The sequence below is a fragment of the Nocardioides sp. Z50_6 genome (assembly GCF_058215755.1).
The window spans coordinates 446501-556193 of sequence record NZ_JBZAJB010000002.1 but is presented as its reverse complement, the minus strand read 5'-3'; the positions used below and the strand labels follow the sequence as shown (position 1 = coordinate 556193).

Genomic DNA, 109693 nt, shown 5'->3' with positions numbered 1-109693 from the left:
GGGCCTGTGCCTGGGCGGTGTGGCGATGGCGCCCATCGCGGCGCGGCTCGCCGGCAAGCTCCCGCACGCCCCGATGGGCACGCTGGTCGGCGGCCTGGTCATCCTGACCAACGGGATCACCATCATCTCCAGCATGGGCGGCCTGCCGCTGGCCGTCGACATCGTCCTCATCCTCTTCACCGTCGTGGTGACCAGCGTCGTGGCGTGGAAGGCGTGGGGCCGGGAGCGGATCGCTCGGGCCGCCGGGGAGTCCCGCGAGGAGGACGCTCTGGTCGGCGGCCCGGCCGAGGCACGCGGGGCCGGCAGCCCGGCCGAGGGCTGAGAGGCCGTCGGGCCCAGAAAAGCACGGCGCTTCCCCCTGCCCCCCACGGCCCGACCAGCGTGAGCAGGGGGGTTGGACCCCGAAAGGCCCCGAAAATGAAGAAAGGCCCGGGGTGGAGCCCCCAGGCCTTTCAGTGGAGCCTAGGGGACTCGAACCCCTAACCCCCTGCTTGCAAAGCAGGTGCGCTACCAATTGCGCCAAGGCCCCTGGTGAACCAGGTGGGTGCGGCTGCGCGTGTCAGCCGACCCGGTTCAGCTCGGCGGGGTGCTGGTGGTGACCGGGTCGGTGGCCTCGGCCCACAGGGCCTGCTCGGTGCGGCTCTGGTCGAGCTTCTTCTTCGCGAGGGTGGCACCGGCGGCGGCCAGCAGGATCAGCACGAGCTTCTTCACGGTGGTCTCCTCGTCTTCACCGGCCGGGAGTGACCTCGACGAGTGCCGGGGAGTCCGACCGGGGGTGGTGGGCCTAACAGGACTTGAACCTGTGACCTCTTCCTTATCAGGGAAGCGCTCTAACCGTCTGAGCTATAGGCCCTCCTCCGGCCGGGGCCGGACGACGTCACCGCCGAGGCGGTGACCGCGGGGAAGACTACCTGATCGGCTTCGGGAGCAACAAAACGCCTAGTGCTGGTCCTCGGCCAGGGTGACCTCCACGCCCCCGAGGAGCGCGGCGGACATGTTGTAGAGGAACGCCCCCAAGGTGGCGATAGCGGTCAGCAGGAAGACGTCGAGCACCGCCACCAGGGCGGTGAAGCCCAGGACCCGGGACATCCCGACGTACTCGGTGATGTCGAAGGCGCTGGGGGAGTCCTTGGGGTCGGCGACGCTCGCCACCGTCTCGTTGATGGAGTCCCAGACGCCCGCGGCACCCAGCACGAACCAGACGATGAAGACCGCGACGAAGGTGACGATGCCGAAGGCGACCGAGAGCAGGAACGAGGTCTTGGTCACCGACCACGGGTCGAGCCGGGTCAGGCGGAGCCGGGCCCGGCGGGGCTGCTTCTTGCCCGCCGTGGTCGGCCTCATGGTGGCGGTGTTGCGGTGTTCCTCCGCCGCCTTGCTCAGGGTGGCGCCGATCCGTCCGGGCAGCGCCGTCCGCACGACCGTGTCCTCGGATTCACGGCTGCGCGGACGTGCGCTCTCGGTCATCAGGAGTCACTCTCTGTGCTGCTCTCGGTGCTGCTCTCGGTCTGGGGGTCGGACTGCGGGTGGGAGCCCGCCTCGGCCTCGGTGACCTCCTCGGCCGTGACGTCCTCATCGATTGTTGCATCCTCGCGCGCTTCCATCGAGCGTGCGACCACGACGACCGAGTCCCCGGCCTTCGGGCTGACGAACTTCACGCCCATCGTGGAGCGTCCGGTGGGGCGGAAGTTCTCGTTGATCGGGCTGCGCACGACCTGTCCGCCGGCGGTGATCGAGAGGATCTCGTCACCCTCCTCGACGATGAAGGCGCCGACCAGCTGGCCCCGCTCCGCGTTGGCCAGCGACATCGCCTTGATCCCGATGCCGCCGCGCGACTGCACGCGGTACTCCGGGATCGGGGTCCGCTTGGCGAACCCGCCGTCGGTGATGGTGAAGACGTACTGCGGGTGCAGGCCGAACCACGGACCCTGCTCGCCGACCGGCTGCTCGGCACCGCCGGACGTGGTCTCCGCCGCATCCTCCACCGAGACCCCCGCCTCGCCGGCGGCGTCCTCGGCCTCGACCTGGGCGGCCCGGATGATCGACATCGACAGCAGCGAGTCGCCGTCGCGGAACTTCATCCCGGTCACGCCGCCGGTAGCGCGGCCCATCGGGCGCAGCTGGGAGTCGTCGGCGCGGAACCGCACCGCCTGGCCCTTGCGGGAGACCAGCAGGATGTGGTCCTCGGAGTTGACCAGCTCGGCGCCGATCAGCTCGTCGTCGTCGTGGCGGAAGTTGATGGCGATGACGCCGGCCTGACGCGGCGAGTTGTAGTCGGCCAGCCGGGTCTTCTTGACCAGCCCCTGCTTGGTGGCGAGCACCAGGTAGGGCGCCTGGTCGTAGTCGCGGATGGCCAGCACCTGCGCGATCGACTCGTCGGGCTGGAAGGAGAGCAGACCGGCGACGTGACCGCCCTTGGCGTCGCGGGACGCCTCGGGCAGGTTGTAGGCCTTGGTGCGGTAGACCCGGCCGGCGGTGGTGAAGAAGAGCAGCCAGTGGTGGTTGGTGGTGGCGATGAAGTGCTCCACCACGTCGTCGCCGCGCAGGGTGGCCCCACGCACGCCCTTGCCGCCACGCTTCTGGATCCGGTACTGGTCGCGACGGGTGCGCTTGGCGTAGCCACCGCGGGTGATCGAGACGACCAGCTCCTCGTCGGGGATCAGGTCCTCCATGGAGAGGTCCCCGTCGGCAGCGATGATCTGGCTGCGTCGGTCGTCGCCGTGCTTGTCGACCACCTCGGTCAGCTCGGTGATCACGATCTGCCGCTGCCGGGCCTCGTTGGCCAGGATGTCCTTGTAGTCGGCGATCTCGCGCTCGAGATCGGCGAGGCGGTCGATGATCTTCTGCCGCTCCAGCGCAGCCAGGCGGCGCAGCTGCATGGTGAGGATCGCGTCGGCCTGGAGCTCGTCGACGTCGAGCAGCGCGATCAGCCCGGTACGGGCCTCGTCCACGTCGGGCGAGCGGCGGATCAGCGCGATCACCTCGTCGAGCATGTCCAGGGCCTTGACCAGGCCGCGCCAGATGTGGGCGTCGGCCTCGGCCTTGGCCAGCAGGAAGCGCGTCCGGCGCTGGATGACCTCGATCTGGTGGGTCACCCAGTGGCTGATGAACTGGTCGATGGTCAGGGTCCGCGGGACGCCGTCGACCAGCGCGAGCATGTTGGCGCTGAAGTTGGACTGCAGCTCGGTGTGCTTGAAGAGGTTGTTGAGCACCACCCGGGCCACCGCGTCGCGCTTGAGCACGACGACCAGCCGCTGCCCGGTGCGCGAGGAGGTGTCGTCGCGGACGTCCGCGATCCCCTGGATCCGGCCGTTGTCGACCAGCTCGGCGATCTTCAGCGCCAGGTTGTCCGGGTTCACCATGTAGGGCAGCTCGGAGATCATCAGGCAGGTGCGGCCCTTGGCGTCCTCGTCGATCTCCACCACGGCCCGCTGCGAGATCGACCCGCGACCGGTGCGGTAGGTCTGCTCGATGCCCTGGCGGCCGACGATCAGGGCGCCCATCGGGAAGTCGGGCCCCTTGATCCGCTCGATCATCGCGTCCTGGAGCTCCTCGCGCGAGGCGTCGGGGTGCTCCAGCGCCCAGATCGCGCCCTCGGCGACCTCGCGCAGGTTGTGCGGCGGGATGCTGGTGGCCATGCCGACCGCGATCCCGGCGGAGCCGTTGACCAGCAGGTTGGGGAAGCGGCTGGGCAGGATGGTGGGCTCGGAGGAGCGGCCGTCGTAGTTGGGCTGGAAGTCGACGGTGTCGTGGTCGATGTCGCGGACCATCTCCAGCGCCAGCGGGGCCATCCGGCACTCGGTGTACCGCATGGCGGCGGCCGGGTCGTTGCCCGGCGAGCCGAAGTTGCCCTGCCCGTTGATCAGCGGGTTGCGCATCACCCAGGGCTGGGCGAGGCGGACCATGGTGTCGTAGATCGCGGAGTCGCCGTGCGGGTGGTACTGACCCATCACGTCACCGACCACGCGCGAGCACTTGGAGAAGCCGCGGTCGGGCCGGTAGCCGCCGTCGAACATCGCGTAGAGGATCCGACGGTGCACGGGCTTGAGACCGTCGCGCACGTCCGGTAGGGCGCGGCCCACGATGACGGCCATCGCGTAGTCGATGTAGGAGCGCTTCATCGACGTCTGCAGCTCGATCGGCTGGATCCGGCCGTCGTCGTCGCCGCCGCCGTGGATCGTGGTGCCGCCCGGGGGAGTCTCAGTCACGTGTTCGTCTCTCTTGATCGGTTGATCTACTCGAATCTAAGGATCTTGTTAGAAACCTAGATATCGAGGAATCGGACGTCCTTGGCGTTGCGCTGGATGAAGGAACGTCGCTGCTCGACGTCCTCGCCCATCAGGATGGAGAAGATCTCGTCGGCCTGTGCCGCGTCGTCGAGCGTGACCTGCAGCATCAGGCGCTGGGTCGGGTCCATGGTGGTTTCCCACAGCTCGTCGGCGTTCATCTCGCCCAGACCCTTGTAGCGCTGCACGGGGTTCTCCTTGGGCAGCTTCTTGCCCTGCTCCAGGCCGTCGCGCATCAGGTTGTCGCGCTCGGCGTCGGAGTAGACGAACTCGTGCTCGTGCGGCTTGTTCCAGCGCAGCCGGTAGAGCGGCGGCTGCGCCATGTAGACGTAGCCGTGCTCGATCAGCGGCTTCATGAACCGGAACAGCAGGGTCAGCAGCAGCGTGTTGATGTGGTGGCCGTCGACGTCGGCGTCGGCCATCAGCACGACCTTGTGGTAGCGCAGCTTGTCGAGGTCGAACTCCTCGTGGATACCGGTGCCGAGGGCGGAGATGATCGCCTGTACCTCGGCGTTGCCGAGCACCTTGTCGATCCGCGCCTTCTCGACGTTGAGGATCTTGCCGCGGATCGGGAGGATCGCCTGGATGCGCGGGTCGCGGCCCTGCTTGGCCGAGCCGCCGGCGGAGTCACCCTCGACGATGAAGACCTCGCACTCGCGGGGGTTGGTCGACTGGCAGTCGGCCAGCTTGCCCGGCAGTCCGCCGCCACCCAGCAGGCCCTTGCGGTTGCGGGCCAGGTCGCGCGCCTTGCGGGCGGCCATCCGGGCCGAGGCGGCCGCCTGGGCCTTGCGGATGATCTCCTTGCCCTCGTTGGGGTTCTGCTCCAGCCAGGCACCGAGCTGGTCGTTGACCACCCGCTGGGTGAAGCCCTTGGCCTCGGTGTTGCCGAGCTTGGTCTTGGTCTGGCCCTCGAACTGGGGCTCGCCCAGCTTGATCGAGATGATGGCGGTCAGGCCCTCGCGGATGTCGTCACCGGAGACCCGGTCATCCTTCTTCTTGACCAGGCCCCACTCCTCGCCCCAGTTGTTGACCAGGGTGGTGAGCGCCGCGCGGAAGCCCTCCTCGTGGGTGCCCCCCTCGTGGGTGTTGATGTTGTTGGCGAAGGTGTGCACCGACTCGTTGAAGCTGGTGTTCCACTGCATCGCCACCTCGAGGCTCATGTGGCTCTGCGCGGTGGGCGGAGTCTGGGCCTCGAAAGAGATGACCGAGGCGTTCGCCCGGTCCTTGTTGCGGTTGAGGTGCTCGACGTAGTCGACGATGCCGCGCTCGAACTTGAAGCGGCGCTCCACACCCCCGCCGGCGCCCCGGCGCAGCGCGTTGTCGGCGGGCTCAGCCGCGTCGACGGCCACGGTGCCGTCCTCCACCGCGTCCGCGACGGCCTCGGCGGCCGGCCGCTCGTCGCGGATGATGATCTCCAGGCCCTTGTTGAGGAAGGCCATCTCGCGCAGCCGGGAGGTGATGGTCTCCAGGTCGAACTCGACGGTCTCGAAGATCTCGCGGGAGGGGTAGAAGATGATCGTGGTGCCGGTGCGCTCGCCGTCCTCCATCGGCCGGACCTCCGCGAGGTCGGCCTCGGGGACGCCGATGTGGAAGGTCTGGCGCCACAGGTGGCCGCGGTTCTTCACCTCGGCGATCACCCGGGTGGACAGCGCGTTGACCACCGAGATGCCGACGCCGTGCAGACCGCCGGAGACCTTGTAGCCACCTCCGCCGAACTTGCCGCCGGCGTGCAGCATGGTCAGCGCCATGGTGAGGGCGGAGATGCCCTCGGTCGGGTGGATGCCGGTGGGGATGCCGCGACCGTTGTCCTCGACCCGGACCCCGCCGTCCGCCTGGAGGGTCAGCACGATCCGGTCGCAGTGGCCGGCCAGCGCCTCGTCGACCGAGTTGTCGACGACCTCCCAGATCAGGTGGTGCAGACCCCGGGCACCGGTCGAGCCGATGTACATGCCGGGGCGCTTGCGGACCGCCTCGAGGCCCTCGAGCACCTGGATCGCGGAGGCGTCGTACTCGCCGTCGCTCGCCGTGCTCGACTGGCCGGAACTCAGGTCTTCGACTGGCGACTCAGCACTCACGCGGTCCCTCTTCCACTCGCCCGCTCAGGGGCATCTCGACACACAGAAAGCCGCGACTACCAGAGTCCGCGACCCAGCGGCCAGTTTAGCGGCTAGGACCTCCTGAGGCATGCATCCGGGCCACAGATGGGGCGATCTGGGGACGAAATCGGCTCTGAGCGGTCCGAGAAGGCCCCTCCGAGCCCCGATCAGGGGTCCGGATGACTCCCTGTACGTCCGCGGGCCTCTCAGATCCGCACGACGCGGCTCTGGCCCGTCGGCCCCAGGCTCAGCCGTAGGTGTCTCGGGGCCCCCGGCCGCGGGTGGAACGTGGTCCCTTCTTCCACGACGGCAGGTGCGGGCCGAGCACCTCGATGACCACCACCGTGCCGTGCCCCAGCTCCTCGTTGAGCCGGCGCACCAGCTGGGGGGCGAGCATCCTGAGCTGGGTCGCCCACGCGGTGGAGTCGGTGCGCACCACCAGCTTGCCGTCGACCAGCGTCTCGGGGGTGCAGTGGTCGCCGACCTCCGCACCGATCAGCTCCGACCAGCGGGCGAAGACGCTCTGCACCTGGAGGTCGGTCTCCCACGCGCGGCTCCGGACCAGCCGCTCCAGGGCGCTGCCCAGCAGCTGGGGGTCGCGGTCGTCGGGGTGGGCCCCCGAGACCCGGCTCCGGCCCCGGGTGCGCGGCGCGAAGGCACTGCCCTGTCCTGCCTGCTTGCGCCGCTTGGCCGGCGGGGCGCCGGGGGAGCGCGACGTGGCCCGGGCCTGGGCCCGCGCCAGGTCGAGGCCGTCGTCGCGGTGCTCCTCGAGCTCCTCGATCTCCTTCGGCTCCCCAGCCTCGTGGGACCCCGCGCTCTCCTTCGCCTCCTCGCCCCCGACGGGGTCCGGCCGCACCTCAGCCACGGGTCACCCGCCCCTCGGCGACGTGGAAGCGGGCCCCGGCCAGGGCCTGCGGCACGTCCTCGGCGACCGCGGCGGTGACCAGCACCTGCTCCGCGCCCGCGACCAGGGCGGCCAGCTGCTGGCGTCGTCCGGTGTCGAGCTCGGCGAAGACGTCGTCGAGGATCAGGATGGGGTCGTCGCCCTCGCTGCGCAGCAGGTCGAAGGAGGCGAGCTTGAGCGCCAGCGCGACCGACCACGACTCCCCGTGGGAGGCGTAGCCCTTGACCGGCAGCCGGACGTCGCCGTTGCCCAGCACCAGCAGCAGGTCGTCGCGGTGCGGACCCACCAGGCTGACCCCGCGCTCCAGCTCGTCGCGCCGGCGCCGCTCCAGCTCGGCCAGGATCTGCCGCTCCAGGTCCTCGGCCCCCGGGGGCTCGGTCCACGGCTCCAGCTCGAAGGAGCACTTGTAGTCGATCTCGGCGTCGTCGCGCGAGGCACCGCGGGCCACCGCCTCGTAGGCCTTGCCGACGTAGGGGCGCAGGGACTCGACCAGCTCGAGCCGGTGGGCCAGCAGCTCGCCGCCCACCCGGGCCAGGTGGGAGTCCCAGACCGAGAGCGTGGAGAGCGCCGCCTCCTGCGAGGAGCCGCCGCGGCGCGCCGCGCCGGCGGTCTTGAGCAGCGAGTTGCGCTGGCGCAGGATCCGGTCGTAGTCCGCGCGGGCCCCGGCCAGCCTGGGGGTACGCAGCACCAGCAGGTCGTCGAGGAAGCGGCGGCGGTCGCTCGGGTCGCCCTTGACCAGGGTGAGGTCCTCGGGGGAGAAGACCACCGTGCGGACCAGGCCGAGCAGGTCGCGCGGTCTCGGCAGCGGGGACCTGTTGATCCGGGCCCGGTTGGCCCGGCCCGGGTTGAGCTCGACCTCCAGGGTCGCGGGACGTCCGTCCTTGACCACCACCGCACGGACCAGGGCCTGGTCGGTGCCGGCCCGCACCAGCGGGGCGTCGGTGGCCACCCGGTGGGAGCCGAGCCGGGACAGGTAGTCGACGGCCTCGACGAGGTTGGTCTTGCCCTGGCCGTTGCGACCTATGAACGCCGTGGCGCCGGGCTCCAGCTCGACGTCGATGTCGGTGTAGGAGCGGAAGTCGTGGAGCAGGAGGTGCGAGACGTACACGGGGGTGCTAGCTCTCCGCGGCTTCGGTGTCGTCGCCCGCCCCGGCCTGGCGGGCGGCGCCGGCCTCTTCCGGCCCGGTGGCGCCGGCCACGTCGCCGCCCTCGGGGGCGGGGGTGCGCATGGCGTGGCCGCCGAACTGGTTGCGCATCGCCGCGATCGCCTTCATCGCCGGGCTGTCGTCCTGGCGGGAGACGAAGCGGGCGAAGAGCGCGGCGGTGATCGCGGGCACCGCGACCGCGTTCTCGATGGCCGCCTCCACGGTCCACCGGCCCTCGCCGGAGTCCTCGGCGTAGCCCTGGATCCCGGCCAGGCCGGGCTCGTCGTCCAGCGCGGCGACCAGCAGGTCGAGCAGCCACGAGCGGATCACGGTGCCCTCGCGCCAGGAGCGGAGCACCTCGGTGGTGTTGTCGACGACGTCGACGGCCTCGAGCAGCTCCCACCCCTCGGCGTAGCTCTGCATGATCGCGTACTCGATGCCGTTGTGGACCATCTTGGAGAAGTGACCGGCGCCCACCTTGCCGGCGTGGACGGCGCCGAAGTCGCCCTCCGGCTTGAGGGTGTCGAAGGCCGGCTGCACCTTGGCGACGTCCTCGGGGGTGCCGCCGTACATCAGGGCGTAGCCGTTCTCCAGGCCCCAGACCCCGCCGGAGACCCCGCAGTCGACGTAGCCGATGCCCTTCTCCGCGAGCTGCTCGGCGTGCGCGACGTCGTCGGTCCAGCGGGAGTTGCCGCCGTCGACGACCACGTCGCCGGGGGAGAGCAGCTCGCCCAGCGCGGTCACGGTCTCGTGGGTCGGCCCCCCGGCGGGGACCATCACCCACACGACGCGAGGAGCCGACAGCTGCTCGACGACCGCCTCGAGCGAGTCGACGTCGCTGACCTCCCGGTTGTGGTCGAAGCCGACCACGGTGTGACCGCCGCGGCGCAGCCGCTCGCGCATGTTGCCGCCCATCTTGCCGAGTCCGACGAGCCCGATCTCCATGCGGATCCCTCCAGTGGTGTGACGGCTGGTCTGGCGCGACGGCTGGTCTGGCGCGACGGCGGGCGTGCCCGCGGCGAGGCCGCTAGGAGAGCAGTCTCCTCGGCATCAGCAGGTAGCGGAAGGCGTGCTCTGCGCCGTCGGTGGCGGAGATGACCACGGGCTTGGTCGCCTGGGTGAAGGCCAGGTCGACCTTCTCCCCGTCGAAGGCGCTGAGGCCGTCGAGCAGGTAGGTCGGGTTGAAGCCGGTGATGATCTCGCCGCCCTTGATCTCGGCCTCGATGGCCTCGGTCGCCTGCGCCTCGTCACCGGACTGGGAGTCGAGCACGACCTCCCCGTCGGCGAACTTCATCTGCACCGCCGTGTTGCGCTCGGCGACCAGGGCCACCCGCTTGACGGTGTCGATCAGGTCCTGGCGGTTGACCGTGGCCACGGTGAGGTGCTCGGCGGGGAAGAGGCTGCGGACCTTGGGGAACTCGCCGTCGAGCAGGCGGGTGGTGGTGCGTCGAACGCCGTCGGGGGTGGAGCCCTCGAAGCCGATGATCCCGTCGCCGCCGGCGGCCGCCAGCGAGATGGTCACGTCGCCGCCGAGGGTCTTGGCGGTGTCGCTGAGCACCTTGGCCGGGACCAGCGCGGCCAGCGAGGCGTCGGTCTGGGCCGGCGTCCAGGTGAGCTCGCGGTGGGAGAGACGGAAGCGGTCGGTGGCCAGCAGCGACATCCGGTCGCCCTCGATCTCGATCCGGACACCGGTGAGCACGGGGAGCATGTCGTCGCGGCCGGCGGCGGTGACCGCCTGGGCGACGGCCTTGGCGAACTCCTCGCCCTTGACCACGCCGCTCGGGGCGGGCACGGCGGGCAGGGAGGGGTAGTCCTCCACCGGCATCGTCTGCAGGCTGAACCGGCCGGAACCGCACTTGATCTCCAGCTTGGCGCCCACCACCTCGCAGTCGACGGGCTTGTGCGGGAGGCTGCGGCAGATGTCGGCCAGCAGGCGCCCGCTGACCAGGACCCGGCCCTCGTCGGAGACGTCGGCGCGGACCTCGGCCCGGGCGGAGGTCTCGTAGTCGAAGGACGAGAGCACAAGTCCGTCGTCACCGGCCTCGACGAGGAGACCTGCGAGCACGGGTGCGCTGGGACGCACGGGCAGGCTGCGTGCAGCCCAGGCGACGGCGTCGGCGAAGACGTCGCGGTCGACGCGGAACTTCACTTCGTTCCTCCGGATCTTGTGGTTCGAGCGTGGGGTGATCCTGCCATGCCGGGGCACAGGTTGTCCGCGCGGTGCCCAGGGAGGTCCGAAGGCCCGCCCGGTGCCGTCACCAGCGCTTCACCGCCGGTCTGCGTCGCTCGGGGCCGGCTCATCGAGGTGCTCCGGTTCGGGGCTCTCGAGGCGGTTGTCCCCAGGAATCGGTCCGGATGGTTGTTGATGAGAACTGGTCAATGGAGAGGTGAGTAGTCGTCATAGGGGTTGGGGAAACTGTGGAGAACTTCGATCGGTGCAGGTCAGCACGCCGCGGGCCTGTGTGCGTGGCCTGTGCACGGCCTGTGCACCCCTGCAGCGTCGTGTGAGCGAGCCGGAGTTCGTCCTCCGGTCCCGTGCAGGGGTGCACAGGGCTGTGGAGGAGAAGGGGTCCGGGAGCACAGGAATTACACAGGGGAGGCCGGCGTCGCGGCCGGCTCGTGGGGGATCAGCCCTGACGCGCCTGCATCTTGATCCGGTTGGTGAGCTCGCTGACCTGGTTGAAGACCGCCCGGCGCTCGGCGAGGAGCTGGTTGATCTTCCGGTCGGCGTACATCACGGTGGTGTGGTCGCGGCCGAACTCCCGGCCGATCTGGGGCAGCGACATGCTGGTCAGCTCCCGGCACAGGTACATCGAGATCTGGCGGGCGAGCACCAGGTGGCGCCCTCGGCTGGGGCCGCACAGGTCATCGATGCTCACCCCGAAGTAGGCAGCGGTCTGGGCGATGATCAACGGCGAGGTGATCTCCGGCTCGCCGCCCTCGGGGATCAGGTCCTTCAGCACGATCTCCGCGAGGCTCATGTCGACCTCCTGCCGGTTGAGGTTGGCGAAGGCGGTGACCCGGATCAGCGCCCCCTCGAGCTCGCGGATGTTGGTCTGGATCTTGGAGGCGATGAACTCCAGCACGTCGGGGGGTGCGGTGAGCCGGTCCATCGCGGCCTTCTTGCGCAGGATCGCGATGCGCGTCTCGAGGTCGGGGGCCTGGACGTCGGTGATCAGGCCCCACTCGAACCGGTTGCGCAGGCGGTCCTCGAGTGCCTCGAGGAGCTTGGGCGGGCGGTCGGAGGTGAGCACGATCTGCTTGTTGGCGTTGTGCAGGGTGTTGAAGGTGTGGAAGAACTCCTCCTGCGTCTGGGTCTTGCCCTCGAGGAACTGGATGTCGTCGATCAGCAGGACGTCGACGTCGCGGTAACGGCGCTTGAACCGGTCCTGGCGGTCGTCGCGGATCGCGTTGATGAACTCGTTGGTGAACTCCTCCGACGAGACGTAGCGCACCTTGGCGCCGGAGTAGAGCGAGCGCACGTAGTGGCCGATCGCGTGCAGCAGGTGGGTCTTGCCCAGCCCGGACTCCCCGTAGACCAGGAGCGGGTTGTAGGCCTTGCCGGGCGCCTCGGCCACCGCGACCGCCGCGGCGTGCGGGAAGCGGTTGGAGGAGCCGATGACGAAGGTCTCGAAGGTGTACTTCGGGTTGAGCCGGGTCTCCAGCGAGCTGGGGGCGCTCGGGTGGACCGAGGAGTGGAAGCCGGGCCCGCCGGAGGTCGCGCCCAGGCCGGGGCGGAGGGGCTCGGGGCTGTGGCCGAGGCTCTCGCCCAGGGTCTGACCCGGGCGGTGGTCGGGGCGGTGGTCGGAGTAGGCGGGGGACTCCGCCAGCCCGCTGACGTCCCGGTCCCAGACATTTGTCGACATATCGTCTTGTTGCTTTGTTGGCTCATCCGGGGCGACCGGGAGCGCCTGGTCCTCCAGGGCCGGGTTGACCGTCACCGCGATCCGGATCTCGCGGTGGAAGCGGACGCTGAGGGAGTCCTCGAGCTGGGCGCGCAGCCGGCCCTCCAGCTGACCGCGGGTGAAGTCGTTGGGCACCGCGATGATGGCGGTGCTCTCGTGCAGGGTCACCGGCTCGCTGGCGCGCAGCCAGGCCCGCTGGTTGGGCTGCAGCTGGTCCACCACGCTGCGCCACACGGTGGTCAGGTCGACCGGCTCGTTCTCCACGTCTCTCCCTTGTTGCCCGGCTGCTGGATCGTCCTTGTGGACGGAGGTCTGCCGCGCTCCGCGAGGTGGCGGGACAGGTCATCGGTCCACAAGGTTATCCACAGGTGTGCATCTTGCCCCATTTGGATGATCGCTCCCTGTCCCGACCTCCGCCGAACAGGAGACGCACCTGCTGTTCTCGCAGGTCAGACGCGGTTTTGATCCGTCTTCTGAGCTGTGCAGCGCCGGCGCCGCGAGGAAGGGGAGGAGCGTGGAGAGATCGCGGGACGTGGTGAAAAGTAACAACGTGGCCTGCGCCTGGGCAAGCCGTCATCCACAGGCCTGGACGAGCCGCACCGGGGGCCGGGCCGCGTGGGTTTGACCCTGGTTCTCCGCTCCGCGTACCGTTGGCAGGTCACCCGACGTCCGCTCGTGGTCGACCGGTGCCGCATGTCCACGGATATTCACGCCCAGACCATCGGCGTGTGCCGTGGGGAGGCGGTGCCAGCCGAAGCTTGGCGCACCGAACCCCCGCCGGAGTGGACACCCGCAGAGACACATCGGAGAGAGCTCGTGAGCAAGCGCACCTACCAGCCCAACAACCGTCGCCGCCACAAGGTGCACGGTTTCCGCCTGCGGATGCGCACCCGTGCCGGCCGCGCCATTCTGTCGGCGCGGCGCCGCAAGGGTCGCAACAGCCTGGCTGTCTGACGCCGGGCCACGCGGACCCGTCCGGACGTCGAGCACCGCATGCTGCCGAGATCCGCTCGCCTCACCCGTGAGGCCGGATTCCGGCAGGCGGTGCGGGGCGGCCGGCGGGCCGGGTCCGGGACCCTGGTCGTGCACTGGCACGACGGCGGCACCGGACCGGTCCAGATCGGGTTCGTGGTGAGCAAGGCGGTGGGCAACGCCGTGGTTCGCAACCGCGTGAAGAGGCGACTACGCCACCTGACCCGGGAGCACCTCAGGGAGCTCCCGGGTCGTGGCGTGCTCGTGGTCCGTGCGCTTCCCGACTCCGCGTCGGCGGCCTCCGGGCGCCTGGCCGCGGACCTCGACCGGTGTCTCGGTCGGGTGCTGGAGGTTCCGGTGCGGACCCGCGGGCCCGGCGAGGGAGCCTGATCGCGTGAGGCGCACCCGGTGAAGTACCTGTTGATCGGTCTGCTCCGGCTCTATCGCGCGGTCATCAGTCCGCTCTACGGTCAGGTCTGCCGGTACCACCCGACCTGCTCGGCCTACGCCCTCGAGGCGGTCACCCGGTACGGCGCCGTCAAGGGCAGCTGGCTCGCCGTCCGGCGGCTCGCCCGCTGCCACCCGTGGTCCCCTGGGGGCTACGACCCCGTTCCTCCCCGCGACACCCCGTCCCACGCCGGGGCCGCCTCACCCCCTACTCGAGGAGCTTGAGTGCTCGACTTCTTCGGAGCCATCGGCAGCGCCATCATGACGCCGCTCTACTACGTCATCTCCGTGGTGATGGTCGGCTTCCACAACGTGCTGGGGCGGGTGTTCGACCCGCAGGGCGGTGCGTCGTGGGCCCTCTCCATCGTCGGGCTCACCCTGGTCATCCGCGCCGCGCTGATCCCGCTGTTCGTCAAGCAGATCAAGTCGAGCCGCAACATGCAGCTCATCCAGCCCAAGGTCAAGGAGCTGCAGAAGAAGTACGGCCACGACCGGGAGCGGCTGGCCCAGGAGACGATGGCGCTCTACAAGGAGGCGGGCACCAACCCGTTCGCCTCCTGCCTGCCGATCCTGCTGCAGATGCCGATCTTCTTCGCGCTCTTCCGGCTGATCGACAACGCCGCCAACGGCAGGGCGCGCGGGGTGATGACCGAGAAGCTGGCCGAGGACTTCGGTCAGGCCGAGCTGTGGGGCATCGTCCCGATCTCGAGCCGGCTCACCGAGGCGTGGGGCAACGAGTGGGTGGTCGTGGCCTTCGCCGCGGCCCTCGTGCTGGCGATGACCGCCACCACGTTCCTCACCCAGCGTCAGCTGATGAGCAAGAACATGCCCGCCGACGCGTTGAGCGGGCCGTACGCCCAGCAGCAGAAGATGCTGCTGATCGTGCTGCCGGTCGTCTTCGCGGTTGGCGGTGTGGCCTTCCCGATCGGGGTGCTCATGTACTGGACCACCTCGAACCTGTGGACCATGGGCCAGCAGTTCTACGTCATCCGCAACAACCCGGCTCCGGGCACGCCGGCCTTCACCGCGAAGCAGGAGCGCGACAAGGCCAAGGCGGCCAAGAAGGGTCTGCCGATGCCGGGCGAGGAGCCGGGCGCGGTGGCGATCGAGGAGCCGGAGGCCCCGCGCGGGCCCCGCCCGCAGCCGAAGCGCCAGAGCCGCTCCAAGCGCAAGAAGCGCTGACCCACGACTGTCGGCGGTTCGACCGCCAAACCCATCACGACGCAGGGAGAATCGCGTGACCGAGACCGAGAACGACGTGCACGGCGACGAGCCGGACGCCCAGGAGTCGGCAGCCGGCCGGCCCGGCAAGGTCGAGCGCCTGGAGCAGGAGGGCGACATCGCGGCCGACTACCTCGAGGAGCTCCTCGACATCGCCGATCTCGACGGGGATCTCGACATGGACGTCGAGGTGGACCGGGCGTCCGTCTCGATCGTGGGGGCCGATCTCTCGATGCTGGTGGGCCGCGACGGTGAGGTGCTCGAGGCACTCCAGGAGCTCACCCGCCTGGCCGTCTACCGGGAGACCGGCGAGCGGTCGCGCCTGATGCTCGACATCTCCGGATACCGCGAGCAGAAGCGCCGGGACCTGATCGCGCTGGCCGAGGGTCTCATCGCCCAGGTGCGCGAGTCGGGTGAGCCGGTCGAGCTGGAGCCGATGTCGTCCTTCGAGCGCAAGGTCGTGCACGACGCCGTCAAGGCCGCGGGCCTGGTGTCCGAGTCCGAGGGCGCCGAGCCCCGACGCCACGTGGTCATCCTGCCGAAGTGAACGACGACGTTTCACGTGGAACCACGGACGGGTCCGTGACCCCGGCCCCCCTCACCCCTCCTCCCGAGGCGGTCAGGGGGGTTGTCGGTTCCGACCGGCTGCCGCTGCTCGTCCGGTATGCCGAGTGGTTGGCCGGGGACGGGGTGGTGCGGGGCCTGATCGGTCCCCGCGAGGTTCCGCGGCTGTGGGAGCGTCACATCCTCAACTGCGCCTGGCTGGCCGACCTGATGCCAGCGCAGGCGAGCGTCTGCGACCTCGGCTCGGGGGCGGGGTTGCCGGGGATGGTGCTGGCGATCGTGCGACCCGACCTGTCGGTGACGCTGGTGGAGCCGCTGCTGCGGAGGACCGTCTTCCTGGAGGAGGTCCGCGAGGATCTCGGGCTCGACAACGTGGAAGTGGTGCGCGGCCGTGCCGAGGCACTGCACGGGGAGCGTCTCTTCGACGTGGTGACCTCTCGGGCGGTGGCGCCGCTGCCGCGCCTGCTGGACTGGTCGATGCCGCTGGTCGACGCGGGAGGCGCCATGGTGGCGCTGAAGGGATCGTCGGTGGAGGACGAGGTGGCGCAAGCCGGCAAGGACCTGCGCCGTCATCGCTGCGGCACCCCGGAGATCGTGGTCCTGGGCGGTGCCGAGGCAGACGTCCCGACGTTCGCCCTGCGGGTTTCCCGCTCGGATCCGGGAGCGCTACCTTTGGTCGGCACCCGACGCAGCCAGGACCGTGGTCCTGGTCGTGCGGGGGGCAAGAAGAATTCCCGAGCTCGACGCACGTAGGAGTGGCGGAGTGCGGTGGCCAGTCCCCCGTGGTCCACCTTGACCGAGCGCTGCGGCGGCTCGGGTCGTCAGATAGGACAGCGGCCCGGTATGGGCGTGCGGCCGCGGTCCCCATGGGTCGCGGTGTGTCAGAACATTGAGCGGTGAAGATATGAAGGGGTCGACCACGTGACCACAGATGAACGAGGGTCCGCCTCCGGCGACGGCAAGTTTTCCACCGACGCGTCACTGCCCGCTGAGCGTGGAACAGGCTCGTTATCCACCGGTTATCCACAGGATGCTGGTTTCTCCACAGGTCCTGTGGGAATTGGGGAAATCGGCGGTTCGGCCGGTGTTTCACGTGAAACACCCAGGGTCGGTGATCCTGTTTCACGTGAAACCGGCACCGCGGTGAACGCGAGCGAGACGGACGGCGCCGGGTCACGGGCCCCCGCCTCCGGACATCTCGTGGACGTCCTCGGCACCGTCACCCCGCGTCCCGAGGCGCCGCCGACGCCCGCCTGGGTCGGCGATCGGCCGACGGTGGACCGTCCCACGGAGGAAGCCCCGCGGGCCCCGCGGGCCTCTGCCTCCCGACCAGCCGCCGACGCCTCACGGGCTTCGACCCCCCGAACCGCCGGTCAGATCGCCGACCGTGCCCAGAGCACCTACGACAACAGCACCCCCCTGGCCCGAGCGGCCGAAAACGTGGTGCTGGCACGTCGCGGGGCCCTGGGCCGCTCGGGTCCCACCCGGCCCGAGAGCACCCGGGTGATGGTGGTGGCCAACCAGAAGGGCGGTGTGGGCAAGACCACGAGCACGGTCAACCTGGCCGCCGCGCTGGCCCAGCTGGGTCAGCGGGTCCTGGTGATCGACCTGGACCCCCAGGGGAACGCCTCGACGGCCCTCAACGTGGAGCACCGCCGCGGTGTTCCGTCCACCTACGACATGCTCGTCGACACGGTGCCGATGCTGGACGTGGTCACCACCTGCCCCGACCTCGCCAACCTGTGGGTCGTGCCGGCCACGATCGACCTCGCCGGCGCGGAGATCGAGCTGGTCAGCGTGGTGGCCCGGGAGAACAGGTTGCGCAAGGCGATCCACGGGCACCCCTGGGTCGGGCACGCCGCGGAGGTCGGGGACGACCGGTTCGACTACGTCTTCGTGGACTGCCCGCCCTCGCTCGGACTCCTCACCCTCAACGCCCTGGTCGCCGGCGACGAGATGATGATCCCGATCCAGGCCGAGTACTACGCCCTGGAGGGCCTCGGCCAGCTCCTCGAGACCGTGGAGATGGTGCGCAAGCACCTCAACCCCGACCTGGCGGTCTCGACGATCCTGCTCACCATGTACGACGCCCGCACCCGGCTCGCGGCCGGTGTGGCCGGTGAGGTGCGTGAGCACTTCGGGGACACGGTGCTCAAGACGATGGTGCCCCGGTCGGTGCGCGTCTCGGAGGCGCCGTCCTACGGTCAGACGGTGATGACCTACGATCCGGGTTCCCCAGGTGCGTTGTGCTACCTGGAGGCCGCCCGGGAGATCGCGAGCAAGGGAGCACCCACCCCATGAGCAACAGCCCGAAGCCTCAGCGACGTGGGCTGGGTCGAGGCCTGGGCGCGCTGATCCCGACCGCCCCGGCCGACAGCGACCCCCGGGAGACCCCGTCGGCCGGCGCCGGTGGACCGGGAGGTGCTGGAGCGGGACCGGGCTTGCGGGACCCGCGGGCCGATGGTGCGCCGAGGGCTGCGGAGGGTCCCGGTGCCGCGCCCGGCACCGACACCACCGGCCAGCAGTACGCTCACCGCCGCGGCCCGGCGGACGGCCATGCAGCCGGGCGCAGCGACCAGGCGGGCGACGTGGTCGCCGGCGCGTACTTCCGCGAGATCCCCATCGCCGAGGTGCGGCCCAACGCGCGCCAGCCGCGTCAGGTCTTCGAGGAGGAGGCGCTGGCCGAGCTGGTGCACTCCATCCGCGAGGTGGGCCTGCTGCAACCGGTGGTCGTGAGGCCGTCTGAGGCCGGCGGCTTCGAGCTGATCATGGGCGAGCGCCGTTGGCGGGCCTCCCAGGAGGCGGGCCTGGAGCTGATCCCGGCGATCGTCCGGGAGACCGACGACGCCGACATGCTGCGGGACGCCCTCCTGGAGAACCTGCACCGCTCCCAGCTCAACCCTCTGGAGGAGGCGGCGGCCTACGGCCAGCTGCTGGAGGACTTCGGGTGTACGCACGAGGAGCTCGCGCAGCGGATCGGCCGGTCGCGCCCTCAGATCTCCAACACGCTGCGGCTGCTCAAGCTGAGCCCGGCCGTCCAGCGCCGGGTCGCGGCCGGCGTGCTGAGCGCGGGCCACGCCCGGGCGCTCCTGGCGGTCGAGGACGGCGACCTGCAGGACAGGCTGGCCCAGCGCGTGGTTGCGGAGGGCATCAGCGTCCGTGCCCTCGAGGAGATCGTCTCCCTCGGCGACCACGGGAAGTCGCCACGCCCGGCGCGACGCTCCCGACCCACCGCGCCGGGACTGGTGGACCTGGCCGACCGTCTCTCCGACCGTTTCGAGACGCGGGTCAAGGTCGACCTGGGCAAGTCCAAGGGCAAGATCACCGTCGAGTTCGCCTCGATGGACGATCTGCGTCGCATCGTCGACGTGATGGACCCCGACAGCCGGTCCACGGAGTCCTGAAACTCACCGATAAAGCAACAAGGCCACATGTCGATATGTCGACATATGGTCTTGTTGGCTGTTCAGGGGGGTCAGGACGAGCGGGAAGCGTGCCGCTCCGCCGCCTTGGCCGCCTTGCGCTTGGCCCGGGCCCGAAGTTCCTCGGCGTCCATCTCTGCAGCCCTCTCCAGGGAGGGGGCCGAGCCGCCGTGCCGGGCGGGGACCCACCAGGCACCCGGGGGGCGCTCCTCGGCGGGGTACCGGGCGATCGTCTCGTCCAGCATGGCCGACATCCGGGAGCGCAGCTCCTCGGTCTCGGCCGTGGGGTCCTCGCCGGTGGGCCGCAGCGGCTCGCCGACGGTGATCGCGATGGTCTTGCCGCGGGAGAAGTCCTTGGGGTGGTCCTTGGTGAAGAGCCGCTGCGTGCCGAACAGGACCACCGGCACCACCGGCACCCCTGCCTCCACCGCGATCCGGACGGCGCCGTTCTTGAAGCCCTTCAGCTCCATGGCGCGGGAGATGGTCGCCTCGGGGAAGATGCCGACGAACTCACCGGCACGCAGGTACTCCACGGCGCTGTGGAACGACGCGATGCCGTCGCCGCGGTCGACCGGGATGTGGTGCATCGACCGCATCACCGGGCCCCCGACCGGGTTGTCGAAGACCTCCTTCTTGGCCATGAACCGGACCAGGCGGCCACCGGCGAGGTGGGAGGCGAGACCGCCGTAGATGAAGTCGAGGTAGCCCACGTGGTTGAACGCGAGCAGCGCCCCGCCCTCGGCCGGGATGTGCTCGGTGCCCTGGACGTCGAACTTCTGCCCGAGCAGGCGGAAGCCGGCCAGGCAGGTCTTGATGATCGCCGGATAGGTGATGTCCCGCATGGGTGGTGCTCCTGGTGTCGTGGACGGTGCCAGCGCAGCCTAGAGCAGGGGGTTCAACGGCGGGTCGCCAGGAAGTCGGCGATGCGCCCGATCGCCTCCTCCAGGATCTCGGCGTCCGGCAGCGTCACCAGCCTGAAGTGGTCGGGCTCGAACCAGTTGAAACCGGTGCCGTGGGTGACCAGGATCTTCTTGGCCCGCAGCAGGTCGATGACGAACTGCTGGTCGTCCTCGATCCGGTAGACCTCCGGGTCCAGCCGCGGGAAGCAGTAGAGGGCGCCGCGGGGCTTGACGTTGCTCACCCCCGGGATCTCGTTGAGCAGCCGGTGCGCCAGCATCGACTGCTCGTAGAAGCGCCCTCCCGGGCCGATCAGCTCCTCGATGGACTGGTAGCCCCCCAGGGCCGTCTGGATGGCGTGCTGGGCCGGCACGTTGGCGCACATCCGCATGTTGGCGATCAGGGTCAGGCCCTCGAGGAAGTCGGCGGCGAGCTCCTTGGGCCCGGAGATCATCAGCCACCCGGCGCGGTACCCGCAGACCCGGTAGGCCTTGGAGAGCCCGCTGAAGGTGAGCGTGAGGACGTCGTTGCCGGCGAAGGTGGCGGTGTGGTGGTGCACCGCGTCCTCGAAGAGGATCTTCTCGTAGATCTCGTCGGAGAAGATCACCAGCTCGTGTCGCCGGGCGATGTCGACCAGCCCCTTGACGGTCTCCTCGCTGTAGACCGCGCCGGTGGGGTTGTTGGGGTTGATCACCACCAGTCCGAACGTGTTCTCGGTGATCTTGGCCTCGATGTCGGCGAGGTCGGGGTTCCACCCGTTCTCCTCGTCGCAGCGGTAGTGCACCGGCGTCCCGCCGGCGAGGGTGACGGCCCCGGTCCACAACGGGTAGTCGGGCGCCGGCACCAGGATCTCGTTGCCGTCGTCCACGAAGGCCTGCAGCACCATCGAGATCAGCTCGGAGACGCCGTTGCCGATGAAGACGTCGTCCACCCGGACGTCGCGCAACCCGTGGGACTGGTAGTAGTTCATCACCGCCGTGCGCGCGGAGTAGATGCCCCGGGAGTCGCTGTAGCCCTGGGACTCCGGCAGGTGGTGCACGATGTCGGCGACGATCGCCTCGGGCGCCTCGAAGCCGAACGGCGCCGTGTTGCCGATGTTGAGCTTCAGGATCCGGTGTCCCTCGGCCTCCAGCCGCTGGGCCTCCACCAGGATGGGTCCCCGGACGTCGTAGCGGACGTTCTGCAGCTTCTTGCTCTGTCTGATCGGGCGCACGAGGGCATCCTCTCAGGCGGCGGTCCGTCCTAGCATGGGGATATCAGTGTGACGAGGCGTTCGGGAGTCATGGAGGTCGGCGATGTCACGCAAGGTGGTGCGTCTGACGCTCGACCACCTGACGCTGCTCGACCCCCACCCGCGGACCTGCCTGCGCTGGCAGCTCGACCCGGTCGCGAAGGCCAGGGTGGCGCCGCAGGAGCGTGCCGCCGAGCTGGAGGCCTGGGTCTCGGAGGTGCTGCGCGAGTGGGGGTCGTGCGGGCGGGTCGTCCTCTTCGACGACGAGGTGGCCGGCGTGGCGCTCTACGCGCCGCCCGCCTACCTGCCCGGGGCCCTGGACCTCGCCACCGCGCCGCCCAGCCCGGACGCGGTGCTGCTGGCCCAGCTGTGGGTCGCGCCCCAGCACCGCGGCGGCGGGGTGGGCCGGATGCTGGTCCAGGGGACGGCCCGGGACCTGGTGCCCCGCGGCTTCGCGGCCCTGGAGGCCTTCGGCGACACCCGGGGGCTGGGGCCCCGGGGGCAGGCCCGGGACTGCGTGCTGCCGGCCGCCTTCCTGGGTGCCGTGGGCTTCAAGACGCAACGGGCGCACAGCACCACGCCGCGGATGCGGATGGAGCTCCGGACAACTCGCGCCTGGATGAGCGACGTCGAGCAGGCACTGGAGCGCCTCGTGGGTGCTGTGCGCCCGGCGCTGAAGCCTCAGCAGGGGCGGAGCATCAGATCAGGTCCTGGAGCTCCTTGAGGATCGCGGCCTTCGGGCGCGCCCCGACGATGGTCTTCACGACCTCGCCGTTCTGGTAGACGTTGATCGTCGGGATGCCGGTCACCTTGTAGGAGGCGGGGGTGACGGGGTTCTCGTCGACGTTCATCTTGACGAAGGTGATCTTGTCGCCGTGGCTGCCGGCGATCTCGTCGAGGATGGGCGCCACCTGGCGGCACGGGCCGCACCACTCGGCCCAGAAGTCCACGAGGACGGGCTTGTCGGACTTCAGCACGGTGGCCTCGAAGTCGGCGTCGGTCACGGCGGTCATGTTGCTCATGGTGGTCCTTCCGGTGGCGGTGGTGGCGTCCGTTGGGGGGTCAACACCGTGGCGGGGAGACATTGTTCCCTCCACGGTGTCGAGGATCAGACCTTTGCGGCCTCGACCTCGTCGACCAGCTCCTGGGCCAGCTCGCCGGTGACCTCGTCGGAGGGACCGGTGGCAGCGGCGAAGTCGAGCATGGCGACGTAGCGCTCGGCGTCCAGCGCCGCCGCACAGCCGGTGCCGGCGGCGGTGATGGCCTGCCGGTAGTGGTGGTCGACCAGGTCGCCGGCAGCGAAGACGCCGGGCAGGTTGGTCGCCGTCGACGGGTGCTTGACCAGGACGTAGCCGTCCTCGTCGAGGTCGACCTGACCGGACAGCAGCTCCGAGCGCGGGTCGTGGCCGATGGCGATGAAGAGGCCGGTGACCTCCAGTGGCCGCTCGTCGCCGGTCACGGTGTCGCGCAGCGTCACCGACTCCAGGCGCTCGGCGCCGTTGATGGCGGCAATCTCGGAGTTCCAGACGATCTCGAGCTTGGGGTCGGCGAACGCCCGCTCCTGCATGATCTTCGAGGCCCGGAGCTCGTCGCGGCGGTGGATCAGGTAGACCTTCGAGGCGAAGCGCGTCAGGAAGGTCGCCTCCTCGATCGCCGAGTCGCCGCCGCCGACCACCGCGATGGCCTGCTCGCGGAAGAAGAAGCCGTCGCAGGTGGCGCACCAGCTCACCCCGCGGCCGGAGAGCTCCTCCTCGCGGGGCAGGCCCAGCTTGCGGTAGCCGGAGCCGGTGGCCAGGATCACCGCGTGGGCGGTGTACGTCGCCTCGGCGGTCTTCACGACCTTCACGTCACCGGTGAGGTCGACCTCGACCACGTCGTCGGCGATCAGCTCGGCGCCGAAGCGCTCGGCCTGGGCGCGCATCTCGTCCATCAGCGCCGGCCCCATGATGCCGTCGCGGAAGCCCGGGAAGTTCTCCACCTCGGTGGTGTTCATCAGCGCCCCGCCGGCGGTGACCGACCCCTCGAAGACCAGCGGCTCGAGGGCGGCGCGGGCGGCGTACACGGCCGCGGTGTAGCCGGACGGGCCGGAGCCGATGATGATGACGTTGCGGGTGCGGGTCTCGGCGGTGTCGCTCATGGCTGCGTGGCGCTCCTGCGGGTTCGGCGGTGGACGGACGACTGCTAGAACCGATCGTAGGTGAGCCTTGTTCCCCGAGTCAGCCGTCAGCGGGCCCGGAGCAGGTCCCGCGTCCGGGCCGCGGCGAGCGGCCGGTGGTCAGGGTGTCGCGGGCAGCAGGACCGACCGGGTGGGCCGCGTCTCGCCGCAGAGCTGGACCAGCGCCCGCTGGCCGTCCGGGCCCGGGGTCCGCAGGACCACCGCCGCCGGACGGCCCTCGTAGAGGACCGGGTACAGGCTGTCCGAGGGCCGCGCGGTCTCCGGGTAGCAGCTCCGGGTGGTCAGGCGCCGTCGCGCCTGCGGCTCGGCATCCGAGGCTCGCAGCGCCAGGAGCTGGGGCTCCAGGGCGGCCGCCGTCAGCCGCGGCGGGTCCTGGTTCGAGGCATCGCCCCGGTCCGCCTCCGGTGCCGCTCCGGGTCCGGTCCCGGGTTCTGCCTCGGGCTCGACGAGGGGTCCGCGGCCCTGCTCCCCGCCCCGCTGGTCCTCGTCGCCCGGCACCCGGGGCGCCTCCTGGGAGGCGGCCGAGTCCTGGGCGTCGGAGGCCTCCGGCGAGTCCTGGAGGCCTCCGGCCAGCTGCCCGACCGTGACGCCGCCGACCACCACGGCCGCGGCGGCGGCGAGCGCCCAGCCGGCCGCCCGCCGGCGGCGACGACCCGCGGGCAGCGGCGTCACCGTTGCGTGCTCCGCCCCCGCCTCCGCCTGTGCGTCCGCTCGCTCGGCGACGAGCCCCGCGAGGACGTCGTCCAGCCGGGAGGCGACCTCGGGGGGCAGAGGCTCCTCGGCGCGCGCCGAGGCGAGCAGGCGGCGTACCTGCTCCTCCTGGTCGCTCATCCCTCCGCCTCTCGGGTCCGGGGCCCTCGCGCCTCGTCGCGCGGCGCACGCGTCTGCTCGGGTGGGACGTGCCGGGGCGCCGTTCGGTTCCCCCGGCCGGCCGCACCGCTCCCCGCACCGCTCCCCGCACCACTCGCAGGGTCGCTCTCCGTCGCGTCCAGCAGGTCGGCCAGGAGCTCGGCCAGCCGCCGACGGCCCCGCGAGCAGCGCGACTTGACCGTCCCGGGCGCGCAGTCGAGGATCAGCGCCGCCTCCGCGACCGGGTAGCCCTCCATGTCGACCAGCACCAGGGCGGCCCGCTGCTCGGGGGGCAGCCGGGCGAGCGCCTCGGCGATCCGCGCCCGCCGCTCGCCGTCCAGGGCCCGCTGCGCGGGATCGGCCGACGCGTCACCGCCGGGCGCGCCCGGGGCCCGGGCGTGCTGGTCGAGGTCGTCGGGGAGCGGATCGGCGGCGCGCACCCGGGCCGCCCGGAGCCGGTCCAGGCAGGCGTTGACCACCACCCGGTGCAGCCAGGTGGTGACCGCCGCGTCCCCGCGGAACGAGCCGGCGCGACGGAAGGCCGAGACCATCGCGTCCTGGAGGCCGTCGGCGGCGTCCTCGGGGTTCCCGGTGGTCCGCAGCGCCACCGCCCAGAGCCGGGCGCGGTGCCGGGAGAAGAGGAGCCCGAAGGCCTCCGGGTCGCCGGCGACGTGGGCAGCGAGCAGGTCCGCGTCGGTCGGCGACGGGATCACCCGCTGACCACGATCTCGCGGATCTCGCCGCGGAAGTCGGCGTCGACGGGGGGGATGGCGGTGAGCCAGACGGTCACGTACCTGGCCTGCACGGCCTCGTCGAGCTCGATCACGATCGTGTCGTCACCGGTGCCGGACCCCACCGGCTCGGAGTCCGGGGCCGAGGAGGGCGGCTCGTCGCTGAGGTAGACCTCGGCGGTCGTCCGCCCGCCCCGCACCGAGATCTCGACCAGCCGGACGCCCTTGGCCTCGCCGAGGTCGAGGGTCAGCCCGACGCCGTCCTTGAGGCCCCCGGGCCCGAACTGCTGCCGGTAGCTGCTGGTGATCCACGAGGTGTTGGGATCCCCGTCGACGGCGTACGGCGTGAGCTCCGGGTTCTCGTCCTGGGGCAGGCTGCCCTCGGGGTCGAAGTCGGTCGCGGAGAGCCCGGTGTAGGCCGTCAGCTCGCTGGTGGCCGGACCGGAGCCCTGGGACTGAGGGTCGTCCTCCTCCTCGCCCCCGCCGCCCCCGCCGAGCTGGTAGGCCGCCACCACCAGGAGCAGCACCAGGGCGGCGAGACCGATCAGGTAGGCCAGGTGGAGCCAGCGGCGCCCGGGCACGCGCTCGGGCCTGATCACCGGCACCAGGCCCGAGTGGCTGCCGGTGCCGGAGCCGCCGTGCCCGGTGGAGGTGTCCCACGGCCAGTACTCGGCGCCCTCCACGGGTGCCGGACGCGGCGGCCGGGCGCGGCGTATCGGGGTGCCGTCCTCGGGGTCGGCGGCGAAGAGCGGCCGGACCTCCGGCTCCTCGAAGGCGGGCGGCGGCGCGGGCCGGTTGCCCCGCGCCCGGAGCCACTCCACCTCCTCGTCGTCGTGGAAGACCGGCATCCCGGCCTCGGTGGGGATGCCGTCGACGTCGCTGGTCGCCGCGGCGGGGCGCTCGGGCGGCGTGGTGCTCCCGGGCGTCAGCGGCGTCCCGGGCGTCGTGGCTTGCCGGAGCCCCTCCTTGCGCGCGGGGAGCTCGTCGCTCCCGGGATCGGGGCCGGCCGCCGGGGCAGCGGGGTCGGTGACCACGGCGGCGGTGAGGGGCGCCACGGGGGGCACCACCCCGACCCCGGTGGCCTCGTCGCCGAGGAACTCCTCCAGGGCGTCCCGGATGCCCGCGGCGGTGTGCAGGTCGTGGGTCGAGCGGTGACCGATGCCGGCCAGCCCCGTGCCGCGACCGTGCCCGTTGCGGCCGGCCGCGTGGTGGCCGAGCACCTCGTCGCAGAGGTGGTCGAGGGCACGCGGGATCCCGGCGCGGACCTGGCGGGGGCGCAGCGGGTGGCCGTGCTCGACGGGCGCCGCCGGGACGGGGGACTCCCCGGGACCCGGCCACCGCCCGGTGAGCGCCGCGTAGAGCACCCCGCCCAGGTTGTGGACGTCCTCCTCCATGCGGTCGGCGGGAAGGCCGTGCAGGGCGGCGTCGACGCCGAACCCGATGATCCGCACCTGGCCGTTCTCGTCGACCAGGATGTTCTCGGGGTGGAGCCGGCCGTGGCAGCGGCCGGTGGCGTGGGAGACCGCGAGGGTGTCGGCGACCTCCGCGACGAGCCAGGCGGCCCGGCGGGGGTTGAGCGGGCCGTCGTCGGCCAGCGTCCGGTCCAGCGAGGTGCCGACGCCCCACTCGTTGACCACGTAGCAGTGCTCGTCGTCCTGGTCGGCGTCGAGCACCCGGAGGTTGCGCCGGTCCATCAGGGCCGCCGAGCGCCGGGCGGCCGCCATCAGCGCCTCGGCACGCTCGTCGTCGGCCGGGATGAGGTGGACCGCCACCTGACGACGCAGGACGTCGTCATGGGCGCACCAGAACCACCCACCCTCGGTCTCGCTGAGCAGGTCGACCATCTGGTACCGCTCGGCGAGCACGTCGCCGGCACGGATCGAGGTGGCCACGGCCCTCCTGGTCTCTCGGGTGCGCGGTTGCGGTCCCGCTCATGGTACGGCGAGGTCAGGGCGTGCGCAGGCGACGCCGGACCGTGTTGACCACCGGATCGAGCAGCACCGTGACCTCGCTGAGCCGCAACCACCGCGCCAGCGCGAGGAGCACGGCCACGTCGACCAGCCCGACCACCGCGCCGCGGCCGACCGAGACCAGGGGGTGCGGCGTGTCGCCGAGCCCCGAGAGCGCCCGCGAGGTGAGCCAGGCGAACAGGGTCGAGACCGCGACCACCAGCAGCAGCCGGATCAGGAAGCGGACCAGCCGGGGCGTCTCCAGTCCGCCGAGGACGTGGCGCAGCACCGCGTAGCTCAGGGCCGAGACCACCAGGTAGGCCAGCGCGTAGGACACCACCAGGGCCGGGGCGGTGTCCGCGGCGGATGCCTGGCGGACCAGCAGCACCGCCGCCGTGATGTTGACCGCCGCGTGGACGAGCTGGATCAGGAAGACGGTGCGCGTGCGCTCCAGCGCGTAGAAGCCGCGGAGCATGAAGTAGTGGACGGTGAAGAAGACCAGCCCGAGGCCGAAGAGGGAGAGCGAGGGGACGTAGCCGGCCACGTCGTCGGCGCCCGCCCCCCAGCCGTACGCCGCGTTGGCGATGTCGCCGGCGACCACGGGCAGCAGGGCGGCGAAGGGGATCACCACGCCCAGCGAGGTCCGCATCGTCGAGCCGAGGGTCTGGGCGAGGTGCCGGTCCTCGCCGTCGGCGGCGTACCGGGACAGGCGGGGGAGCACGGCGGTGGCGAAGGAGACGGTGATGATCGCGTGCGGCACCATCGCGACGAGCATCGAGTTGGCGTAGACGGTGACCCCGGTGCCGTCCGCGGCCTGGGTGGTCCCGCTGGTGGCCAGCCGCGTCACCTGCCAGTAGGTGATCTGGTTGACCACCACGAAGAGCACCGTCCAGATGCCGAGCCGCAGCGTGTGGCCCAGCCCGGTGCCACGGAAGTCGAAGCGCGGGCGGTAGCGGAAGCCCGCGGCCCGCAGGTAGGGCAGCAGGATCAGCAGCTGCACCACGATGCCGGCCGTCGACCCCAGGCCCAGCAGCAGCTCCTGGCCGGTCGAGTAGGGCCCGGTGAGCCCGGCGCCGGAGACCGGGCCGAAGACCAGCAGGTAGACCACGAGCACGCCGATGGCGAGCAGGTTGTTGGCGATCGGCGCCCACATCATCGGCCCGAAGGTGCCGCGGGCGTTGAGGACCTGCCCGATCAGCACGAACATCCCGTAGAAGAAGACCTGCGGCAGGCAGAAGCGGGCGAAGGCGATCGCCGACTCGCGCTGCTCGGCCAGCTCGGGGCTGGCCAGCCGGCTGCTGAAGTAGACGTCGACCACCGTGGGGGCGGCCAGCACCAGCAGCACGGTGACCGCGCCGAGGAAGAGCGCGGCCAGGGTGATGAGGCGGTTGGTGTAGGCCTCCCCGCCGTCCTCGTCGCGCCCCAGCGCCCGCACCAGCTGGGGCACCAGCACGGCGTTGAAGACACCGCCGGCGAGCAGGATGTAGAGCGCGTTGGGGATCGTGTTGGCCACGTTGAAGAGGTCGGCGTGCAGCGCACTGCCCAGGGCGGCGACCAGCAGCAGGCTGCGCAGGTATCCCGAGAGCCGGGAGAAGGTGGTCCCGATCGCCATCACCGCGCTGTTCGAGGCGATCGACCGCTGTTCCTGGTCCGTCTGGGGCGCGCTCATGTGGCTCCTTGCCCCGACTGCTCCGTCGTGGGCTGCTCCGGCTCGATCCGCTGGACCGGCCGGGGCTCGGCCGACTGGGTCTGGGCGGGTTGGGTCTGGGCCGGCTGGGGCTCGGTCGGCTCGGTCTCGTGCGGCTCGGCCAGGGTCTCGTCCGGCTCGGCCAGGGTCTCGAGCTCGGCCTCCTCCGCCTCCGCCTCCGCCTGCTCGCGCCGGGTCCGGCGGTTGCCGCGCAGCAGGCGCACCCCGATCGTCCCGAAGAGCATCACGGCACCGACGGCCATGATGACCCACAGGGTGCCGCTGACCTGGGAGGTCCGCACCGGGTAGGTCGCGGAGGCGCCCAGCGGGGTGCCCTCCACGTCGGTGACCCGCAGCGTCAGCTCGTCCTTGCCCTGGCGGGTGGCGGTCGCCGAGAGCCGCAGCAGCCGGCGCGAGCGCGGCGCCAGCGTCAGGGGCTCCTGCTCCTCGATCCGGAGGCCGCCCTGGCTGCTCGCCGCGATCCGGACCTCGACCCACACGTCGAGGTCGTTGACCAGGGTGACCCCCAGCGTGCCGTGGTCGCTGGACAGGGTGGCGCGCAGGGGGGTGTCGACCCGGATCGAGTCGAGGCGCTCCTGGAGCCACGCGGTGCCGCGGACGTCCTGCCGCCGCCACTCGCCGGCCCGCTGCCGGGCGAAGTAGGAGAGGCTGGGCAGCACCGCCTCCACCAGGTGGGGCACCAGGCCGGAGTCGCGGGTCAGCACGCCGGCGAGCAGCCGTGCCCGCTCGAGCCGCTGGGTGGCCGCCGAGATGCTGGTGGCGGGCAGCTCCGCCGCCTGCTGGGCCTCGCCGAAGACGAGGGCCTCGGCCGGCAGGTCGGTGCCGCCGGCCTCGGCACCGTCACCGGCGGCGGGCGGGGCGGTGAGCACGTCGTCGCCGACGAGGTCGGCCAGGGGGCGCAGGCGCAGCAGCCCTTCGTCGAAGGTCGAGAAGAGGACTGCGGACCCGGTGGCGGGGTCCCAGTTGGGGGGCGGCGCGATCACCAGCGGCGAGCGGTCCCCGGCGAGGATCTGCAGCGCCGCCTCGCTGACCACCCGCTGGCGGACCGCGATCGGCCCCGCGGCCGGCTCGGGGCCGGGACCGCCCGCGGCCACCCCGGAGGAGGTGGTGGCGAACGTGTGGCCCAGCACCTGGCCGGTGCTCGGCACCTGGCCCAGCGGGTCCTGGAGGGCCCGGTCGCTGAGCAGCATCAGGGTCTCCGGCGCGGCGGCCGAGACGACCTCGGGTGAGAGGTGGCCGTCGGGTGCGGCGAGGACGGGCGTGGCGCTGATGCCCAGGTAGGTGAGCACCTGGGTGGAGTGGGCCCGGGCCATGGCCAGGAGGTCCGGGTCCTCGCGCTGGAGCGCGGAGGCGTCGACGTCGCCGTACGGCAGGGCCAGCACCGGGTGGGCGGCCATCTCGGTCCTGAAGATCTCGAGCCATCCCTGCGCGGCGGCCGCCGCGGCCTGCGCCGCGGGGTCGAGCTGCTCCGCGGCGCCCTCGTCGGGGTCGGGGTCGGGGAGCACGGTCGGCTCGGTGGGCGCGGGGCTGGCCGGCTCCTCGCCCGGGGTGCCGCCCTCCGGGTCGGCCGGCTCCTCCTCCGACCCGGGCAGCGGGGCCAGGCTGGCGCGCGGGTTGCCCGCGGCCAGCTTCATGGCGGTGTGCGGGACGGCGGGGTCCAGCAGCCAGGTCACGGGCCGCTCGCCGGCGGCGCGGCCGGCCTCGAGCAGATTGCGCAGCCGGCCGCCGGGACCGAGCAGCTCGGCCCACCGGCCGGGGTCGGCGACCCGTCCGGCCGGGGTGTGCCGGATCGGGGCGCGCAGCGGCAGCACCAGGGCGGCGTCGAGGCGTCGCCGCTCCCCGGAGATGACCGGCAGGAAGGTCCGCGCCCGGCCGTCGGTGTACTCGTCGCGCGGCTGGCTCTCGGTCTCCCCGATCGCGTGCACGCCCGCCCAGTAGACGCCGTCCCCGCCGATGAGCGAGCCGGCCGGGAGGTAGGCGGTGAAGGTGGTCGACTCACCCGGCGCCAGGCTCGGGATGGTCTGGAAGGTGCCCGGGGCGACCACCCGGGGGCCGAGGTACTCCCCGTCCGGGGTGTTCGCCGCCGAGGCGAGGGTGGCCGCGTCGAGGACCGGGCTCTCGGAGTGGAAGGCGTGGACGTTGATGGTGGTCCACGTCTCGCGGCTCTGGTTGGTGATGGTGCCGGCGATCGTCACCTGCTCGTCGGCCCGCGGGACCGAGGGCGTCAGCTCGGAGATCTCCAGGCGCAGCGGGTCCTCCCCGGCGTTGCCCGGCGCCGCCTGGGCCGGCAGCGCCAGGCCGGGCAGCAGCAGGCCGGGCAGCACCAGGAGCACCGCCACCAGCAGGGTCAGCAGCGGGCCCGCCGAGGGCCGCACGCGTGGCCCCACGACCGGTCCCGCCACGGAGGCGGTCAGGAACGGACGACGGCTGGGCACCCCACGACTGTAGTGCGCCTAGACTGGCTCCTCGTGTCCGACGCCCCCTCCCTCCCCCCGCTCAGCATGGTCGAGGTCCAGCGAGCGGTGGCCGCCGAGCTCGACCGGATCGGTGCGGTCGTCGACGACCTGGGCGCCCGGTTCGCCGCCGCGGGCCACGAGCTCCACCTGGTCGGCGGGCCCGTCCGCGACGCGATGCTGGGCCGGCTGCAGAACGACCTCGACTTCACCACCGACGCGCGCCCCGGGCAGACCGAGCGGCTGCTCAAGGGGTGGGCCGACGCGATCTGGGACATGGGCCGCGCCTTCGGCACCATCGGCTGCCGCAAGGGCGAGTGGCAGGTCGAGATCACGACGTACCGCGCCGAGACCTACGACCCCGACTCACGCAAGCCCGAGGTCGACTTCGGAGACTCGCTGGCCGGCGACCTCGGCCGCCGCGACTTCACGGTCAACGCGATGGCCGTGCGGGTGCCGGACCGGACCTTCGAGGACCCGTACGGCGGCGTGGTCGACCTGGCGAACCGGGTGCTGCGCACCCCGGGCCGTCCCGAGGACTCCTTCTCCGACGATCCGCTGCGGATGATGCGGGCCGCCCGTTTCGCCGCCCAGCTCGGCTTCGAGGTGGCGCCCGAGGTGGTCGAGGCGATGCGCGCGATGGCCGGCCGGATCGAGATCATCTCCGCCGAGCGGATCCGCGACGAGCTGGTCAAGCTGATCTGCGCGCCGTACCCCCGCCGGGGGCTGAGCCTGCTGGTGGAGACGGGGCTGGCCGACCACGTGCTGCCCGAGCTGCCGGCCCTCGCGCTGGAGCGCGACGAGCACCACCGCCACAAGGACGTCTACGAGCACACCCTGACCGTGCTGGAGCAGGCGATCGACATGGAGGACCGGCTCGGGGGCGGACCCGACTTCGTCTCCCGCTTCGCCGCCCTGATGCACGACGTGGGCAAGCCCCGGACCCGCAAGTTCGTCGGTGACGGCACCGTCACCTTCCACCACCACGACGTGGTCGGCGCCAAGATCACCCGCAAGCGGATGAAGGCGCTGCGCTTCTCCAACGACGAGATCGAGGCGGTCTCCAAGCTGGTCGAGCTCCACCTGCGCTTCCACGGCTACGGCTCGGGGGAGTGGACCGACTCCGCGGTGCGCCGCTACGTCCGCGACGCCGGCGACCAGCTCGAGCGCCTGCACGTGCTGACCCGGGCCGACTGCACCACCCGCAACGCCCGCAAGGCGGCGCGGCTGCGGCGTACCTACGACGACCTCGAGGCCCGGATCGAGAGGCTCTCGGAGGCCGAGGAGCTCGCCTCCATCCGCCCCGACCTCGACGGCACCCAGATCATGGAGATCCTCGGCATCGGCCCGGGCCGCGAGGTCGGCGAGGCCTACCGCTACCTCCTCGAGCTCAGGATGGACGAGGGTCCCCAGAGCCCCGAGGCCGCCGAGGCGGCGCTCCGGGCGTGGTGGGCGGCCCGGCAGGCGTGACCCCGCCCGGCCGCCCGCCGTGCTCGCGCACCAGGCGCACCAGCCGGGGGTGCTGCGGGCGGCGTACGTCGGGCCGGGGGCGGTCGGCGGCCCGGTAGAAGGAGCGCTTGAGGCGCTCGGCGGCCACCACGTAGCCCAGCGTGATCAGCAGCAGCGCGCCCACCACGCTGACGGGCAGGGCGCGCAGGCCGAGCACCTCGGCGACCCCGGGCACGAAGGGGAGCGCCAGGGTGAGGATCCCCACGAGGAGCGAGGTGACCAGCAGGGGGGTCGCGGGCCGGCTGCGGATCGCCGGCCGGCGGGTGCGGAGCACCATCAGCACCGCCAGCTCGGTGACGGTGGATCCCACGAACCAGGCCGACCGGAAGAGCGTCGAGCCGGCGTCGAAGACCTGGAGCAGCACCGCGAAGGTCAGCAGGTCGAACAGGGTGCTCAGCAGGCCGAAGGCCACCATGAAGTCGCGTACGAAGCGCAGGTCCCAGTGCTGGGGCCGGGCCAGCTGCTCGGGGTCGACGCGGTCGACGGCGAGGGTGGTGCTCGGGATGTCGGAGAGGAAGTTGAGCAGCAGGATCTGACGGGGCAGCAACGGCAGGAAGGGCAGGAACGCCGAGGCGATCACCATGCTGGCCACGTTGCCGAAGTTGGCGCTGACGGTGGTGAAGACGTACTTCAGGGTGTTGGCGAAGGTCTGGCGGCCCAGGCTCACGCCGTGGCCGAGCACCGCGAGGTCCTTGTCCAGCAGCACGATGGAGGCGGCGCTCTTGGCGACGTCGACGGCCGTGTCGACCGAGATGCCGACGTCGGCGAGGTGGAGCGCCGCGGCGTCGTTGATCCCGTCGCCGAGGTAGCCCACCACCGCACCGCTGTCGCGCAGCGCCCGGATGATCCGCTCCTTGTGGAGCGGGTCGACCTCGGCGAAGACCTCGACCTCGCGGACCCGGCCCACCAGCTGGTCGTCGTCGAGCGCGTCGAGGTCGTCGCCGGTGAGCACCGTGGCGGCGTCCATCCCCACCTCGGCGGCGATGTGAGCGGCGGCGAGGTGGTTGTCGCCGGTGATCATCCGCACGCTGATCCCCGCCGCCCGCAGGTCGCTCAGCGCCGCGGCGGCACCCGGCTTGGCCGGGTCGGCGAAGGCCAGGAAGCCCAGGAACTCCAGCTCGCGCTCGTCGTCGGCGGTGAGCGTCCTGGCCTCCGGCAGCGGCCGCCGGGCGAGTCCGAGCACCCGGTAGCCCTGGCCGCTGAGCTCGGCGAACCGGGCGTCCAGCGCCGCCCGGTCCGCGCCGGCGCAGACGCCGACGACCGAGGCGTAGGCACCCTTGCAGACCAGCTGGCGCCCGTCCGGCCCGTCGACCAGCACCCCGAGCCGCTTGCGCTCGAAGTCGTAGGGCAGCTCCGCGACCGCCCGCCAGGCCGGGTCGGGCGGGCGTCGCTCCACGATCGCGGCGTCGATCGGGTTGACGAAGCCGGTCTGCAGGCCGGCGTTGAGGGCGGCCAGCCCGAGCACCAGGTCGCTCTCGGCGCCGTCCGGCCCCACGGCCGCGTGCAGCCGGGTGGTGCCGACGGTCAGGGTGCCGGTCTTGTCGGTGCACAGCACGTCCATCGCGCCGAAGTCCTCGATGGTGTCGAGGCGGCGGACGACGACCTGCTCGCGCGCCATCCGCCTGGCCCCGGCCGAGAGGCTGACCGCGATGATCGCCGGGAGCATCTGCGGGGTCAGCCCCACCGCCAGCGAGAGCGAGAAGAGCAGCGAGTCGACGAAGGGCCGCTCCAGCACCAGGTTGAGCAGCAGGATGACCAGGGCGAGCGCTCCCGTCACCCGGGCCAGCAGCAGCCCGAACTGGCGGATCCCCCGCTGGAAGCCGGTGGCCGGGGGCTGCTGCGCGAGCCGGCGGGAGAGCCGGCCCAGCTCGGTGCGGGCACCGGTGGCCACCACCACGGCCAGGCCCCGGCCGCTGACCACGTGGGAGCCGAGCAGCAGGGCCGTGTGCCGGTCGGCCGCGGCGGCGTGGGCGGGGGTGGTCCCGGGGTGCTTGTGCCGGGGGAAGGTCTCCCCGGTCAGGGCCGACTCGTCGACCTGGAGCGCGTCGGCGCTCAGCAGCCGGCAGTCCGCGGGCACCACGTCGCCGGCGTGCAGGACCACCACGTCGCCGGGCACCACCTCCTCGAGCGCCACCTCGGTCTCGGTCCCGCCCCGCAGCACGTCGGCGTGGACCTGCACCAGGGCCAGCAGCCGGGCCACGGTGAGCGAGGCCCGGTGCTCCTGCCAGAAGCCGAGCAGGCCGCTGAGCCCGACGATGGTCAGGATGATCACCGCGTCGGTGACGTCGCGCAGCACGAGGGAGACCAGGCTGGCGAAGATCAGGATGAGGATGATCGGCTCGGTGAACTGCTTGGCCAGCGCGACCGGCCAGGAGACCCGGTGCCCGGGCGCGAGCCGGTTGGGGCCGGTCGCCTCCAGCCGCCGCGCGGCCTCGCCGGCGTCCAGCCCCGCCTCGGTGGCGGCGAGCGCGTCGAGCAGCTCGTCGGCCGGCAGCGCCCACCACGCCTCGGGCACCGTGCTCGCCGGTCGGTCGCCGTCGCCCATGCGCAAGCCCCTCGCCGTGCCCGGGCACTGTCGTGCGGTGCCGTGCGGTGCCGTGCCTTTTCACCGTACGCCGACCGGCGCCGCGGCGACATGCCTCGCGCGCTGGGGACCCGTCCTCTAGATTGCCCGGATGACGACGTCCAGCACAGACCAGGTCGAGCCCCTCCTCGAGCAGACGATCGACGTCCGCGCCACCCCCGAGCGGGTCTGGGAGCTCGTCTCGGACCTGCCCCGGATGTCGCGGTGGAGCCCGCAGGTGCTCCGCAGCTTCCTGCGCGGCGGGAGCCCGGTGCGGCTCGGCAGCCGGATGGTCAACGTCAACCGGCGCGGCCTGCTGGTCTGGCCGACCCAGGCCGAGGTGGTCCGCCTGGAGCCCGGCCGCGAGATCGCGTTCAAGATCAAGGAGAACGGCACCACCTGGTCGTTCGCCCTCGAGCCGACCACCGGCGTCGACGGGACGGAGGCCGACGGCACCCGGATCGTCCAGCGGCGTGAGGCGCCGGACGGCACCACCGCCCTGTCCCGCAAGCTGATCGACCGGTTCATGGGCGGTCAGGTGAGCTTCCAGGACGAGCTGCGCGCGGGCATGCGGCAGACGCTGGCCCGGATCAAGGCCGAGGCCGAGACGGCGCCCTCGCGCTGACCGGGTGGTGAGCACCTGCTCGGAGGGCGGCGTCGGAGAGTCGGACGGGGGTCGGTCGGAGAGGGCGGGAACGACGAGGACCCGCCGCCCCAGGGGGCTGACGGGTCCTCGTCGTACGTCGGGCTAGGTCACTCGCCGCGGATGAACGCCTCGAGCTGGGTGCGACCCTCCTCGTCGGGGATCTGCACCGGCGGGGACTTCATCAGGTAGGCCGAGGCCGGGATGATCGGGCCGCCGATGCCGCGGTCCTTGGCGATCTTGGCCGCCCGGACGGCGTCGATGATGATGCCGGCCGAGTTGGGCGAGTCCCAGACCTCGAGCTTGTACTCCAGGTTGAGCGGCACGTCGCCGAAGGCGCGACCCTCGAGCCGCACGTAGGCCCACTTGCGGTCGTCGAGCCAGGCCACGTAGTCCGAGGGGCCGATGTGGACGTTGCGGTCGTCGGCGCCGACGTTGCTCAGCGAGCCGTGCAGGTTGGAGGTGACGGCCTGGGTCTTGGAGACCTTCTTGGACTCCAGGCGCTCGCGCTCGAGCATGTTCTTGAAGTCCATGTTGCCGCCGACGTTGAGCTGGTAGGTCCGGTCCAGCGCGACGCCGCGGTCCTCGAAGAGCTTCGCCATCACCCGGTGGGTGATGGTGGCGCCCACCTGGGACTTGATGTCGTCGCCGATGATCGGCACGCCCGCGTCCTCGAACTTCTTGGCCCACACGGGGTCCGAGGCGATGAAGACCGGCAGGGCGTTGACGAAGGCCACGCCCGCGTCGATCGCGCACTGGGCGTAGAACTTGTCCGCCTCCTCCGAGCCGACCGGGAGGTAGGAGACCAGGACGTCGACCTGGGCGTCCTTGAGCACCTGGACCACGTCGACCGGCTCCGCGGCCGACTCCTCGATGGTCTGCCGGTAGTACTTGCCGAGGCCGTCGAGCGTCGGGCCGCGCCGCACCTCGACACCGAGGGTGGGCACGTCGGCGATCTTGATGGTGTTGTTCTCGGAGGCGCCGATGGCCTCGGAGAGGTCCTTGCCGACCTTCTTGTCGTCGACGTCGAAGGCGGCGACGAACTCCACGTCCTTGACGTGGTAGTCACCGAAGACGACGTGCATCAGGCCGGGGACGGTCCCGTTGGGGTCGGCGTCCTTGTAGTACTCCACACCCTGGACCAGTGACGTGGCGCAGTTGCCCACGCCGACGATTGCTACGCGTACCGAACCCATGGGCTCTCCTCTTTCTTGATGCGAAACGTGCGTGCTCGCGATGTTCTGACGGACTGGAGATCAGTCCGGGGTGACGGGCTCGGCGACCGGGCCAGACTTGGAATGACCGTCCCGCTCGGCCTTGATCAGGTCCGACAACCAGCGGACCTCCCGCTCGACCGACTCCACGCCGTGGCGCTGGAGCTCGGCGGCATACCGGTCGACCTCCTTCTGGGTGCGGGCCAGGTCGGTCTGCACCTTCTCCAGCCGCTCCTGGAGGCGGGTGCGCCGTCCTTCGAGGACGCGCAGCCGGATCTCCATGTCGGTGGAGGAGAAGAAGGCGAAGCGGATGTCGAAGGTGTCGTCCTCCCAGGCGGCGGGACCGACCTCCGACATGAGGCGCTCGAACTCCGCGTGCCCGGCCTCGGTGACCCGGTAGACGATGCGGGGGCGGCGGGTGACCGGTGCGGGGACCGAGTCGACCTCCTCGATCAACGAGGCGCGCAGCATCTTCTTCAGGGCGGGGTAGAGCGAGCCGTACGAGAGGACTCGGCGGCTCCACCCGAGCATCAGGTTGAGCCGCTTGCGGAGCTCGTAGCCGTGCATGGGTCCCTCGTGCAGCAGTCCGAGGACTGCTAGCTCGATTGTCTCCGCACGACGTGCCATACGACCTATCGTAGCGATATATCCGCGACAACAGAACACCGCGGGTGTGCGTGACCTGCGTCGCCGACCCGGGGCGAAGAGGCGGGGGACGCTTGAGTCCGGTTTACCCTGGCTCGCGTGAGTCAGACCCGCAGGAAGCCCGGCCCCGCCGTCAAGAAGAGGCCGGGCAAGAAGAAGTTGACCCCGAAGCAGTGGGCCAAGAGGGGTGCCCTCGGTGTCGGCCTGCTCGCCCTGGTCGGGGCGCTGATCGGCGTCGGCACCTTCGTCGTGGCCTACCAGACGATCGACATCCCGGACGCCAACGAGGAGTTCGAGACCCAGACCTCGTTCGTCTACTACGCCGACGGTGAGAGCGAGGTCGGGCAGTACGCCCGGCAGAACCGCGTCTCGATCCCGCTCGACGACGTGCCGAAGCGGATGCAGAACGCCGTGGTCTCGGCCGAGAACAAGAACTTCTGGAAGGACAGCGGCATCGACCCCAAGGGGATCGTCCGGGCCGCGTTCTCCAACGCCGCGGCCGGGGAGACCACCCAGGGCGGCTCCACCATCACCCAGCAGTACGTGAAGATCCTCTACCTCACCTCCGAGCGCAAGCTCTCGCGCAAGGTCAAGGAGGCGATCCTCTCCCTCAAGATCCAGCGTGAGATGAGCAAGCGGGAGATCCTCGAGGGCTACCTCAACACCATCTACTTCGGCCGCGGCGCCTACGGCATCCAGGCCGCCTCCGAGGCCTACTTCAACAAGAACGCCAAGCGGCTCAAGCTGCGCGAGGCCGCCTTCCTGGCCAGCGTGATCAACAACCCCTCCTCCTACGACCCGGCCAACGGTGACGAGGCCCGCGAGGCGGTCACCGCCCGCTACGAGTACACGCTGGGGCGGATGGCGGCCGACGGCCACATCAGCGAGGAGAAGGCCGAGACCGCCAAGAAGCGGCTCCCCAAGTTCCCCAAGCAGGAGGCCCAGAGCGCCTACGGCGGCCAGAAGGGCCACATGCTCAAGCTGGTCCGCGACGAGCTGCTGCGCCTGGGCTACACCGAGAGCGAGATCGACGGGGGCGGCCTGCGGGTCACCACCACCTTCGACGCCGAGATGATGAGCGACCTCCAGGAGGCCGTGATCGAGCAGCGGCCCGAGGGGTTCGGCGACAAGGAGCTGCACATCGGCGCGGCCACCGTCGAGCCCGGCACCGGTGCGCTGAAGGCGTTCTACGGCGGCCAGGACTACCTCGACTCCCAGATCAACTGGGCCGCCACCGGCGGCATGGCCGGCTCCACGATGAAGGCCTTCACCATCGCCGCCGCCATCGAGGAGGGCTTCTCCCTCAACGACCGGTTCGACGGGAACTCGCCCTACACCTTCCCCGACGGCCTGGAGGTCTACAACGCCGGTGAGGGCGCCACCGACCTCGGCTCCTCGATCTCGATGGTGACCGCCGCCGAGAACTCCACCAACACCGCCTTCGTCGACATGAGCGCGGCGATGGACAAGGGACCGCGCAAGATCCACGACCTCGCGGTCGCCGCCGGCCTGCCGCCGCAGGAGGCCCAGGAGCGGTTCCCCGGCATCCCCTCCCGCAGCATCGACCTGCAGCCCGACGACGCGCTGATCACCCTCGGCAAGGCCCGGGTCAGCCCGATCAACATGGCCAACGCCTACGCCACCTTCGCCAACGAGGGCGAGCGCGCCGACGTGCACGTCGTCCGGACGGTCGTGGAGGCCGACGGCGAGACCAGCTACACCCGCGAGGACTCCACGCGCCGCGCGGTCGACGAGGAGGTCAGCGCCGACACGGTCTACGCGCTGGAGGAGGTCGTCAACGACGGCTCCGGCCGGGCCGCGCAGGGCGTCGGTCGCCCCGCCGCCGGCAAGACCGGCACCGCGACCAACGACAAGGACCAGGTCTCCTCGGCGTGGTTCGTCGGGTTCACCCCCCAGCTCTCCACCGCCGTGATGTACGTCCGCGGCGACGGCGACGACCAGCTCGACGACTGGCTGCCCTCTTTTTATGGCGGCACCTATCCAGCGCAGACCTGGACTGCCATCATGGAGCGGCTCAGTGAGGGCATGGAGGTCGAGGACTTCCCGGAACCGGTCTTCCTCGACGGTGACGCTCCCTCCGAGGGCCACGAGTACGTCCCGCCGCCGGCGCCCGCACCCAAGCCGCCGGCAGCCCCGCCGAAGAAGCCGAAGCCCACCAAGACCCCCGAGCCCACCGAGGAGCCGACTCCCACCCCGGAGCCGACCCCGACGCTTCCCCCGCCGCCGCCGCCGGAGACCCCGGCGCCACCGCCGCCCCCGCCGCCGCCGGAGACCCCGGCACCGCCGCCCCCGCCGGAGACCCCGGTGGTGCCGCCCCCCACCGTGCCGGTGCCCGCGCCGACACCGACCCAGCCTGACGGCTAGGAGCCCAGATGACGCGACGGCCCGGCTCCCCGGAGCCCGGGTGGGTCCACCCCACCCAGGACGACCCGCTGGTCGCGACGGTCAGCGAAGTGGTCGGCGGGCCGGTCGGGAGCAGGGCCGGAGCACATCCGTGGTGGACCCCGGTCCGGGTGCTGCTGGTGCTCACCGCCCTGTGCTTCAGCCTGGGGCTGGTCACCAAGACGCCGTGCGCGACCACGCAGTGGCAGGACGAGGAGACCCGCTACGCGGCGATGTGCTACTCCGACATGCCCTACCTCTACACAGGGCGCGGGTTCCTGGAGCGGCACTGGCCCTACTCCGACGACGCGGAGGTGCGGGCCACCTACCAGACGATGGAGTACCCGGTCGGGATCTCCTACTGGGCCTGGGGCACCAGCTACGTGACCTGGTGGCTCAGCGGCTCGCCCGCCAACGGCGATCCCGAGCGCGACATCCCGGCCGAGAGCAGCCTCTACGTGGCGGTCAACGCCGTCGGCTTCCTGCTCGTCGCGCTGCTGAGCACCTGGCTGCTGGCCGGCGTCAACCGCAGCCGCGCGATCGCCGGGCGCGTCCTGCGCCGGCCCTGGGACGCCGCGGGCTTCGCCCTCGCGCCGGCGCTGGCCATCACCGGCCTGGTCAACTGGGACCTGCTCGCCATCGGCTTCGTGGCCGGCGCGCTGTGGGCGTGGTCCCGGGGCCGGCCGGCCCTGACCGGGGTGATGATCGGCCTGGGGACGGCCACCAAGCTCTATCCGCTCTTCCTGCTGGGCGGGGTGCTGGTGCTGTGCCTCAAGCGCCGCCGCTGGGCCGACCTGGTCACGGCGGTCAGCGCGACCTTCCTGGCCTGGGGCGTGGCCAACGTGCCGGCCTGGCTCTCGGGTCCCGACGACTGGAAGGTCTTCTGGAGCTTCAACAGCGAGCGCGGAGCCGACCTCGGGTCGCTGTGGCTGCTGTGGCAGCAGTACAGCGGCGAGATGGTCTCCCTCGACCTGATCAACAACGCCTCCTGGCTCTTCTTCGGCGCCTGGTGCGTGGCGGTGCTGGTGGTCGGGCTGGTCGCCCCCAAGCCGGCCCGGCTGGCCCAGCTCGGCTTTCTGATCGTGGCGGGCTTCCTGCTGGTCAACAAGGTCTACTCACCGCAGTACGTGCTGTGGCTGCTGCCGCTGGCGGTGCTGGCCCGGCCCCGCTGGCGCGACCTGCTCATCTGGCAGGCCGGTGAGCTGCTCTACTTCGCCTCCGTCTGGTGGTACCTCGGCGACTTCCTCGCCTCCGGCTCCGGCGGGCAGCCGGTGGCCTACTGGGCCGCGATCCTGCTGCGGGTGGCCGCCGAGCTCTACCTCGTCGCCGTGGTCACCCGCGACGTGCTGCGCCCCGAGCACGACCCGGTCGGCAGGGGCCCCGAGGAGCCCGGCCCGCCGCGGCCCGAGGAGCGCGGCCGGTCCGACGACGACGCCGGCCAGGGTGCCGCCGAGCAGACCGGGTCTCAGACGATCTCGACCCGGTCGAACGAGGTGGCGGTGTAGCGGACCCGGACGTCGATCCGGTCCCCGACCTGCGGCACCCTGGTGCCGGCGGGCAGGAAGAGCATCGAGGCCTGCATGTGCGGGGGCTCGGCGAAGAGCCGCTGCTTGCCGTCGATCGAGTACGGCGAGCGCACGAAGCCGACCGCGTCGAGGCCGCCGCGGGCCAGGGTGGCGGCCCGGGACCTGATCGACTGGTCGCCGGTCGGGGCCTCCAGGCCGATGCCGTGGGCGGTGCCGCCGCTGACCACCAGCAGGTGGCCCGACTTCGGCGCGGTCCGCGAGCGATAGCCGAAGACGTCGCCGCGCTCCACCGGGTGGACGTCGAGGACGGTCGCGGTGACGCTCAGCGCGTCGCGGGCGCCCAGCCACAGGTCGGTGCCGATCCGGGGCCGGATCGCGAAGTCGGCGTAGGAGGCCCGCAGCCGGCTCAGCTCGTCGGGCGTCAGGTGGCTGACCCACAGGGTGTGGGTGGGCAGGCCCGCGGCGACCACGTCGGTGATCAGCCGGTGGACCTGGCTCAGGTGGGAGCCCTGGGCGAGCGGCAGGTGCATGGCCACGCCCTCGAGGCGGCCGCGCGAGGTGTGCCCGGCCACGTCGCGGAGCTGGCGCCCGGTCATCCCGTGGCGCAGCATCGAGGTGACCAGCTCGAGCACGTAGCGGGCGTCCGGCTGCACCGCGAGCAGGGCGGGCAGGTCCTCGGGCCGGCTCACGGTGTGGATCACCCGGCCCGCCACGGCGGGGTCGAGCGAGAGCGCGGCACCGAAGGGCCGCCACGGGGTGAGGACCAGCAGGTCGCCGGCGAAGCGGGCGGCGACCTCGCCGAGCTCCTCGTAGGTGCCGACGGCCAGCACGTCGCCGACCCGCTCGCCGGGCGGCAGGTCGGCGGGCCGGTCGAGCTGGTCGGCCAGCCACTGGGTGCGCCGGGCCAGCCGGCCCAGACCGAAGCCGTAGCCGTTCCCCTTGGCCACCGGGACGAGGCCCGGGGTGCGCTCGGCGACGCCGCGCAGGTGCTCGCGCCAGCGCTCGCCGTCGACGGTGAGGAGCAGGCTCATCCGCGCCTCCTCATGTAGAGGTCGAACGCCTTGTAGAGCGGCCGGTTCAGCGGCAGGTCCCACTCGCCGGCGTACTCGACGGCCTCGCCGCCGGTGCCGACCTTGAACTGGATGAGACCCACGTGCGGGTCGTCGGCGTCGAGGGTGTCGGTGATGCCGCGCATGTCGTAGACCTCCGCACCGGCCGCCATCGCCTGCCGGATCATCGCCCACTGCACGGCGTTGGAGCCGCGCACCTCGCGCTTCTCGGTGGAGGAGGCGCCGTAGGAGTACCAGGCGTGGGTGCCGACGCGGATCGAGATCGTGGCGGCCACCAGGTCACCCTCGTGCCGGGCCAGGTGGAGGACGATCCGGTCGGCCTCCTCGGCCGACAGCGCGTCGAACATGGTGCGGAAGTAGGAGAGCGGGCGCGGGGTGAAGCGGTCGCGCTCGGCGGTGTGCACGTAGAGGGCGTGGAACGCCTCGAGGTCGGCGCCCAGCTCGGCGGCCGACCCGCTCGTCGAGACCACCTCGACGCCGGACTTCTCGGCCTTCTTGATGTTGCGCCGCCACAGCTGGTTCATGCCCTTGAGCACCTCCTCCTCGGTGCGCGGGCGGCCGTCGGCGACCAGCGGGAGGTGGAAGTTGTACTGCGGCTGCCCGGCGGCGAACCCGCCCTCGACCGACTGGGGGAGCCAGCCGAGCTCGTGGAGCTGGGAGACCACGCGGGCCCCGACCTGGCTGCGCTCGAGCGGCACCAGGTCGTCGAGGCGTCGTACCGTCTCGTCGGCGATGCCGGCCTTGAGGCTGGCCGCCGACCAGCGCCGGGTCACCACCGGTGGCCCCATCCGCACCCCGAAGGCGCCCTGGCCGCGCAGGTGCCGGGTCAGTGGGGCCAGCCAGCGCGCCAGGTCCTGGTCGTGCCAGTCGATCACCGGGCCCTCGGGCAGGTAGGCGAGGTAGCGCTTGACCTTGGGCAGCTGCCGGTAGAGGACCAGCGCGGCCCCGACCATCCGGTCGCCGTCGGGGCCGGGGGCGAACCAGCCGAGCGACTGGTGGCGCCACTCCGACTTCACCGCCGCCCAGGCGGGCGTCTGCAGGAAGGACGCCGACGAGCGGGTGCGGAGGAAGTCGAGGTGCTGGGTGGCGCTGACCACCCGCAGGTCCAGCGCGGCGGCCGGGACGGCGGCTGGTGGGGGGCTCAGGTCAGGCACGCGTCGAGGCTACCCGCGTCGCTGCTCGGGCCAGAGGAGGGCCGGGGGCAGTGGCCTAGCGTGGGGCTCATGTCCGACCCGCTCCCGGGCCAGCCCGGCTTCGTCGTCCCCGCACCCGCCGACCGGCCCCGGCGCCGGCGCCGCGCCGTGCGGGTGCTCCTCGCCGACGAGGCCGACCGGCTCCTGCTCCTGCTCGACTCCGACCTGGGCCTCGATCCGGTGGCGCACTGGTGGGTGACCCCGGGTGGCGGGGTGGATCCCGGCGAGGACGACCACGACGCGGCCGTGCGCGAGCTGCGTGAGGAGACCGGGCTCGTGGTCTCCGCCGACGACCTCGTCGGGCCCGTCCTGGTGCGCTCGGTCGTCCACGGCTACAGCGACAAGGTGGTCGACCAGACGGAGGTCTTCTACCTGGTGCGGGTGCCGGCCTTCGAGGCCGACACGACGAGGCACACCGAGGAGGAGCGGCTCACGGTCGTCGACCTCCGGTGGTGGAGCCTGGCCGAGCTGAGGGCCACGACGGACGACGTCTGGCCGCGGGACCTCCTCGCGCTCTGGGACCTCGCGCACCGGCCCGAGGAGTATCGCTCGGGGCCGGTGCAGGGTGCCCGGGTCGAGGAGTCGAGCGTCCCCGCCGGCGTGGGGCAGCCGGGGGACGGGCGGCGCCGGTGAGGCCCGGGCGCTCCCGGCGGTAGTCGGCCAGGGGCCGGCTCAGAGGCGCTCCCGGAGCCACGCGGCGTCGGCCACGTGCTGGTCGGCCCCGCCGGGCGTCTCCAGGACGACGGGCGCGCCGGCGTCGCGGACCACCGCGGCGAGCAGGTCGGGGTCGACCCGGCCCGCACCCAGGTTGGCGTGCCGGTCGGCGCCGGAGTCGAAGTCGTCGCGGCTGTCGTTGCAGTGGACCAGGTCGATGCGGCCGGTGATCGCGAGCACGTCGGCCACCACGGTCTCCAGCGCGTTGCCCCCGGCGTGGGCGTGACAGGTGTCGAGGCAGAAGCCGACCCGGTCGGCGCCCTCGGTGCCGTCCAGGGCGGCCCACACCCCGGCGATCCGGTCCAGGTAGCGGGTCATCGCGTTGTCGCCGCCGGCGGTGTTCTCGATCAGCAGCGGCACCTTGAGGTCGCTGGCGGCGACGGCCTTGCGCCAGTTGTCGAAGCCCACCGCCGGGTCGTCGGCCTTGTTGACGTGGCCGCCGTGCACGATCAGGCCCTTGGCGCCGATCTCGGCGGCGGCGTCCAGGTGCTTCTGGAGCAGCTTGCGGCTCGGGATGCGGATCCGGTTGTTCGTGGTGGCGACGTTGATGATGTAGGGCGCGTGCACGTAGAGGTCGACCCCGGCGCCCTCGGCCGCCTCGCGCAGCGCCGCCGCCCCGCCCGGGTAGGCGATCTCGGGGCCCTGGTAGCCCTGGGGGTCGCCCAGGAAGAACTGCACCAGGCCCATGCCGCGGGCCTCGGCCTCGCCGACCGGGTCCCGCTGGTCGACGTGGGCGCCGACCTTCGGGAGGGGGGAACCGGGTGTGCTGCTCGCGCTGCTCATGCCGGCGAGTCTAGGAAGTGGCTCAGCCGCCGGCCAGCCGGGCGATCAGCAGCAGGCAGGCGACGGTGACGGCGGTGGAGACGACGATCACCAGGGCGGGCACCACCGCGAGCGCGAGCGGACCGAGCCGGGCCGCCACCCGCAGCCCGGGGAGGGTTCCGCCGAGGACGCCGGAGCCGGCGAGCGCCCGGGTGTCGGGCGCGGGGCCGAGCCGGGGCCGCACCCAGTGCCCCTCGGGAGGCGGCACGGCGAGTCGTCGCAGCACCGCCAGGGCCGCGTGGGCGTCGGCCGCCCGGTGCTGGGGGGAGTCGGCGAGCAGCAGCTCGAGCAGCGGCCGGAGCCGGGTCGCCGGCATCGGGGCGCCCCGGACCGGCCGCTGCCCGGTGAGGAGGTGGAGCCCGAGCATGCCCACGGCGTACAGGTCCTGGCGCGGGTCGGGCGGCGCCCCGGCCGCCTGCTCGGGCGCCATGTAGCCGGCGGTGCCGACGGCCGACGGCGAGGTGGTGAGCCGCTCGCCCGCCAGGGTGACCGCGACGCCGAAGTCGGCCAGCCGGACGTGCAGCCGGCCGTCCTCGTGGGGCTCGAGGAGCAGGTTGGCCGGCTTCACGTCGCGGTGCACGATGCCCGCGGCGTGCACCGCGCCCAGCGCCAGCAGCGTCTGCTCCAGGACACCGGCCACCAGCGGCTCGGGCAACCGCCCGTGCTCGGCGAGCAGGTCGGCCACCGAGCCGCCGGTGACCAGGTCCATGGTCAGCAGCACCACGTCACCCTCGGCCGCCCACCCGGTGGGCGCCACCACGTGGGGGTGGCGCAGCCGGATCGCCTGCTCCCGCATGAAGCGGGCCAGCAGTGCTCCGGAGTGGTGGCCGAGCACCTTGGCCGCCACCAGGCGCCCGTCGTGCAGGTCGCGGGCTCGCCAGACCGAGCCCATGCCCCCGGCCCCGATCTGGTCGAGCAGCCGGTAGCGACCGGCGACCAGACGGGTCGGCGCCTCGGACGGGGGGCCCGTGGGGGGAGTCACCCCCCGACGTTAGGGGCCGTCGCCGACCCTCCGGCACCACCATCCACAGGTCGGCCACCGGTCCTCCGCCACGATTCTGCCGGGGCTCCCGCCGGCTGTTAGCCTTGGCGGGTTGTCGATGCGCCCTCCTCAGTGGGAGACGCGCACCGCGGCCGCGACCCGGGCCCGTCCTCGACGGATCCGGCGTCGTGAACGCAAGCCCTCCTGCCACGGAGAGTCCGTGGCCGCCCGAGTCCAGAGGAGGTGGAGACCGCTTTGCGTGCATATGAAGTGATGGTCATCCTCGACCCCAGCCTTGAAGAGCGCACCATCGAGCCGTCGCTCGACAAGTACCTCAACGTCATCCGTAACGACGGTGGCACCGTGGAGAACGTCGACGTCTGGGGACGTCGTCGTCTCGCCTACGAGATCCAGAAGAACGCCGAGGGCATCTACGCCGTCATCTCGATCCAGGCCGAGCCGGCCACGGTCAAGGAGTTCGACCGCCAGCTCACCCTCAACGAGTCCATCCTGCGCACCAAGGTCATCAAGCCCGGCAAGCGCTGACCGGACGGCCCGACCCCCTGGGGAGAGGCCTACCGGTCTGTCGGCGCCTTCGGCAACGATGACACCGGCAGACATTCGCACCACATCACCGATGGATCAATGAGGGAGTCCTGACATGGCAGGCGAGACCGTCATCACCGTGGTCGGCAACCTGGTCGACGACCCGGAGCTGCGCTTCACCCCCTCGGGGGCACCCGTGGCCAACTTCCGGATCGCGTCCACACCGCGGACCTTCGACAAGAACTCCAACGAGTGGAAGGACGGCGACGCGCTGTTCCTCTCCTGCTCGATCTGGCGTCAGGCGGCGGAGAACGTCGCCGAGTCCCTCCAGAAGGGGATGCGCGTCGTGGTGCAGGGGCGGCTCAAGTCCCGGCAGTACGAGACCCGCGAGGGTGAGAAGCGCACCGTCTTCGAGATCGACGTCGAGGAGATCGGTCCGTCGCTGAAGTACGCGACCGCCAAGGTCACGCGCACCACCCGTCAGGGTGGCGGCGGCGGTGGCTTCCAGGGCGGTGGCGGCGGTGGCGGCTACTCCGGTGGCGGCTCCTCCCAGGCCGACGACCCGTGGAGCACCCCGGCTCCGTCGCAGCCCGCACAGGGTGGCGGCGGGTACGGCGCCCCGCAGGGTGGCGGCCAGGGTGGCGGCCAGTCCGACCCGTGGGGCGCTCCCGGGGTCGGCTCGGACGAGCCCCCCTTCTGATCCATCCCATCCGAATACACCTCAACCATTCCGGCCTTGATCGGCCGGGCTTCTAGAAAGGAAGCACCACAATGGCCAAGGCAGTGATTCGCAAGCCCAAGAAGAAGGTTTGCCAGTTCTGCAAGGAGAAGGCGACCGGTGTCGACTACAAGGACACCACGCTGCTCCGCAAGTTCATCTCCGACCGCGGCAAGATCCGTGCCCGCCGCGTGACCGGCAACTGCGTCCAGCACCAGCGCGACGTCGCCATGGCGGTCAAGAACGCCCGCGAGGTCGCTCTGCTGCCCTACACGTCCACCGGTCGCTGAAGGGAGACGGAGACATGAAGCTCATCCTGACCCAGGAGGTCGACGGCCTCGGTGCCCCCGGCGACGTGGTCGAGGTCAAGGACGGCTACGGCCGCAACTACCTCGTGCCCCGTGGCGAGGCCATCCGCTGGACCCGCGGTGGCGAGAAGACCATCGAGTCCATCAAGTCCGCCCGCGCCTCGCGCGCGGTGCGCGACCACGCCCACGCGGTGGAGCTCAAGGGCAAGCTCGAGGGCCAGTCCGTCCAGCTCAAGGTGCGTTCCGGTGAGGGCGGTCGCCTCTTCGGCGCCGTCACCCCGGCCGACATCGCCGACGCCCTGTCGGCCACCTCCGGCGAGACCGTCGACAAGCGGACGCTGGTGCTCGGCAACCCGATCAAGGCCCTCGGCACCCACGAGGTCTCGGTCAAGCTGCACGACGAGGTCTCGGCCAAGGTGACGCTCAACGTCATCCCCGCCTGACCTTCGCACGGCACCGCCGCGACCCGGTCGCGGCACACGTTCCGGCCCGCTCGTCCCTCACGGGGCGGGCGGGCCGGAGTCGTCCGTGGGAGGGTGCGTCGCGCCCCTAGGCGCGGGCGCCGGTGACCATCCAGGCCTCACCCCGGGCGCGGTGCACCAGGACGATCCCGCGGCTGCCCATGAAGACGGTCACGAAGGCGACCCAGACCCAGATCAGGCCGCCGCCCGACCAGGCGACGACCAGCGCGACGGGCGCGAAGGCGACCAGGGTGACCAGCCCGGCCCGAGCCAGGTAGTTGCCGTCGCCGGCGCCGATCAGCACGCCGTCCAGGACGAAGACGACGCCGGCCAGCGGCTGGCCGAGCGCGATCACCAGCAGCACCGGCACCAGCAGCTCGCGCACGGCGGAGTCGGGGGTGAACAGAGCCCCGAGCCAGGGGCTCGCCGCGGCGATCAGCAGGCCGGTCACCACGCCCGACCAGACCCCCCAGGCGATCATCCGCCGGGTGAGGCTGCGCACCAGCGCCACGTCGCCGGCCCCGAGGGCGCGTCCGGTGAGCGCCTGGGCGGCGATCGCGACGGCGTCCAGGACGAAGGCGAGGAAGGTCCACAGGGTCAGCGCGATCTGGTGGGTGGCGACCTCGGCGGCGCCTTCGTCGCCGGTGACGCCCATGGCGACCGAGTAGGTCAGGACCAGCAGCGAGGCGCGCAGCGTCAGGGTGCGGATCACCAGCCCGACGGCGGCGTGGGCCGCCGCCCGGATGCCGGCGGCGTCCGGGGTCAGGGGTGAGCCCTCGCGCCGGGCCGCCCGGACGACGACGGCGACCAGGATCGCGGCGGAGCCCGCCTGGGCCACCACCGAGCCCAGCGCGGCACCCTCGATGCCCAGGGCCGGCACCGGCCCCGCCCCGAAGACCAGCAGTAGGTTGAGCGCCACGTTGAGCCCGTTGCCGGCCACGGCGACCAGGAGGGGGGTGCGGGTGTCCTGGAGCCCGCGCAGCACCCCGGTCGCGGCGAGCATCAGCAGCAGGGGGGTGACCCCGAGGAGGGCGATGCGCAGGTAGTCCTCGGCGAAGCCGCCCACCTCGGTGGAGACGCCGAACGCCGCGACCAGGGGGCCGGTCAGGGCGACCCCGGCGACGGTGGCCCCGACCCCGATCAGGACCGCCAGCCAGAGACCGTCGATCCCCTGGGCCAGGGCGGTGCGCAGGTCGCCGGCGCCCAGGTGCCGGGCGACGCTGGCCGTGGTGCCGTAGGCCAGGAAGACGCAGAGCCCGACGACCGTCTGCAGCACCACCCCGGCGATCCCGAGGCCGGCGAGCTCGCGGGTGCCGAGGTGCCCGACGATGGCGGAGTCACTGAGCAGGTAGAGCGGCTCGGCGACCAGCGCGAAGAACGCGGGGACCGCGAGGCGGAGGATCTCGCGGTCGGTGGTGCGCACCACGTGAGTGTAATGGTCAGTGGCTGCGTCTGATCACTACGCGTGACGCATGTGACACCTGTGGACATCCGTGGGATATCACACCCCGTCGGGGCCGCTCAGCAACTTGTCGACAAAGCAACCAGCGGGTTTCACATGTCGGGCAGGCCCGGAAAGTTTACTTGTCCCCAACTTTTATCCACAGGCTGAGCACGACGTTTGTGCAGGTCAGACGGCGTGTTGGAGAAGTTGTGGACATGTTTTCCACACAGCACCCCCCGGGTGGTGCACAGATCTTGGGGATTCCTGCACCACCAGCCCCCAGTTATGCACATGACCTGTGGATAACGGGCTGTGCGGATGCGGACTCCGGCACGTACCGTCACGCACGGACGCAGGAGTGTCGGAGGGTCTTCCTACCGTGATCACTACCGCGAGAACCCGTCACACGCCCTCCCGGAGGCCCCCTTGAGCATCGCCGAGCACGACACGGTCGGGCCGAGCGAGCCGCCGTACGGCGACGGCTACGAGCAGTGGGGCGACGGCCCGGCGGCCTACGCCCCGGGCGAGGCGCCGCGCCGGGAGGGTGACCGGACGCCGCCCCAGGACAACGCCGCCGAGCAGAGCGTGCTGGGCTCGATGCTGCTCTCCAAGGACGCCATCGCCGACGTCTCCGAGGCGGTCCGCGGGATCGACTTCTACCGACCTGCCCACGAGCTGATCCACGACGCGATCATCGACCTCTACGGTCGCGGTGAGCCGGCCGACCCGGTCACCGTCGCCGCCGAGCTCCACCGTCGCGGCGAGCTGCAGCGGGTGGGCGGCGCTCCCTACCTCCACACCCTGTCGGCCAACGTGCCGATCGCGGCCAACGCCGGTTACTACGCCGAGATCGTCCGGGAGAAGGCGATCCTGCGCCGCCTCGTCGAGGCCGGCACCAAGATCGTGCAGATCGGCTACGCCGGCGAGGGCCAGGTCGACGACGTGGTCGACCAGGCCCAGGCGGAGGTCTACAAGATCACCGACAAGCGGGCCAAGGAGGACTACGCGCCGCTCAGCGACATCATGAACGGCGTCCTCGACGAGATCGAGGCGATCTCCAACCGGGAGGCGGGGCTCTACGGCGTCCCGACCGGCTTCGCCGACCTCGACGAGCTGACCAACGGCCTGCACTCGGGCCAGATGATCATCGTCGCGGCTCGCCCCGCCATGGGGAAGTCGACGCTGGCTCTCGACTTCTGCCGCGCGGCGTCTATCCACAACAACATGGCTTCGGTCTTCTTCAGCCTCGAGATGACGCGCTCGGAGATCGTGATGCGTCTGCTCTCGGCGGAGGCCAAGATCGCGCTCAACCACATCCGCAACGGCAACATGCAGGAAGAGGACTGGGACAAGCTCGCCAAGAAGATGGGCGAGGTCTCGGCGGCTCCGATGTACATCGACGACTCGCCCAACATGACGATGATGGAGATCCGGGCCAAGGCCCGGCGGCTCAAGCAGAAACACGACCTGCGCTTGATCGTGATCGACTACATGCAGCTCATGTCGTCGGGCAAGAAGGTCGAGTCCCGCCAGCTCGAGGTCTCGGAGTTCTCCCGCCAGATCAAGCTGCTCGCCAAGGAGCTCGAGGTCCCGATCATCGCCCTCTCCCAGCTCAACCGTGGTCCCGAGCAGCGCGGCGACAAGAAGCCGATGATGAGCGACCTGCGTGAGTCCGGCTCCCTGGAGCAGGACGCCGACATGGTGATCCTGCTGCACCGCGAGGACGTCTACGAGAAGGAGTCGACCCGCCCCGGCGAGGCCGACCTGATCATCGCCAAGCACCGCAACGGGCCGACCCGAGACATCACCGTGGCCTTCCAGGGTCACTACTCGCGGTTCGTCGACATGGCTCACTGACCCCGTTGCCTTGCCGACGATGACCGAGTTTGCAGTGGAACCTTCCAATTTGCAGTCGATGCACATTGCTCAGGTTCCCGATCGCAATCTCGTCACTCGTGCGGGGGAAGTTGCGTCGTATCGAGGTGGCAACCTGTCGAGGATCGGGAAGCCAATCGCTGGAGGCCAGCCTTCGGAGGTCTTGCAGGTTGCCGAGTCCACGGTCCAGGGCTCGTAGCGAAGAGCCGGTGCGCCGGTGCTTCATGGGGCGATGGACTTCCGTCTGTGGTCTGTGGGAACTGAGGAGGAGGTCGCCCCGTGGCTGGTGATGCTTCTTGGTCCCATGCCAACAAGGACCCGAATCATGACGGCGCTTCCGCGTAAGAAGACCTACTGCAAGGACATCGTCGTCCGGTGAAGGGAGGGTCCATGCCACCCCTCGATGATGAAGCTAGCGCGGCGCCAGTAGGTGATGAGGCGGCCCTGTGGGCATCCTTTTTGGAGGTCTTAGGTAGACACGGCTCGGTTAGCCTAGACCGCGCTGGCAGACCTGTGTTTCGCGCCGCTCACGAGTCGGCAACTCGTACGTTTTGCCTCTCCGCCCATGAGTTGCGCGAGTACTTCGTCATTGACATCGAACGACAGCGCTCGAATGACGCAGACCCCCTGCGGGTGGATGCGCTACCCGCATGGTTCATCGACGAGCTGAATGAGTTCGTCGGCTCGTACGAGGAGCCGTTCGAGTTCGAGCACGTGCGTCTCACGCCTGATGGATTCGAGCCTGTCCTGCAGTGTTGAGTCGCGAACAGGGAACAGGACCGAACGGGTTCGAGAGTCGTCCCGTTGCAGCTTGGGCGATCGTCGGCATTGCTGCCAGCGATCGGCGAATCTGCAATGAAGCGGCTGAATCTGCAACTCTTGCGCCAGACCCGAGCGCAACGCAGCTGGGGTGCGTCAGGACGTGCGGTCCCAGCGGAAAAGCACTGTGCTGAGCGTGCCGAAGATCGCGGCAGTGGCGGCCAGGAAGGCCACTGATGCCAGCGGCCAAGCCTCTGCGTGCCACGAAGCGTGTACCAGTTCGACGACGTGGTGGACGGGCGAGAGCTTCATCACCGTCTGGATGCCCGCTGGCATCACCTGAGTGGGGATCAACGCTCCCGACGTCGTCATCAGCAGGACCATGAGTCCGTTGCCGATGCCGGTCGCTGCTCCGACGCTGGGGTAGGGCGCAGCGAGCGTGTAGCCGATGGCGAGCATGGCGACCAGCCCCACGGCGATCGCCGCCACCGTGACCAGGACGTGCTGGGGTGCGTCGACGCCCAGCACGGTGATGCCGAGCAGCAGCTCAGGAGTGCTCCGGCCATGCCGAGGACGAAGTGGACGGTGAGGTCGGCGGCGACGTGTCCAAGCCTTGGAGCTGGTTGAGCAGGGTGGTGGTCGGCGACGGGTGTGAGTGGCTGGCCACCAGCACCGATGCTTTCGACCTCGTGTTCGCGGACACGTGGCCCGGCGACGCTCGCCGACCTCGTCTCACCGAGCTGCTCGAGCAGGCCACGCGCGACTCCGACTAGAGAGGGACCGCACGCGGCGATGACTGGTGTCGGCGTTCAGCTCCGCCTGCGGGAGCGTACGCCCGGCACTCGGCGGGCGCTCGGACAGACTGTTCGTCACGGCACGGCGTCTGCCGTAGAGACCACCCGGGAGCTTGCCGTCGGCTGGTGGCTCAGGTCGACGACGCAGAACAGATTCCCCTCGGGGTCGGCCAGGACCACGAAGTCGGCGTCCGCGGGGTAGTCCCAGTCGACTCGCTCGGCACCCAGCGCGACCAACCGGTCCACCTCTGCCCGTTGCTCGGCCTCGTCGTCGACCCACAGGTCCAGATGGGTCCGGTCGTCCTCGTCGAGGTGCAACCGCGGACCCGTCCCGGTCTCGGGGGCCAGGAACTCAGGGTTGTGCGGCTGGCTCGTGTATCCCAGGGCTCCGGACCAGAAGGCGCCTGCGCGACCGGCCTCCGACACGTTCAGCACAAGCGCTCCGATTCTCACCATGTCCGTCACCGTGGCACGCCGTGTTCGGACAGGCAACGCCTGACCGGCCCTCCGGCGCGCCCGTGAGCTCGACCGTCGGGGAGTTGGCCATCGTGATGAAGTCGGCGGTCGGCTGGTCGTCGTCCTCGGCGTCACCCGGCACGTAGGTCTTCGGCGTTGGGGAGGCCTGGTTGAGCACCGGCGGCTGCGTCTCCTCCCAGATCGGGTAGTTGAACTGGTCGATCCGCACCCGCAGACCCGCGTCACGCAGCGTCGAGACGACGTGGTCGACCGACTCCCGGTAGCCGGGGGAGAACACCTCGCGGGTGTCGTCGTTGAGCGACGCGATCCGTTGGAGGGCAACCGTGCCGGACGGGACGGCCGCCGCAGCGAGCAGGGCCGAGGTCGCGCCTGCTGCCACCAGCTTGGAACGCAGCGTTCATGGCTTCCCCTTCGGGGCTGCCGACGACGCGATGCTCACCTCGGCCTCGGTACGCCGGCCAGCTGCATCTGGCCGAGCCACCCAGCCACGTCGCGTCCCACGGAGGACGAGCCTTGCACCCGCACCTCCCCGCTCCGCAGCACGTCACCCCACTGCCGGTCCCCGCGCCACACCTCGGTCATGGTGCGCAGCGGGGTCTCGATCCCGGCGGTCACCTCGAACCCGGGGTCGTAGTCGCAGACGTCCGCCTCGGCCCCGCTCACGCAGAGCCACCAGCGCGCGACCTTCGCAGGCACGTCGGTGAAGCGGAAGGCCACCACCGTGCGGCCACGCGGCCACCGGTCCACGGCCACGGTCCGGCGGATGTCCCACATCAGCAGGTGGGGGTCCAGGTCCTGCTCCCCGAGGTCGCCGATCCACCGCACTCCCCAGGCGCCCAGCGCCTCCACGACCGGGCGCAGCTCCTCGCCGCTGGCGGTCAGCCGGTAGCTGCTGCGACCGGCCTGGTCGCCGACGCGCTCCACCACCCCGACCCGCTCCAACGTCCGCAGCCGCTTGGAGAGCAGGGCCGGCGACATCTTCGGGTTCCCCCGGCGCAGCTCGTTGAAGTGCGCGCTCCCCGCCAGCAGCTCGCGGACCACCAGGAGGGTCCAGCGCTCGTCGAGGACCTCCATGGCCTTGGCCACGGGGCAGAACTGACCGTACGACGTCATCTGGCCTCCTGCGCTGGAGCGCCCCACCCACTCAGTAGACCCCCGTAGCGCCCCCAGCACCAGTACTGATCCTGAACCGCGGCTGGTTCACATCTGGCACTGGAGCCGGGGCCGCGGCCGGGCAGACGCTGGTGGGATCAGTCCGACTCGAGGAGCAGAGATGACCGACCAGACCCTCACAGACCGCAGCACCACCCCGACCGACGACCTCAAGGCCCGGCACCGGGCGATGTGGGCGCTCGGCGACTATCCCTCCGTGGCCACCGAGGTGATCGCCGAGCTCGGCGAGACCCTGGTGCGCGCCACGGGGATCACCGGAGGTGACCGGGTGCTCGACATCGCCGCCGGCTCGGGGAACGCCGCGCTGCCCGCCGCCCGGACGGGTGCCCGGGTGGTGGCCAGCGACCTCACCCCCGAGCTGCTCGAGGCCGGCCGGCGCGAGGCCGAGGCCCAGGGGCTCGAGGTCACCTGGGAGGTGGCCGACGCCGAGGCGCTTCCCTACCGCGACGGCGAGTTCGACGCGGTGCTCTCGTGCGTGGGCATCATGTTCGCCCCGTTCCACGAGCGCAGCGCCGCGGAGCTCCTGCGCGTGGTCCGGCCCGGTGGCCGGATCGGCCTGGTCTCCTGGACGCCCGAGGGGTTCATCGGGCAGATGTTCGCGGCCATGAAGCCCTACGCCCCGCCGCCGCCGCCCGGCGCCACGCCGCCGCCCCGCTGGGGGGACGAGACGCACGTGCGGAGCCTGCTCGGCGATCGCGTCACCGACGTCGAAGCCGGCCGGGAGCTGCTGGTGGTCGACGCCTTCGCCACCGCCGAGGGGTTCCGGGAGTTCTTCAAGGAGAGGTACGGCCCGACCATCGCGGTCTACCGCGGCATCGCCGACGAGCCCGACAAGGTCGCCGCCCTCGACGAGGCGCTCGCCGAGCTCGCGCGCTCCCACGAGCGGCCCGACCACACGATGCGGTGGGAGTACCTGCTGCTCACCGCGCGCCGGAGCAGCGACTGACCAGATCGACGCCCGCTCCTACCCGGTGGTCAAGCCGGCACGGCACCGCTTCGACGCGGCGGTGCGCGCCGCGTTCCCGGACGCCGACGTGGTGCAGCCGCTGATCCGCACCAAGCGGCTGCGCGGCTGGCGGTTCTGGCTCGACCTGCTCGGGCAGCCGGGACTCATCGGCGCCTACGAGGAGCTCTCCGACTTCGCCGGCTTCTACCTCGTCGAGCAGCGGCACCAGCAGCTGCTGGTGCGGGTCACCGACACCACGCTCACCCGCCGCCCGCTGGAGGTGCCGTTCACCGGACGTCGGCTGGTGCTGGGCGACGACGTCCTGCGCCGGGCGCCCTACCGGCTCTGAGGTCGCCCGGGCACCCGCGGGTCAGGACCGTCCACGGCTCGGAGTGCCACTCGCCACTCGGCGACCGGATGCGTCAGTCTCTGCGGCATGCGCCTGCCACTTCTTCTCCTCACCCCGCTCGTGCTCTCGCTGCTGCTCGTCGGTGGCCCCGTCGCCGCCGGTGGGGCAGGCGAGCCGCGGGAGGCTCCGCGCCCGAGCGCCGGTCCGAGCTGCCCGAAGGAGAACCCGGTGCTCGCCCGGTCCACCCTCCGGAGCGCGAAGAAGCGTCAGGGCAAGGCGCCGCGCCTGGGTGTCGCCACCCTCACCCGGACGCCCGAGGGCTCGTCCCAACCGGGGTTCTGCCTCGAGGTGACGGTGCGCAAGAAGTACCGCACCGCCAGGTTCAGCGTGCGGAAGCGGGTCGAGATCAACTTCGCGGCCGCCGAGGGCACCGCACTGGTGGAGACCGTGCAGCCCGCGAACGCCCAGCACCCCGTCGGCCAGGCGGCGAGCTACGCCCTGCCCGGCGACCACGCGGTGGGGCGGGTCACCATCCGCGGCCGTGGACTGACGGCCAAGGCGGTCCTGAGCGGCGCCCTCTGAGGAGCCCACCCGCCCGCGGGGTCTCCCCTCGGGACCGCGGACCGGAGGCGTCGAGGCGGGCCGTCCACACCGGAGTGCGGACGACCCGCCCCGACGACCAGGTCAGCTCAGGACGCCGTCACCGCCACCAGCTCGCGGGGATCGGCGGCGTCAGGGCCGGGAGCTTCCGGGCCGGGACGGCCTGCTCGTAGGCGTAGGCGTAGCCCAGGAGCTTCGGCTCGCTGAACGCCTCGGCCATGAACGCCAGGCCCGCGGAGATGCCGCCGGTGGTGACCCCGCCGGGGACCAGCATGTCGGGGTAGCCGGAGAACGCCGACAGGTCGCTGCCGCCGGCCGTCGGGCGGACCAGCGCGTCGAGGTCGTTGTCCTCGAGCAGCTTGTCGAGCGCCGCCCGCATCTGGGCCGGCGCGGTCTGCGCCGCCGCCACGTAGGCCGGGTCGTCCAGGCCGCCGCGCTGGGTCTCGCTGCTGAGCCGGCTGAGGACCTCGGGGGCGATCCCGAACCCCGGCTGGGAGCTGGCCTCGAAGACGTCCTGGTGGGAGGCCACCGACGCGCCCGGCCGCGTGGAGGTGAGGTACTGCCCCAGCTCGCTCTTGAACTCGGTCTCCGAGATCAGGGTGTAGTACTGCGCCCGCAGCCCCAGCGCCTCCGCCGGGACGGCCAGGTCGTCGACCACCGTGGCGCCCAGGCGACGCATCGTCGCGACCGCCGAGTCCATCATCGGGTCCGTGGCGTCGGTGACGTAGTTGCGCAGCACGCCGATCCGCGCCCCCTTGAAGGAGCTCTTGCGCAGGTAGGCGGTGTAGTCCCGGGGGATCTTGCCGCGGCTGGCCCGGGTGGCGGGGTCCCCGGCGTCGTAGCCGGCCAGCGTGTTGAGGGTGAGCGCGGTGTCGGTGACCGTGCGGGTCATCGGGCCCGCCGCGTCGAAGGTGGAGGAGAAGGGCACGACACCGGCCCGGCTCACCAGCCCCATCGTGGGCCGCAGCCCGGCGAGCGACTCGGCGTCGACCGGCCCCCGGATGGACCCCAGGGTGTCGCTGCCGATCGAGATCACGGCGAAGTTGGCCGCGATGGCCGCCGCCGGCCCGCCGGAGGACCCCGACGTCGAGCGGGACAGGTCGTAGGGGTTGAGCGTCTGGCCGCCGGCCGAGCTGTAGCCGGCTCGGCCGCCGTGGGCCCACTCGTCCAGGTTGCCCTTGCCGAGGATCAGGGCGCCGTCCTCGCGGAACTTGCGGGTGATGGTCGCCTCCCGGACGGGCAGGGCGTCGACCAGCGTCCTTGACCCGGCCGTGGTCGGCATGTCGGTGGTGTCGATGTTGTCCTTGAGGACCACCGGGATGCAGTGCAGCGGCCCGACCTTGCCCCTGGCCCGCTTGTACTTCGCGTCCAGGGCACGCGCCTGCGCCTTGGCGTCGACGGCGACCGTGATCAGCGAGTTGATCGCCGGGCCCTGGTTCTCGTAGGCCTGGATCCGCGTCAGGTAACCGTCGATCAGCTGGGCGCAGGTGAGCTGGCCGGACCGGAACGCCTGGTGGATCGAGGCGACGGTCGCCTCTTCGAGCACGAAGGACCCCGGCCGTGGGCCGTGACCCTGACCAGGGCCCGGGCCGTGGGCGACGCCCACGGTCGGGACGGCGACGAGGGTGGCCGAGGCGGCGAGCATCGCCGCGCCGGCCAGAAGCTTCCGAGACTGCATGTGGTCCTCCTTGACGAGGCGCATCCCGACTGCCGCCGGGAGCTGGAGGCTTTACCTTGTGGCGCGTGAGTGCGCCGCCGGTTAGCAGCGCGTGACGCGCGCGTTAAGCCTCCGGCGCTCAGGGGGCGAGCGGCCCGAACGGGCGCTCCTCGACCTCGAGCCCGCGTACGACGACGCAGGTCGCCTCGGGGATCTCCCGCCAGGCGCCGGCCAGGTCGTCGAGGGGCTCGGAGACCACGAGCCGGGACTCCGGGGACAGGTCGTGCAGCGCCGGGTGGTCGGGGTGCTGGTGCCGGAGCGTGTCGACGTCGATGCTGTGGAACAGCGACCTCGACCTCCCGCCGCTGGCGTAGCGGAACGCCCAGGTCGTCTCGCCGTCGGTGGTGGCCACCGTCATCGCGACCGGGTGCTCCACACCGCGCCGCCGTCCGGTCTGCTCGATCAGGCCGACCGCCCGGGCCACCGCCGCGGGCGGGTCGTCCTCCAGCCCCAAGGTCAGGGCCAGGAAGAAGAAGAGCTCGGTGTCGGTGGAGCCCGCGATGAACGGGAACAACGCGGGGTCGACGGCCAGCATCAGGTCGCGCTTGAGCAGCCCGAACCCGGCGAGGGCGCCGTTGTGCATCCACAGCCACCGGCCGTGGCTGAAGGGGTGGCAGTTGGTCTGCTGCACCGGGGAGCCGCTGGTCGCCCGGACGTGGGCGAAGATCCGCGACGAGCGCACCTGCGCCGAGATCTCGCGCAGGTTCAGGTCGTTCCAGGCGGGCTCGGTGCTGCGGTAGCGCCCCGGCGTCCCGCGGTCGCCGTACCAGCCGATGCCGAAGCCGTCGCCGTTGAGCGACTCCTCACCCAGCCGGGCGTGCCTGCTCTGCACCACCAGCGAGTTGGCGGGCTTGAAGAGCAGGTCCTCGACCAGCAGCGGCGACCCGGAGTAGGCGAGCCAACGACACATCCGGCGCTCCTCTCCTGCCCCTCTCGGCACAGTAGGCCCAGGTCGGAGCCTCTGGCCAGGGCCTGTCGGGTCCGGGTTGTCGCCCCGTTGCACGCCGCAGCCGTCTGCGGGGCTACGATCCGGCCTCCGACCCTGAAAGGACCACATGGCCACCGACTACGACGCATCACGCAAGACCGAAGAGGAGCAGAAGGAGGAGAGCCTGGAGGCGCGACGCCTCACTGCGGGCGAGCAGGACAAGTCCTCCGGCAAGGTCGACGAGGACGAGGCGGAGGCCGCCGAGTCCTACGAGCTGCCGGGCGCGGACCTCTCCCACGAGACGCTCTCCATCGAGGTCACCCCGATGCAGGCGGACGAGTTCACCTGCTCCGGCTGCTACCTGGTCCAGCACGGCTCGCGCCGCTCGTCCCCGGACTCGCAGCTCTGCGGCGACTGCGCCTAGCCCCGCCGCCACCAGGGCCGCCGCGGCGGCGGCGCGATCCGGTGGCCGAGGGCGACCCGCAGCGTCCGTAGGACGGTGTCGTCGCCCTCGACCCGGGGGGAGGGGCCGGCGTGCCCCTCGAGCCAGCGCAGCAGCAGGTCGGCGGGGGCCGTCAGCGTGAGCGCCGGCGGCGCCGCCGTCCCCGGGGCGACGGCGCCGCTGTCGCCCCCGGCGCCCCCGGTGCTCCTGTCGTCATGGAGACCGAAGCGGACCCACCACGACCTGCCCGTGTCCTCGGCCACGAGGTGAGCGGGCGCGGGCTGCCACGCGACGTCGGCCTCGGGTTCGCCCCAGTGCGCCAGGGCACGGTCCACGCAGTCCGACGCGACGTCGGGGTGCAGGGCAGGTGCCGGGGTGCCGCGCGCCTCGCCGGCGGCGGTGGCGACGCTGATCGACTCGTGGGCGAGCAGCCGCGCCACGTCGTGGGAGGTGCCGGGTCGCCCGAAGTAGTCGAGCCCCTGGTCGGGGCCGACGTCGATGAGCAGGCGGACCAGCCGGTCCCGCTCCCGGCCGATCGCCGCCAGGACGTCGCCGTAGCCGGCCGGGGGTTCGACCTGCTCGTAGGCGCGCCAGTCGGACTCCGGGTGGCTCAGGAGCCACGCCCAGATCTCCAGCGTCGCCAGGTGCTCCCGGGCGAAGCCGTGGGCCGCGTCCCCCGACGGCGGCACCGTCGCGTCCGGCGCCAGCCCGCCGAGGGCGTCGAGGGCGGCACGCCCGTGCCGGTCGAGCAGGTCGAGGTACTGGGCGTGCGTGAGCAGGTGGGACGCGGTCACGCGACGACCCTAGGTGGAGGTGCCGGGCGCACGGGCGCTCCCTACCCGTCGGAACCGCGGTCCGGCGTCTGCGCCGCGCCCTCGCGCCGTTCGTGGAGCCGCTGCTGGGCGGCGGCCAGGTAGGCGAGGCAGGGTGCCTCCGCGTCCGGGTGCTTCTCGGTGAGGTGGAAGACCCAGCGGTCCATCGCGGCCATGAACCCGTTGTCCTCGCCGGGACGATAGGTGGACCAGGGGCGCCCGGCCTTGGCGACGCACGCCGAGCAGCTGATCTTGTAGACGAACTGCTTGTCCGCGCCGACGTCGATCTTCACCCGCGCCAGCGGGCCCGCCTCGACGGCGGCCTTGCGCTCCCGGGCGGATCGGCTCGCCGGCATGGTGCACCTCTTCGTCTGCTGGTCAGGCCCAGGAGCCTACGTCGGCGGCCGCGGGTGGGCCCACGCACCTCAGTCGCCGCTCCGGTCTAGTCCACCCGGTGGGCCAGCAGATCTCCTACGCGAGCTGTTCCACGAGGAGCGCGTCGAGGCGGAGGGCAGCGGCCCCATCTCCTGAGTGGGACGCTGGACCCATGAGGGTCGAGGTGGCGCGCGTCGAGCAGTTGAGGTTCGCCGACGGCAGCCCGGTGCGCGCCGCCTCCGCCGTGACCGCCTGGGGCGACGGCTTCCTGGTGGCGCAGGACGACGCGACCCACGCCGCCTGGTTCGCGGGCGGCCTCGACGGTGCGGACGCCGTACCGGTCCGGCTGCTCCCGGCCACCGGCGGGCACGAGGTCTTCGGCACCGCCTCGGGCACCAAGCACCTCAAGCCCGACCTCGAGGCCGCCTGCGAGGTCCCGCTCGCGGACGGCCCCGGGGTGCTGCTCCTCGGGTCGGGGTCGTCCCCGGCCCGGATGCGCTGGTCGTGGCTGCGACCCGGCGGCCGGCCCACCGGGGAGGCGGTGGAGATGACCGCCCTCTACGCCGTCGTCGCCGAGACCCTCGGCGTCGACCCGGGCGCGCTCAACCTGGAGGGCGCTCACGTGGTGGCCGGCGACAGGCTGCGCTGGTACCAGCGCGGCCTCCCCTCGGCGGGCGTGCCGTCGGCCAGCGTCGACCTCGCCCTGGTCCCGCTGCTCGAGGCGGTTCAGGGGCGGGCTCGACCCGACGAGGTGCCCGTCTCCCACCCGCACCTCTACCGGCTGGGCGACGTGGCCGACGTGGCACTGGCGATCACCGACGCGCTGCTCCTCCCCGGCGGCACGATCCTGGTCTCCGCCGCCGCCGAGGACAGCCCCACCGTCCAGGACGACGGCCCGGTGGTCGGCTCGGCCCTGGCGCTCCTCGACGGTCCCGCCACCAGCGCGCTGGCGCCCCTGCCGGCGGTCCACGGGTCTGTCGCCAAGGTGGAGGGGCTGATGCTGCTGGAGGCCCGCCCGCACGGGGCCCGGCTGCTCGCCGTGGCCGACGCCGACGACCCGGAGACCCCCTCGCTCGCCCTGGTGCTCGACCTCGCGACCTGAGGCTCCGGCCGCGCCGCCCGCGTCAGGTGGCGATCCAGTACCGCCGCTTCCCCTCCCTCACGTCCTCCAGCACGCCGCCGTTGCCCTCGATGGTGCGCGCGGAGGCCACGTTCTCCTCGTCGCAGGTGACCAGCACCCGGGAGAGGCCGAGCTCGCGGGCCCGCACCACCCCGAGCGCCAGGGCCCGGTGGGCGTGACCGCGCCGCCGCCGCGACGGCCTGATGCTGTAGCCGATGTGACCGCCGACCCGCAGCAGCCGGTCGGTGAGCGCGTGCCGGACCGCCAGGAAGCCCACCACCTCGGGGCCCTCGCTCACCCAGTAGTAGTCCGAGTGGACCCTGCCCTCAGGCAGCGACGCCGACGGGTCGGCCTCCCGCGCGGTCGCCGCGAGCAGGGTGTCGAACGACGTGCGATCGGGTCCGAAGCCGGGCACCAGCCAGTCGCCCGACCCGTGCCGTGGGCCGTCGCCGAAGTCGCGCACGCACGCCGCCCAGGCGTCGTACCGGTCGGGTGAGGGCAGCGAGAGCGACGTCACGACTCGGCAGCGAGCTCGCCCTCGGAGCGCAGCACGCAGAACTCGTTGCCCTCGGGGTCGGCGAAGACCACCCAGCCGCTGCCCGGCCCGTAGTGGCCCCGCAGGTCGGCAACCTCGGTCGCCCCGAGCGCGCGCAGTCGCTCCACCTCCTCGTCGCGGGTGCCCTGTCGGGGCCGCAGGTCCAGGTGGGCCCGGTTCTTCACGCTCTTCTCCTCCGGCACCTCGATGAAGAGGATCGAGTGGCCGGTCTGCGGGTCGCGGATCATGCACTCGTCGTGGCCGGGCAGGTTGGGGTCGCCGTCGACGTCGACGTAGTCGAGCACTGGCTTCCACCACTCGGAGAGCTCGTAGGCGTTGCGGCAGTCGAAGGAGGTGTGCGAGACGAAGCAGCTCATCCCCGCACTCTGCCCCGCGGCACCGGGGTCGGTCCACCCAGCCGTCAGGCACCGGCGCCCCCGCCCCGGGCGGCTGCGAGGAAGCGCGCCGGGCAGGATGGGCCGGTGAGCAACGTGCAGCCCGCCTCCGACGGCCGGCGACCGGTGGCCGTGGTCCGGCCCCGCCGACCCGCCGACCTCCCGCTGCTGGGCGAGGCGCTGCTCGCCCAGCAGCCCCGCACCCGCTACCCGTTCCGCAACCCGTTGCCGGTGCCGACCGAGCAGTTCCTGCACGGCCACGACGCGGCGGCCGCGTGGACCGCCGAGCTCGAGGGCCGCCCCGTCGGGCACGCCTGCTGGACCGGGCCGGCCCACGGCCCCGGGGACGCCGGGGAGATCAACACCGCGGCCGCCCGCGCCCACGGCAGCCCGACCGACCGGCTGGCCTGGGTCCGCTCGCTCTTCGTGGCGGAGGAGGCCCGGGGGCTGGGGGTGGGCCGCCTCCTGCTGGAGACGGTGGTCGCCGACATCCTCGCTCGCGACCTGCACCCCTGCCTGGAGGTGCTGCCGGTGCACGAGGCGGCCGTCGCGATGTACGCCGCCGCAGGATGGCGGGAGGTGCACCGGACCCGGCCCGCGTGGCTGCGCGCCGTGGCGGGCAGCGAGGGCATCGAGGTCTGCGTGCTGGTGCTGGCCGGGTCTCGCGGCGAGGCCCTCGCCGGTCGCCACTAGGGTCTCCGGCATGGCCGTGCGCTACGACTGGTTCCTCGCCCCCGACGACGCGACCGCCGCGGGGGCGCTGGCACCGGGCGCGTCGGCGTACCGGACCGTGGCCGACACCCGGGTCGATCCGGTCGCCCAGGGCGGCACGCTCGAGGCCCTGCTCACCGGCCGCCCGTCGGCCCAGATCGCCGCGGACCCGCGCTGGGGTGCCCGGTTGGCGGAGCGGGACGGCGGGGAGCGCCAGGTGCTCACCGTCACCGACGGGCTGGTCGACGCCCTCGCCGGCGCCGGCGCCGACCAGCTCGCCGCGGCGGTGGGCCCGTGGTCGCGAACCGAGGAGTTCGGCGGCGCCGTCGAGCCGGAGACGCTCCGGGTCCAGCTCCACCTGCTCGCCTCCCTCGCCAGGGCGGCGCGACAGGACGGCGGCTCGCTCTACTGCCGGGTGCAGCTCCCGCGGGTCCCGTGACCGGCGAGGGCGTGGACGAGCCCTGACTCCCGGGGCCCCGCACCCGGCATGATGGCGGGATGACGACCTCGGGAACGACTGCGAGCGGCGTGGACGAGCGCAGCCTGCGCTCCCTGCGCGGCTGGAACCTCGCACTCACCGTCCTCCACCTCGCGCAGGCGGCGGCCGTGGTGTGGCTGGCGACGGACTTCGCCATCCCCGTCACCGAGTCGCTGCCGGCCGGGCCGCCGGGGACGCCGTCCGAGTCCCCCGAGGCGCTCCTCGACCTGCCGATCGGTCCGGCGGTGGCCGCCTTCCTCGCCCTCGCCGCGGTCGACCACCTGCTCACCGCGACGGTCCTCCGGCGCACCTACGAGGGCGACCTGCGGCGCGGGATCAACCGCTTCCGGTGGGTGGAGTACTCGTTCAGCGCCACCCTGATGGTGGTGCTCATCGCGCTCTACACGGGGATCGACGCGATCAGCGCCCTGATCGGCATCGCCGGCGCCAACGTCTCGATGATCCTCTTCGGCTGGCTCCAGGAGTCGGCCAACCCGCCGGGCAGGGAGCGGCTGACGATGAAGCCGTTCTGGTTCGGCTGCGTCGCGGGCGCCACGCCCTGGGTGGCGATCGCGTACAACGTGGTGGCGGCCGACGAGGTCCCGGGCTTCGTGATCGGGATCTTCGTCTCCCTGTTCGTCTTCTTCAACAGCTTCGCGCTCAACCAGTGGCTGCAGTACCGACAGATCGGTCCCTGGCGCAGCTACGCGTTCGGGGAGAAGGCCTACCTCGTGCTCAGCCTGGTCGCGAAGTCGGCCCTGGCGTGGCAGATCTTCGGCGGCTCCCTCGCCGGCTGACCGACGCCTCCGCGCGGTCACGTCAGCCCCGCTGTCGCGTCAGGAAGGTGGGCCCGACCGAGGAGGAGCGTGGGATGACGACGCAGGAGTTCGAGACCGAGCGGCCGCGGTTGGTGACGCTGGCCACCCGGGTGCTGGGCGACGCCGACGAGGCGCAGGACGTCGTGCAGCAGGCCTGGCTCCGGCTGGACGCCACCGGGCGCCGGGCGGACGCCGGGGACCCTGACGCGCCGATCGACAACCTGCCCGCCTGGCTGACCACGGTCACCACCCGCCTGTGCCTGGACCGGCTGCGGGCCCGCACCCCTGTCCCCGTCGACGACCTCGCCGTGGAGGCGCTCGCACCCGACCCGGCCGACGAGGTGGCGATGGCCGACACCGTCGGTGCCGCGCTCCAGGTCGTCCTGGAGCGGCTCAGCCCGGCCGAGCGGGTCGCCTTCGTCCTCCACGACACCTTCGGCTTCGAGTTCGCCACGATCGCCTCGGTGCTCGACACCACGCCCGCCGCGGCCCGCAAGCTGGCCTCCCGGGCCCGCGCCAAGGTGCGGCAGCCCGCGCCCGAGGACGCGCTCGCCCACTGGCAGGTGGTGGACGCCTTCATGGCGGCCGCGCGGGAGGCGCAGTTCGAGCGCCTGCTCCAGCTGCTCGCCCCCGACATCGAGGTCACCGCCGACGACGCGGCGCTGCTGGCGGGCACCCCGCAGCGGATCGAGGGCGCCCAGCAGGTCGCGGAGTTCTTCAACGGCAGCGCGCACGCGGCCCTCCCGGTCCTCCTCGACGACCGACCGGGCGCCGCGTGGTTCCACCGCGGCGAGGCGCGGGTGCTCTTCGACTTCGTGGTCGAGCACGGCGCCGTACGCCGGATCACCTTCCGCGCCGACCCCGCCGTCCTCGCCCGCGTGGTCCGCCGCGAGGGGGCCGGACCGCGCAGCTGAGCGGCAGCCCGGTCACACCCGGGCGACGCCACTCGTCAACAAGGCAGAGAGAGATCGACACCAGCCCGACACCAGGAGGAAGAGTCACCATGAAGACCATGACCTGCCGTCAGCTCGGCGGCCCCTGCGACCTCGCCCACCGTGGCGAGAGCGCCGACGACGTGATCAACGCCCAGGACCAGCACCTCAAGGAGGCGGAGAAGGCCGGCGACGCCAGCCACCAGCCGGCCCGCGACGAGATGAAGGGGCGCTGGCGTCACCCGAAGAAGTCGCTGGGCTGGTACCGCGACATGAAGCAGGCCTTCGCCGACCTGCCGGCCGACTGAGGAGGGATCGCGGGGAGGGGGCTCACTCCCCTTCCTGGGCGGCCTGTTCGTCGAGCAGCGCCCGGGCGCGCTCGCCGTCCTCCTCCTGCGCCAGTCCCCGGCGGAAGCTCTCCAGCTTCTCCGCGCCACCGGGGAACGGCGGGAGGAGCGGCACGTCCGGATCGACCACCGCCTCCAGCACCACCGGCCGGTCGGCGGCCAACGCCCGCTCCCAGGCGGCGTCGACCTCCTCGGGCCGCTCCACCCGGATCCCGGTGAGGCCCAGGAGCTCGGCGTAGCGGGCGTAGGGGAAGTCGGGGAGCGACTGGCTGGCGTCGTAGCGCGGGTCGCCCTCGGTCTCGCGCTGCTCCCAGGTCACCTCCGCGAGGTCGCGGTTGTGCAGGACCAGCACGACGAACCGGGGGTCGGCCCACTCCCGCCACCGGTGGGCGACGGTGATCAGCTCCGCGACGCCGTTCATCTGCATGGCGCCGTCGCCGGCCAGCGCCACCAGCGGCCGGTCGGGCGCGTCGAGCTTGGCGGCCAGCCCGTAGGGCAGGGCCGAGCCCATCGAGGCCAGGGTCGAGGAGAGGTGCGCCGGCACGCCGGGCGGCAGGGTGAGGTGCCGGGCATACCAGTAGGTGATCGACCCGACGTCGACGCTCACCCGGGCGTCGCCGGGGAGGCGAGGCGTCAGCGCGCGGACCACCCGCTCCGGGCTGAGCGGCACGGCGGTGCTGCCGGCACGCTGCTGCGCGAGGGAGTGCCAGCGGGCGACCTGCCCGACGACCTCGTCGCGCCAGGTCAGGTCCTGCCGCTCCTCGAGGAGAGGCAGCAGCGCGGTCAGCGTCTCGGCGGCGTCGCCGACGAGCCCCACCTCGACCGGGTAGCGGTTGCCGAGGTGCCGGCCGTCGAGGTCGACCTGCACCGCCCGCGCCTGCCCGGGCGCCGGGTAGAACTCCGTCCACGGGTCGTTGCTGCCGACGATCAGCAGGGTGTCGCAGCTGTCCAGCAGCCAGCCGGACGCGGTGGTGCCGAGGTGGCCCATCACGCCGCAGCTGGTCGCCAGCGTCTCGTCCCACCACGGCTTGCCCAGCAGGCTGGTGGTGACCCCTGCCCCCAGCCGCTCGGCCACCGCGCGCACCTGGTCTCCGGCGTGCCGGGCGCCCTGGCCGACCAGCAGCGCCACCCGCTCCCCGGCGTTGAGCACCGCGGCCGCCTCGGCGAGGTCGTCGTCGGCGGGCATCACCCGCGGCGGGCGCCACTGCGGCACCGTCGGGACCACTCCGTGCTCGTGCGGCACCTCCTCGGGGGCCGGCTCGACCTGCACGTCGTGGGGAAGGATCACCACGCACGGCGACCGGGTCGCCAGCGCGGTGCGGAAGGCACGGTCGAGCACCATCGCCGCCTGCTCCGGGGCGAGCACGGCCTGCACGTACTGCGCCGCGACGTCCTTGAAGAGGCTGGTCAGGTCGATCTCCTGCTGGTACTCCGCGCCGAGGGCGGTGGTGGGCTGCTGTCCGACGATCGCGACCACCGGCTGGTGGTCGAGCTTGGCGTCGTAGAGCCCGTTGAGCAGGTGGACCGCGCCGGGCCCCTGGGTGCTGACCATGACACCGACGCCGTCGGTGTACTTGGCGTGCCCCACGGCCATCAGCGCGGCGTTCTCCTCGTGCCGTGCCTGCACGAACTCGGGATCGCCGCCCGCCCGGCGCAGGGCCCCCATCACCGGGTTGATGCCGTCGCCGGAGTAGCCGAAGAGCCGCTCCACGCCCCAGGCGCGCAGCCGCTCCACCACCAGGTCGGCCACCAGTCGCTGCTCCGCCATCGCTCCTCCTGCGCTCGCCCGACCACTCGGTGCCCGGCCGGCGCGCCCGTCATGCGCGGGCCTGCCCCGGCCCCGCCGGCCTGCGCGCCCGACGCCCGCTCGGGCTCAGGCGGAGCGGCGCCCGCGCGCCAGCACCCAGAGCCAGGCGAGCACCGCCACGGCCAGACCCGCGGCGCCCGCACCCAGCGTGGTGCTGCGCAGCGACGAGGTGAGTGCGTCGAAGACCGCCCGCGCAGCGGCGGGGGAGCGTCCGGCGTCCTCGATCTCGCCCAGGTAGCGCCACCGCAGCAGCGCCAGCCCGCCCAGCACCGACGCCATCGTGATCGCGACCCCGAGCCCGCCCCAGCCCAGGGCCCGGGCCCGCGACCGGGCCGCCGCCACGGCGAGGAGCAGCACCAGCAGGCTCGCCGCGAGCAGCCACGGTGCCCAGGTGTCCACGAAGCGCGCCGCCCGGACGGCTTCTCCCACCTCGGGGGAGTCCACCAGCACGAACGACGCCCCGACCTCGGGGATCAGCTGCGCGAACGGCACCCCGGAGTCGACGAGGCGCTGCTTGGCCTCGGCGATCAGCGGCGCCAGCTCGACCCGCACGGTGGTGTCGCCGACCCGCAGGCCCTCGTCCTCGCCGCGGACAGCGGCCACGGCGCGACGGTGGGCGGACTCCACCGCGGTGCGCCAGGTGTCGGCGAAGGCGTCGGTGGCGACCAGCCGCAGAAACGACGACGCGACCGCGTTCCGGGCGGGCGCCAGCGCCGGGACGCGGTCCAGGACGGCGTCGGTCATCTCGGCGGCCACCTCGTCGCGGACCGCGGGTTCCTCGATCACCGGGGCCACGGCGGCGCTGAAGCGCGCGTCGTCGAGGAGCGTCCGGTCCGCCCACGTCGCGGGGACGGCGACCGCGAGCAGCAGCAGGCCGACGACGAGCAGGACCGCGGAACCCGCGCCCACCTTCGTCGACCCCGCACCCGCCATGCCTCGAGTCTGCCCCCGACGACCCCGGACTGGCCTGGACTGGCCTGGACTGGCCTGGAGCGAGCCTGGAGCGAGCCCGGAGTGAGCCCGGACTGGCCTGGCGCGAGCCGGGAGCGAGCCGGGCTGACCCTGGGCGGCTCACGACCGTCACCGTAGGCTCACTCCCAGCCGCGACCGATCCGCGCCCCAGGAGGCCACGTGCCCGACCCCGCGTCCCGTCCCACCGCCGCCCGGATCCGCAGGCTGCTGCCCGCCGCGGCCCGGGGGAGCAGCCGGTCGGCCCTCGGGGTCACCGTCGCCGGCGGTCTCCTCACCGGCCTCGCCGCGACCCCGGAGCGGGTCGGCCGGCTCTTCCGCCGCCGCTTCCCCGTCGTCGCCGTCACCGGGATGACCGGGGTCGGCAAGACCCAGCTCGCCGACCGGCTGACCCGGCGCACCACCAACGCCGGCGCCGCCGAGGTCGGCTCGGCGGTGATGGAGCGCCGTACCCGCCGCTCCCGGCGGCTCCAGGGGTTCCGCTTCCTGGTGGTGCCCGGCGACAACGCCGCCACCAGGCTGGGCGCCCTCGACGAGGTCTTCCACGACGAGCCGGTCGACGGCGTCGTCCACGTGGTGGCCTGGGGGCACGCCACCCCGCGGCGCACCGCCGGCACCACCGGCGCCGCCAGCGCCACCCGTGAGGAGCAGCTCGCCGCCGAGCTGGAGGACTGGACGATCACCGCGCACCGGATCGCCTCGATGGCGGTACGCCGCGACAAGCCGGTCTGGCTCGTCGTCGCGGTCACCAAGACCGATCTCTACCCCGACCGGGTCGAGGAGGCGCTGGCCTACTACTCGCCCGGCAGCGGCTCCCCCTTCGCCGACCGGCTCGACGAGCTGCGCGCCCTCGCCGGCGGGGCGCGGCTCTCCGTCGACGTGCTCCCCGTCTCCAGCGAGGGCGGCGACCGGCGCTCCGCGCTCCCCGCCAAGCAGGCGAGCGCGATGGTCGACGCCCTCGCCGCCAGGATGGCCCAGCTCAGCGGCCACGTCTGAGGCAGGCCTCCCGCGCCGCGGGATACGGTCTGGGCAACACCGCGACCCGTCCGGGTCGGGAACGAGGGAGAGACACGTGAGCGACGACCTGTTCGACATCGACCAGACCAAGAAGATGAGCCGCGAGGAGGCCGCCGCCAAGCTGCACGCGCTGGCCGACGCGCTGGCCCGCCACAACTCCGTGGAGCTGGAGAAGAACGGCCACCGGATCACCGTCGACGTGCCCGACGAGGTCACCCTCAAGGTCGAGGTCGAGATCGGCGGCGACGAGAACGAGCTGGAGATCGAGCTCACCTGGTGACGACCAGGTGACCGAGCCGACCCCACGACCCTGAGGAGACCCGCGTGCCCGACCGCGACATCGACGCGATCGTCGCAGACCTCCAGGCCGGCGGGGTGCACGTGGGGCCCGGCGCCGAGGGGTGGATCCCACCCCGCCAGCTCGAGCAGATCCAGACGGCCGCCGGGGAGGCCGGGGTGCCCCTCAACCTGGTGCTGGTCGAACCGCCGGAGGAGGGCATCCACGGCGGGTCGGACCTGCTGGTGCGGGTGCACGACGCCGGTGGGCCGGACGGGCTCTACGTGGGGGTCAACAACATCTGGCGCAGCCGGGAGGGCGAGGCGTTCTACCCGCGGCTGCCCGACGGCACCGAGCTCAACCTCGCGATCCTGCAGTGGGGCGAGGTCGCCGGGTCGGAGGACCTGACCGACGACGTGGAGCTGGTGCTCTCCGAGGGCGACCGCAAGCCCGACGGGGTGGGCGCCCCGCACGAGCTCGGCGAGGGGCTGCTGCGCATCGTCGACGGCCTCGCCGAGGGCACCTTCGGGGAGCTGGTGCGCGACGCGGCCGAGGGCCGGACCGCCTCCCTGGAGCAGACCCGGCAGGAGCGGGAGAGCGGCCGGACCCAGACGCTCGCCCCGTCGGACCGCTCCGACGGCGGGTCCGACGACGGTCTCGGGGTGGCCGAGGGCGCGCTCGTGGTGCTGCTCCTCGCCATCGTGGTCGTCGGCGTCAAGACGGCCGTGACCCGGCTGCGCGGCCAGGGCTCGTCGGCGACGTTCGTCCTGCCCGACTCGGTCCTGGAGCGGGTCCGGGCCGCCGGTGACGTCGAGCTGGTCCGGCGCGCCCGCAGAGACGTGCTGCGCCTCGGGGAGAGCATCGACGCCGCCGAGATGACCGGCTCCGACAGCGCGGCCTGGGCCGCCGCGCTCGACCACTACGAGGCGGCCGGGCGGGTCCTCCCGGCCGACGACGACCCGGCGGCCCCCGTCGACCCGCTCGACGCGGTGGGCGCCGTGGTCCTGGCCGGCCGCGGCCAGGAGGCCCTCGCGGCGGCCAGGCGCGGCAGGGCCTTCACCCCGGCGGCGCCGTGCTTCCTCAACCCGCTGCACGGGCGGGCCGGCCGCGACCGCACCCTCGAGCACGACTCGGGCACCGTCAAGGCGCCGATCTGCGAGGCCTGCCGCCGCGACCTGCAGGCGGGCCGGCGCCCCGACATCCTCGACGTGGTGGTCCAGGGCAGGCCGCGCCACTACTTCGAGACCGACCGGGAGCCGTGGGCGTCGACCGGGTTCGGCGCGCTGGAGCCCGACCTGGTCACCCGGATCCACCGGGAGCTGCGGTGAACGCCCCCGCCGGCCCGACCCCCGACGAGCTCGCCGAGGCGCTGCTGGAGGACCCGGTGCAGGTCGACGTCCTCTTCGGCAACGGCCACACCGAGGAGGTGCGCGAGGGGCTGCGCGAGATCGTCGAGGAGGCGCCCTTCCCGGCGTACGTCGTGATGGTGCCGGCGCCCGACGGCCTCTCCGGCAACGACCCCGACCGCGAGCTCGCCACCCTGCTCCACGAGCGGATCGGCGGCGACGCGGTCTTCTGGGTCCAGACCGACCCGGTGAGCTACGCCCACGCGCTGGTGACCTTCGGCGACGTCCCCGAGGAGTCGCTGCGCTACCGGGCCCAGAGCGAGCACGCCCCCGAAGGAGGGGCGGACGCCGCACTCAGCCTGCCCGGCGTGGCCGCCCGCGACCTGACCGTGCTCGCCGAGAACGGCGACCTCAGCCCCGAGGAGTGGGGAGCCTTCGCGGAGGAGGAGGTCTGGCGCGAGCCCCCGGAGTGGGACCTCGACTACGAGCACCCGATGCCGGGCGACTACGCCGTGTGGTCGACCATGGCGTTCCTGGTGGTGGGCGGCTGCGCCTGGCTGGTGCTCCGCTTCGTGCACCGCTGGCGCACCCTCTCGGCCCTCGCGCCGCGACGTCCCGTCGAGGCGGAGCGGGAGGCGGCGCCGCTGCCCGGCCCCGACGAGGTCCGGGCGCTCGCCGAGCGCGAGCTCGACGCGCTGGCCGAGCGGCTGGCCTCCCCGACCGGAGCGGCGCTCACGGAGGAGACCCGGATCCTGGTGGACGGCTCCTACGACACCGCCCGCACCGTGCTGGACCGCACCGGCACCGACGAGACGGACCTCGACGACCTGGTGGGCGCCCTGGTGCTCACCCGGACGGCCGACCGGGCGCTCGACTTCGCGGCCCGGTCGCGGAAGGGGCGCCCCAAGCCCTACCGTCCCTGCTTCTTCGACCCCCGCCACGGCGAGGGACCGCACCGTCGCCGGGTGCCGGTCGCCGACCGGGACCTCACCGTGCCCGTCTGCGAGTGGTGCCGCGACGCCCCGGAGCGGACGCTGGAGCCGATGCGGGTGCCGGCCGGCGTGCTCGGCCGGCGCCGCCCCTGGTACGAGGCCGACACGGTGTGGGCCCGGACCGGGTACGGCGCCTTCGTCGACGACCTGTGGCACCCGGTGGCCGCCGCACAGCGGGAGCTGCGATGAGGTGGTGGAAGCGGCTGCCCGTCTCGCTCGCGCTGGGCGCACTGGCCGTCGTGCCGGTGGTGCTCCACCTCGACAGCGGCGCCGAGCGCGCTTTCGGCAACGCCGGCGACCGGGTGGTGGCGGCGGTCGAGGGGCTCCGCGACGACCGGGTGCACGTCAGCGAGGACGCGCGTCACCTCCTCGACGAGGAGGGCGAGGCGGCCGTCGCGGCCGCGATCGCCGAGCGCGACCTGCCGGTGCACGTGGTGGTCTGGCGGGAGAGCCGCGCCGCCGGCTACGACCACTACGCCCAGGCCGCCGAGCAGATGCTGCACCGGCTCGACGAGCCGGCGGTGGTCGTGCTGTGGCAGGGACCGGAGCGAAGCACCACGCAGGTCTCCGAGGGCTACGCCCTCGTCGACGGGCCGTACGACGGGCCGCGGGTCGAGCGGGAGCCGGAGTACCTGGGCGAGGCGGCACTGCGGCTGCCGGAGTGGATCGCGCAGCTGCCCGAGGAGCCGCTCGAGCGCCGCGAGTTCGACTACTACGGCGGACCGGTCGGCGGGTTCTTCGTCGGCGTGCTCTACGCCTCGCCCGTCCTCCTGGGCGTGTGGATCGTGCTGGCGATCGTGCTGGGCTGGCGCCGCAGAGCGGTGTCACGCGCGACGGCCTAGGCTCGCGGGAGAGGCTGTCCGCCGACCTGGGAGGTCCGATGGCGCAAGAGGTCATGCTGCGAGACGGCACCCACGCCTGGGTCGTCGCCCTCGACCACACCGACAAGCAGCGGCTCGCGGAGGCGTTCGAGCAGCTCTCGCCGGAGTCTCGACGACTGCGCTTCCTGACCCCCATGACCCGGTTGAGCGAGGCGATGCTCTCCCACCTCGTCGACGACGTGGACGGGGTCGACCACGTCGCCCTGGTGCTCTGCCCCGAGGTCGAGGACCACGTCTACGCCCCGGTGGCGATCGGCCGCCTGGTGCGCTACCCCGACCTCCCGGACGCCGCCGACCTGGCCGTGACGGTCAGGGACGAGTGGCAGGGCCGAGGGGTCGCCTCCGCGCTGCTGCCGGAGCTGGTGCGCAGCCGCCCCGCCGGGGTGACCAGGGTGCTCACCGAGGTGCTGCAGGACAACCCGGCCTCCCTGGCGATGCTGCGCAGGCTGGGACCGACGACGATCCTGGAGACCGGCTCCGGCATCCACGACGTCGAGGTGCTGCTCGACGCGGCCACCCCGGACGCCGGCGGGCCCGAGCTCGGGGTCGTCGAAGGGAGCGTCGCGGGGGAGCGGTTGCACCCGGTGCTGGCGGACCCGCGCCGCACGGAGCTGCGCAGCCGCGACCTGCTGTGCCACCTGTTCGCCGACTCCCCGCGCCGGCAGTGACGCCTCCACCGTCGGAGACGGGCCGGTGACCCGGCCGATGTGACTTCTGGCCCGTGCACGCCGGCCCTCCACGGGCCTACCGTGGTGGTCCGACCTCCGGCGGAGGGGAGTCACCGTGGCCGAGCTCCAGTTGCGGGCGCTGGTGCTCGAGGACGCCCGCGACTCCGCCGAGTTCATCCGCATCGCGCTGAGCCGCCACGGCGGGTTCTCCGTCGACGTGGTCGGCACCGCGGAGGACGCGCTGGCGCGGATGCAGCCGGGCGCCTACGACGTGCTGGTCAGCGACATCATGCTCCCGGGTCGCTCCGGCCTGGAGATCCTGCCGCGGGTGCGCGAGATCGACCCGGACCTCTCCATCATCATCCTCACCGCCTACCCCACCTTCGACCACGCGGTGGTCGCGCTGCGCGAGGCGGCCGACGAGTTCCTCACCAAGCCCGTGCCGGCCACCATCCTGGTCGAGCGGGCCACCGAGCTGGCCGAGCTCACCCGGACCCGCCGCAGCGGAGCCCGTCAGCGGGTGCTGGCGGTGGGCTCCCACCCCGACGACGTCGAGATCGGGGTCGGCGGCACCCTGGCCGCGCACGCCACCGCGGGCGACGACCTGACGATCCTCATCATGTCCGGCGGAGCGGTGGGCGGCGACACGGTGGAGCGCCGCAGCGAGGCGGCCGACGCCGCCGCTGTGGTCGGTGCCCGCCTGATCCACCTGGAGTACCCGGACACCCACCTGGTGCCGGCGGAGGGGCTGATCACGTCGGTGGAGGAGGTGGTGGCCGACCTGCAGCCCGACCGGATCTACACCCACGGGGCCCACGACCGGCACCAGGACCACCGCGCGGTCCACGAGGCGGTCGAGATCGGTGCGCGGGGCGTCGGCTCGGTGTGGTGCTTCCAGAGCCCGTCCTCGACGGTCGACTTCGCGCCCAACCGGTTCGTCGACGTCGAGGGGTTCGTGGAGACCAAGCTGCAGATGCTCGCGGCGTTCGTCTCCCAGTCGCACCGCGAGTACATCCAGCCCGACGTGGTGCGGACCACCGCGCGCTACTGGTCCCGCTTCAGCCCGGCCCGCGAGGTGGAGCCCCTGGAGACGTTGCGCGCCACCGAGCTGGTCGTGACCACCTCGCGGGTGCGCGTCGCTCCGGCCGTCGACGGGCAGGACGCCGACAGCGAGCACGGGGATGACGCCCGGGAACGCCGGTGAGCGACTCCTGGCTCCTCCTCGCCGAGGAGCCGACCACGGGCCGGCTCGCCCGCCTGAGCCGGGCGTGGTTCCGGGCCGACGCCTCCGGCCTGCGCCAGCTGCCGACCACCGTCCTCTACGTGCTCATCGCGGCGCTGGTCCCGCTGGCGATCACTCCGCGGCACCCGTGGCTGATCGTCGCGGGCGTGGCGACCGTGGTGGCGATGCAGCTGGTGGCCTGGCTCGGCACCTGGGACCGGAGCTCGCCCGTGGGTGCCTACATCCTCGGTGTGCCCACGCTGCTCGCCGTCGGCCTGATCGACCTCGGTGCCGGGGAGGGGGTGGGCAGCCTCGACGTGCTGCTCTTCCTGCCGGTCGTCACCTTGTCCCTGGCGCCGGGCCGGACCGCCGTGTCGATCGCGCTGGTCGGGTCCGCGGTGGTGCTGGTCGCGCCGCTCGTGGTGCTTCCCGACCCCGGGTTCCCTGCCGTCCGGGCGCTCGTCACGATGATCATGGTCATCACGGTCGCGCTGGGGCTGCACGCGTTCTCCGAGACGGTCCGGCGCCAGTCCGAGCAGCTCGTCGCGGCCAGGAACCGGATCGCGCTCGTGGCCCGCGACCTGCGCCGCTCCCGGGACACGATGTTCACGATCATGTCCGCCGCCACCGAGCAGGCGGTGGTGGCCACCGACTTCGCCGGGAAGGTGCTGCTGGCCAACATCGGCGCCGAGCGGCTGCTCGGACGTCCGACCGACCAGCTGGTCGGCCACTCCCTGCTCGAGCTCTTCGGCCCGGTGCGACAGGCCGGCAGCGAGATCCGGGAGCGCCTGCTGACCGATGACGAGGCGATGACGCTGCTGGTGGGCGACGCCGCGCACGGACAGCCCTACGTCGGTGAGCTGGTGCGCACCCTGCCCGACGGCACCGAGCGCCACCTGGAGTACACCGTCACCCTGCGCGACGGGCTGGAGAGCCCCGACGACGCCGTGCCGGCCGGCTACCTCTTCATCGGCGCCGACACCACCGAGCGGGAGGCGGCCGAGAAGGCCCAGCAGGAGTTCCTCAGCCTGGTCAGCCACGAGCTGAGGACCCCGCTGGTGGCCATCCTGGGCTACCTCGACCTGCTCGAGCTCCACGGCGGGCAGCTCGACGAGGAGCAGCGCACCTACCTGGAGGTGATCGGCCGCAACGCCCGCCGGCTCCGGGCGCTGGTCGAGGACCTGCTGCTCGGCGCCCGGGTGGCTCGCGGCGTTCCGATGGTGCCCGAGGAGCTGGACGTGGCCGAGGTGGTCCGCACGGCCGTCGCCAGTCAGGGCCCGGAGGCGACCGGGGCTGGGATCACCCTGGAGGTCGCCGGCGACTCGCCGGTCCCGTTGGTCTCCGACGGCCAGCGGCTGGGCCAGGTGGTGGACAACCTGATCAACAACGCGCTCAAGTACAGCCCCGAGGGGACGCACGTCGTGGTCAGTGCCGAGCGGGCCACCGCCCCCGACGGCGAGCGGGCCGCCCGGATCCGGGTGGTCGACCAGGGCGTGGGGATCGCCCCGGAGGAGCTGGAGCGGATCACCCAGCGCTTCTACCGCACCCGCGAGAGCCGGCGCCGTCAGGTGCCCGGGCTGGGGCTCGGACTCTCCCTGGCCCAGACGGTGGTCTCCCAGCACGGCGGCACCATGTCCATCCGCAGCGAGCTCGGACGTGGCACCGAGGTGGACGCGCTGCTCCCCGACCTGCACAGCGACACGGCCCGGTCGACCGACTCCGGGGCCTACCCGCTGCCGGAGGCGGCAGCGAGAAGGGACCCGGACCCGGACCAGCACCCGGACCAGCACCCGGGGCAGGGGCAAGGGCCGGGTCAGAGTCAGGGGCAGGGCTAGGGGTTCCACACCTCCGCGAGCGCCGCCCAGGCCTCGTCCGACATCAGCCGGAGCGGGGTGACGTTGACGTGGGAGATCCCGTGCGTCTGGGCGGCGCGGACCGACGTGGCGAGCCGGGAGGGAGTGATCGCGTCGTCGACGTCCCCACCCGGTCCTCGCGCCCACAGGCCCACGGAGATGGTGAAGCGCGACATGTCGAGTCCGGCGGCCTGCAGCCCCGCGGTCACCTCCTCGATGTCCGTGGGTGCGCGGTCCTCGAAGACGTAGGCCCACAGCACGAGCCGGTCGACCGCCTCGAGCAGGACGGCGTAGTCGTGGCCGCTGCCCAGCGAGCCCACCGCGGGGTCCTCCCAGTCGAGCCGGACGTCCATGGCCAGCTCGATCTCGGCGCCCTCCCCGTCGTCGACCTCGTCCAGCGCCGCACGCATCCGGCTCATCAGGCCGGCCAGCACCTCGGCCCGCCAGGTGGTGAGAGTCGTCCCCTGCTCGTCGATCTCGCCGTCGGGGGTGCGGGGCCAGTCCTGCTCGCCGGTCATCTCGCGGAAGAGCCCGAGGTCGTCGTCGCCGAAGCTGAACCGGTTGAGGAAGAGCTCGGTGACCGCGATCTGGCTCGGCTCGTAGCGGGCGCCCAGCGCCGCCACGTAGTCGACCAGCCGGTCGCCCACCTCGCCCCGGGCCAGCTGCGAGGCAGACGCACGGTAGCGGGAGCGCGTGCCGTCCGCCGAGACCCCCGCGATCGACGGGTCGTCCTGGATCCAGCCGGGCACGTAGGCGTCCACGATGAGGGCGAACGACCGGGGGGTGCCGTCGTCGGTCCGGGCCAGCGCACTGGCGGCCCGCTTGATGTGGTCGAACCCGGGCTGGGCCGCCGCCTCCGGGTGCTCGTCCCAGTCGAAGGCGGTGAACTCCACCCGTCCGGCGTTGAGGTCGACGGCGTTGGCGTCGACCGAGTTGAGCCGCTCGTCGACGGCACCCCAGTTGGTGGTGGGGTCGACGACCGTGGAGAAGTCGATGCTCAGCGAGCGGATCTCGTCCGGGCGCTCGTCAGGCCGCAGGGTGGGCAGCTCCTCCCACGGCCGGGCGATCAGCAGGGCCGCCAGCACGGTCAGCACCAGCGGGACGGCCAGGATCACGAGCCACGGCCCTCGTCGTCGCGGACTTCCGCCACTGACACGGTCCCGCTTCTTTCCAGCTTGTTCCATCGGTTCTCCGCATGGGTGAGCTCGAGGCGGACCGCATCGAGCATGACGAAGGTCATCAGGGTGGAGTAGGCGGGCCACAGGAGGGCCGTCCACAGGTAGCGCAGGTCGCCCAGGGCCCGGTCGAGCAGGCAGGCGAGGAGCAGGAGGCCGAGCGCCAGTGGCACGCCCAGCACGAGCACCCAGGCCCACCACCGGTCGGGGAGCCAGCGGACGCCGTCGGTCGTGACCAGGACGACCAGGGTGACCAGCCCCGTCACCTGGGCGAAGGGGGCGACCACCTGGGTGGCGGTGTTGAAGAGCAGGTAGAGCCCGAACCGGCCGTAGCGGGGGTTGCCCAGCACCGGCCAGTGCATCGAGGTGGTCTGCAGCAGGCCGCGGGCCCAGCGGACCCGCTGGCGCCACAGGCCGCGCACGGTCGAGGGCGACTCGGCGTAGACCAGGGCGTCGGGCGCGAAGGCCACCTGGAAGCCCGCCCGGTGGACCCGCCAGGTGAGCTCGAGGTCCTCGCCGAGGGTGTCGGTGCGCAGCGGCCCGGTGCGCTCGAGCACGTCGCGCCGGAAGGCGCCGCTGTTGCCCGAGACGATGGGCAGGCACCCCAGCACGTCCAGGGCACGCCGCATCAGGCCGGTCCCGACATGGCTGATCAGCGCGAGCAGCCTGGTCTGCACCCGGTCCAGGTTGACCGGACGGTCGTTGCCGCAGACCGCCCCGATGCGGGGGCTGCGGAAGCCACGCAGCATCCGGAGCACCGTGTCGGGACGGAAGAGGCCGTCGGCGTCCACCAGGATCAGCACGTCGCCCGTCGCGATCTCGAGCCCGGTGTTGAGCGCCGCGCCTTTGCCGGCGTTCTCCTGGCGCAGGGCCGTGACCCGGCCGGGGTGTGCCTGCGCGATGCGGACCATCCGCTCGTAGGTGTCGTCGGGGGACCCGTCGTCCACGCAGATCACTTCGAGCCGCGGGTAGGCGCTGCCCAGCACCGAACGCAGGCAGTTGTCGATCACCACCCCCTCGCGGAACGCCGGGATGACGACGCTCACCAGCGGCGGCTCGGTGAAGAGCGGGCCGCACCCCGCCGGCCCGGGTGACTGCCGGCGCTGCCTGAGCTCGAAGAGCAGCGCGCACGGCACGAGCAGCAGCCGGACGAGCCCGAGCACGGCCAACGGCAGGACGATGACCAGGAGGAGGGCCGCCAGGAAGGAGAGCATCGCTCATCGCGGCCACTGCTCGAGGACGGATCCGAGCAGCTCGGGAGCCTCGGCACAGACCGCGCCGAACCGCGCGTTGACCTCGAGCACCACGGGAGTGCCGTCCGTCGTCCGGCGGACGTCGAGGTCGACCGGCCCCACCAGGTCGAGCGCGACCACTGCGGCGGCCGCGACCTCGGCAACGTCGGGCGCGGCCCCGTCCGCGAGCCTGACGACGGACGTCGCGTTGCCCACCCGGCCCTGCTTGCGCCCGGTCTTCTCCAGCACCACCACCACGCACCCGCCGGTGGTCGGCGAGCGGTAGACCTGCGGGCTGTACTCGGTGCCGGGCGCGAAGGTCTGGGCCACCCAGGAGCCGTCGACCTGATGCCACGCCGGGTCGTCCGGCGACTCCACCACGTGCACCCCGCGCCCGCCCCTGGCCACCCGGGGCTTGACCACCAGGGGTCCGGCGGCCCATGCCAGCGCCTCGGCGGCCGAGCCGAGGCGGTCCGCGGCGCCGAAGGACGGCACCGGCACTCCGGCCCGCTCCAGCGCCCACATGGTGAGCAGCTTGTCGGCGGCGAGCGCGGCCGGGCCGGGGGCCGAGAGCACCAGCCGGTCGCCGAGTCCGGCCGCCGCCCCCAGCACGGCGAGCCGGGTCAGCTCCTCCGCGACCGTGGGCAGCACCAGGTCGGGACCCAGCCTGGCCAGCAGCTCGACCATGGCCTGGTCGTAGTCGGGGTCGAGCGCGCCCGCGACCGGCCCGACCTCCTCGTAGCCGGGGACGTCGACCGGGGCCAGGTCGACGCCGAGCACCCGCAGCCCGGCGGCATCGCCGCGCCCGGCCAGCTGCGCGCCGAGCGTGCGACCCGCGGGTCCGGCGGCACCGGTCACCAGGATCGTCCGGCGCTGGTCGGCGGCGGCGCTCATCCCACGACTGTAGGCAGGGGCGCGCCCGGCGACCAGGGTCCTGCGGCCCGGGTGGGCAGCAGGGTGTGCCCGGCCGGCGTCAGCCCAGCGTCGAGGTGTCGATCACCACGCGGTAGCGCACGTCTCCCGCGACCACCCGGTCGTAGGCGGCGTCGACCTGGTCGGCCGAGATCGTCTCGATCGTCGCGCCGATCCCGTGCTCGGCGCAGAAGTCGAGCATCTCCTGGGTCGCGGGGATGCCGCCGATGTTGGAGCCGGCGATCGAGCGGCTGCCGCCGACCAGCATCCCCGGCGGCACCTCGAAGGCGCCCGGGGGCAGGCCCACGTTGACCAGGGTGCCGAGCGGCTTGAGCAGGCGCAGGTAGGTGGCGATGGGCAGGTCGGCGCTGACGGTGTTGACGATGACGTCGAACGAGCTGCGCAGCGGCTTGAGGCTCTCGGCGTCCTCGGTGGCGGCGTACGCCGTGGCACCGAGCTCAGCGGCGTCCTTGCGCTTGGCCTCGCTGCGGCTCAGCACCGTGACCTCGGCGCCGAGCGCGGCGGCCAGCTTGACCGCCATGTGGCCGAGCCCGCCCAGGCCGATCACCGCGACCTTGCTGCCCGGGCCGACGCCGTAGCGGCGCAGCGGGCTCCAGGTGGTGATGCCGGCGCAGAGCAACGGAGCCGCCTCGTCGAGGCCGATCCCCTCGGGGATCCGCACCGCGAACCGCTCGGAGACGACGACCTGCTGGGCGTAGCCGCCCTTGGTCTCCTCGCCGTCGTAGCCGCGGCCGTTGTAGGTCATCACTGCGCCCTTCTCGCAGTACTGCTCCTGGCCGTCCTTGCAGTACTGGCACTCCCCGCAGCTGTCGACCATGCAGCCGACGCCGACCCGGTCACCGACCTGGTGGCTGGTCACCCCGTCGCCGACCGCGGCCACGGTGCCGGCGATCTCGTGGCCCGGCACCATCGGGAAGATGGCCTTGCCCCACTCCTCGCGGACCTGGTGGATGTCGCTGTGGCAGATGCCGGCGTAGGCGATGTCGATCAGGATGTCGTCGTCGCGCAGCGCCCGGTGCTCGACGGTGCGCTGCTCGAAGGGCGCGCCCGCGGAGGGGGCGACGAGGGCTCGGGTGGCGGTCTGGCTGGTCACCGAGCCAGTGAAGCAGACCCGTCCCAAGCTCCCCCGGAGGAGTTCGGTCGGGGCCGGCCGGGTCAGGCCGGGTCAGGCCGGGTCAGGCCGGGTCAGGCCGGGTCAGGCCGGCAGCGTCAGCCCCATCGGCAGGTGCGCGATGCCGTCCTCGAGGTAGCCCGGACCGGTGCGGACGAAGCCGAACCGGGCGTACCACTGCTCCAGGTGGGCCTGGGCGCCGATCCGCACCGTGCCGGCACCCCCCTGCGTCGCGAGCCACTCGAGCGTCGAGGTGAGCAGCCGGGCGGCGTACCCGTGGCCGCGCTGGTCGCCGCGGGTGACGACGCGGCCGATCACGGTCGCGTCCGGGTCCCGGAGCACCCGGAGCGCGGCGAGCACCTCGCCGTCGCGCTCGAGCCACACGTGGCGGGTGCCGGGCTCGTCGTCACGGCCGTCGAGATCGGGGTAGGGGCACTCCTGCTCGACCACGAAGACGTCGACCCGCAGCCGGAGCAGGGCGTAGAGCTCGGTGGTGGTCAACTCCGCGAAGCCGGCGGAGCGCAGGACGGGAGGTGTGGGAGGCACGTCTTCGACGATAGGACGCTCGTGGTCGCCCCGGCGGCCCGGGTTCAGGCCCTGGGCTCAGGCCCGGCAGAGCACCTCGCCGTGCAGCAGCGAGAGCCACCCGTCGGGGTCGGCGGCCCACCGCCGCCAGGCGGCGGAGATCCGCTCGAGGTCGGCGCGGGTGGCCCGGCCCTCATCGAGCAGCTGGGCGCCCATCGCCGACTCCAGGATGCGGTCGGCCCACATGCCGCCCCACCACGCGCGGTCGGCGTCGTCGGCGAAGCACCACGTGGAGGAGGTCGCGGTGACCTCCTCGAACCCGGCCGCCCGCGCCCAGGACAGCAGCCGCCTCCCGGCGTCCGGCTCGCCGCCGTTGGCCCGGGCCGCCTCCTGGTAGAGCGCCATCCACTCGTCGAGCTCCGGCAGCGCCGGGAACCAGGCGAACCCGCGGTAGTCGCTCTCGCGCACCGCGACCAACCCTCCGGGCCGGGTCACCCGGCGCATCTCGCGCAGCGCCTGCACCGGGTCGGCGACGTGCTGGAGCACCTGGTGGGCGTGGGTGACGTCGAAGGTGTCGTCGGGCAGGTCGAGCGCGTGCACGTCCTGCACCTCGAAGCGCACGTTGGTGACGCCCCGCTCGGCCGCCAGCGCCCGGCTGAGCGCGAGCGCCTCCTCGCTGATCTCGGTCGCCGTCACCGAGGCCACCCGGCCCGCCAGGTCGACGGTGATCGTGCCGGGGCCGGCGCCGACGTCGAGCAGCGTCGTCTCCGCTCGCAGGTGGGGCAGCAGGTGGGGGGCGGAGTTCTCCGCCGTCCGCCACCGGTGGGAGCGCAGCACCGACTCGTGGTGTCCGTGCGTGTAGGGGTTCATCCGGCGATCGTGGCAGGCTTCCGCCCCATGGCGCTGGCTGACCGACCCGTGGTCCCCGAGGAGTGGGTCGCCCGGATCGACCGGGTGCTCTCGGCCCTGCCCTCCTGCCGGCAGGAGCCCGCCTGGACCGGCGTGCGGTGGCGGGTGGGCGGCGCCACGGTGGCGCACGTCTTCGGCGGGGAGGACCAGCGCTTCCGGATCACCTTCCGCGGCGAGCCCGACGAGGTGGCGGCCTACCAGCACCTGGGCGAGCCCTACTTCCGCGCCGGGTGGGGCGGCAACCTGATCGGGATGCTGCTCGACGAGCGGACCGACTGGCAGGAGCTGGCCGAGGCGCTGACCGACTCCTACTGCGTGCAGGCGCCTGCGCACCTGGCCGCGCAGGTCGAGCGCCCGGCGACCTGACGATGCGGGGGGGCTTCGCCGGGTGCGGCATAATCCTCTCGTGCGTGATGAGATTCCGGGTGAGGTCACCCTTGCGCTCTCCGCCCTCGCGGAGATCGTCTACGACCGCCCCGGCTACGAGGAGATCTACGCCGCGATCACGCGGACGGCGGTGGCCGTCGTGCCGGGTTGTGACCATGCCGCGATCTCCATCCTGGCCGGGGGTGGCCGGATGACGGTGCACGGCCCGACCAGCGAGGTGGCCCGGACGATCGACGCCCTCGAGGAGGAGCTGCGCGACGGCCCCTGCTACGACGCGATCACCGAGGAGGCCTTCCAGATCGACAGCGACCTCACCCGGGGATCCACCTGGCCCGAGCTCGCCCGGCTGGTGCTGGAGCGCACGCCCGTGCGCGGGATGATCGGCTACCGGATCCGGGTGGGGCAGCGCAAGGGTGGGGCGCTCAACATCTTCTCCGAGACCCCGGGCGCGCTCGACGACGACTCGGCCCGCGCCGGCGCCCTCGTGGCCGCCTTCGCCTCCGTCGCCCTGGGCGCCGCCAGCCACCACGCCGAGGCGCAGACGCTGCGGGCGGGGCTGGTCAGCAACCGCGAGATCGGCAAGGCGACCGGGCTGCTGATGGCGGCCCACGGGATCTCCTCCAACGAGGCCTTCGAGGTGCTGCGCAAGGCCTCCCAGGACCTCAACCTCAAGCTGGGCCTGGTCGCCGAGCGGGTGATCGCCGACCAGGCCGAGGACCAGCGCATCGCGGGCGCCGGCGAGCGGGCTGCGCGGATTGAATAGACCCCGGTTCGCTCGGGGTCACCGGGGTACGGCCGACACGCGGTCGTCGTGCTCTAGCAGTGGGGTGCGACGGCCGCGTCGCGTCCCGACGGGCCCCGTTCACGGTCGGGACCTTTGGCCCGGCGCTGTTGGCTGTGTCCTATGGACGTCTACCCGGCGGTAACCGTACGCTCGACCAGGCATGCCCTGCAGCGGGGCGCCACGTGAGAGGCCGTGGGCGATGACCACCACCCTGGACGTCGAGCTGACCGAGAGGGTCAGGCTCGCCACCGTGTCCCGGACGATCGTGCGCGCCGTGAGCTCCGAGCTCGTCCTCTCCCGCATCGTCGAGGTCTGCCAGACGGCCATCCTGGACGGCTTCCGCGCCTCCGGGGTGTGGATCCAAGCCTTCAAGGGCGACGACCTCGGCCACGACGCGGTGCGCGACGACCGGGGGCGCACGCTCGACCTGCCGCACGAGCTCAAGCTCGTCGGCCGGGTGGTCGCCCGCGAGCTGTGGCGGGTCCAGGGCGTCGCGATCTTCGACGGGGAGACCACCCCCGCGTGGGTGCTGCCCGAGCGGGACCAGCAGCGGGTCTACGAGATGATGGCCGAGCTCGGGATCACCCGCCTGCTGTGCGTGCCGATCGGCGCCGGTCGCGAGTGCCTCGGCACCCTGGTGCTGAGCCGCAACGACTCCGACAACGGCTGGACGCCCGGCGAGCAGCGCGCCGCCCTCGACATCGGCCGCGACCTCGGCCGGGCGCTCGCCACCGCCCGCGCCTTCGAGAAGGAGCGGCGGATCGTCGCCGAGCTGCGCGAGGTCAACGGCTACAAGGCGCGGCTCATCTCCACCCTCGCCCACGAGCTGAAGAATCCGCTCACCGCGATCCTCGGCCACGTGGAGATCCTGGACGGCGACACCGAGCTGCCCCACGGCGTCCTGCACTCCATCGAGGTGATCGAGCGGGGCGGCAAGCGGATGCAGCACCTGGTCGAGGACCTCCTCGTCCTCTCCCGGTCCGACCAGGAGACCCAGCCCTTCGAGCCCGCCCCCGTCGACCTGGTGGCGGTCGTCGACGAGGTGCTCGACCTGCTCGGGGTCGAGGTGCTCCGCAAGGGCCTGACCGTCCAGCGGGAGCTGCCCGCGGGCCCGGTGCCCGCCTGGGGGGAGCGCGACGAGCTCGACCTGGTCGTCACCAACCTGCTCAGCAACGCCGTCAAGTACACCCCCGAGGGTGGCCGGGTGGCCGTGCGGCTGACCCCCGGGGCGGGGTCGGTGACCCTGGAGGTCGCTGACACCGGCCTCGGCATCTCGCCGGAGGACCAGGAGCACCTCTTCGAGGAGTTCTTCCGCTCGACCAACCCCGCCGCGCTCTCCTCGCCGGGCAGCGGCCTGGGCCTCTCGATCGTCCGGCGGGCCCTGGAGCGCCACGGCGGCACGATCAGCTGCTCGTCCCGGCTCGGCGCGGGGACGACGTTCGTCGTCAGCCTGCCCGTACCCCCCGCATGAGGGGCCGGGCGCCGACGGAACCGATCGCGGGGGTGGCGCGTCCCACCCCCATGAACAGCCTCCTGCGCCCCCGGACACTCACCCGGGCGTCCGTCGTCCCGCTCCTCGGCCTGGTCCTCGCCCTCGGCGCCTGCGGCACCGAGGAGGCCTCGGACGCACCGGGCGCGGCGCCCACCGGGTCCGACGAGATCGCCTCCGCGGACGGAGAGGTCTGTCCCGCGCGGCTGCCCGAGCCCGCCTCCCAGGACGAGCGGTTCGGCGAGCCGGCCACGGCCGCGCCGGCGCTGGCCGCCGCCCAGGAGGCGTGGGTCTGCCGCTACGACCCGGGCCAGGGCTCGGGATCCGGTTCGGGCTGGCAGCGGGTGGGCGGGCCCCAGCCGGTCGGTCAGGAGCTGCTCGCCGGGATCGACCGCGACCTGGCCGCGCTGGCTCCCGCGAAGCAGGACCGCATGTGCACCCAGGAGCTGGGACCGCGCTGGATGCTGGTCACCGCCCACGACGACGACCTGACCGGCGTCGTCGTCGACGACTTCGGCTGCCGCGAGGTGCGGCTGAGCAGTCGCCCGGCCGACCGGGTCGCGGGCCTCGACGAGGACCCGGGCGTGGTCACCGGGGTGCTCCAGGCGCCGCCGACGCTGCTGGAGACGCTGACCGAGGTGGGCGCGGGCCTCGACCCCGGTCCGGCCAACGGCCCGGGCGAGGACGACCCGGGCCGGCAGCAGCGCTGGTCCGCGATGGTCGAGCGGCTCGGGTGTTCCGGCATGCCCTCGGTCTTCATGAGCGACGCCGCCGCGCCCGCGGTGGGCACCACACCCCGGGACGCGGTCGCGCCGTGGTCGCGGCCCGGCTCCGAGGTGCGGATCGACTCCCGCGACGGCGCTCGCGCGGAGGCCTCCGTGGTCGTCGACGGCCGGCCCGTGGTCGTCCTGGCCCTGATCCGGCACGCCAACGGCGGCTGGTTCGTGGAGGGCGGGGCCGAGTGCTGAACGACCCCGGTCTGGTCCGCCGTCTGGCGGACCGTCGCGGCGGCGTGGTGCTCTTCGGGCTGACCCCGCCCCGCACCGGGAGCCCGCCGGAGAAGGTCAGGCAGGTCGCCGAGCGGACCCTGGAGCGGCTGGCGGGGCTCGACCTCGACGGGATCGTCCTCTACGACATCGACGACGAGAGCGACCGCAACCCCGACGACCGGCCCTTCCCGTTCAGCTCCACCCTCGACCCGGCCGACTTCGCCGAGGAGTTCTCGGCCTGGGAGAAGCCGCTGGTCATCTACCGCTGCGTCGGCAAGTACGACGAGGAGGAGCTCGCCGGCTGGCTGCGGGGCCAGGACCCGGCCCGGGTGCTGACGGTCTTCGTCGGGGCCTCGTCGCGCGAGAAGCCGGTCCGGACCACGCTGCCCCGGGCCCAGGAGCTGCACCGTGAGCTGCACCAGGAGCTGCACCGTGAGCTGCCGCAGGGGCCGGGCAGCGACCGGCCCGGCGGCCCGGCCGGGCTGCTGCTCGGCGCCGTGGCCATCCCCGAGCGGCACGCGGAGCGCGGCGGCGAGCACGCGCGGCTCCTCGCCAAGCAGGCCCGGGGCTGCTCGTTCTTCGTCACCCAGGTGGTCTACGACGTCAACGCCGCCAAGGACCTGCTCTCCGACTACGCCTACGCGTGTCGCGCCGACGCGGTGGAGCCGGTCCCGCTGGTCTTCACCCTCTCGGTCTGCGGCTCGGCGAAGACGCTCGACTTCCTGCAGTGGCTCGGGGTCCGGGTGCCGCGGTGGATGCAGAACGAGCTGCGCCACACCGACGACACCCTGGCGGAGTCGTTCGACCAGTGCCTGGCCACGGCCACCGAGCTGGTCGCCTACGCGGAGCGGCTCGGCGCCCCGATCGGCTTCAACGTCGAGAGCGTCTCGGTGCGCCGCGCTGAGATCGAGGCGTCGGTCGAGCTGGCCGCCCGGGTGCGGGCGCTGCTGCCCCGCTGAGCGGACCAGGCCTCGCCCGGTCGGCTACAGCTCGATGGCCGGGCCCCGCGGATCGACCTCGTCGGGGTGCCGCGCCTTCTCCTCCAGCATCTCCCTGGCGTAGCGCAGCAGCGCCACGCTGACCGCCAGCAGCGGGACGGCGAGGAACATGCCGACGATGCCGGCGAGGCCGCCACCCGCGGTGACCGAGAGGATCACCAGCGCGGGCTGCAGGTCGAGGGTGCGGCCGACCAGCATCGGCTGGAGCACGTTGCCCTCCAGTTGCTGCACCACGACGATCAGCAGCACCACGATGAGGGCGTTGGTCGGGCCGTCGGTGACCAGCGCGACCAGGGCGGCGATCGCGCCGGTCAGGAAGGCGCCGATGATGGGGATGAAGGCACCGAAGAAGATCAGCACCGACAGCGGCAGCCAGAAGGGCACCCCCAGGATCACCAGGCCGATGCCGATGGCCACCGCGTCGACCAGGCCCACCGCGGCTTGGGCCTTGATGAAGCCGCTCAGCGTGACCCACAGCCGCCGGGAGACCTCGGCCGCGTGGGGTGCCGCCCGCGGGCCGGCGAGCTCGCTGATCCACGGGACGAACTTGGGGCCGTCCTTGAGGAAGAAGAAGCACAGGACCAGCGCCAGGATGCCGGTGATCAGGAACGACGTGGCCGTGCTGACGCCGGTGAGGACGCCGCCGGCGATGGAGCCGGCGTTCCCCTGCGCCTGCTCGAGGATCTGGTCGAAGACGTCGTCGATCTGGTCGCTGCTGACGTTGAAGGGCTCCTCGGCGATCAGGTCCCGGAGCTCGAGGATGCCGTCGAGCGCGGCGTCGCGGACCTCCTCCCACTGACCCATCACCTGGGGCGCCAGCACGAAGATCAGCCCGACCATCGCGCCGATCCCGGCGAGCAGGGTGAGCAGCGCCGCCAGCGCCGCCGGCATCACCTTGCGCAGCAGCCGCGTCGGCGGCCAGAGCACGGTGGCGAGCAGCAGCCCCAGCACCACCGGGAGGGTGACGTCCCAGATCTTGCCGAGGATCCAGAACCCCACCACCGTGGCGGCCCCGATCAGCAGCAGCCGCAGCGACCAGGTCGCCATCCGGCCGCCCACCCGGTCGAGCACCTCGCCGCGGGTCGGCGGCTTCGGCGGCGGCGGAGGGGCCGCGGGCGGCAGCGCCGGCACGACGGGCTGTGGGGGTGGCGTCCTGCGTCTGCCGAGCACGTTCTCTCTCCGGTCACTAGGTCCTGCGGGATCCGGGCGCGTCCCGGCCCGCCAGTGCCCAACCCTGCCTGACTTCATCCCCGTCGGGGGCCTCGCCCCGCCGCGGAAGGCCCCCGGGACTGCGAGCTCAGCGCCAGCCCAGCGCCGGCGCGACGTGGGTGAGCAGGCTCTCCAGCACGTGGGCGTTGTAGTCGACCCCGAGCTGGTTGGGCACGGTGAGCAGCAGCGTGTCGGCCGCGGCGATCGCCTCGTCCTCGGCGAGCTGCTCGGCGAGCTGGTCGGGCTCCGCGGCATAGGTCTTGCCGAAGCGCGCCCGGCCGCCCTCGAGCTGGCCGACCTGGTCCTGGCCGGTGCCCTCCGCGCCGAAGTAGGCCCGGTCCCGGTCGTCGACGAGGGGGAAGATGCTGCGGCTGACCGAGACCCGCGGCTCGTGCGCGTGGCCGGCCTTGGCCCAGGCGTCGCGGAACCGCTGGATCTGCTCGGCCTGCAGCTGGTGGAAGGGGACGCCGGTGTCCTCGGTGAGCAGCGTCGAGCTCATCAGATTCATCCCCTTCTCCGCCGCCCACTCGGCGGTGGCCCGCGACCCGGCGCCCCACCAGATGCGCTCGCGCAGGCCGGGCGAGTGCGGCTCGATCCGCAGCAGCCCCGGCGGGTTGGGGAACATCGGCCGCGGGTGGGGCTCGGCGAACCCCTCGCCCTTGAGGATCTCCAGCAGCACCTCGGTGTGCTGGCGCGCCATCTGCGCCGGGTCGCCCGCCTGCCCGTCCGGGCCCGGCGCGGGCTGGAAGCCGAAGTAGCGCCACCCGTCGACGACCTGCTCCGGTGATCCCCGGCTGATGCCGAGCTGCAGCCGGCCGCCGGAGATCAGGTCGGCGGCCCCGGCGTCCTCGGCCATGTAGAGGGGGTTCTCGTAGCGCATGTCGATCACGCCGGTGCCGATCTCGATCCGGCTGGTCCGGGCGCCGACGGCGGCCAGCAGCGGGAACGGCGAGGCGAGCTGCCGGGCGAAGTGGTGCACCCGGAAGTAGGCCCCGTCGGCGCCGAGCTCCTCGGCGGCCACCGCGAGGTCGATCGACTGGAGCAGCGTGTCGGCCGCCGACCTGGTCTGCGACTGCGGGGACGGCGTCCAGTGGCCGAAGGAGAGGAATCCGATCTTCTTCATGCCCCCCACAACAGCGCCGGGCCCCGAACCCTTCCGCGTGACCGGGCCCACGCCCCCGGAGCCGCGATGCCCAATTGTGTCGATGACTGGCCCGCTTCCCTTTGCCAGGCTCTGGTCGGCGGGACGACCGGTGTCCGAGGAAGCGAGGGTCATGGTGGCTCGGGCACAGCTGGCCGTCCTCGCGTGTGCCGGTCTGCTCATTGGCGGTCACGACCAGCTCGGTCCGGCCGTGGCGCAGACCGAGCTGGCACCCGTGGTGCGGTGCTGGGAGGAGGGCTCGGCCGACGTCCGGCTGCGGCTGGGCCAGCTGGAGCGGCTGCGCACCGGTGTGGGCGACCCGGCGCTCTTCGAGCACAGCGCCTTCACCCCCCAGGTCACCCCGGCGTGGCTCTCGTGCTTCCGGTGAGGGGCGTACCCTGGAGGCCGTGATCATCGACATCTGGGCCGATCTGGCCCATCTCGACAGCTACCTCGCGAAGGTCGCCCTGGAGTCGGCGCTGGCCGAGTGGGAGCACCGCGACGAGGTGGAGGTCGTCTGGCACGCCTACCAGGTGGAGCGCCCCTCGACCTACGACGCGCACCGCCTGGTGCACCTCGCCGACAGCCAGGGTCGCGCCGGGGCGCTGCGCGAGCTGATGATGAAGGCGTTCGTCACCGAGGAGGAGTCCCCCACCGACCGCGCGGTGCTGCTGCGGCTGGCCACCGAGGCCGGGCTGGCGGCCGGCGAGGTCGAGGAGCTGCTCGGCTCCGACGACCACGGGTACGACGTCCGCGTCGACGAGGCGACCGCCGCCCAGATCGGCTTCGAGTCCGCGCCCTACCTGGTCATCGACCGCAAGTACGGCGTCGGCGGCCCGCAGCCCAGCGCGGTCTACGTCTCCGCCCTGGAGTTCGCCCGCGAGCACGCCGACGAGTCGCCCGAGGAGCGGGCCGCGTCGGTCTGCGGCGGGGCCTGCGGCTCCTGCGCCTGCGGGGCCTAGGCCCAGTCGCCCAGCAGTCGTCGGGCCCGCTCGACCCCCACCCGCGCGGCCGCGGCGTCCGGGGCGGTGACGACGACCCCGTAGAGCATCCGCACCGCCAGCAGCACGTCGTCGACACCCAGGTCGGCGGCGACCCCGCCGGCGGCTTGGGAGGTGGTGAGCGCGCGTTCCACCATCCGGCGCAGGCGCTGGTCGCCGTCGTACGTCGCGAGCGTGCGCCGGGCGTCGACCACCATCTCGACGAAGGCGGCGGAGCCGACGATCAGCTCGACCAGGGTGCTCAGCAGGCGCGCGAAGACCTGCGAGTCGGTGCCCCCGGCCACCTCCTCGAGCTCGGCGAAGTTCTCCTCGAAGACCGCGAAGGCGAGGTCGTGCCGGGCCGGGAAGTGCCGGTAGAGCACGCCCTGCCCGACACCCGCCTCCCGGGCGATCGTGCTGAGCGGCACGTGGTAGCCGCGCTCGGCGAAGAGCCGGCGCGCGGCGCTCAGGATGGCCGTGCGGTTCTGCCCGGCGGCGGCCGGGCCGCGGTTGTGCTCGCCCGGGCGAGAGGCGGTCCTCGCGGGTCGTCGGGTGTCGCGCGCGGGGAGTCGCGCGGAGGGCGGGTCGCCCTTGTCTTCGCGGGGTCCGGGAGGCATGCTGGCAGTCTACGAACCGGACAACATTGTCCGGTTGGTTTGACGAGGAGAACGAGATGACCAGCACCAGCACGTTCGACCACACCTACGACGTCGTCGTGGTCGGGACCGGCGCCGCCGGGTTCGCGACCGCGCTGGCCGCCACCGACGAGGGCCTGAGCGTCCTGATGGTGGAGAGCACCGCCAAGTGGGGCGGCAACACCGCCATGTCCGGCGGCGGCATGTGGATGCCGAACAACCCGCTGATGCGTCGCGACGGCGTGGGCGACTCCCGCGAGGAGGCGCTGGCCTACCTCGACGCCACCGTGGGCGAGGAGGGGCTGGCCACCTCGCGGGCACGCAAGGAGGCCTTCGTCGACGGCATCGCCGACTTCGTCGAGACCGTCGAGAAGTACGGCGTCGAGCTGGTCCGGGCGCCCGACTACGCCGACTACTACCCCGAGCTGCCGGGCGGCAAGATCGGCCGCGGCCTCGAGGTCAAGCCCTTCGACCTCAAGCAGATCGGCGACTGGTGGAAGACCTGCCAGGCCCCCGCCGGCCTGCCGGTCAAGACCGACGACGTCTGGCTGCTGGGCCGCTCCTGGGTGACCGCCTCGGGCGCCGCGCGCGGCGCCCAGCTCGTCGGCCGCGCCCTGGGCGGCGTGGTGCGCGGCAAGAAGCTCGCCGGCATCGGCGCCGGTTTCACCGCGGCGCTGCTCGACGTCGTGGTCCAGCGCAACGGCGCGGAGCTGTGGCTCGAGGCCCCGCTCGAGGAGCTGGTCGTCGAGGGCGACCGCGTCGTCGGCGTCCGGGTGACCCGTGGTGGCCGAACGGTCACCGTCGGGGCCACGCGCGGCGTGATGCTGGCCGCGGGCGGCTTCGACCACAACAAGGAGATGCGGCGCAAGCACCACGGCATCGACGGCTCGCCGTCGGGTGCGCCCGGCAACCTCGGCGCGCCGATCGACATCGCCGCCCGGGCGGGCGCCGCGCTCGAGCTGATGGACGACGCCTGGTGGGGCGCCTCGATCGCGCCGGTCGAGGGTGGTGAGCCGTCCTTCATCGTGAGCGAGCGGTCGTTCCCCTACTCGCTCATGGTCGACTCCGCCGGCGACCGGTTCGCCAACGAGTCCGAGTCCTACGTCGACCTCGGCCACGCCATGCTCGAGCACGACAAGGACGGGCCGTACTGGATGATCGCCGACGTCCGGCACGCCCGCCGCTACCTGCGCACCTACGCGATGGACCCCCGGAAGAACAAGGCGATGGTCGAGGCCGGGATCATGGTCAAGGCCGACACCCTGGACGAGCTCGCCGGCAAGCTGGGCATCGACCCCGCCCGGCTCGGGTCCACGGTGGCGCGGTTCAACGGCTTCGCCCGCTGCGGTGTCGACGGCGACTTCGGCCGCGGCAACTCGGCGTACGACCGCTACTACGGCGACCCGACGGTGCGACCCAACCCGTGCCTGGGGTCGCTGGAGAAGGGTCCGTTCACCGCGTTCAAGGTGGTCATCGGCGACCTCGGCACCAAGGGCGGTGTCGTCACCGACACCGAGGGCCGGGCGCTGCGCGCCGACGGCTCGGTGATCGAGGGGCTCTACTCCGCGGGCAACAACTCCGCGTCGGTGATGGGGCGGACCTACCCCGGTCCCGGCTCGACCATCGGCCCGGCCGTCGTCTTCGGCATGCGCGCCGGGCGGGACATGGCCAAGGCTCAGGTGCCGGTTCCCGCCGCCGGGTAGTCGCGGTAGCCGTCCCGGTAGCTCGGGTAGGCCGGCTCCCAGCCGGTCGCCCGGAGCCGGGCGTTGGAGAGGCGCTTGCCGTGCCGGTGGGGGGCCGACGGCCTCGGCGGGCGGGGGGCGCCGAGCCGCTGGGCGAGGAAGGCCGCGACCTCGCCGAGCACGGCCGGCTCGTCGTCGGTGCCGACGTAGAGCGGCTCCGGCTCGCTCTCCAGAGCGAGCAGGTGGACCACCGCCGCCGCGGCGTCGTCGCGGTGCAGGCGGTTGGTCCACCGGTCGGGGTCGGTGACCTTCCCCGAGAGCACCTGTTCGGCGAACCGGCTCGGCCCCCGTCCGTAGAGGCCGGAGAGCCGGAGCACGGTGCCGTGCGGCACCCGCTCGAGGAAGAGCTGCTCGGCCTCCAGCAGCATCCGGCCCGGGCCGTCCGCGGGACGGGCGGGGGTCGACTCGTCGACCGGCTCGCCCTCGGCGACCACCCCGTAGACCGAGGTGGAGGAGACCAGGACCGCCCGGCGCGGCACCGCCCCGACCGCCTCGATTCCGTCGAGCGCGAAGCCCAGCCCCTCGACGTACGTCGCCCGGTAGGCCTCCTCGGTGCGCGGCCGGGCGGTGAGCGCGACGACGAGCTGCTCGAGGTCCATCGGGGGCAGGGCCGGCCGGCCCACGGTGAGGTCGGCGTGGATCCCCTCCAGCGGCGGCGGGACGAGCTCGGCGCGCCGCCGCAGCGCCAGCACGCGCTGCCCCCGGGCGGCCAGCCGCAGCCCGATGGCGGTGCCCAGGTCGCCGCAGCCCACCAGCAGGGCGTCGGCGCCGGTGGCCGGGGATCCGGTCCGGCTGGGCTCGGAAGGCATGGCGCCACGGTACGTCGGGCGGTCACGCCCGCCCGGGCCTGCTCGCCGCTAACGTGGCAGGCAGGACCCGAGAAGCAGGAGCGGGAGGGGAGGAACCATGGCGATCGAGGTGAGGCCCGCGACCCTGAGCCGGTTCGACGACGTGGCCACCATGATCGGGCCCAAGAAGCCGGGGTCGAACGTCTGCTGGTGCCTGAGCCACCGGATCGACTCCAGGACCAACCGCGAGCTCGGCGGGACGGCGCGCCGCGACGCGATGCGCGACCTCTGCGCCCGCAAGGTCGCCCCGGGCGTGCTCGCCTACGACGGGGACGAGGTGGTCGGCTGGGCGGCGGTGGCGCCGCGCGCGGAGCTCCCGGTGGCCCGGTCGACCAGGATCCGGCCGGTCGAGGACCTGCCGGTCTGGTCGGTGATCTGCCTCCGGGTCCGGCCGGGACACCGCGGCCAGGGCATCTCCCACTCCCTGCTCGCCGGTGCCGTCGCGTACGCCGCCGCCCAGGGCGCCCCCGCGGTGGAGGGCTACCCGGTGGACAACGACGGGCAGAAGGTCGACCTGACGATGGCCTTCGTGGGCACCCGCAAGCTCTTCGAGGACGGCGGGTTCACCCTGGCCGCGCGCACCGACGCGGTGGCGGGCGGTTTCCCGCGCGTGGTGATGCGCCGCCCGACCTGAGCCGCGGAGCCCGCCCCCCCGGTGCTGGCGGCGATGACCGGGCCGGGCACGCCCGAGGAGCGGCGTACGTCGGCGGTGGCGGCGTACGGCGACTGGCTCCTCGACACCGCGCCCCCGCCGGACGACCAGGCGCTGACGGCCAACGCGATGGCCGACGTGATCGACTCCGATCCCGAGGTGCGGCGGGTGGAGCACGTCGCCGAGCGCCTGGGTGTCTCGCCCCGCACGGTGCAGCGCCTCGCCCGCCGGTACGTCGGGATCCCACCCGCCGCGATGATCCGTTGCCGTCGCCTCCAGGAGGCCGCCGAGCGGGTGCGCGACGACCCGTCGGTCGAGCTCGCCACGGTGGCGGCGGAGCTGGGGTACGCCGACCACGCGCACCTGACGGCCGACTTCCGGACCGTCCTGGGCTTCACCCCCAGCAGCTACCGTCACAGCTCGCGCAGGTAGCAGAGCATCCGGTAGTCGGTGCCCGGCTCGACGTTGACGAAGCCGTGGCGCTCGTAGAAGCGCCGGGTGTCGACGTCGACCTCGTCGACGTTGATGTGCACCTCCCCGGCGCCGTGCTCGTCGACGGCCTCGATCGCCCGCGTGAGGAGCGCCGTGCCGATCCCGTGGTCGCGCAGCCGGGGGCGCACGTAGAGCTCCTCGAGCTGGGCGAGGGGTCCGTCGTAGTAGGGCGTGGGGCGCAGGGTGAGCAGCGCGAAGCCCACCGGCTCCTGCCCACCGCCCTCGCCCTCGCCGAGGGCGAGCAGCAGGAAGACGTCCTCGCGGGCCAGCAGCGGCCGGAAGCGTTCGGCGAGGACGGCGGACGAGGGCGTCGGGGTCTCGAACTCGGTGTTGAAGTCGAAGAGGAGACGGCCCGCCACCTCGGCGTCGTGGGGGGTGCCGCGTCGTACCGTCACGTCCTGGGCTGCCACGACCACGACCCTTGCACGACCTGGCCCTGCGTGGAAGAACAGGTGTGAGATGACGTCCCCCCAGGAGCAGCCGATGGGCATCGAGATCCGTCCCGCCACGCTGGCGCGGTTCGACGACGTCGCCACCCTGCTCGGGCCCAGGCGTCCGGACGCCAGCGTCTGCTGGTGCCTGAGCCACCGCGTCGACTCGCGGACCAACCGCGAGCTGACCGGCCCGCTCCACCAAGATCCCCGCGATCGACGACCAGCCGGCGTGGTCGATCTTCTGCGTCCGCGTCCGGCCGGGGCGCCGTCGCCGCGGCATCTCCCACCACCTGGTCGCCGGCGCCTTCGACTACGCCGCCGACCACGGCGCCCCGTGGTCGAGGGCTACCCGGTCGACAACCGCGGCGAGCGGGTCGACCTCACGATGGCCTTCGTCGGCACCCGCAAGCTCTTCGAGGACGCCGGCTTCGAGCTGGTGGCGCCCACCGACGCGGTCGCCGGCGGCTTCCCGCGCCTGGTGATGCGGCGCTGGACCTGACCTGAGCTGGCTGGACCTGACCGGGCTCAGCGGGGTAGCCGCGCCAGCCGTTCCCGCAGCGCCGCCACCCCCTCCGGCTCCCACCCCTCCGGCTCCAGCATCGCCACCCAGGCGGTGAGCGGCTGGGTGCCGTACTTGTGGCCGAAGTCCTCTTCGAAGGCGGTGCTCACCGCCATGTCGACCGCGAGGTTGAGGAAGGTCGTCACCGGAGACCACTCCATCGCCGGGTTGACCGCCGGGTCCAGCGGCTCGGCCAGCCAGTCGGGCTCGTCGTAGGCGGTCTCCCAGTCCCACCAGACGATCGGGTCGTCGGCCTGCTGGAGGAAGACGGCGTGTGGCCGCCCGCTGACGTCGGAGTCGCGGTTGGCGAAGAGAACGCTCGTGCCGTCCCCGACCACCGGCCTGACCTGGGGCGAGCCGGCCCGGCGGGCCCGCTCGGCCTCGCGGCGCAGCGGCATGGTCTCCGGCGGGCCCACCCAGAGCGAGGCGGAGGTCCGGTCGACCAGGTCGTCGAGATCGGCGTAGGCCGCGCTGCCGCCGAACGAGCCGAGGCTCTCGCCCGCCACCAGCAACGCGGGGCGCTCCTGCGCCGGCTCCGCGTCGATCCGTTCCTGCACCGCCTCGACCAGTGCGCGCCCCGACTCCCGGGCCGCCCCGGCCTCGGTGAGGAAGGCGAGCGGGCTGGGCAGGTGCGAGTACTGCATCGAGACGGTGGCGACGTCGCCGCCGTAGAGGTGCTCGACCGGCTGGACGATCTGCTCGTTGACCCACCCCGTCCCGGTCGGCACCACCACCAGGACGGCCGCCCGGTCGAAGGCGCCGAACGTCTCGAGCTCGGCGAGGGCGAGGGCGGCGCGCTCGTCGGGGTCGTCGGTGGTGGCCCGGCCGACGTAGACGCGGACCGGCTCCACCGGCTCGACGCCCTCGGGGGCCAGCTCCGCGAGCTGGTCCGGCGTGGCGCCGCGGCGCAGGAAGCGGCGTCCCTCGTCGCCCACCTCCTCCCACGCCACCGCCGAGGCCGGGCCGGCGGAGCGGAGCAGCGAGGTGGGTGGCTCGGCGCCGCCGTCGATCTCGAGGTCGGAGAGGGTGAAGGCCTCGTTGAGCGCATCGAGGGTGCGTTGGTAGACCCAGGTGTTGAGGGCGGAGACCACCGCCCACAGCACCAGCACGGTGGCCAGCCCGGCCGCGATCCAGCGGGGGAGCAGGCGGTCGCCCAGGTTGGTGGCCCGCCGGCGCAGCCACCGCACCGGCCAGGCCAGACCGAGCAGCGCCACGGCGATCACGAGCGCCACGCCCACTGAGCCGCCGTAGAGCAGCGGGGCGCTGGCCGGCTCGTGGCCGAGCCGCTCCCAGGTCCACCCGTGGGCTTCCACCGCCCGGGCGCCGGACCACCCCACCCAGCCCAGCACCAGGACACCGAGGACCACGCGGAGCCGCAGGTCGGCTTGGGCAGAGAGCGGCCCCGGGCCGGCGGCGAGGCGGTCGCGCAGCAGGCGCACGCACCAGGTCAGGAGGGCGCCCACGGCGTAGCCGACGGTGAGAGCCACCCCGGAGACGACGCCCTGGAGCAGCCAGTCGCGCGCCAGCAGCGTCGGCTGCCACGACTCCACCAGCAGCAGCGCCCCGAGCAGGACGCCGAGCAGCCGCGGCCGCCGGACGAGCCGGGTGAGACGCCCCGCGGCCGGTGCGGGACCGGTGGCCGCCGGGGTGCCCTCGTCGCTGCTGGGGGGCATGGGCCGAGCGTAGTGCTCTTTCAGGCGCCCTGGCTCAAGCGCTCTGGCGGACCCCGAGCGCCCAGTCCTGCACCCACTGCGGCAGGGTCAGGTCGCGACCGGCGGGGACGCCGCCGATCGCCTCGACCACCTCGGCGGCCGGCACCGAGCCGTCGCGCTTCGACAGCACCCGGCACTGCACCACGGCCTGGGCGTACATCTCGCCCGCGACCAGGAACGTCTGGGTGAAGTACATCGCCTTCTCGTCGATGCCGAGGACCTCGGTGCGCAGCTCGAACCGCTGCCGGGGCTGGAGCGAGCGTCGGTAGCGGATCGTCTGCGCGGAGACCACGGCGTACCAGCCGCGCCGGCGGGTCGAGGCGAAGAAGCCCGAGCGCAGCATCAGGTCGACGCGGCCCAGGTCCATCAGGGCCAGGTACTTCGCGTTGTTCATGTGGCCGACCGTGTCGAGGTCGGTCGGCTGCACGCGGAAGGGGGAGGTCACGCCGTCCCAGAGGTCGACGCGTCTGCGGCGCCGCGAGGTGAGCAGCATCCTGAGCAGGCGGAAGTAGAGGTTCACGAGGGAGAAGTCTGCGGGCCGGCGAAAAGAACTTCGCCGGGGGGTGTCGCAAGCGACGGGTGCCGTTCGTGGAAGGGGTGAGGGCACGGCACTAGCGTCGTGCTGACGTCGAACGAGAAGGAGAATGTCATGGCCGAGTACCTGCTGTCCGTCTGGGGCGAGACCGAGCCCGCCGGCGACTACGGTCCGTATGCGAGCAAGGAGGAGATGGAGCAGGCCTTCGAGGAGACCGGGCGCTTCAACGAGAGCCTCCGCGAGCGCGGTCACTGGGTCTTCGCCGGCGGCCTCCAGCCCGCGCACACCGCCACCGTGGTCGACGGCACCAAGGACGACACGGTCACCACCGACGGCCCCTACCTGGAGTCCAAGGAGCTGATCGGCGGCTTCTGGGTGATCAACGCCGCCGACCTCGACGAGGCGCTCGCGCTGGCGGCGGAGGGCTCGAAGGCGTGCCGGGGCAAGGTCGAGGTCCGCCCCTTCCAGTCGGAGTGAGCGGGGCCGGTGAGCGAACGCGGCCCCGACCAGTCGGACGAGCGGGTGGGCGAGTACTCCGTGGGGCACCGGATCGAGGAGCTCCACCGCGACGAGTTCGGCCGGATCGTGGCGGCCCTCGCCCACCGGTTCGGCGACCTGGGGCTGGCCGAGGAGGTCACCCAGGACGCCTTCGCCGAGGCGGTACGCCGCTGGCCCACCGACGGCGTACCGCCGCATCCGCCCGGGTGGCTGGCCACCACCGCGCGCAACCGCGCGCTGGACCGCGTGCGCCGGGAGTCGACCCGGCAGGCCCGGCACCAGGAGGCCGCCATGCTGCACGACCCGGGCCGCTCCGACGAGCCGCCGTCGTCGATCCCGGACGAGCGGCTCAGACTCGTGTTCACCTGCTGCCACCCGGCGCTGGCTCCGGCCACCCGGGTGGCCCTGACCCTGCGGCTTCTCGGCGGTCTGACCGTGCCGGAGATCGCCGCGGCGTTCCTGGTGGAGGAGCGGGCGATGGCGCAGCGGATCACCCGCGCCAAGCAGAAGATCGCCGCGGCGCGGATCCCCTACCGGGTGCCGGCCGACGCCGACCTGCCCGACCGGCTGGGCGGCGTGCTGGCGACCCTCTACCTGGTCTTCAACGAGGGCTACCTGCCGCGCCACGGGGCCCAGCCGGTGCGCACCGACCTGTGCGCGGAGGCGATCCGGCTGACCCGGGTGCTGAGGGGGCTGATGCCCGACGAGCCCGAGGTGATGGGGCTGCTGGCCTTGATGCTGCTCACCGAGGCGCGCCGACCGGCGCGGGTGGCCGACGGCCGGCTGGTGCCGTTGGACGAGCAGGACCGGACCCGCTGGGACCGCGACCTGGTGGCAGAGGGGCATGCCCTGGTCCGCGAGTGCCTGCGCCGCAACCGCGCCGGGCTCAGCCGTCCCGGACACCACCAGCTGCACGCCGCGATCAACGCCGTGCACACCGACGCGGCGAGTGCCGCGGAGACCGACTGGTCGCAGGTGGTGGCGCTCTACGACCAGCTCTACGCGGTCACCCCGACGCCGGTGGTCGCGCTCAACCGGGCACTCGCGGTGGCCGAGCTGGAGGGGCCGGCCGCGGCGCTGCCGCTCGTCGAGGAGCTGGCGGTGCCGCTCGCGGCGTACCAGCCGTTCCACGTCGCCCGCGCCGACCTGCTGCGTCGTCTCGGGCGGCGCGAGGAAGCGCGCGTCGCCTACGACCTGGCGATCACGATGACCGACAACGAGGCCGAGCGGGAGTTCCTGCGGGACCGCGACAGGTGAACGGGCGGGTGGACGGGGCGGGTGGGCGCCTCGGGCGCGGAAAAACGGGTGGGGTGATGGCCGGCGACGACTAGCGTCCGATCCATGGAGCAGCACGAGCCCGGCACGCGCGGTGGTCAGGACGACCTCCGCCCGCGTGCGCCCGGCGGCCCGGACGTGGTGATCCGCGCCGAGGAGCCGGCCGACGTCCCCCGAGTCGCCACCGTCGTCGCCGACGCGTTCCGGAGCGCGCCCCACTCCGCCCCGCCGTCCTCGCCGGGCGGTCCGCCCGGCGAGGTGGACCTGCTGAGGCTGCTCCGCCACGACGACGGATGGCTCCCCGCGCTCTCCCTGGTCGCTGAGTCCCAGGGTCAGGTCGTCGGCCACGTCGTCTGCACCCGCGCCCACGTGGACGCCGCACCGGCGCTGGGACTGGGCCCGGTCAGCGTCACGCCGGAGCTGCAGCGGCAGGGGATCGGGTCTGCCCTGGTCCGGGCCGTGCTGGCCCGCGCCGAGGAGGCGGGAGAGACCCTGGTGGCGCTGGTCGGCGACCCCGCCTACTACCGACGTTTCGGCTTCGTGCCCGCGAGCACGCTGGGCGTGGAGGCGCCCGACGAGGCATACGGGGACTTCTTCCAGGCGCTCGCGCTTGCGGGACGCGAGCATCCCCGCGGCCGGTTCCGCTATGCCGCAGCGTTCGACGCGTTCTCCTAGCGGGCGCGGAGCATCCGGACCATCCCGACGACCGGGGCGACGAGGACGACCACGATGCCGACGCCGGAGACCGCGAGCCCGGTGCTTTCGCTGCTCCCGGCGACGCCCGCCCCGGCGGCGGAGGTCGCGGCCAGCATGATTCCTGCGAACACGACCGACAACCCGATCCCGACCCACGCCATCATCCGTGAGGACTGCGCGTGCAGGACCGCGCGGTTCTCGTCGGTGACCTCCCGCGGGTAGTTGTGCCACTCCGGACGCCGGGCGAGGAGCGTCGTCCCCGCCAGCAGCCCGGCCCAGAGCGCGAGCAGGACCAGCAGCGACCACCGGGGGCCCCAGTCGTCCGCCTCCCCGCCGACGCCGAAGTGCGTGGGCACCTCGCCCAGGTCGCCGTACCGCAGCAGCAGCAACACGCTGCCCGCGGCCAGCAGCAGCCAGGCGATCGCGTCGAGGGCTCCAGGTCGTGGACCGCGGGCCGGCTCGTCGTGGGTTGCGGTGGTCATGGGGCACGAGTGTGCCAGGCGGACGCACCCTCACCGCCGCCTGCGGAACCGGACGTCACCGTTCGGCATCCGGGTGGTCGTGTAGCCGGGATCGTGGGCTCGATGGTGGTGCCAGGAGCAGAGGAACTCCAGGTGGGCCAGGTCTGAGGTGCCGCCGGCGGCACCTCAGTCTGCCCAGGTCTCGAACTCTGTACACCTGTTCGAAAAAAGTCTGTGAGGGGTCGAGAGGGCTGTTCTCCAACGACCGGACGCAGCGCCGGCACGCCCCCTTGACTGCCCTAGGCTTTCGGCATGCTGAGGGTGCGGGGGCTGACGAAGGAGTTCGGCGGACGGAAGGTGCTCGAGGGTGTCGACCTCGACGTAGCCGCGGGGGAGGTGGTGGCGCTGGTCGGACCCAACGGTGCCGGCAAGACCACCCTGATGCGCTGCCTGGTCGGGATCGAGGAGCCGGAGGACGGCGAGGTGCTGCTCGACGACCGACCCCTCGACACCCGCGAGGCGGACGTCCGCGGCGACGTGCTGGCGCTGCTCGACGACGGCGCGTGGTTCCCCGACCTCACCGTGCTCGAGCACCTCGACCTGCTCGCGCGCGCCGACAGCGTGGTCGACCCCACGGCCGCCGCCCGTGCCGCGCTGGTCGAGGTCGGCCTGACGGGCGTGGCCGACCAGGTCCCGGGCACGCTCAGCTCCGGACAGAAGCAGCGGCTCTCGTTGGCCGTCGCCCTGGTCCGCCCGTGGCGCCTGCTGCTGGTCGACGAGCCGGAGCAGCGGCTCGACACCGAGGGCCGCGCCTGGCTCGGCGCCTGGCTCGGCGAGCAGGCCGCGGAGGGCCGTTCGGTGCTGATGGCCTGCCACTCCGAGGACCTGGTGGTCGCCTCCGGGGCCCGCGTGGTCGCGGTCGACGCCGGATGATCGCCACGGGCGTGGCGCGCGACCGGGGAGGCGACGACGTCGCCGCGCGCGAGGTGGCGCGCGCGCTGGTGGTCGCCCGGTCCCGCGCCCGCGAGGCGGGCGAGCGGTTCACCGACCTCTACGTCTGGGTCTTCAGCACGGCGCTGATCACCGTCTGGATCCTCTCCTTCGCCCGCGAGACCTTCACCGGCCGCGTCTGCAGCGCCGGCGCGTGCGCGGTGCAGGAGCACCCGGCGTACGCCGCTCTCGCGGTCGTCTGCCTCGGCCTCGGCGGGCTGCTGCTCGCGCTCGGAGCGGTGGGCCCGGTCTCCGCGGAGCGGGCCAGCGCGCGCTGGTTGCTCACCACCACCGCGGACCGGGCGGTGCTGCTCCGGGGCCCCCTGGGTGCGGCGGTCGCCGGGTCAGCGTTCGGCGGCGTGGCCGTCGGGCTGCTCGCCGCGATGGCCGCGCAGGGCGGCGGTCTCGAGCCCGCCCCGCTCGCCGCGGGGGCTGCCCTCGGTGCCGTGGGTGGCGCCTTGGTCCCGCTCTCGCTCCTGCCGACCCAGACGGCGCAGCAGTGGGGCCGGGCTCCGGGCAGGCTCCCGGCCGGTCTCCTGGGCGGGGTGGGGCTGGTCCTGCTCAGCTGGGTGCTGCTCGGCGGAGCCGGCCTGCCGCGGAACCCCGGGCTCTCCACCGAGCGGGTGCTGGGCGCGACCTGGGTGCTCGCCGCCGTCCTCGCCGTGGCCCTGGTCGCGGGCCTCGTCGTCACCCTCCGCGCCGCCGGCCGCCTCGCCGAGCTCTCCGACGCCCAGCTGGCGCGCGGCCGCGAGGTGGTCGACGCGGTCGCGGACTCCGCCCTGATGCTCGACGCCTCCCCGCTCTCCGGGCTCCAGCGCCGCCGCTCCGACCGGCGTCGCGGCCGGCACCCGTCCCGCCCGCTGCGCGGCCGGGGCGGGGTGGCGTTCCTGGTCGCCGATGCCCGGCAGCTGCGCCGGCGGTGGCGCTCGGTCGCCGTCACCTTCCTGGCCGTGCCGCTGGTGCTGGTCGCGGGCGAGGGGTTCGGCTACGGCGCCGCGATCCTCGCCGCGACCGCCGTCGTCGCCTGGGCGGGGCGCCAGGCCGGGGCGGGCCTGCGCACCTGGCTCGGATCGCGCGGGCTGCGCCGTTCGGTGCGTCTCGCACCCTGGTCGGTGACCCTGGCGCTCACCCTCGCGCCGACCCTGGCCAGCACGCTGGTCGCCGTCCCCGCCGTGCTGCTGGTGAACGGGCCCTGGTGGGGCGGCGTCCACCTGGCGGTCGCCGGGCTGGCCGCCACGATGCGCGCCGCCGACCCGGCGCCCGTCGAGCTCGGTGCGGTGATCAGCACGCCGGCGGGGGCGGTGCCGACGGGGCTGATCCACTCGCTCCTGCACGGCCCCGACCTGGCGCTGCTGCTCGGGCTGGCGCTCGTCCTGGTGGGGGAGCCGTACGTCGTCCTGGTGGCGCTGGCCGCCCTGGGACGACAGGTGGTCAAGGAGCGCTGATCGGGCCACACTGGCTGGCGTGTCGTCCACTACTGCGAAGCCGGCCTCCGCCCGGTCCGGGCCCGTCCGCGTCGTCTCCGCCCTGACCCGGAGGGTCCCCGCCGGCTTGCGCCCGACCCGGGCGATCCACTGGGGCGTCTCCGAGGGGCTGCCGCGGTTCGCGCTGCGCACCTCGGCTCGCCGCGGTGACCTGCAGGGCCGGTTGGTGGTCGCCACCAGCCAGCCCGACCCGGCTCTCGCGTGGCAGGTGATCGAGGACATCCGTGCCCGGGGCCCGCTCCCGGGGACGGCGTTCGGCCGGGTCACCGCCCGGCACGCGGTGGTCCGCGAGGTGCTCAGCAGCCCGGCGTTCGCCGCCGGCGTACCGGGCCCCGCGCAGCCCTGGCTGGTGCGGCTGCGGGACTGGTCGGCGCCCGAGAGCCTCCATCCCGTGCACCCGCCGTCGTTGCTGGTCACCGAGCCCCCGGACCACACCCGCTACCGCAAGCTGGTCACCCGGGTCTTCACCGCGCGAGCGGTCGAGCGGCTCCGGGAACGGACCGAGGAGATCGCCGCAGGGCTGCTCGACGACCTCGCGGCCCGCGCCGCCGACGGGCCGGTCGACCTCATCGAGGCCTACTGCGCGCCGCTGCCGGTGGCGGTGATCTGCGAGGTGCTCGGGGTGCCGGCCGACCAGCAGCGCAAGGTGCTGGAGATGGGCACCGCCGCCGCCTCCAGCCTCGACCTGGGTCTGCCCTGGGCGGAGTACAAGTCGGTCGACACGGCGCTGGCCCAGTTCGACGCCTGGCTGACCGAGCACCTGCGCCTGCTGCGGAGCCGGCCCGGTGACGACCTGATGAGCCAGCTGGTGCGGGCCCAGGACGACGGTGTGGGGCTGGACGAGCAGGAGCTGAAGGCGACCGCCGGGCTGGTGCTGGCCGCGGGCTTCGAGACCACGGTCAACCTGCTGGGCAACGCGGTGGTGCTGCTGCGGGAGGACCCCGACCAGCTCGCGCTGCTGCGCGAGGACCCGTCGTGGTGGACCAACGCGGTGGAGGAGGCGCTGCGGGTCGACCCGCCGGTGCTGCTCACCGCGCGCACCTGCCGGGAGGAGACGGTCGTGGCCGGGGTGCGGGTCGCCCCCGGCACGCTGGTCGCCACCGTGCTCGGCGGCGCCAACCGGGACCCCGACGTCTTCCCCGACCCGACCCGGTTCGACGTGAAACGTCCGAACGCGCGCGACCACCTCGCGTTCTCCGCAGGACGCCACCACTGCCTGGGCGCCTCGCTGGCCCGGATGGAGGGAGAGGTCGGGCTGCGGGCGCTCTTCGACCGGTTCCCCGACCTGCAGCTCGCGCCGGGCGCCCTACGTCGTCCCACCCGGATCCTCCGCGGCTACCACCGCCTGCCCGTCCGGCTGCGCTGAGCCGGTCGCCCCGGCGTACGGCGTGGGCGGCCCCGGAGTCGCGCCCATCGGCCGACTCCTCGTACGAAACTTGCAGTTCTGCACCGTTGCAACGGTCAAGAACTGCCGGTTTCACCGGCGCCCCGGTGAAACCGCCAGGCCCCGGGTACACCCAGCGGGTGGACAACCTCACCTTCGTCGGCACGGCGACCACCCTCCTCCGGCTGGGGTCGTTCACGGTGCTGACCGACCCGAACTTCCTGCACCGGGGGCAGCGGGCCTACCTGGGCAAGGGGCTCTGGTCGAAGCGGCTCACCGAGCCGGCGATGCAGCCGGGCGACCTGCCGCCGCTGGACGCGATCGTGCTCTCGCACCTGCACGGCGACCACTTCGACCGGATCGCCCGACGCGAGCTCGTCCGGGACCAGCCGGTCATCACCACGAAGAAGGCGGCGGACAAGCTGCGGAGCTGGAAGTTCCAGGCCAGGGGGCTGGAGACCTGGCAGAGCGAGACGCTCACCAAGAGCGGCGAGCAGGGCGAGGAGACGCTGAGCGTCGAGGCGGTGCCGGGGATCCACGCCCGCGGGGTGATGGGCGCGCTGCTGCCGCCGGTGATGGGCAGCCTGCTCACCCACCGTATCGGTGGCGAGGTGCGCCGCCGGGTCTACCTGAGCGGCGACACCCTGACCGGCGACCACCTCGACGAGGTTGCGCGCCGGCACCCGGAGATCGACGTGGCCGTGGTCCACCTGGGCGGCACCCGCGTGCTCTTCCACACCGTGACCATGGACGACGTGCAAGGGGTCGACTTCCTCCGGCGGGTGCAGCCGAAGAGCGCGATCCCGGTGCACCACGACGACTACCGAGTGTTCCGCTCGCCGCTGTCGGACTTCACCCGGCGGGCCCGGGACGCGGGCTTCGGCGACCGGGTGCAGTCGGTCCAGCGCGGGGAGACCGTGCTGCTGTGAGCGTCCCGACGACCCGCCGGTCTCCCCGACGGCCGGTCTCCGGTCGCCGCTCCCCGGTCGGGTCGACGGGTGGCGGGTCGCTGCCCTGACGGGTCGCTCGGCACCCGCGCCGATTCTCCTGCGCGACCGCGAACGCCGACATACGATCTGCGGGCGGAACTCTCGGTGCCGCTCGACAGGAGACTGATCACAGATGACCGGCCTGATGGACGAGGCAGACGTGGCTGCGGGGATGATCGTGGGCCGGGTGCCCGTGGTGGACGCCGCCCGCGAGATCGTGGGCTTCGAGCTCGTCAACCGCGCGCCCGACCCCGCCGCCCACGCCCAGCTCGACGAGCGCGAGACCGTGGTTCGCGGGGCGAGCCTGCTCAGCTCGATCGACATCAACCTGTCGGCCATCGTCGGCCGGAGCCTGCTCTTCTGTGCGGTCGACCGGGCGGTCCTGGTCAGCGAGACCCGGCTGAGCCTGCCGCCGCGCCGCGTCGTCCTCGAGGTGCCGTCGGAAGTCGACGACGAGCTCCTGGCGGCGATCGAGTCCTACAAGCAGGCCGGTTTCACCATCCTGGTCGAGCACGCCGACTGGACCGAGGCGACCTCTGCGCTGCTGGCCCTGGCCGACCTGGTCAAGCTCGACGTCGGCGCCCTCGACCGGACCGCCGCCGAGGCGGCCGTCGCCGGCTACGCGGAGCAGCCGGTTCAGCTGGTGGCCGCCGGTTGCGACACCGAGCTCCAGCTCGCCTGGGCGCAGTCGGCCGGCTTCGCCATGTTCCTGGGGCGCGCGGTGCGGGTCTTCGAGGCGCCCAGCGAGGTGGCCGGTGCGCCGTTGCCGGTCACGCAGCTGCAGCTCGGGGTCGAGCTGCTCAGCCGCGACCTCGACCTCGACCGGATCGAGGACGTCCTGCGCGGCGACCCGGCCCTGGTCGCCCAGCTGCTGACCATGGCCTCGTCCGGTGCCGGTGGCGGCGTCCGCCGTCAGGTGCGCACCCTGCGCGAGGCCCTGGTGGTGCTGGGCACGGTCCGGCTGCGGCAGTGGGCGGCCCTGGTGATCCTGAGCCGGCACAGCCAGCGGCAGGGCGACGCGCTGGTCACGACCCTGGTCCGCGCCCGGATGTGTGAGCTGCTGGCCCGCAACCGGGGCATCGACGGCCCCTTCGCCTTCACCGCCGGACTCCTCTCGGCGCTGCACATCCTGCTGGGCGTGCCGGTCGCCGACGTCGAGGAGCAGATCAGTGTCGGCGAGGACCTGACCCAGGCCGCCTTCGCTCGCGAGGGTGCGGTGGGTGCCCTGATCGACCGGGTCGAGGAGCACGAGCAGGCGCTCGACACCGGTGGCCGAGTGGCCGCCGACCACGACGAGGTCACCCTGATCGGCGCGATGTCGTTCGCGTGGGCCGCCAGCTACGCCGACGCGATGGAGTCGGCGGCCCCGGCCTAGGCGCGACCTCAGCCGGCCGACCCCTGCGCCGCCAGCCACTCCGGATCCGGCGCCACCGGCTGCACGAGCTCGACGACCAGCCCGTCGGGCCCGGTGACCTGCATCCGCCGCTGCCCCCACGGCTCGGTGACGAGCGGCTTGACCACCCGGAACCCGAGGTGCTCGTCGAACCAGGCGGCGGCGCCTGAGGGGTCGGTGGCCGTGAACGCCGCGCCGACACGGGTGACCTGCATGGGAGCTCCCTTCCCGAGGAGGGGGCGAGTCTGGCACGCGGCAGCGCGTCGAACGTGCAGATCGCGCGGGGCCCCGGATGATCTGGCGGCTCAGAGGCTCCGAACGAGAAGAAGTGTGTCGTTTCGGTTTTTCCCCCCCTCAGTTGGGTAGACCTTCTGTGACCCGGTCCCAAGATCGGGTCCCTACTCACCACGACTTTCCCGAGGAGTCCATTCATGCGCAGGACCGCCCGTCTCGCCACCGCCGCCGTCGCGTCGTTGGCCCTGGCCCTCCCCGTCGCCGCAGTCGGCGCCAGCAGCGCCTCCGCCGCCCCCGCGAACAGCGGCGCCTCCGCCGCTGGGACGGACAGCAGCGACGTGCTCGCCCGCAAGCCCAAGAAGAAGAAGATCAAGCTGAAGAAGGCCAAGGCCGGCACCCACTACGGTCTGGCCGGCAACACGATCACCGCTCAGGTGCGCGGCAAGGGCAAGGTGACCTTCACCGTCAACGGCACCAAGGTGAAGAAGAAGATCAAGAAGGGCAAGGCCAGCCTCCAGCTGCCCGCCGAGCTCACGCCGGGCACCTACAAGGTCAAGGCGAAGTACAAGAAGTCCAAGGGCACGATCAAGACCATCGTGTGGGACTCCTCCCTCAACGTGAACGAGGCGAACTTCACCATCTCGCTCTCCACCCCGAGCTACGACTACCCCGACCTGATCGGTCAGGTGAAGTTCAAGGGCGAGTCGCCCAGCTCCGGGTGGGTCGACATCTACCTCAACGGCGACAACACGGGCGGCGCGCAGTCGCCCAACTACTGCTGCATGGACGGTGTCGACGAGAACGGAGGGTTCTCGTTCCTGGACTCGCACTTCCTGGGCAAGGTGGCCGAGAACGGGCCGGGCACCTACCAGTACCGCGCGTACTACACCCCCACGGCGTCCTTCGACGAGTACATCTACTCGCAGTGGATCACCGTCACTGTCGTCCCCTGATCACGGATCGACGACGTCTGAGCACGACGTGAGCGAGGCCGTCACCTCTCGGGGGTGGCGGCCTCGTCGTGTCCCCGGCCGTAGGGTGGCGACGTGGCAGAGGCACCGCTGAACAGGCCGGTCGCGGGCGACCGGGACCGCGACGAGGAGGGCCGCGCTCGTCAGGCCCGACCCCGCGACGCCCTGGGGCGCCCGCTGCCCTACGGCGAGCACGGCGTCGAGCCGATCGACGAGACGCCCCTGCCGCCCGAGCAGACCCTCGACCTGGCTCGCCGTCTGCTCGCCGATGGCCGGCCCTTCGCCGCGCACGAGGCGCTCGAGGTCCGGTGGAAGAGCTGCCCGGTCGAGGAGCGGCCCCTGTGGCAGGGCCTCGCCCAGCTCTGCGTCGGGCTCACCCACGCCGCGCGCGGCAACGACGTGGGCGCCGCCCGCCTCGTCGAGCGCGCCGCCGGGCGCCTCGACGCCTACGACCGCGGCGACGGACCGACGTACGGGCTGGTGCTGAGCGAGCTGGTCGGCTGCGCCCGGGAGCG

Annotated in this window: 113 protein-coding genes and 2 tRNA genes (2 of these 115 cut by a window edge); 60 read left to right on the top strand and 55 right to left on the bottom strand. The window is 72.7% G+C overall.

The features are described from left to right. Positions 1-322: the final stretch of a sulfite exporter TauE/SafE family protein gene (locus tag AC4BGE_RS07400; RefSeq protein WP_490574844.1), read on the top strand. 623 nt of this gene lie to the left of the window's left edge; the window shows 322 of its 945 coding nt (coding positions 624-945); its start codon lies off the left edge, out of view; its stop codon occupies positions 320-322. 134 nt (positions 323-456) lie between these two features. Here the strand turns inward: AC4BGE_RS07400 and AC4BGE_RS07395 are convergent. The 11 genes from AC4BGE_RS07395 to dnaA form a co-directional block, all read right to left on the bottom strand. Next, positions 457-529 (bottom strand) — tRNA-Ala (locus tag AC4BGE_RS07395). Positions 530-573: 44 nt separating this feature from the next. After that, positions 574-711: a DLW-39 family protein gene (locus tag AC4BGE_RS07390; RefSeq protein WP_490572001.1), complete on the bottom strand. Its 138-nt coding sequence runs from the start codon at positions 709-711 to the stop codon at positions 574-576. Positions 712-776: 65 nt separating this feature from the next. Next, a tRNA-Ile gene (locus tag AC4BGE_RS07385) sits at positions 777-853 on the bottom strand. A gap of 86 nt (positions 854-939) precedes the next feature. Continuing rightward, on the bottom strand, positions 940-1467 hold the full coding sequence (locus tag AC4BGE_RS07380) for a DUF3566 domain-containing protein (protein WP_490574843.1): 528 nt from the start codon (positions 1465-1467) through the stop codon (positions 940-942). After that, the gene (gene gyrA / locus AC4BGE_RS07375; RefSeq protein WP_490571999.1) at positions 1467-4208 is read right to left on the bottom strand and encodes a DNA gyrase subunit A; all 2742 of its coding nucleotides are present in this window, start codon (positions 4206-4208) and stop codon (positions 1467-1469) included. Before gyrA ends, AC4BGE_RS07380 begins: the two co-directional genes overlap by 1 nt. Before the next feature lie 56 nt (positions 4209-4264). Beyond that, positions 4265-6361 carry a DNA topoisomerase (ATP-hydrolyzing) subunit B gene (gyrB, locus tag AC4BGE_RS07370; RefSeq protein ID WP_490574842.1) on the bottom strand — a complete coding sequence of 699 codons (2097 nt, stop codon included), beginning with the start codon at positions 6359-6361 and terminating at the stop codon, positions 4265-4267. A 268-nt stretch (positions 6362-6629) separates the two neighbouring features. Further along, positions 6630-7247 (bottom strand): DciA family protein, encoded by a 618-nt coding sequence (locus AC4BGE_RS07365; RefSeq protein WP_490574841.1) that lies wholly within the window; start codon positions 7245-7247, stop codon positions 6630-6632. Further along, positions 7240-8394 carry a DNA replication/repair protein RecF gene (gene recF / locus AC4BGE_RS07360; RefSeq protein ID WP_490574840.1) on the bottom strand — a complete coding sequence of 385 codons (1155 nt, stop codon included), beginning with the start codon at positions 8392-8394 and terminating at the stop codon, positions 7240-7242. Before recF ends, AC4BGE_RS07365 begins: the two co-directional genes overlap by 8 nt. A gap of 7 nt (positions 8395-8401) precedes the next feature. Next, the gene (gene gnd, locus AC4BGE_RS07355) at positions 8402-9376 is read right to left on the bottom strand and encodes a phosphogluconate dehydrogenase (NAD(+)-dependent, decarboxylating) (protein ID WP_490574839.1); all 975 of its coding nucleotides are present in this window, start codon (positions 9374-9376) and stop codon (positions 8402-8404) included. Positions 9377-9458: 82 nt separating this feature from the next. Beyond that, positions 9459-10580 carry a DNA polymerase III subunit beta gene (gene dnaN / locus AC4BGE_RS07350; protein WP_490574838.1) on the bottom strand — a complete coding sequence of 374 codons (1122 nt, stop codon included), beginning with the start codon at positions 10578-10580 and terminating at the stop codon, positions 9459-9461. A gap of 478 nt (positions 10581-11058) precedes the next feature. Continuing rightward, positions 11059-12600, bottom strand: a complete 1542-nt coding sequence (gene dnaA / locus AC4BGE_RS07345) for a chromosomal replication initiator protein DnaA (RefSeq protein WP_490571993.1) — start codon at positions 12598-12600, stop codon at positions 11059-11061. A gap of 552 nt (positions 12601-13152) precedes the next feature. Here dnaA and rpmH point away from each other — a divergent pair. From rpmH to AC4BGE_RS07305, 8 genes are all read left to right on the top strand, one after another. After that, positions 13153-13290 (top strand): 50S ribosomal protein L34, encoded by a 138-nt coding sequence (gene rpmH, locus AC4BGE_RS07340; RefSeq protein WP_110180841.1) that lies wholly within the window; start codon positions 13153-13155, stop codon positions 13288-13290. Between the two features lie 39 nt (positions 13291-13329). Further along, entirely contained in the window at positions 13330-13698 is a 369-nt protein-coding gene (rnpA, locus tag AC4BGE_RS07335) for a ribonuclease P protein component (RefSeq protein WP_490571992.1), read from the top strand. Between the two features lie 18 nt (positions 13699-13716). Then, complete coding sequence (gene yidD / locus AC4BGE_RS07330) at positions 13717-13980, top strand: membrane protein insertion efficiency factor YidD (RefSeq protein WP_490571991.1); 264 nt, start codon at positions 13717-13719, stop codon at positions 13978-13980. Between the two features lie 36 nt (positions 13981-14016). Then, complete coding sequence (yidC, locus tag AC4BGE_RS07325; RefSeq protein ID WP_490572107.1) at positions 14017-14937, top strand: membrane protein insertase YidC; 921 nt, start codon at positions 14017-14019, stop codon at positions 14935-14937. 55 nt (positions 14938-14992) lie between these two features. Further along, complete coding sequence (locus AC4BGE_RS07320; RefSeq protein WP_490574837.1) at positions 14993-15523, top strand: Jag family protein; 531 nt, start codon at positions 14993-14995, stop codon at positions 15521-15523. A gap of 35 nt (positions 15524-15558) precedes the next feature. After that, positions 15559-16293, top strand: coding sequence for a 16S rRNA (guanine(527)-N(7))-methyltransferase RsmG (gene rsmG, locus AC4BGE_RS07315; protein WP_490574836.1), 735 nt, complete (start codon positions 15559-15561; stop codon positions 16291-16293). A 687-nt stretch (positions 16294-16980) separates the two neighbouring features. Next, entirely contained in the window at positions 16981-17841 is an 861-nt protein-coding gene (locus AC4BGE_RS07310; RefSeq protein WP_490574835.1) for a ParA family protein, read from the top strand. Then, entirely contained in the window at positions 17838-18944 is a 1107-nt protein-coding gene (locus tag AC4BGE_RS07305; RefSeq protein WP_490574834.1) for a ParB/RepB/Spo0J family partition protein, read from the top strand. Before AC4BGE_RS07310 ends, AC4BGE_RS07305 begins: the two co-directional genes overlap by 4 nt. Positions 18945-19015: 71 nt before the next feature. On the opposite strand, the gene AC4BGE_RS07300 is transcribed toward AC4BGE_RS07305, so the two are convergent. Continuing rightward, positions 19016-19804, bottom strand: coding sequence for a lysophospholipid acyltransferase family protein (locus AC4BGE_RS07300; RefSeq protein ID WP_490574833.1), 789 nt, complete (start codon positions 19802-19804; stop codon positions 19016-19018). A gap of 53 nt (positions 19805-19857) precedes the next feature. Next, entirely contained in the window at positions 19858-21072 is a 1215-nt protein-coding gene (locus AC4BGE_RS07295) for a pyridoxal phosphate-dependent aminotransferase (protein WP_490571985.1), read from the bottom strand. A gap of 82 nt (positions 21073-21154) precedes the next feature. Between AC4BGE_RS07295 and AC4BGE_RS07290 the strand changes: the two genes are divergently transcribed. Continuing rightward, a complete protein-coding gene (locus AC4BGE_RS07290) occupies positions 21155-21814 on the top strand; it encodes a GNAT family N-acetyltransferase (RefSeq protein WP_490574832.1) in 660 nt (219 codons plus the stop codon). Here AC4BGE_RS07290 and trxA read toward each other — a convergent pair. From trxA to AC4BGE_RS07255, 7 genes are all read right to left on the bottom strand, one after another. After that, positions 21789-22112, bottom strand: a complete 324-nt coding sequence (trxA, locus tag AC4BGE_RS07285) for a thioredoxin (protein WP_489965494.1) — start codon at positions 22110-22112, stop codon at positions 21789-21791. The genes AC4BGE_RS07290 and trxA overlap by 26 nt on opposite strands. Positions 22113-22198: 86 nt before the next feature. Next, complete coding sequence (gene trxB / locus AC4BGE_RS07280) at positions 22199-23227, bottom strand: thioredoxin-disulfide reductase (protein ID WP_490574831.1); 1029 nt, start codon at positions 23225-23227, stop codon at positions 22199-22201. A 138-nt stretch (positions 23228-23365) separates the two neighbouring features. Beyond that, positions 23366-24097, bottom strand: coding sequence for a hypothetical protein (locus AC4BGE_RS07275; RefSeq protein ID WP_490574830.1), 732 nt, complete (start codon positions 24095-24097; stop codon positions 23366-23368). Further along, a complete protein-coding gene (gene sigM / locus AC4BGE_RS07270; RefSeq protein WP_490574829.1) occupies positions 24094-24828 on the bottom strand; it encodes an RNA polymerase sigma factor SigM in 735 nt (244 codons plus the stop codon). The genes AC4BGE_RS07275 and sigM overlap by 4 nt, the downstream gene beginning before the upstream one ends. After that, positions 24825-26738, bottom strand: a complete 1914-nt coding sequence (locus AC4BGE_RS07265; protein WP_490574828.1) for a protein kinase family protein — start codon at positions 26736-26738, stop codon at positions 24825-24827. Before AC4BGE_RS07265 ends, sigM begins: the two co-directional genes overlap by 4 nt. 55 nt (positions 26739-26793) lie before the next feature. Then, on the bottom strand, positions 26794-28464 hold the full coding sequence (gene murJ / locus AC4BGE_RS07260; protein ID WP_490574827.1) for a murein biosynthesis integral membrane protein MurJ: 1671 nt from the start codon (positions 28462-28464) through the stop codon (positions 26794-26796). Beyond that, positions 28461-30938 (bottom strand): DUF6049 family protein, encoded by a 2478-nt coding sequence (locus AC4BGE_RS07255; RefSeq protein WP_490574826.1) that lies wholly within the window; start codon positions 30936-30938, stop codon positions 28461-28463. Before AC4BGE_RS07255 ends, murJ begins: the two co-directional genes overlap by 4 nt. A 66-nt stretch (positions 30939-31004) precedes the next feature. Here AC4BGE_RS07255 and AC4BGE_RS07250 point away from each other — a divergent pair, with 66 nt between their 5' ends. After that, positions 31005-32426 carry a CCA tRNA nucleotidyltransferase gene (locus tag AC4BGE_RS07250; RefSeq protein ID WP_490572106.1) on the top strand — a complete coding sequence of 474 codons (1422 nt, stop codon included), beginning with the start codon at positions 31005-31007 and terminating at the stop codon, positions 32424-32426. On the opposite strand, the gene mgtA is transcribed toward AC4BGE_RS07250, so the two are convergent. Continuing rightward, positions 32347-35010 carry a magnesium-translocating P-type ATPase gene (gene mgtA / locus AC4BGE_RS07245; RefSeq protein WP_490574825.1) on the bottom strand — a complete coding sequence of 888 codons (2664 nt, stop codon included), beginning with the start codon at positions 35008-35010 and terminating at the stop codon, positions 32347-32349. The genes AC4BGE_RS07250 and mgtA overlap by 80 nt on opposite strands. A gap of 130 nt (positions 35011-35140) precedes the next feature. Here mgtA and AC4BGE_RS07240 point away from each other — a divergent pair, with 130 nt between their 5' ends. Continuing rightward, complete coding sequence (locus AC4BGE_RS07240; protein WP_490571976.1) at positions 35141-35653, top strand: SRPBCC family protein; 513 nt, start codon at positions 35141-35143, stop codon at positions 35651-35653. A 128-nt stretch (positions 35654-35781) separates the two neighbouring features. Here the strand turns inward: AC4BGE_RS07240 and AC4BGE_RS07235 are convergent, their stop codons facing one another. Next, on the bottom strand, positions 35782-36867 hold the full coding sequence (locus AC4BGE_RS07235) for an inositol-3-phosphate synthase (protein WP_490571975.1): 1086 nt from the start codon (positions 36865-36867) through the stop codon (positions 35782-35784). 60 nt (positions 36868-36927) lie between these two features. Next, entirely contained in the window at positions 36928-37512 is a 585-nt protein-coding gene (locus tag AC4BGE_RS07230; protein ID WP_490571974.1) for a PadR family transcriptional regulator, read from the bottom strand. Between the two features lie 117 nt (positions 37513-37629). Here AC4BGE_RS07230 and AC4BGE_RS07225 point away from each other — a divergent pair, with 117 nt between their 5' ends. Both AC4BGE_RS07225 and AC4BGE_RS07220 read left to right on the top strand, forming a co-directional pair. After that, positions 37630-39915, top strand: a complete 2286-nt coding sequence (locus tag AC4BGE_RS07225) for a transglycosylase domain-containing protein (RefSeq protein WP_490574824.1) — start codon at positions 37630-37632, stop codon at positions 39913-39915. 8 nt (positions 39916-39923) lie between these two features. Continuing rightward, entirely contained in the window at positions 39924-41438 is a 1515-nt protein-coding gene (locus tag AC4BGE_RS07220) for a glycosyltransferase family 87 protein (protein WP_490574823.1), read from the top strand. On the opposite strand, the gene AC4BGE_RS07215 is transcribed toward AC4BGE_RS07220, so the two are convergent. Together AC4BGE_RS07215 and AC4BGE_RS07210 are read right to left on the bottom strand one after the other, a co-directional pair. Continuing rightward, the gene (locus AC4BGE_RS07215; protein WP_490574822.1) at positions 41399-42490 is read right to left on the bottom strand and encodes an alanine racemase; all 1092 of its coding nucleotides are present in this window, start codon (positions 42488-42490) and stop codon (positions 41399-41401) included. The two genes, AC4BGE_RS07220 and AC4BGE_RS07215, sit on opposite strands and share 40 nt — an antisense overlap. Next, a complete protein-coding gene (locus AC4BGE_RS07210; protein ID WP_490574821.1) occupies positions 42487-43683 on the bottom strand; it encodes a lipid II:glycine glycyltransferase FemX in 1197 nt (398 codons plus the stop codon). The genes AC4BGE_RS07215 and AC4BGE_RS07210 overlap by 4 nt, the downstream gene beginning before the upstream one ends. 69 nt (positions 43684-43752) lie before the next feature. On the opposite strand from AC4BGE_RS07210, the gene AC4BGE_RS07205 reads away from it, so the two are divergent. Beyond that, a complete protein-coding gene (locus AC4BGE_RS07205; protein WP_490574820.1) occupies positions 43753-44355 on the top strand; it encodes an NUDIX hydrolase in 603 nt (200 codons plus the stop codon). Positions 44356-44394: 39 nt separating this feature from the next. On the opposite strand, the gene AC4BGE_RS07200 is transcribed toward AC4BGE_RS07205, so the two are convergent. Both AC4BGE_RS07200 and AC4BGE_RS07195 read right to left on the bottom strand, forming a co-directional pair. Beyond that, complete coding sequence (locus AC4BGE_RS07200) at positions 44395-45219, bottom strand: deoxyribonuclease IV (protein ID WP_490574819.1); 825 nt, start codon at positions 45217-45219, stop codon at positions 44395-44397. Between the two features lie 22 nt (positions 45220-45241). Next, positions 45242-46240 (bottom strand): serine/threonine-protein kinase, encoded by a 999-nt coding sequence (locus AC4BGE_RS07195; protein ID WP_490571967.1) that lies wholly within the window; start codon positions 46238-46240, stop codon positions 45242-45244. 255 nt (positions 46241-46495) lie between these two features. On the opposite strand from AC4BGE_RS07195, the gene rpsF reads away from it, so the two are divergent. The 4 genes from rpsF (at position 46496) to rplI (ending at position 48255) form a co-directional block, all read left to right on the top strand. Then, complete coding sequence (gene rpsF / locus AC4BGE_RS07190) at positions 46496-46786, top strand: 30S ribosomal protein S6 (protein ID WP_490571966.1); 291 nt, start codon at positions 46496-46498, stop codon at positions 46784-46786. A 115-nt stretch (positions 46787-46901) separates the two neighbouring features. Next, on the top strand, positions 46902-47486 hold the full coding sequence (locus tag AC4BGE_RS07185) for a single-stranded DNA-binding protein (RefSeq protein WP_490571965.1): 585 nt from the start codon (positions 46902-46904) through the stop codon (positions 47484-47486). A gap of 71 nt (positions 47487-47557) precedes the next feature. Then, positions 47558-47794 carry a 30S ribosomal protein S18 gene (rpsR, locus tag AC4BGE_RS07180; protein WP_101525917.1) on the top strand — a complete coding sequence of 79 codons (237 nt, stop codon included), beginning with the start codon at positions 47558-47560 and terminating at the stop codon, positions 47792-47794. A gap of 14 nt (positions 47795-47808) precedes the next feature. After that, the gene (rplI, locus tag AC4BGE_RS07175) at positions 47809-48255 is read left to right on the top strand and encodes a 50S ribosomal protein L9 (protein ID WP_490571964.1); all 447 of its coding nucleotides are present in this window, start codon (positions 47809-47811) and stop codon (positions 48253-48255) included. A 106-nt stretch (positions 48256-48361) separates the two neighbouring features. Here the strand turns inward: rplI and AC4BGE_RS07170 are convergent, their stop codons facing one another. Continuing rightward, positions 48362-49696 carry an MATE family efflux transporter gene (locus tag AC4BGE_RS07170; protein ID WP_490571963.1) on the bottom strand — a complete coding sequence of 445 codons (1335 nt, stop codon included), beginning with the start codon at positions 49694-49696 and terminating at the stop codon, positions 48362-48364. 447 nt (positions 49697-50143) lie between these two features. Here AC4BGE_RS07170 and dnaB point away from each other — a divergent pair, with 447 nt between their 5' ends. Next, entirely contained in the window at positions 50144-51574 is a 1431-nt protein-coding gene (gene dnaB, locus AC4BGE_RS07165; protein ID WP_490571962.1) for a replicative DNA helicase, read from the top strand. Positions 51575-52162: 588 nt separating this feature from the next. Further along, positions 52163-52351 (top strand): hypothetical protein, encoded by a 189-nt coding sequence (locus AC4BGE_RS07160; RefSeq protein ID WP_490574818.1) that lies wholly within the window; start codon positions 52163-52165, stop codon positions 52349-52351. A gap of 156 nt (positions 52352-52507) precedes the next feature. Here AC4BGE_RS07160 and AC4BGE_RS07155 read toward each other — a convergent pair whose 3' ends face one another. From AC4BGE_RS07155 to AC4BGE_RS07140, 4 genes are all read right to left on the bottom strand, one after another. Continuing rightward, a complete protein-coding gene (locus AC4BGE_RS07155) occupies positions 52508-52879 on the bottom strand; it encodes an ABC transporter permease (RefSeq protein ID WP_490574817.1) in 372 nt (123 codons plus the stop codon). 341 nt (positions 52880-53220) lie between these two features. Beyond that, positions 53221-53601, bottom strand: a complete 381-nt coding sequence (locus AC4BGE_RS07150) for a VOC family protein (protein ID WP_490574816.1) — start codon at positions 53599-53601, stop codon at positions 53221-53223. After that, a complete protein-coding gene (locus AC4BGE_RS07145) occupies positions 53498-54001 on the bottom strand; it encodes a hypothetical protein (protein ID WP_490575075.1) in 504 nt (167 codons plus the stop codon). Before AC4BGE_RS07145 ends, AC4BGE_RS07150 begins: the two co-directional genes overlap by 104 nt. Positions 54002-54057: 56 nt before the next feature. Further along, positions 54058-54735 (bottom strand): winged helix-turn-helix transcriptional regulator, encoded by a 678-nt coding sequence (locus tag AC4BGE_RS07140; protein WP_490574815.1) that lies wholly within the window; start codon positions 54733-54735, stop codon positions 54058-54060. Between the two features lie 160 nt (positions 54736-54895). Between AC4BGE_RS07140 and AC4BGE_RS07135 the strand changes: the two genes are divergently transcribed. The 3 genes from AC4BGE_RS07135 to AC4BGE_RS07125 all read left to right on the top strand — a co-directional run bounded on the left by AC4BGE_RS07135 (position 54896) and on the right by AC4BGE_RS07125 (position 56672). Then, positions 54896-55741 (top strand): class I SAM-dependent methyltransferase, encoded by an 846-nt coding sequence (locus tag AC4BGE_RS07135; protein ID WP_490574814.1) that lies wholly within the window; start codon positions 54896-54898, stop codon positions 55739-55741. 25 nt (positions 55742-55766) lie between these two features. Continuing rightward, complete coding sequence (locus tag AC4BGE_RS07130) at positions 55767-56090, top strand: hypothetical protein (RefSeq protein ID WP_490574813.1); 324 nt, start codon at positions 55767-55769, stop codon at positions 56088-56090. Positions 56091-56177: 87 nt separating this feature from the next. Beyond that, a complete protein-coding gene (locus tag AC4BGE_RS07125) occupies positions 56178-56672 on the top strand; it encodes a hypothetical protein (protein ID WP_490574812.1) in 495 nt (164 codons plus the stop codon). 118 nt (positions 56673-56790) lie between these two features. On the opposite strand, the gene AC4BGE_RS07120 is transcribed toward AC4BGE_RS07125, so the two are convergent. Together AC4BGE_RS07120 and AC4BGE_RS07115 are read right to left on the bottom strand one after the other, a co-directional pair. Next, the gene (locus tag AC4BGE_RS07120; protein ID WP_490574811.1) at positions 56791-58368 is read right to left on the bottom strand and encodes an amidase family protein; all 1578 of its coding nucleotides are present in this window, start codon (positions 58366-58368) and stop codon (positions 56791-56793) included. 118 nt (positions 58369-58486) lie between these two features. Continuing rightward, entirely contained in the window at positions 58487-59317 is an 831-nt protein-coding gene (locus AC4BGE_RS07115) for a class II glutamine amidotransferase (RefSeq protein ID WP_490574810.1), read from the bottom strand. A gap of 145 nt (positions 59318-59462) precedes the next feature. Between AC4BGE_RS07115 and AC4BGE_RS07110 the strand changes: the two genes are divergently transcribed. After that, positions 59463-59759, top strand: a complete 297-nt coding sequence (locus tag AC4BGE_RS07110; RefSeq protein WP_490571953.1) for a DUF4193 family protein — start codon at positions 59463-59465, stop codon at positions 59757-59759. Here the strand turns inward: AC4BGE_RS07110 and AC4BGE_RS07105 are convergent. Beyond that, a complete protein-coding gene (locus AC4BGE_RS07105; RefSeq protein ID WP_490574809.1) occupies positions 59756-60571 on the bottom strand; it encodes a hypothetical protein in 816 nt (271 codons plus the stop codon). The two genes, AC4BGE_RS07110 and AC4BGE_RS07105, sit on opposite strands and share 4 nt — an antisense overlap. Positions 60572-60612: 41 nt before the next feature. Then, positions 60613-60945 carry a hypothetical protein gene (locus AC4BGE_RS07100; RefSeq protein ID WP_490571951.1) on the bottom strand — a complete coding sequence of 111 codons (333 nt, stop codon included), beginning with the start codon at positions 60943-60945 and terminating at the stop codon, positions 60613-60615. Between the two features lie 191 nt (positions 60946-61136). Here AC4BGE_RS07100 and AC4BGE_RS07095 point away from each other — a divergent pair, with 191 nt between their 5' ends. Further along, positions 61137-62066: a DUF6910 family protein gene (locus AC4BGE_RS07095; RefSeq protein ID WP_490574808.1), complete on the top strand. Its 930-nt coding sequence runs from the start codon at positions 61137-61139 to the stop codon at positions 62064-62066. A gap of 22 nt (positions 62067-62088) precedes the next feature. Here AC4BGE_RS07095 and AC4BGE_RS07090 read toward each other — a convergent pair whose 3' ends face one another. Continuing rightward, complete coding sequence (locus AC4BGE_RS07090; RefSeq protein WP_490574807.1) at positions 62089-62601, bottom strand: GNAT family N-acetyltransferase; 513 nt, start codon at positions 62599-62601, stop codon at positions 62089-62091. Next, positions 62598-62996 (bottom strand): VOC family protein, encoded by a 399-nt coding sequence (locus tag AC4BGE_RS07085; protein ID WP_490574806.1) that lies wholly within the window; start codon positions 62994-62996, stop codon positions 62598-62600. Before AC4BGE_RS07085 ends, AC4BGE_RS07090 begins: the two co-directional genes overlap by 4 nt. Before the next feature lie 105 nt (positions 62997-63101). Here AC4BGE_RS07085 and AC4BGE_RS07080 point away from each other — a divergent pair, with 105 nt between their 5' ends. From AC4BGE_RS07080 to AC4BGE_RS07060, 5 genes are all read left to right on the top strand, one after another. After that, a complete protein-coding gene (locus AC4BGE_RS07080; RefSeq protein WP_490574805.1) occupies positions 63102-63707 on the top strand; it encodes a GNAT family N-acetyltransferase in 606 nt (201 codons plus the stop codon). Between the two features lie 10 nt (positions 63708-63717). Beyond that, entirely contained in the window at positions 63718-64164 is a 447-nt protein-coding gene (locus tag AC4BGE_RS07075) for a hypothetical protein (RefSeq protein WP_490574804.1), read from the top strand. A gap of 59 nt (positions 64165-64223) precedes the next feature. Continuing rightward, entirely contained in the window at positions 64224-65000 is a 777-nt protein-coding gene (gene heR / locus AC4BGE_RS07070; protein WP_490574803.1) for a heliorhodopsin HeR, read from the top strand. 74 nt (positions 65001-65074) lie between these two features. Then, positions 65075-65935, top strand: coding sequence for a sigma-70 family RNA polymerase sigma factor (locus AC4BGE_RS07065; RefSeq protein ID WP_490574802.1), 861 nt, complete (start codon positions 65075-65077; stop codon positions 65933-65935). An 89-nt stretch (positions 65936-66024) separates the two neighbouring features. Beyond that, positions 66025-66261, top strand: coding sequence for a hypothetical protein (locus tag AC4BGE_RS07060; protein WP_490574801.1), 237 nt, complete (start codon positions 66025-66027; stop codon positions 66259-66261). A gap of 22 nt (positions 66262-66283) precedes the next feature. On the opposite strand, the gene AC4BGE_RS07055 is transcribed toward AC4BGE_RS07060, so the two are convergent. Together AC4BGE_RS07055 and AC4BGE_RS07050 are read right to left on the bottom strand one after the other, a co-directional pair. After that, positions 66284-68068 carry a thiamine pyrophosphate-requiring protein gene (locus AC4BGE_RS07055; RefSeq protein WP_490574800.1) on the bottom strand — a complete coding sequence of 595 codons (1785 nt, stop codon included), beginning with the start codon at positions 68066-68068 and terminating at the stop codon, positions 66284-66286. A gap of 105 nt (positions 68069-68173) precedes the next feature. Next, on the bottom strand, positions 68174-69040 hold the full coding sequence (locus AC4BGE_RS07050; protein WP_490574799.1) for a hypothetical protein: 867 nt from the start codon (positions 69038-69040) through the stop codon (positions 68174-68176). Positions 69041-69238: 198 nt separating this feature from the next. On the opposite strand from AC4BGE_RS07050, the gene AC4BGE_RS07045 reads away from it, so the two are divergent. From AC4BGE_RS07045 to AC4BGE_RS07010, 8 genes are all read left to right on the top strand, one after another. Continuing rightward, positions 69239-70072, top strand: coding sequence for a hypothetical protein (locus tag AC4BGE_RS07045; RefSeq protein ID WP_490571940.1), 834 nt, complete (start codon positions 69239-69241; stop codon positions 70070-70072). 76 nt (positions 70073-70148) lie between these two features. Continuing rightward, positions 70149-70373, top strand: coding sequence for an amphi-Trp domain-containing protein (locus tag AC4BGE_RS07040; RefSeq protein WP_490571939.1), 225 nt, complete (start codon positions 70149-70151; stop codon positions 70371-70373). A 44-nt stretch (positions 70374-70417) separates the two neighbouring features. After that, positions 70418-71698, top strand: a complete 1281-nt coding sequence (locus AC4BGE_RS07035) for a hypothetical protein (RefSeq protein WP_490574798.1) — start codon at positions 70418-70420, stop codon at positions 71696-71698. Then, positions 71695-72897: a hypothetical protein gene (locus tag AC4BGE_RS07030; protein ID WP_490574797.1), complete on the top strand. Its 1203-nt coding sequence runs from the start codon at positions 71695-71697 to the stop codon at positions 72895-72897. The genes AC4BGE_RS07035 and AC4BGE_RS07030 overlap by 4 nt, the downstream gene beginning before the upstream one ends. Continuing rightward, positions 72894-73550, top strand: coding sequence for a hypothetical protein (locus tag AC4BGE_RS07025; RefSeq protein ID WP_490571936.1), 657 nt, complete (start codon positions 72894-72896; stop codon positions 73548-73550). Before AC4BGE_RS07030 ends, AC4BGE_RS07025 begins: the two co-directional genes overlap by 4 nt. Before the next feature lie 38 nt (positions 73551-73588). Beyond that, complete coding sequence (locus AC4BGE_RS07020) at positions 73589-74257, top strand: GNAT family N-acetyltransferase (RefSeq protein ID WP_490571935.1); 669 nt, start codon at positions 73589-73591, stop codon at positions 74255-74257. Between the two features lie 115 nt (positions 74258-74372). Continuing rightward, the gene (locus tag AC4BGE_RS07015; protein WP_490571934.1) at positions 74373-75461 is read left to right on the top strand and encodes a PIG-L family deacetylase; all 1089 of its coding nucleotides are present in this window, start codon (positions 74373-74375) and stop codon (positions 75459-75461) included. Next, positions 75458-77314, top strand: coding sequence for a sensor histidine kinase (locus AC4BGE_RS07010; RefSeq protein ID WP_490574796.1), 1857 nt, complete (start codon positions 75458-75460; stop codon positions 77312-77314). Before AC4BGE_RS07015 ends, AC4BGE_RS07010 begins: the two co-directional genes overlap by 4 nt. Here the strand turns inward: AC4BGE_RS07010 and AC4BGE_RS07005 are convergent. The 6 genes from AC4BGE_RS07005 to AC4BGE_RS06980 all read right to left on the bottom strand — a co-directional run bounded on the left by AC4BGE_RS07005 (position 77311) and on the right by AC4BGE_RS06980 (position 83178). Then, positions 77311-78447, bottom strand: a complete 1137-nt coding sequence (locus AC4BGE_RS07005) for a hypothetical protein (protein ID WP_490571932.1) — start codon at positions 78445-78447, stop codon at positions 77311-77313. The two genes, AC4BGE_RS07010 and AC4BGE_RS07005, sit on opposite strands and share 4 nt — an antisense overlap. Next, a complete protein-coding gene (locus tag AC4BGE_RS07000) occupies positions 78444-79721 on the bottom strand; it encodes a glycosyltransferase family 2 protein (RefSeq protein ID WP_490574795.1) in 1278 nt (425 codons plus the stop codon). The genes AC4BGE_RS07005 and AC4BGE_RS07000 overlap by 4 nt, the downstream gene beginning before the upstream one ends. Positions 79722-79724: 3 nt before the next feature. Then, positions 79725-80633: an ATP-grasp domain-containing protein gene (locus tag AC4BGE_RS06995; RefSeq protein WP_490574794.1), complete on the bottom strand. Its 909-nt coding sequence runs from the start codon at positions 80631-80633 to the stop codon at positions 79725-79727. A gap of 79 nt (positions 80634-80712) precedes the next feature. Continuing rightward, entirely contained in the window at positions 80713-81765 is a 1053-nt protein-coding gene (locus tag AC4BGE_RS06990) for an NAD(P)-dependent alcohol dehydrogenase (RefSeq protein WP_490571929.1), read from the bottom strand. A gap of 102 nt (positions 81766-81867) precedes the next feature. After that, on the bottom strand, positions 81868-82329 hold the full coding sequence (locus AC4BGE_RS06985; protein ID WP_490571928.1) for a GNAT family N-acetyltransferase: 462 nt from the start codon (positions 82327-82329) through the stop codon (positions 81868-81870). A gap of 57 nt (positions 82330-82386) precedes the next feature. Beyond that, positions 82387-83178 carry a class I SAM-dependent methyltransferase gene (locus tag AC4BGE_RS06980; protein WP_490574793.1) on the bottom strand — a complete coding sequence of 264 codons (792 nt, stop codon included), beginning with the start codon at positions 83176-83178 and terminating at the stop codon, positions 82387-82389. A gap of 27 nt (positions 83179-83205) precedes the next feature. Between AC4BGE_RS06980 and AC4BGE_RS06975 the strand changes: the two genes are divergently transcribed. The 5 genes from AC4BGE_RS06975 to AC4BGE_RS06955 all read left to right on the top strand — a co-directional run bounded on the left by AC4BGE_RS06975 (position 83206) and on the right by AC4BGE_RS06955 (position 87825). After that, the gene (locus tag AC4BGE_RS06975; protein ID WP_490571926.1) at positions 83206-83583 is read left to right on the top strand and encodes an MmcQ/YjbR family DNA-binding protein; all 378 of its coding nucleotides are present in this window, start codon (positions 83206-83208) and stop codon (positions 83581-83583) included. Positions 83584-83623: 40 nt separating this feature from the next. After that, on the top strand, positions 83624-84367 hold the full coding sequence (locus AC4BGE_RS06970; protein ID WP_490571925.1) for a GAF and ANTAR domain-containing protein: 744 nt from the start codon (positions 83624-83626) through the stop codon (positions 84365-84367). A 220-nt stretch (positions 84368-84587) separates the two neighbouring features. After that, the gene (locus AC4BGE_RS06965) at positions 84588-85859 is read left to right on the top strand and encodes an ATP-binding protein (RefSeq protein WP_490574792.1); all 1272 of its coding nucleotides are present in this window, start codon (positions 84588-84590) and stop codon (positions 85857-85859) included. Between the two features lie 32 nt (positions 85860-85891). Further along, positions 85892-86845 (top strand): hypothetical protein, encoded by a 954-nt coding sequence (locus tag AC4BGE_RS06960; protein WP_490574791.1) that lies wholly within the window; start codon positions 85892-85894, stop codon positions 86843-86845. Beyond that, positions 86839-87825 carry a methylenetetrahydrofolate reductase gene (locus AC4BGE_RS06955; RefSeq protein WP_490574790.1) on the top strand — a complete coding sequence of 329 codons (987 nt, stop codon included), beginning with the start codon at positions 86839-86841 and terminating at the stop codon, positions 87823-87825. The genes AC4BGE_RS06960 and AC4BGE_RS06955 overlap by 7 nt, the downstream gene beginning before the upstream one ends. A gap of 24 nt (positions 87826-87849) precedes the next feature. Here AC4BGE_RS06955 and AC4BGE_RS06950 read toward each other — a convergent pair whose 3' ends face one another. Then, entirely contained in the window at positions 87850-88995 is a 1146-nt protein-coding gene (locus AC4BGE_RS06950; protein ID WP_490574789.1) for an AI-2E family transporter, read from the bottom strand. A 166-nt stretch (positions 88996-89161) separates the two neighbouring features. Further along, entirely contained in the window at positions 89162-90196 is a 1035-nt protein-coding gene (locus AC4BGE_RS06945; RefSeq protein ID WP_490574788.1) for an LLM class flavin-dependent oxidoreductase, read from the bottom strand. Positions 90197-90347: 151 nt separating this feature from the next. On the opposite strand from AC4BGE_RS06945, the gene AC4BGE_RS06940 reads away from it, so the two are divergent. After that, entirely contained in the window at positions 90348-90602 is a 255-nt protein-coding gene (locus tag AC4BGE_RS06940; protein WP_490574787.1) for a hypothetical protein, read from the top strand. Between the two features lie 19 nt (positions 90603-90621). After that, a complete protein-coding gene (locus AC4BGE_RS06935) occupies positions 90622-91176 on the top strand; it encodes a DsbA family protein (RefSeq protein WP_490571916.1) in 555 nt (184 codons plus the stop codon). On the opposite strand, the gene AC4BGE_RS06930 is transcribed toward AC4BGE_RS06935, so the two are convergent. Next, positions 91173-91811: a TetR/AcrR family transcriptional regulator gene (locus tag AC4BGE_RS06930; RefSeq protein ID WP_490574786.1), complete on the bottom strand. Its 639-nt coding sequence runs from the start codon at positions 91809-91811 to the stop codon at positions 91173-91175. The two genes, AC4BGE_RS06935 and AC4BGE_RS06930, sit on opposite strands and share 4 nt — an antisense overlap. Before the next feature lie 56 nt (positions 91812-91867). On the opposite strand from AC4BGE_RS06930, the gene AC4BGE_RS06925 reads away from it, so the two are divergent. Then, the gene (locus AC4BGE_RS06925; protein ID WP_490574785.1) at positions 91868-93532 is read left to right on the top strand and encodes an FAD-binding protein; all 1665 of its coding nucleotides are present in this window, start codon (positions 91868-91870) and stop codon (positions 93530-93532) included. Here the strand turns inward: AC4BGE_RS06925 and AC4BGE_RS06920 are convergent. Beyond that, positions 93505-94380, bottom strand: coding sequence for an NAD-dependent epimerase/dehydratase family protein (locus AC4BGE_RS06920; RefSeq protein ID WP_490571913.1), 876 nt, complete (start codon positions 94378-94380; stop codon positions 93505-93507). The two genes, AC4BGE_RS06925 and AC4BGE_RS06920, sit on opposite strands and share 28 nt — an antisense overlap. A gap of 97 nt (positions 94381-94477) precedes the next feature. On the opposite strand from AC4BGE_RS06920, the gene AC4BGE_RS06915 reads away from it, so the two are divergent. Together AC4BGE_RS06915 and AC4BGE_RS06910 are read left to right on the top strand one after the other, a co-directional pair. Then, the gene (locus AC4BGE_RS06915; protein ID WP_490574784.1) at positions 94478-95053 is read left to right on the top strand and encodes a GNAT family N-acetyltransferase; all 576 of its coding nucleotides are present in this window, start codon (positions 94478-94480) and stop codon (positions 95051-95053) included. Between the two features lie 33 nt (positions 95054-95086). Continuing rightward, a complete protein-coding gene (locus tag AC4BGE_RS06910; protein ID WP_490574783.1) occupies positions 95087-95503 on the top strand; it encodes a helix-turn-helix domain-containing protein in 417 nt (138 codons plus the stop codon). Here the strand turns inward: AC4BGE_RS06910 and AC4BGE_RS06905 are convergent. After that, positions 95485-95958 (bottom strand): GNAT family N-acetyltransferase, encoded by a 474-nt coding sequence (locus AC4BGE_RS06905; protein WP_490572105.1) that lies wholly within the window; start codon positions 95956-95958, stop codon positions 95485-95487. The genes AC4BGE_RS06910 and AC4BGE_RS06905 overlap by 19 nt on opposite strands. 64 nt (positions 95959-96022) lie before the next feature. Here AC4BGE_RS06905 and AC4BGE_RS06900 point away from each other — a divergent pair, with 64 nt between their 5' ends. After that, entirely contained in the window at positions 96023-96496 is a 474-nt protein-coding gene (locus tag AC4BGE_RS06900; protein WP_490571910.1) for a hypothetical protein, read from the top strand. A gap of 26 nt (positions 96497-96522) precedes the next feature. Here the strand turns inward: AC4BGE_RS06900 and AC4BGE_RS06895 are convergent, their stop codons facing one another. Together AC4BGE_RS06895 and AC4BGE_RS06890 are read right to left on the bottom strand one after the other, a co-directional pair. Beyond that, positions 96523-98229: an alpha/beta-hydrolase family protein gene (locus AC4BGE_RS06895; RefSeq protein WP_490574782.1), complete on the bottom strand. Its 1707-nt coding sequence runs from the start codon at positions 98227-98229 to the stop codon at positions 96523-96525. Between the two features lie 34 nt (positions 98230-98263). After that, the gene (locus AC4BGE_RS06890) at positions 98264-98788 is read right to left on the bottom strand and encodes an acyl-CoA thioesterase (RefSeq protein ID WP_489965564.1); all 525 of its coding nucleotides are present in this window, start codon (positions 98786-98788) and stop codon (positions 98264-98266) included. A 129-nt stretch (positions 98789-98917) separates the two neighbouring features. On the opposite strand from AC4BGE_RS06890, the gene AC4BGE_RS06885 reads away from it, so the two are divergent. The 3 genes from AC4BGE_RS06885 to AC4BGE_RS06875 all read left to right on the top strand — a co-directional run bounded on the left by AC4BGE_RS06885 (position 98918) and on the right by AC4BGE_RS06875 (position 101251). Continuing rightward, a complete protein-coding gene (locus tag AC4BGE_RS06885; protein ID WP_490571908.1) occupies positions 98918-99280 on the top strand; it encodes a YciI family protein in 363 nt (120 codons plus the stop codon). A gap of 9 nt (positions 99281-99289) precedes the next feature. Next, positions 99290-100558: an RNA polymerase sigma factor gene (locus tag AC4BGE_RS06880; RefSeq protein WP_490574781.1), complete on the top strand. Its 1269-nt coding sequence runs from the start codon at positions 99290-99292 to the stop codon at positions 100556-100558. Positions 100559-100642: 84 nt separating this feature from the next. After that, complete coding sequence (locus AC4BGE_RS06875; RefSeq protein WP_490574780.1) at positions 100643-101251, top strand: GNAT family N-acetyltransferase; 609 nt, start codon at positions 100643-100645, stop codon at positions 101249-101251. On the opposite strand, the gene AC4BGE_RS06870 is transcribed toward AC4BGE_RS06875, so the two are convergent. Further along, positions 101248-101754, bottom strand: a complete 507-nt coding sequence (locus AC4BGE_RS06870; protein WP_490574779.1) for a DUF1648 domain-containing protein — start codon at positions 101752-101754, stop codon at positions 101248-101250. The two genes, AC4BGE_RS06875 and AC4BGE_RS06870, sit on opposite strands and share 4 nt — an antisense overlap. A gap of 291 nt (positions 101755-102045) precedes the next feature. On the opposite strand from AC4BGE_RS06870, the gene AC4BGE_RS06865 reads away from it, so the two are divergent. The 5 genes from AC4BGE_RS06865 to AC4BGE_RS06845 all read left to right on the top strand — a co-directional run bounded on the left by AC4BGE_RS06865 (position 102046) and on the right by AC4BGE_RS06845 (position 107955). Further along, positions 102046-102666 carry an ABC transporter ATP-binding protein gene (locus AC4BGE_RS06865; protein ID WP_490571904.1) on the top strand — a complete coding sequence of 207 codons (621 nt, stop codon included), beginning with the start codon at positions 102046-102048 and terminating at the stop codon, positions 102664-102666. Continuing rightward, a complete protein-coding gene (locus AC4BGE_RS06860) occupies positions 102663-104168 on the top strand; it encodes a DUF6297 family protein (RefSeq protein ID WP_490574778.1) in 1506 nt (501 codons plus the stop codon). Before AC4BGE_RS06865 ends, AC4BGE_RS06860 begins: the two co-directional genes overlap by 4 nt. A 19-nt stretch (positions 104169-104187) precedes the next feature. Beyond that, positions 104188-105573, top strand: coding sequence for a cytochrome P450 (locus AC4BGE_RS06855; RefSeq protein ID WP_490574777.1), 1386 nt, complete (start codon positions 104188-104190; stop codon positions 105571-105573). A 158-nt stretch (positions 105574-105731) separates the two neighbouring features. After that, positions 105732-106520: an MBL fold metallo-hydrolase gene (locus AC4BGE_RS06850; RefSeq protein WP_490571901.1), complete on the top strand. Its 789-nt coding sequence runs from the start codon at positions 105732-105734 to the stop codon at positions 106518-106520. Between the two features lie 193 nt (positions 106521-106713). Next, the gene (locus AC4BGE_RS06845; protein WP_490574776.1) at positions 106714-107955 is read left to right on the top strand and encodes an EAL and HDOD domain-containing protein; all 1242 of its coding nucleotides are present in this window, start codon (positions 106714-106716) and stop codon (positions 107953-107955) included. Positions 107956-107963: 8 nt separating this feature from the next. Here AC4BGE_RS06845 and AC4BGE_RS06840 read toward each other — a convergent pair whose 3' ends face one another. Next, on the bottom strand, positions 107964-108188 hold the full coding sequence (locus AC4BGE_RS06840) for a hypothetical protein (RefSeq protein WP_490574775.1): 225 nt from the start codon (positions 108186-108188) through the stop codon (positions 107964-107966). A 216-nt stretch (positions 108189-108404) separates the two neighbouring features. On the opposite strand from AC4BGE_RS06840, the gene AC4BGE_RS06835 reads away from it, so the two are divergent. Both AC4BGE_RS06835 and AC4BGE_RS06830 read left to right on the top strand, forming a co-directional pair. Then, complete coding sequence (locus AC4BGE_RS06835) at positions 108405-109160, top strand: hypothetical protein (protein ID WP_490574774.1); 756 nt, start codon at positions 108405-108407, stop codon at positions 109158-109160. 93 nt (positions 109161-109253) lie between these two features. Further along, on the top strand, positions 109254-109693 hold the 5' portion of the coding sequence (locus AC4BGE_RS06830; RefSeq protein WP_490574773.1) for a DUF309 domain-containing protein. 16 nt of this gene lie beyond the right edge of the window; the window shows 440 of its 456 coding nt (coding positions 1-440); the start codon lies at positions 109254-109256; the stop codon falls past the right edge of the window.

Excerpts from the sequence above, each read along its gene's own strand:
- AC4BGE_RS07150 (WP_490574816.1), bottom strand. The coding sequence starts at position 53,601 with ATGGTGAGAATCGGAGCGCTTGTGCTGAACGTGTCGGAGGCCGGTCGC.
- AC4BGE_RS07300 (WP_490574833.1), bottom strand. The coding sequence starts at position 19,804 with ATGCGGGACATCACCTATCCGGCGATCATCAAGACCTGCCTGGCCGGC.
- AC4BGE_RS06895 (WP_490574782.1), bottom strand. The coding sequence starts at position 98,229 with ATGCCCCCCAGCAGCGACGAGGGCACCCCGGCGGCCACCGGTCCCGCA.
- AC4BGE_RS07120 (WP_490574811.1), bottom strand. The coding sequence starts at position 58,368 with ATGCAGTCTCGGAAGCTTCTGGCCGGCGCGGCGATGCTCGCCGCCTCG.
- rnpA (WP_490571992.1), top strand. The coding sequence starts at position 13,330 with ATGCTGCCGAGATCCGCTCGCCTCACCCGTGAGGCCGGATTCCGGCAG.
- AC4BGE_RS07125 (WP_490574812.1), top strand. The coding sequence starts at position 56,178 with ATGCGCCTGCCACTTCTTCTCCTCACCCCGCTCGTGCTCTCGCTGCTG.
- trxA (WP_489965494.1), bottom strand. The coding sequence starts at position 22,112 with ATGAGCAACATGACCGCCGTGACCGACGCCGACTTCGAGGCCACCGTG.
- AC4BGE_RS07220 (WP_490574823.1), top strand. The coding sequence starts at position 39,924 with ATGACGCGACGGCCCGGCTCCCCGGAGCCCGGGTGGGTCCACCCCACC.
- AC4BGE_RS07115 (WP_490574810.1), bottom strand. The coding sequence starts at position 59,317 with ATGTGTCGTTGGCTCGCCTACTCCGGGTCGCCGCTGCTGGTCGAGGAC.
- AC4BGE_RS07205 (WP_490574820.1), top strand. The coding sequence starts at position 43,753 with ATGTCCGACCCGCTCCCGGGCCAGCCCGGCTTCGTCGTCCCCGCACCC.
- AC4BGE_RS07100 (WP_490571951.1), bottom strand. The coding sequence starts at position 60,945 with ATGCCGGCGAGCCGATCCGCCCGGGAGCGCAAGGCCGCCGTCGAGGCG.
- AC4BGE_RS06885 (WP_490571908.1), top strand. The coding sequence starts at position 98,918 with ATGGCCGAGTACCTGCTGTCCGTCTGGGGCGAGACCGAGCCCGCCGGC.
- AC4BGE_RS06915 (WP_490574784.1), top strand. The coding sequence starts at position 94,478 with ATGGCGATCGAGGTGAGGCCCGCGACCCTGAGCCGGTTCGACGACGTG.
- AC4BGE_RS06845 (WP_490574776.1), top strand. The coding sequence starts at position 106,714 with ATGACCGGCCTGATGGACGAGGCAGACGTGGCTGCGGGGATGATCGTG.
- AC4BGE_RS06870 (WP_490574779.1), bottom strand. The coding sequence starts at position 101,754 with ATGACCACCGCAACCCACGACGAGCCGGCCCGCGGTCCACGACCTGGA.
- AC4BGE_RS07275 (WP_490574830.1), bottom strand. The coding sequence starts at position 24,097 with ATGAGCGACCAGGAGGAGCAGGTACGCCGCCTGCTCGCCTCGGCGCGC.
- AC4BGE_RS07140 (WP_490574815.1), bottom strand. The coding sequence starts at position 54,735 with ATGACGTCGTACGGTCAGTTCTGCCCCGTGGCCAAGGCCATGGAGGTC.
- AC4BGE_RS07060 (WP_490574801.1), top strand. The coding sequence starts at position 66,025 with ATGAAGACCATGACCTGCCGTCAGCTCGGCGGCCCCTGCGACCTCGCC.
- AC4BGE_RS06920 (WP_490571913.1), bottom strand. The coding sequence starts at position 94,380 with ATGCCTTCCGAGCCCAGCCGGACCGGATCCCCGGCCACCGGCGCCGAC.
- AC4BGE_RS07050 (WP_490574799.1), bottom strand. The coding sequence starts at position 69,040 with ATGGCGGGTGCGGGGTCGACGAAGGTGGGCGCGGGTTCCGCGGTCCTG.
- AC4BGE_RS06945 (WP_490574788.1), bottom strand. The coding sequence starts at position 90,196 with ATGAAGAAGATCGGATTCCTCTCCTTCGGCCACTGGACGCCGTCCCCG.
- AC4BGE_RS07110 (WP_490571953.1), top strand. The coding sequence starts at position 59,463 with ATGGCCACCGACTACGACGCATCACGCAAGACCGAAGAGGAGCAGAAG.
- AC4BGE_RS07075 (WP_490574804.1), top strand. The coding sequence starts at position 63,718 with ATGGCCGTGCGCTACGACTGGTTCCTCGCCCCCGACGACGCGACCGCC.
- AC4BGE_RS07085 (WP_490574806.1), bottom strand. The coding sequence starts at position 62,996 with ATGAGCTGCTTCGTCTCGCACACCTCCTTCGACTGCCGCAACGCCTAC.
- AC4BGE_RS06965 (WP_490574792.1), top strand. The coding sequence starts at position 84,588 with ATGACCACCACCCTGGACGTCGAGCTGACCGAGAGGGTCAGGCTCGCC.
- AC4BGE_RS07380 (WP_490574843.1), bottom strand. The coding sequence starts at position 1,467 with ATGACCGAGAGCGCACGTCCGCGCAGCCGTGAATCCGAGGACACGGTC.
- AC4BGE_RS07025 (WP_490571936.1), top strand. The coding sequence starts at position 72,894 with ATGAGGTGGTGGAAGCGGCTGCCCGTCTCGCTCGCGCTGGGCGCACTG.
- AC4BGE_RS07215 (WP_490574822.1), bottom strand. The coding sequence starts at position 42,490 with ATGAGCCTGCTCCTCACCGTCGACGGCGAGCGCTGGCGCGAGCACCTG.
- AC4BGE_RS07235 (WP_490571975.1), bottom strand. The coding sequence starts at position 36,867 with ATGGGTTCGGTACGCGTAGCAATCGTCGGCGTGGGCAACTGCGCCACG.
- AC4BGE_RS07200 (WP_490574819.1), bottom strand. The coding sequence starts at position 45,219 with ATGAGCAGCGCGAGCAGCACACCCGGTTCCCCCCTCCCGAAGGTCGGC.
- gnd (WP_490574839.1), bottom strand. The coding sequence starts at position 9,376 with ATGGAGATCGGGCTCGTCGGACTCGGCAAGATGGGCGGCAACATGCGC.
- AC4BGE_RS06925 (WP_490574785.1), top strand. The coding sequence starts at position 91,868 with ATGACCAGCACCAGCACGTTCGACCACACCTACGACGTCGTCGTGGTC.
- AC4BGE_RS06980 (WP_490574793.1), bottom strand. The coding sequence starts at position 83,178 with ATGAACCCCTACACGCACGGACACCACGAGTCGGTGCTGCGCTCCCAC.
- AC4BGE_RS07185 (WP_490571965.1), top strand. The coding sequence starts at position 46,902 with ATGGCAGGCGAGACCGTCATCACCGTGGTCGGCAACCTGGTCGACGAC.
- AC4BGE_RS06875 (WP_490574780.1), top strand. The coding sequence starts at position 100,643 with ATGGAGCAGCACGAGCCCGGCACGCGCGGTGGTCAGGACGACCTCCGC.
- AC4BGE_RS06940 (WP_490574787.1), top strand. The coding sequence starts at position 90,348 with ATGGTGGCTCGGGCACAGCTGGCCGTCCTCGCGTGTGCCGGTCTGCTC.
- AC4BGE_RS06900 (WP_490571910.1), top strand. The coding sequence starts at position 96,023 with ATGACGTCCCCCCAGGAGCAGCCGATGGGCATCGAGATCCGTCCCGCC.
- AC4BGE_RS06930 (WP_490574786.1), bottom strand. The coding sequence starts at position 91,811 with ATGCCTCCCGGACCCCGCGAAGACAAGGGCGACCCGCCCTCCGCGCGA.
- murJ (WP_490574827.1), bottom strand. The coding sequence starts at position 28,464 with ATGAGCGCGCCCCAGACGGACCAGGAACAGCGGTCGATCGCCTCGAAC.
- AC4BGE_RS07065 (WP_490574802.1), top strand. The coding sequence starts at position 65,075 with ATGACGACGCAGGAGTTCGAGACCGAGCGGCCGCGGTTGGTGACGCTG.
- AC4BGE_RS07020 (WP_490571935.1), top strand. The coding sequence starts at position 73,589 with ATGGCGCAAGAGGTCATGCTGCGAGACGGCACCCACGCCTGGGTCGTC.
- yidC (WP_490572107.1), top strand. The coding sequence starts at position 14,017 with ATGACGCCGCTCTACTACGTCATCTCCGTGGTGATGGTCGGCTTCCAC.
- AC4BGE_RS07240 (WP_490571976.1), top strand. The coding sequence starts at position 35,141 with ATGACGACGTCCAGCACAGACCAGGTCGAGCCCCTCCTCGAGCAGACG.
- AC4BGE_RS06860 (WP_490574778.1), top strand. The coding sequence starts at position 102,663 with ATGATCGCCACGGGCGTGGCGCGCGACCGGGGAGGCGACGACGTCGCC.
- AC4BGE_RS07135 (WP_490574814.1), top strand. The coding sequence starts at position 54,896 with ATGACCGACCAGACCCTCACAGACCGCAGCACCACCCCGACCGACGAC.
- AC4BGE_RS07000 (WP_490574795.1), bottom strand. The coding sequence starts at position 79,721 with ATGCTCTCCTTCCTGGCGGCCCTCCTCCTGGTCATCGTCCTGCCGTTG.
- AC4BGE_RS06995 (WP_490574794.1), bottom strand. The coding sequence starts at position 80,633 with ATGAGCGCCGCCGCCGACCAGCGCCGGACGATCCTGGTGACCGGTGCC.
- AC4BGE_RS07290 (WP_490574832.1), top strand. The coding sequence starts at position 21,155 with ATGTCACGCAAGGTGGTGCGTCTGACGCTCGACCACCTGACGCTGCTC.
- AC4BGE_RS06910 (WP_490574783.1), top strand. The coding sequence starts at position 95,087 with ATGACCGGGCCGGGCACGCCCGAGGAGCGGCGTACGTCGGCGGTGGCG.
- AC4BGE_RS06975 (WP_490571926.1), top strand. The coding sequence starts at position 83,206 with ATGGCGCTGGCTGACCGACCCGTGGTCCCCGAGGAGTGGGTCGCCCGG.
- heR (WP_490574803.1), top strand. The coding sequence starts at position 64,224 with ATGACGACCTCGGGAACGACTGCGAGCGGCGTGGACGAGCGCAGCCTG.
- rplI (WP_490571964.1), top strand. The coding sequence starts at position 47,809 with ATGAAGCTCATCCTGACCCAGGAGGTCGACGGCCTCGGTGCCCCCGGC.
- AC4BGE_RS07055 (WP_490574800.1), bottom strand. The coding sequence starts at position 68,068 with ATGGCGGAGCAGCGACTGGTGGCCGACCTGGTGGTGGAGCGGCTGCGC.
- AC4BGE_RS06835 (WP_490574774.1), top strand. The coding sequence starts at position 108,405 with ATGCGCAGGACCGCCCGTCTCGCCACCGCCGCCGTCGCGTCGTTGGCC.
- trxB (WP_490574831.1), bottom strand. The coding sequence starts at position 23,227 with ATGAGCGACACCGCCGAGACCCGCACCCGCAACGTCATCATCATCGGC.
- rpsR (WP_101525917.1), top strand. The coding sequence starts at position 47,558 with ATGGCCAAGGCAGTGATTCGCAAGCCCAAGAAGAAGGTTTGCCAGTTC.
- AC4BGE_RS07230 (WP_490571974.1), bottom strand. The coding sequence starts at position 37,512 with ATGGCACGTCGTGCGGAGACAATCGAGCTAGCAGTCCTCGGACTGCTG.
- AC4BGE_RS07095 (WP_490574808.1), top strand. The coding sequence starts at position 61,137 with ATGAGGGTCGAGGTGGCGCGCGTCGAGCAGTTGAGGTTCGCCGACGGC.
- mgtA (WP_490574825.1), bottom strand. The coding sequence starts at position 35,010 with ATGGGCGACGGCGACCGACCGGCGAGCACGGTGCCCGAGGCGTGGTGG.
- AC4BGE_RS07305 (WP_490574834.1), top strand. The coding sequence starts at position 17,838 with ATGAGCAACAGCCCGAAGCCTCAGCGACGTGGGCTGGGTCGAGGCCTG.
- AC4BGE_RS07250 (WP_490572106.1), top strand. The coding sequence starts at position 31,005 with ATGGTCGAGGTCCAGCGAGCGGTGGCCGCCGAGCTCGACCGGATCGGT.
- AC4BGE_RS06865 (WP_490571904.1), top strand. The coding sequence starts at position 102,046 with ATGCTGAGGGTGCGGGGGCTGACGAAGGAGTTCGGCGGACGGAAGGTG.
- AC4BGE_RS06840 (WP_490574775.1), bottom strand. The coding sequence starts at position 108,188 with ATGCAGGTCACCCGTGTCGGCGCGGCGTTCACGGCCACCGACCCCTCA.